At 61.2% G+C, this 113,794-nt stretch carries 100 protein-coding genes, 3 tRNA genes, 1 other RNA gene and 2 pseudogenes (2 of these 106 cut by a window edge); 65 read left to right on the top strand and 41 right to left on the bottom strand.

The features are described from left to right. On the top strand, positions 1–2,124 hold the 3' portion of the coding sequence (locus P0N66_RS04715; RefSeq protein WP_275802843.1) for a diguanylate cyclase. It extends 405 nt beyond the left edge of the window; only the last 2,124 of its 2,529 coding nucleotides appear in the window; its start codon lies beyond the left edge, outside the window; it ends in the stop codon at positions 2,122–2,124. Positions 2,125–2,189: 65 nt separating this feature from the next. Here the strand turns inward: P0N66_RS04715 and P0N66_RS04710 are convergent, their stop codons facing one another. The 3 genes from P0N66_RS04710 to P0N66_RS04700 all read right to left on the bottom strand — a co-directional run bounded on the left by P0N66_RS04710 (position 2,190) and on the right by P0N66_RS04700 (position 6,044). Beyond that, the gene (locus P0N66_RS04710; RefSeq protein ID WP_275802842.1) at positions 2,190–4,892 is read right to left on the bottom strand and encodes a PAS domain S-box protein; all 2,703 of its coding nucleotides are present in this window, start codon (positions 4,890–4,892) and stop codon (positions 2,190–2,192) included. A 28-nt stretch (positions 4,893–4,920) separates the two neighbouring features. Then, positions 4,921–5,727, bottom strand: a complete 807-nt coding sequence (locus tag P0N66_RS04705) for a phosphate/phosphite/phosphonate ABC transporter substrate-binding protein (protein WP_275802841.1) — start codon at positions 5,725–5,727, stop codon at positions 4,921–4,923. A gap of 176 nt (positions 5,728–5,903) precedes the next feature. Next, complete coding sequence (locus P0N66_RS04700; RefSeq protein ID WP_275802840.1) at positions 5,904–6,044, bottom strand: hypothetical protein; 141 nt, start codon at positions 6,042–6,044, stop codon at positions 5,904–5,906. A 372-nt stretch (positions 6,045–6,416) separates the two neighbouring features. Here P0N66_RS04700 and P0N66_RS04695 point away from each other — a divergent pair, with 372 nt between their 5' ends. The 3 genes from P0N66_RS04695 (at position 6,417) to P0N66_RS04685 (ending at position 9,553) form a co-directional block, all read left to right on the top strand. Then, on the top strand, positions 6,417–7,691 hold the full coding sequence (locus tag P0N66_RS04695) for a DEAD/DEAH box helicase (protein WP_275802839.1): 1,275 nt from the start codon (positions 6,417–6,419) through the stop codon (positions 7,689–7,691). A gap of 155 nt (positions 7,692–7,846) precedes the next feature. Beyond that, positions 7,847–8,446, top strand: coding sequence for a class I SAM-dependent methyltransferase (locus P0N66_RS04690; RefSeq protein WP_275802838.1), 600 nt, complete (start codon positions 7,847–7,849; stop codon positions 8,444–8,446). Positions 8,447–8,473: 27 nt separating this feature from the next. Beyond that, entirely contained in the window at positions 8,474–9,553 is a 1,080-nt protein-coding gene (locus tag P0N66_RS04685; protein WP_275802837.1) for an AI-2E family transporter, read from the top strand. A gap of 215 nt (positions 9,554–9,768) precedes the next feature. On the opposite strand, the gene mamK is transcribed toward P0N66_RS04685, so the two are convergent. The 3 genes from mamK to P0N66_RS04670 are packed head-to-tail and all read right to left on the bottom strand — an operon-like array spanning position 9,769 to position 12,572. Beyond that, positions 9,769–10,902, bottom strand: a complete 1,134-nt coding sequence (gene mamK / locus P0N66_RS04680) for a MamK family actin-like protein (RefSeq protein WP_275802836.1) — start codon at positions 10,900–10,902, stop codon at positions 9,769–9,771. 11 nt (positions 10,903–10,913) lie between these two features. Next, on the bottom strand, positions 10,914–11,483 hold the full coding sequence (locus P0N66_RS04675; RefSeq protein WP_275802835.1) for a hypothetical protein: 570 nt from the start codon (positions 11,481–11,483) through the stop codon (positions 10,914–10,916). Between the two features lie 30 nt (positions 11,484–11,513). Then, positions 11,514–12,572: a rod shape-determining protein gene (locus tag P0N66_RS04670; RefSeq protein WP_275802834.1), complete on the bottom strand. Its 1,059-nt coding sequence runs from the start codon at positions 12,570–12,572 to the stop codon at positions 11,514–11,516. 156 nt (positions 12,573–12,728) lie between these two features. Here P0N66_RS04670 and P0N66_RS04665 point away from each other — a divergent pair, with 156 nt between their 5' ends. The 4 genes from P0N66_RS04665 to P0N66_RS04650 all read left to right on the top strand — a co-directional run bounded on the left by P0N66_RS04665 (position 12,729) and on the right by P0N66_RS04650 (position 18,420). Further along, positions 12,729–13,880 (top strand): THUMP domain-containing class I SAM-dependent RNA methyltransferase, encoded by a 1,152-nt coding sequence (locus tag P0N66_RS04665; protein WP_275802833.1) that lies wholly within the window; start codon positions 12,729–12,731, stop codon positions 13,878–13,880. Positions 13,881–13,980: 100 nt separating this feature from the next. Beyond that, on the top strand, positions 13,981–15,789 hold the full coding sequence (locus P0N66_RS04660; RefSeq protein WP_275802832.1) for an ASKHA domain-containing protein: 1,809 nt from the start codon (positions 13,981–13,983) through the stop codon (positions 15,787–15,789). A gap of 227 nt (positions 15,790–16,016) precedes the next feature. Beyond that, entirely contained in the window at positions 16,017–17,459 is a 1,443-nt protein-coding gene (locus P0N66_RS04655; RefSeq protein WP_275802831.1) for a trimethylamine methyltransferase family protein, read from the top strand. Positions 17,460–17,475: 16 nt separating this feature from the next. Beyond that, on the top strand, positions 17,476–18,420 hold the full coding sequence (locus P0N66_RS04650; protein WP_275802830.1) for a nitrilase-related carbon-nitrogen hydrolase: 945 nt from the start codon (positions 17,476–17,478) through the stop codon (positions 18,418–18,420). Positions 18,421–18,441: 21 nt separating this feature from the next. Here P0N66_RS04650 and P0N66_RS04645 read toward each other — a convergent pair whose 3' ends face one another. The 4 genes from P0N66_RS04645 to P0N66_RS04630 form a co-directional block, all read right to left on the bottom strand. After that, a complete protein-coding gene (locus P0N66_RS04645; RefSeq protein WP_275802829.1) occupies positions 18,442–20,484 on the bottom strand; it encodes an FAD-dependent oxidoreductase in 2,043 nt (680 codons plus the stop codon). Positions 20,485–20,872: 388 nt separating this feature from the next. After that, positions 20,873–20,949: transfer RNA gene (locus P0N66_RS04640), tRNA-Arg, on the bottom strand. A gap of 86 nt (positions 20,950–21,035) precedes the next feature. Then, positions 21,036–22,325 (bottom strand): mechanosensitive ion channel family protein, encoded by a 1,290-nt coding sequence (locus P0N66_RS04635; protein WP_275802828.1) that lies wholly within the window; start codon positions 22,323–22,325, stop codon positions 21,036–21,038. 19 nt (positions 22,326–22,344) lie between these two features. Then, on the bottom strand, positions 22,345–24,561 hold the full coding sequence (locus P0N66_RS04630; protein ID WP_275802827.1) for a RelA/SpoT family protein: 2,217 nt from the start codon (positions 24,559–24,561) through the stop codon (positions 22,345–22,347). Positions 24,562–24,870: 309 nt separating this feature from the next. Here P0N66_RS04630 and rnr point away from each other — a divergent pair, with 309 nt between their 5' ends. The 14 genes from rnr to P0N66_RS04560 all read left to right on the top strand — a co-directional run bounded on the left by rnr (position 24,871) and on the right by P0N66_RS04560 (position 37,822). Then, on the top strand, positions 24,871–27,066 hold the full coding sequence (gene rnr / locus P0N66_RS04625) for a ribonuclease R (protein WP_275802826.1): 2,196 nt from the start codon (positions 24,871–24,873) through the stop codon (positions 27,064–27,066). Between the two features lie 5 nt (positions 27,067–27,071). Continuing rightward, a complete protein-coding gene (locus P0N66_RS04620; RefSeq protein WP_275802825.1) occupies positions 27,072–27,998 on the top strand; it encodes an RNA methyltransferase in 927 nt (308 codons plus the stop codon). Further along, the gene (gene cobU, locus P0N66_RS04615; RefSeq protein ID WP_275802824.1) at positions 27,986–28,519 is read left to right on the top strand and encodes a bifunctional adenosylcobinamide kinase/adenosylcobinamide-phosphate guanylyltransferase; all 534 of its coding nucleotides are present in this window, start codon (positions 27,986–27,988) and stop codon (positions 28,517–28,519) included. The genes P0N66_RS04620 and cobU overlap by 13 nt, the downstream gene beginning before the upstream one ends. Positions 28,520–28,530: 11 nt before the next feature. Continuing rightward, a complete protein-coding gene (locus tag P0N66_RS04610; protein ID WP_275802823.1) occupies positions 28,531–28,758 on the top strand; it encodes a DUF2798 domain-containing protein in 228 nt (75 codons plus the stop codon). Positions 28,759–29,102: 344 nt separating this feature from the next. Next, positions 29,103–29,786, top strand: coding sequence for a nitrous oxide reductase accessory protein NosL (locus tag P0N66_RS04605; protein ID WP_275802822.1), 684 nt, complete (start codon positions 29,103–29,105; stop codon positions 29,784–29,786). Between the two features lie 195 nt (positions 29,787–29,981). Further along, on the top strand, positions 29,982–30,653 hold the full coding sequence (locus P0N66_RS04600) for a class I SAM-dependent methyltransferase (RefSeq protein WP_275802821.1): 672 nt from the start codon (positions 29,982–29,984) through the stop codon (positions 30,651–30,653). A gap of 109 nt (positions 30,654–30,762) precedes the next feature. Next, complete coding sequence (rnhA, locus tag P0N66_RS04595; protein ID WP_275802820.1) at positions 30,763–31,488, top strand: ribonuclease HI; 726 nt, start codon at positions 30,763–30,765, stop codon at positions 31,486–31,488. 114 nt (positions 31,489–31,602) lie between these two features. After that, positions 31,603–32,655 carry a histone deacetylase family protein gene (locus P0N66_RS04590; protein WP_275802819.1) on the top strand — a complete coding sequence of 351 codons (1,053 nt, stop codon included), beginning with the start codon at positions 31,603–31,605 and terminating at the stop codon, positions 32,653–32,655. Between the two features lie 20 nt (positions 32,656–32,675). Next, complete coding sequence (locus P0N66_RS04585) at positions 32,676–33,749, top strand: response regulator (protein WP_275802818.1); 1,074 nt, start codon at positions 32,676–32,678, stop codon at positions 33,747–33,749. 27 nt (positions 33,750–33,776) lie between these two features. Further along, a complete protein-coding gene (gatC, locus tag P0N66_RS04580) occupies positions 33,777–34,061 on the top strand; it encodes an Asp-tRNA(Asn)/Glu-tRNA(Gln) amidotransferase subunit GatC (RefSeq protein ID WP_275802817.1) in 285 nt (94 codons plus the stop codon). Positions 34,062–34,063: 2 nt separating this feature from the next. Continuing rightward, positions 34,064–35,518, top strand: a complete 1,455-nt coding sequence (gatA, locus tag P0N66_RS04575) for an Asp-tRNA(Asn)/Glu-tRNA(Gln) amidotransferase subunit GatA (protein ID WP_275802816.1) — start codon at positions 34,064–34,066, stop codon at positions 35,516–35,518. Positions 35,519–35,589: 71 nt separating this feature from the next. After that, positions 35,590–36,696, top strand: coding sequence for a histidinol-phosphate transaminase (gene hisC, locus P0N66_RS04570; RefSeq protein WP_275802815.1), 1,107 nt, complete (start codon positions 35,590–35,592; stop codon positions 36,694–36,696). Further along, on the top strand, positions 36,686–37,381 hold the full coding sequence (cmk, locus tag P0N66_RS04565; protein ID WP_275802814.1) for a (d)CMP kinase: 696 nt from the start codon (positions 36,686–36,688) through the stop codon (positions 37,379–37,381). The genes hisC and cmk overlap by 11 nt, the downstream gene beginning before the upstream one ends. Before the next feature lie 90 nt (positions 37,382–37,471). Next, entirely contained in the window at positions 37,472–37,822 is a 351-nt protein-coding gene (locus tag P0N66_RS04560) for a PilZ domain-containing protein (RefSeq protein ID WP_275802813.1), read from the top strand. A gap of 47 nt (positions 37,823–37,869) precedes the next feature. Here P0N66_RS04560 and P0N66_RS04555 read toward each other — a convergent pair whose 3' ends face one another. The 4 genes from P0N66_RS04555 to nikR form a co-directional block, all read right to left on the bottom strand. After that, positions 37,870–38,625 carry an energy-coupling factor ABC transporter ATP-binding protein gene (locus tag P0N66_RS04555; RefSeq protein ID WP_275802812.1) on the bottom strand — a complete coding sequence of 252 codons (756 nt, stop codon included), beginning with the start codon at positions 38,623–38,625 and terminating at the stop codon, positions 37,870–37,872. Continuing rightward, complete coding sequence (gene cbiQ, locus P0N66_RS04550) at positions 38,622–39,365, bottom strand: cobalt ECF transporter T component CbiQ (protein WP_275802811.1); 744 nt, start codon at positions 39,363–39,365, stop codon at positions 38,622–38,624. Before cbiQ ends, P0N66_RS04555 begins: the two co-directional genes overlap by 4 nt. Positions 39,366–39,439: 74 nt before the next feature. Further along, complete coding sequence (cbiM, locus tag P0N66_RS04545; protein WP_275802810.1) at positions 39,440–40,078, bottom strand: cobalt transporter CbiM; 639 nt, start codon at positions 40,076–40,078, stop codon at positions 39,440–39,442. Further along, positions 40,078–40,485, bottom strand: a complete 408-nt coding sequence (gene nikR, locus P0N66_RS04540; RefSeq protein ID WP_275802809.1) for a nickel-responsive transcriptional regulator NikR — start codon at positions 40,483–40,485, stop codon at positions 40,078–40,080. Before nikR ends, cbiM begins: the two co-directional genes overlap by 1 nt. An 809-nt stretch (positions 40,486–41,294) precedes the next feature. Here nikR and dnaA point away from each other — a divergent pair. Further along, entirely contained in the window at positions 41,295–42,659 is a 1,365-nt protein-coding gene (gene dnaA, locus P0N66_RS04535) for a chromosomal replication initiator protein DnaA (RefSeq protein ID WP_275802808.1), read from the top strand. Here dnaA and hemG read toward each other — a convergent pair. After that, entirely contained in the window at positions 42,650–44,068 is a 1,419-nt protein-coding gene (gene hemG, locus P0N66_RS04530; protein ID WP_275802807.1) for a protoporphyrinogen oxidase, read from the bottom strand. The two genes, dnaA and hemG, sit on opposite strands and share 10 nt — an antisense overlap. Positions 44,069–44,276: 208 nt before the next feature. On the opposite strand from hemG, the gene P0N66_RS04525 reads away from it, so the two are divergent. Further along, positions 44,277–44,954, top strand: a complete 678-nt coding sequence (locus tag P0N66_RS04525) for a hypothetical protein (protein WP_275802806.1) — start codon at positions 44,277–44,279, stop codon at positions 44,952–44,954. 3 nt (positions 44,955–44,957) lie between these two features. On the opposite strand, the gene cobO is transcribed toward P0N66_RS04525, so the two are convergent. From cobO to P0N66_RS04510, 3 genes are read right to left on the bottom strand one after another with little or no spacing between them, the layout of a single operon-like run. Next, on the bottom strand, positions 44,958–45,485 hold the full coding sequence (cobO, locus tag P0N66_RS04520; RefSeq protein WP_275802805.1) for a cob(I)yrinic acid a,c-diamide adenosyltransferase: 528 nt from the start codon (positions 45,483–45,485) through the stop codon (positions 44,958–44,960). After that, complete coding sequence (locus tag P0N66_RS04515; RefSeq protein WP_275802804.1) at positions 45,482–47,305, bottom strand: M48 family metallopeptidase; 1,824 nt, start codon at positions 47,303–47,305, stop codon at positions 45,482–45,484. Before P0N66_RS04515 ends, cobO begins: the two co-directional genes overlap by 4 nt. An 11-nt stretch (positions 47,306–47,316) precedes the next feature. After that, positions 47,317–48,201 carry a J domain-containing protein gene (locus P0N66_RS04510; RefSeq protein ID WP_275802803.1) on the bottom strand — a complete coding sequence of 295 codons (885 nt, stop codon included), beginning with the start codon at positions 48,199–48,201 and terminating at the stop codon, positions 47,317–47,319. Positions 48,202–48,422: 221 nt separating this feature from the next. On the opposite strand from P0N66_RS04510, the gene P0N66_RS04505 reads away from it, so the two are divergent. Further along, a complete protein-coding gene (locus P0N66_RS04505) occupies positions 48,423–50,039 on the top strand; it encodes a glucose-6-phosphate isomerase (RefSeq protein WP_275802802.1) in 1,617 nt (538 codons plus the stop codon). A gap of 3 nt (positions 50,040–50,042) precedes the next feature. Here the strand turns inward: P0N66_RS04505 and aroA are convergent, their stop codons facing one another. The 3 genes from aroA to aroD all read right to left on the bottom strand — a co-directional run bounded on the left by aroA (position 50,043) and on the right by aroD (position 53,328). Further along, on the bottom strand, positions 50,043–51,332 hold the full coding sequence (gene aroA, locus P0N66_RS04500; protein WP_275802801.1) for a 3-phosphoshikimate 1-carboxyvinyltransferase: 1,290 nt from the start codon (positions 51,330–51,332) through the stop codon (positions 50,043–50,045). A gap of 234 nt (positions 51,333–51,566) precedes the next feature. Continuing rightward, positions 51,567–52,373, bottom strand: a complete 807-nt coding sequence (locus tag P0N66_RS04495) for a shikimate dehydrogenase (RefSeq protein ID WP_275802800.1) — start codon at positions 52,371–52,373, stop codon at positions 51,567–51,569. A 235-nt stretch (positions 52,374–52,608) separates the two neighbouring features. Further along, positions 52,609–53,328, bottom strand: a complete 720-nt coding sequence (aroD, locus tag P0N66_RS04490; RefSeq protein ID WP_275802799.1) for a type I 3-dehydroquinate dehydratase — start codon at positions 53,326–53,328, stop codon at positions 52,609–52,611. A 256-nt stretch (positions 53,329–53,584) separates the two neighbouring features. On the opposite strand from aroD, the gene thpR reads away from it, so the two are divergent. After that, positions 53,585–54,124: an RNA 2',3'-cyclic phosphodiesterase gene (gene thpR, locus P0N66_RS04485; protein ID WP_275802798.1), complete on the top strand. Its 540-nt coding sequence runs from the start codon at positions 53,585–53,587 to the stop codon at positions 54,122–54,124. 4 nt (positions 54,125–54,128) lie between these two features. Here thpR and P0N66_RS04480 read toward each other — a convergent pair whose 3' ends face one another. From P0N66_RS04480 to P0N66_RS04445, 8 genes are all read right to left on the bottom strand, one after another. Beyond that, the gene (locus P0N66_RS04480) at positions 54,129–54,578 is read right to left on the bottom strand and encodes a HipA domain-containing protein (protein WP_275802797.1); all 450 of its coding nucleotides are present in this window, start codon (positions 54,576–54,578) and stop codon (positions 54,129–54,131) included. A 132-nt stretch (positions 54,579–54,710) separates the two neighbouring features. Further along, positions 54,711–55,019 (bottom strand): helix-turn-helix domain-containing protein, encoded by a 309-nt coding sequence (locus P0N66_RS04475; protein WP_275802796.1) that lies wholly within the window; start codon positions 55,017–55,019, stop codon positions 54,711–54,713. A 192-nt stretch (positions 55,020–55,211) separates the two neighbouring features. Continuing rightward, positions 55,212–56,672 carry a 2-C-methyl-D-erythritol 2,4-cyclodiphosphate synthase gene (ispF, locus tag P0N66_RS04470; RefSeq protein ID WP_275802795.1) on the bottom strand — a complete coding sequence of 487 codons (1,461 nt, stop codon included), beginning with the start codon at positions 56,670–56,672 and terminating at the stop codon, positions 55,212–55,214. Between the two features lie 194 nt (positions 56,673–56,866). Beyond that, positions 56,867–57,229: RNase P RNA component class A (rnpB, locus tag P0N66_RS04465), an RNA gene on the bottom strand. Positions 57,230–57,285: 56 nt separating this feature from the next. Next, the gene (locus P0N66_RS04460; protein WP_275802794.1) at positions 57,286–58,011 is read right to left on the bottom strand and encodes a zinc ribbon domain-containing protein; all 726 of its coding nucleotides are present in this window, start codon (positions 58,009–58,011) and stop codon (positions 57,286–57,288) included. A 68-nt stretch (positions 58,012–58,079) separates the two neighbouring features. Further along, entirely contained in the window at positions 58,080–58,910 is an 831-nt protein-coding gene (locus tag P0N66_RS04455) for a Nif3-like dinuclear metal center hexameric protein (protein WP_275802793.1), read from the bottom strand. Positions 58,911–59,132: 222 nt separating this feature from the next. Then, a tRNA-Ile gene (locus P0N66_RS04450) sits at positions 59,133–59,209 on the bottom strand. Positions 59,210–59,272: 63 nt separating this feature from the next. Next, entirely contained in the window at positions 59,273–59,932 is a 660-nt protein-coding gene (locus P0N66_RS04445) for a nitrite/sulfite reductase domain-containing protein (protein WP_275802792.1), read from the bottom strand. A 428-nt stretch (positions 59,933–60,360) separates the two neighbouring features. On the opposite strand from P0N66_RS04445, the gene P0N66_RS04440 reads away from it, so the two are divergent. The 17 genes and pseudogenes from P0N66_RS04440 (at position 60,361) to P0N66_RS04360 (ending at position 74,083) form a co-directional block, all read left to right on the top strand. Beyond that, the gene (locus P0N66_RS04440; RefSeq protein ID WP_275802791.1) at positions 60,361–61,953 is read left to right on the top strand and encodes a DNA recombination protein RmuC; all 1,593 of its coding nucleotides are present in this window, start codon (positions 60,361–60,363) and stop codon (positions 61,951–61,953) included. Further along, a complete protein-coding gene (locus P0N66_RS04435; RefSeq protein ID WP_275802790.1) occupies positions 61,937–62,908 on the top strand; it encodes a radical SAM protein in 972 nt (323 codons plus the stop codon). The genes P0N66_RS04440 and P0N66_RS04435 overlap by 17 nt, the downstream gene beginning before the upstream one ends. Positions 62,909–62,917: 9 nt before the next feature. Further along, on the top strand, positions 62,918–63,580 hold the full coding sequence (locus P0N66_RS04430; RefSeq protein ID WP_275802789.1) for a TVP38/TMEM64 family protein: 663 nt from the start codon (positions 62,918–62,920) through the stop codon (positions 63,578–63,580). Between the two features lie 197 nt (positions 63,581–63,777). Next, positions 63,778–64,191, top strand: a complete 414-nt coding sequence (locus P0N66_RS04425) for a hypothetical protein (protein WP_275802788.1) — start codon at positions 63,778–63,780, stop codon at positions 64,189–64,191. Then, complete coding sequence (locus P0N66_RS04420; RefSeq protein ID WP_275802787.1) at positions 64,110–65,033, top strand: Fic family protein; 924 nt, start codon at positions 64,110–64,112, stop codon at positions 65,031–65,033. Before P0N66_RS04425 ends, P0N66_RS04420 begins: the two co-directional genes overlap by 82 nt. A gap of 55 nt (positions 65,034–65,088) precedes the next feature. Further along, entirely contained in the window at positions 65,089–65,712 is a 624-nt protein-coding gene (locus P0N66_RS04415; RefSeq protein ID WP_275802786.1) for a class I SAM-dependent methyltransferase, read from the top strand. 138 nt (positions 65,713–65,850) lie between these two features. Further along, positions 65,851–66,837: an HNH endonuclease gene (locus tag P0N66_RS04410; RefSeq protein WP_275802785.1), complete on the top strand. Its 987-nt coding sequence runs from the start codon at positions 65,851–65,853 to the stop codon at positions 66,835–66,837. Positions 66,838–67,222: 385 nt separating this feature from the next. Continuing rightward, a complete protein-coding gene (locus P0N66_RS04405; RefSeq protein WP_275802784.1) occupies positions 67,223–68,005 on the top strand; it encodes an HNH endonuclease in 783 nt (260 codons plus the stop codon). Between the two features lie 45 nt (positions 68,006–68,050). Further along, positions 68,051–68,281, top strand: a complete 231-nt coding sequence (locus P0N66_RS04400; RefSeq protein WP_275802783.1) for an NUDIX hydrolase — start codon at positions 68,051–68,053, stop codon at positions 68,279–68,281. Positions 68,282–68,388: 107 nt separating this feature from the next. Next, a complete protein-coding gene (locus P0N66_RS04395; protein ID WP_275802782.1) occupies positions 68,389–69,006 on the top strand; it encodes a LysE family translocator in 618 nt (205 codons plus the stop codon). Positions 69,007–69,081: 75 nt separating this feature from the next. Continuing rightward, a pseudogene (locus tag P0N66_RS04390) lies at positions 69,082–69,351 on the top strand (Fic family protein); the annotation flags it as partial. A gap of 308 nt (positions 69,352–69,659) precedes the next feature. Then, the gene (locus tag P0N66_RS04385; RefSeq protein WP_275802780.1) at positions 69,660–70,868 is read left to right on the top strand and encodes a type I glyceraldehyde-3-phosphate dehydrogenase; all 1,209 of its coding nucleotides are present in this window, start codon (positions 69,660–69,662) and stop codon (positions 70,866–70,868) included. A gap of 103 nt (positions 70,869–70,971) precedes the next feature. Further along, complete coding sequence (gene rimI, locus P0N66_RS04380; RefSeq protein ID WP_275802779.1) at positions 70,972–71,556, top strand: ribosomal protein S18-alanine N-acetyltransferase; 585 nt, start codon at positions 70,972–70,974, stop codon at positions 71,554–71,556. Between the two features lie 24 nt (positions 71,557–71,580). Beyond that, positions 71,581–72,759 carry a phosphoglycerate kinase gene (locus P0N66_RS04375; RefSeq protein WP_275802778.1) on the top strand — a complete coding sequence of 393 codons (1,179 nt, stop codon included), beginning with the start codon at positions 71,581–71,583 and terminating at the stop codon, positions 72,757–72,759. A gap of 49 nt (positions 72,760–72,808) precedes the next feature. Continuing rightward, positions 72,809–73,558: a triose-phosphate isomerase gene (gene tpiA / locus P0N66_RS04370; RefSeq protein ID WP_275802777.1), complete on the top strand. Its 750-nt coding sequence runs from the start codon at positions 72,809–72,811 to the stop codon at positions 73,556–73,558. A gap of 42 nt (positions 73,559–73,600) precedes the next feature. Continuing rightward, a complete protein-coding gene (secG, locus tag P0N66_RS04365; protein WP_275802776.1) occupies positions 73,601–73,975 on the top strand; it encodes a preprotein translocase subunit SecG in 375 nt (124 codons plus the stop codon). A 23-nt stretch (positions 73,976–73,998) separates the two neighbouring features. After that, positions 73,999–74,083, top strand: a tRNA-Leu gene (locus tag P0N66_RS04360). 134 nt (positions 74,084–74,217) lie between these two features. Here P0N66_RS04360 and zwf read toward each other — a convergent pair. Together zwf and P0N66_RS04350 are read right to left on the bottom strand one after the other, a co-directional pair. Next, the gene (zwf, locus tag P0N66_RS04355; protein WP_275802775.1) at positions 74,218–75,768 is read right to left on the bottom strand and encodes a glucose-6-phosphate dehydrogenase; all 1,551 of its coding nucleotides are present in this window, start codon (positions 75,766–75,768) and stop codon (positions 74,218–74,220) included. A 12-nt stretch (positions 75,769–75,780) separates the two neighbouring features. Then, complete coding sequence (locus P0N66_RS04350; RefSeq protein WP_275802774.1) at positions 75,781–76,815, bottom strand: hypothetical protein; 1,035 nt, start codon at positions 76,813–76,815, stop codon at positions 75,781–75,783. A 284-nt stretch (positions 76,816–77,099) separates the two neighbouring features. On the opposite strand from P0N66_RS04350, the gene P0N66_RS04345 reads away from it, so the two are divergent. The 7 genes from P0N66_RS04345 (at position 77,100) to nqrE (ending at position 84,428) form a co-directional block, all read left to right on the top strand. Next, entirely contained in the window at positions 77,100–78,476 is a 1,377-nt protein-coding gene (locus P0N66_RS04345) for an OFA family MFS transporter (RefSeq protein ID WP_275802773.1), read from the top strand. Positions 78,477–78,604: 128 nt separating this feature from the next. Next, positions 78,605–79,627, top strand: a complete 1,023-nt coding sequence (locus tag P0N66_RS04340; protein WP_275802772.1) for an FAD:protein FMN transferase — start codon at positions 78,605–78,607, stop codon at positions 79,625–79,627. 2 nt (positions 79,628–79,629) lie between these two features. Next, positions 79,630–81,189, top strand: coding sequence for an NADH:ubiquinone reductase (Na(+)-transporting) subunit A (locus P0N66_RS04335; RefSeq protein ID WP_275802771.1), 1,560 nt, complete (start codon positions 79,630–79,632; stop codon positions 81,187–81,189). A gap of 27 nt (positions 81,190–81,216) precedes the next feature. Next, the gene (locus P0N66_RS04330) at positions 81,217–82,404 is read left to right on the top strand and encodes an NADH:ubiquinone reductase (Na(+)-transporting) subunit B (RefSeq protein ID WP_431190010.1); all 1,188 of its coding nucleotides are present in this window, start codon (positions 81,217–81,219) and stop codon (positions 82,402–82,404) included. Next, on the top strand, positions 82,397–83,197 hold the full coding sequence (locus P0N66_RS04325; RefSeq protein ID WP_275802769.1) for a Na(+)-translocating NADH-quinone reductase subunit C: 801 nt from the start codon (positions 82,397–82,399) through the stop codon (positions 83,195–83,197). The genes P0N66_RS04330 and P0N66_RS04325 overlap by 8 nt, the downstream gene beginning before the upstream one ends. After that, positions 83,187–83,813 (top strand): NADH:ubiquinone reductase (Na(+)-transporting) subunit D, encoded by a 627-nt coding sequence (locus P0N66_RS04320; RefSeq protein WP_275802768.1) that lies wholly within the window; start codon positions 83,187–83,189, stop codon positions 83,811–83,813. The genes P0N66_RS04325 and P0N66_RS04320 overlap by 11 nt, the downstream gene beginning before the upstream one ends. A 9-nt stretch (positions 83,814–83,822) precedes the next feature. Beyond that, the gene (gene nqrE, locus P0N66_RS04315; protein WP_275802767.1) at positions 83,823–84,428 is read left to right on the top strand and encodes an NADH:ubiquinone reductase (Na(+)-transporting) subunit E; all 606 of its coding nucleotides are present in this window, start codon (positions 83,823–83,825) and stop codon (positions 84,426–84,428) included. Here nqrE and P0N66_RS12880 read toward each other — a convergent pair. Further along, positions 84,426–84,533: pseudogene (locus tag P0N66_RS12880) on the bottom strand (EF-P lysine aminoacylase GenX); the annotation flags it as partial. The gene nqrE and the pseudogene P0N66_RS12880 sit on opposite strands and share 3 nt — an antisense overlap. Before the next feature lie 40 nt (positions 84,534–84,573). Between P0N66_RS12880 and nqrF the strand changes: the two are divergent. Genes nqrF through P0N66_RS04285 form a run of 6 tightly spaced genes read left to right on the top strand, consistent with a single transcriptional unit; the run spans position 84,574 to position 90,470 of the window. Continuing rightward, positions 84,574–85,803: an NADH:ubiquinone reductase (Na(+)-transporting) subunit F gene (gene nqrF / locus P0N66_RS04310; protein WP_275802766.1), complete on the top strand. Its 1,230-nt coding sequence runs from the start codon at positions 84,574–84,576 to the stop codon at positions 85,801–85,803. A 6-nt stretch (positions 85,804–85,809) separates the two neighbouring features. Beyond that, on the top strand, positions 85,810–86,058 hold the full coding sequence (locus P0N66_RS04305; RefSeq protein ID WP_275802765.1) for a hypothetical protein: 249 nt from the start codon (positions 85,810–85,812) through the stop codon (positions 86,056–86,058). 18 nt (positions 86,059–86,076) lie between these two features. Beyond that, a complete protein-coding gene (gene ccsA, locus P0N66_RS04300) occupies positions 86,077–87,108 on the top strand; it encodes a cytochrome c biogenesis protein CcsA (protein ID WP_275802764.1) in 1,032 nt (343 codons plus the stop codon). A gap of 13 nt (positions 87,109–87,121) precedes the next feature. Next, positions 87,122–87,739, top strand: coding sequence for a hypothetical protein (locus tag P0N66_RS04295; RefSeq protein WP_275802763.1), 618 nt, complete (start codon positions 87,122–87,124; stop codon positions 87,737–87,739). A gap of 38 nt (positions 87,740–87,777) precedes the next feature. Next, positions 87,778–88,563, top strand: coding sequence for a substrate-binding periplasmic protein (locus P0N66_RS04290; RefSeq protein WP_275802762.1), 786 nt, complete (start codon positions 87,778–87,780; stop codon positions 88,561–88,563). Next, the gene (locus P0N66_RS04285) at positions 88,563–90,470 is read left to right on the top strand and encodes an ATP-binding protein (RefSeq protein WP_275802761.1); all 1,908 of its coding nucleotides are present in this window, start codon (positions 88,563–88,565) and stop codon (positions 90,468–90,470) included. The genes P0N66_RS04290 and P0N66_RS04285 overlap by 1 nt, the downstream gene beginning before the upstream one ends. Here P0N66_RS04285 and P0N66_RS04280 read toward each other — a convergent pair. Next, entirely contained in the window at positions 90,467–93,457 is a 2,991-nt protein-coding gene (locus P0N66_RS04280) for an AsmA family protein (RefSeq protein ID WP_275802760.1), read from the bottom strand. The genes P0N66_RS04285 and P0N66_RS04280 overlap by 4 nt on opposite strands. A 268-nt stretch (positions 93,458–93,725) precedes the next feature. Here P0N66_RS04280 and P0N66_RS04275 point away from each other — a divergent pair, with 268 nt between their 5' ends. Beyond that, entirely contained in the window at positions 93,726–94,787 is a 1,062-nt protein-coding gene (locus tag P0N66_RS04275) for a putative metalloprotease CJM1_0395 family protein (RefSeq protein ID WP_275802759.1), read from the top strand. A 176-nt stretch (positions 94,788–94,963) separates the two neighbouring features. Then, the gene (locus P0N66_RS04270; protein ID WP_275802758.1) at positions 94,964–95,617 is read left to right on the top strand and encodes a DUF4405 domain-containing protein; all 654 of its coding nucleotides are present in this window, start codon (positions 94,964–94,966) and stop codon (positions 95,615–95,617) included. Here the strand turns inward: P0N66_RS04270 and P0N66_RS04265 are convergent. Then, a complete protein-coding gene (locus tag P0N66_RS04265; protein WP_275802757.1) occupies positions 95,562–96,476 on the bottom strand; it encodes a DMT family transporter in 915 nt (304 codons plus the stop codon). The genes P0N66_RS04270 and P0N66_RS04265 overlap by 56 nt on opposite strands. Positions 96,477–96,618: 142 nt before the next feature. Then, a complete protein-coding gene (locus tag P0N66_RS04260) occupies positions 96,619–97,404 on the bottom strand; it encodes a carbonic anhydrase (protein ID WP_275802756.1) in 786 nt (261 codons plus the stop codon). 333 nt (positions 97,405–97,737) lie between these two features. Here P0N66_RS04260 and grpE point away from each other — a divergent pair, with 333 nt between their 5' ends. The 6 genes from grpE (at position 97,738) to clpB (ending at position 106,240) form a co-directional block, all read left to right on the top strand. Next, positions 97,738–98,337, top strand: a complete 600-nt coding sequence (gene grpE / locus P0N66_RS04255) for a nucleotide exchange factor GrpE (protein WP_275802755.1) — start codon at positions 97,738–97,740, stop codon at positions 98,335–98,337. 101 nt (positions 98,338–98,438) lie between these two features. After that, positions 98,439–100,358, top strand: a complete 1,920-nt coding sequence (dnaK, locus tag P0N66_RS04250) for a molecular chaperone DnaK (RefSeq protein WP_275802754.1) — start codon at positions 98,439–98,441, stop codon at positions 100,356–100,358. A gap of 340 nt (positions 100,359–100,698) precedes the next feature. After that, positions 100,699–101,664 (top strand): tryptophan--tRNA ligase, encoded by a 966-nt coding sequence (gene trpS, locus P0N66_RS04245; RefSeq protein ID WP_275802753.1) that lies wholly within the window; start codon positions 100,699–100,701, stop codon positions 101,662–101,664. 86 nt (positions 101,665–101,750) lie between these two features. Then, on the top strand, positions 101,751–102,005 hold the full coding sequence (locus tag P0N66_RS04240; protein ID WP_275802752.1) for a LapA family protein: 255 nt from the start codon (positions 101,751–101,753) through the stop codon (positions 102,003–102,005). A gap of 263 nt (positions 102,006–102,268) precedes the next feature. Next, positions 102,269–103,354: a GGDEF domain-containing protein gene (locus P0N66_RS04235; protein WP_275802751.1), complete on the top strand. Its 1,086-nt coding sequence runs from the start codon at positions 102,269–102,271 to the stop codon at positions 103,352–103,354. A gap of 261 nt (positions 103,355–103,615) precedes the next feature. After that, on the top strand, positions 103,616–106,240 hold the full coding sequence (gene clpB, locus P0N66_RS04230; RefSeq protein WP_275802750.1) for an ATP-dependent chaperone ClpB: 2,625 nt from the start codon (positions 103,616–103,618) through the stop codon (positions 106,238–106,240). A 117-nt stretch (positions 106,241–106,357) separates the two neighbouring features. On the opposite strand, the gene P0N66_RS04225 is transcribed toward clpB, so the two are convergent. Beyond that, a complete protein-coding gene (locus tag P0N66_RS04225; protein ID WP_275802749.1) occupies positions 106,358–107,023 on the bottom strand; it encodes a hypothetical protein in 666 nt (221 codons plus the stop codon). 143 nt (positions 107,024–107,166) lie between these two features. Then, positions 107,167–108,816 (bottom strand): ammonia-forming cytochrome c nitrite reductase subunit c552, encoded by a 1,650-nt coding sequence (locus tag P0N66_RS04220; RefSeq protein WP_275802747.1) that lies wholly within the window; start codon positions 108,814–108,816, stop codon positions 107,167–107,169. Between the two features lie 475 nt (positions 108,817–109,291). Between P0N66_RS04220 and P0N66_RS04215 the strand changes: the two genes are divergently transcribed. Then, entirely contained in the window at positions 109,292–110,287 is a 996-nt protein-coding gene (locus tag P0N66_RS04215; RefSeq protein WP_275802746.1) for a tRNA dihydrouridine synthase, read from the top strand. A gap of 31 nt (positions 110,288–110,318) precedes the next feature. On the opposite strand, the gene P0N66_RS04210 is transcribed toward P0N66_RS04215, so the two are convergent. From P0N66_RS04210 to P0N66_RS04195, 4 genes are all read right to left on the bottom strand, one after another. Further along, the gene (locus tag P0N66_RS04210; RefSeq protein ID WP_275802745.1) at positions 110,319–111,230 is read right to left on the bottom strand and encodes a cation diffusion facilitator family transporter; all 912 of its coding nucleotides are present in this window, start codon (positions 111,228–111,230) and stop codon (positions 110,319–110,321) included. After that, positions 111,227–112,672 (bottom strand): radical SAM family protein, encoded by a 1,446-nt coding sequence (locus P0N66_RS04205; protein ID WP_275802744.1) that lies wholly within the window; start codon positions 112,670–112,672, stop codon positions 111,227–111,229. Before P0N66_RS04205 ends, P0N66_RS04210 begins: the two co-directional genes overlap by 4 nt. 7 nt (positions 112,673–112,679) lie before the next feature. After that, on the bottom strand, positions 112,680–113,447 hold the full coding sequence (locus P0N66_RS04200) for a DUF3299 domain-containing protein (protein WP_275802743.1): 768 nt from the start codon (positions 113,445–113,447) through the stop codon (positions 112,680–112,682). 140 nt (positions 113,448–113,587) lie between these two features. Then, positions 113,588–113,794: the 3' portion of an ABC transporter permease gene (locus tag P0N66_RS04195; protein ID WP_431190009.1), read on the bottom strand. The gene runs 1,056 nt beyond the window's last position; 207 of the gene's 1,263 nt are visible here — the last part of the coding sequence; its start codon lies beyond the right edge, outside the window; its stop codon occupies positions 113,588–113,590.

Below are 113,794 nucleotides of genomic sequence, written 5' to 3'. Positions count from 1 at the left end.
ATGCCGGGTCTGGTGCACCAGCGGCAGCAGCGACTGACCGGCTTGGAGCAAGGAGTGCATTACCTTGCTTACCGCCATCTTGAGCCGGTGTTTTTCAACGGTGAATACATCGGTGCCATTGAGCTTGGGGTTAACCTGGATGAAAAGATCCTTGGCATCTGGCAACGCGCTGCCGGCGGGGAATGGTATCTGTTGCGCCTCGATGAAGCCACGCTGTCGGTCCTTAACGGTACCGGTGCCAATGAGCCGGATTATCTGAATATTGGCCCGGAAACCACCGCCGCTCTTTGCCACGGCGAACCGGTGCGGTTGAACCACGGCAACTATCTGGTACAGATGGTGCCGTTGGCGGATTTTGCCGGCGACTACGCCTGGGTGTTGAAGCGGGTTTACGACAACTCCGAGTTGCTGGCCAAGCATAAAAAGCAGTTCAACAACACGGTTCTGTTCGGGTTACTGATCGTGCTGCTGGGCACCGTGCTGACCTTCCTGGTGCTGCGCTGGCTGCTGCGACCGTTGGAGCATCTGGTGGCGGTGGCGCGCACCTGGGCCCGAAAGGATCTCTCTCAACCGGTGGCGATCAACAGTAACGACGAAATCGGCGTCCTGGGCCGGGCCATGGAGTCGATGCGGCGGAAACTCCAACGGCACCAGCAGGAGATGGCCACCAGTCGGGAGCTTTTTAAGATTCTGGCGGATTTTGCCACCGACTGGATTTTCTGGATGGACGCCCAAGGTGGTTATGTCTATGTTTCGCCGGCCTGTGAAAAAATATCCGGCTATAAACCGGAGGAATTTCGCCAGCATCCGTGGCTGCTGTGGTACATCATTCATCCCGACGATCGGGATGTCTGGCAGGAGCACCTCAATCGTCTGCAGGCGCAAGGCCATGACCTTGAGGCCGACCAGGCCCTGTCGGTTACCATCCGGATCATTACTAAACAGGGCGAAGTCCGCTGGCTGAAAAACATCAGCCGGGCGGTTTATAATGAAAAGCGGGAATTTTCCGGCATTCGCGGAAGCAACACGGATATCACCGCCAATAAACAGGCCGGCGATAAACTGGTCTATTTGAGTTTCCATGACCAGTTGACCGGGGTTTACAACCGGGTTTATTTTGAGCAGGAACTGCTGCGGCTCAATCACAGTCGGGAGCCGGTGGCCGTTATTGTGGCCGATATCGACGGTCTGAAGATCATCAATGACACCTTGGGTCACAAACAGGGCGACCTGCAGATCATAAAGGCCTCGGAGTTATTGCAGGCCTCCTTGCGGAAGGTGGATATTTTAGCCCGGATCGGCGGGGATGAGTTCGTCGCCCTGCTGCCCAATACCACGGAGAAGACGGGGCGGGCCATTGTGGATAGAATCCAGGCGGCGGTTAAGGTGCACAACCAGGAAAATCCCGCTCTACCGGTGAGCATTTCCTGCGGCGTGGCCGGCACCGATGCATCGGCCGGCGACCTGGAGGAGTTGCTGAAAAAAGCGGATATGCTGATGTACCAGAGCAAGGCGGCGCAGGGTTCGGAAACCCGGAAAATGGTACTGGATAACCTGTTGCGGCTGAGTGCGGAAAAGGATCGGCACCATACCGGGCACGTGGAGAATCTGCAAAAACTGGCCCTCCGCCTGGGCCGGGAAGCGGGATTGAACCGGCAGCAGTTGCATAACCTGGAGTTGCTGGCGCAGGTCCATGATCTGGGGAAAGCGGCGATCCCCGATGAACTGCTTACCAAAAAGGGCCCGCTCACCAAGGAGGAAGTGGAACTGCTGCAGCGCCACCCCGAAATCGGCAGTCGGATCGCCGGGTTTTGTGGTGAATACACCGCAGTGGCCGAGCTTATTTTAAAGCACCATGAGAAGTGGGATGGCACGGGCTACCCTCTGGGGTTGGCCGGAGAAGAGATCCCGCCGGAATGCCGGGTGTTTGCCATTGTGGATGCCTATGATGAAATGCTCCGGGCCGGCCCGCTGGCCGGCCAGGCCGGGATGGAGCCGCCTCTTCCCACCATGCCCCTGGAACCGGAGCAGGCCAGGCTGGTGATTGAAAAAAAAGCGGGCAGTGCTTTTGATCCCCGTCTGGTGAAACTGTTCCTGAACATGACCGGGGCCGAACGGCCCTGATGCCCTGAAGCCTTGATGTCTTGATTCCGGGAGGCACGGGATGCGGGGCAACCCCGATGACCTGGTTAACGGGGTTCATCCCCCAGGAGCTGCTGGATTATCTGGTTCAGATCTTCCAGCAGGATCGGTTTGTGCAGCCGGGCGGCAAAGCCGTGCGCCTGGTAGTCGGCCAGCACCGGGTCATCGGCATAGCCGCTGGCCACCACCACCAGGGCGGTGGGGTCCAACTCGCGCAGTTTTTGTACCGCCTCCTTGCCGCCCATGCCGCCGGGGATGGTCAAGTCCATGATTATCAGGTCGAAGGGGACGCCTTTCTGCCGGGCGGTTTGGTAAGCTTCCAGGGCCTGCTGGCCGTCGGCCACGGTAATGACCTGATGCCCCAGGTGTTCCAGAATCTGCCGGAGTACCTGGCGCACCATCTCTTCATCATCCATCACTATAATCTTGGCTTGCCGCTGCTTGACCGGTGGGGAGGCGGGCGGCTCGGGTTGCAGATTTTCCTGGCTGGCCGGCAGCAGAAGGGTAAAGGTGGTACCGGCCCCGGGGGACGAGGCCACCTCGATATAGCCGTCATGTTTGCTGACGATGGAATGACAAATGGCCAACCCCAGGCCGCTGCCCCCCTCCCTGGTGGTGTAGTAGGGGTCGAACACCAGTTCCTGTGATTCTTCCGGAATGCCTGGGCCGCTGTCGCTGATGATAATGGCGACAAACGGCCCCGGCCGGCCGGCTTCGAGCTCTTTTTCGGCCCGGTTATGACAGCTGATGGTGAGCCGGCCGCTCTCGCCCATCGCCTGGCGGGCGTTGAGGACGATGTTCTGGATCACCTGGCTGATCTGGCCCTGGTCGATCTCCACCAGCCACAGATCGTCGGGAATCCGGTAGTCGCAACTTACCCCGCTGCCCCGCAGCACGAAGGCGGCGGAATCCTTGATAACCGCCACCAGCGAGGCGAGCTTGCGGATCGGGTCGCCGCCGCGGGCGAAGGTCAGCAGTTGCTGGGTCAGCCCCTGGGCGCGCTGGCCGGCTTTTTTTGACTCATCCAGCAGGTTGGCCAGTTGTTCGGCCTCGCATTTCCCGTTTTTCAGTAAAAAGCGGGCCAGGTCGACATTGCCCAGGATGGCGGTAAGCAGGTTGTTGAAATCATGGGCAATGCCTGCCGCCAGTACCCCCACCGACTCCAGCTTCTTGACCTTTAACAGCTCTTTTTCCAGGCGTTGCTGTTCGGTCATGTCCCGGAACACCAGCACCACGCCGATAATCTCTCCCTCCTGGTCGCGGATCGGGGCGCCGCTGTCGGCGATGGGCCGTCGGCTGCCGTCCTTGGCGATCAGCACGGTATGGTTTTCCAGGGCAATAATCTGCCCGGTGGCCAGCACCCTCTCCACCGGGTTGGGGCAGCTCTCCCCGGTTCGTTCGTTGATGATCCGGAAGACCTCCGGCAGCGGCCGGCCGGCGGCCTCAGTGCTGGTCCAGCCGGTGAGTCGGCTGGCCAGAACGTTAAGCAGCATGATACGCCCTTCCCGGTCGGTGGTGATTACCCCGTCGCCGATGCTCTGCAGGGTGATGGCCAGGCGTTCTTTTTCGTTGGCCAGAGCCTGTTCGGCCATTTTGCGGGCGTGAATGTCCCGGGCTACGGCAATGACCAACTCCTGGCCCTGCGCGCTGGTCAGGCGCAGTGACACCTCAACCCAGAACAGTTCGCCGTTTTTCCGGCGAGCGTGCCATTCATAACGTTGCGGGCCCTGGCTGATGGCGGCGGCGATTTTGCGGCTGGCTTCCGTCATGGTATAAGGCGGCGCATTGGCGCTGATGTCGGCCACATCTAATTTGAGCGCCTCATCGTAGCGGTAGCCGTACATCTCCAGCATCGCCCGGTTGACGTCGATGATCTTGCCACTGGGGGATTCATGGATGAAAATGGCGTCACTGGGGGCGTTAAAGATGGTGCGGTAGCGCTCTTCGCTGGCCCGCAGGCTGGCCAGTTGCCGGCTGTTGACCTCCGACAGCCGGTGCAGCTTATGGTTGCGCACTTCCAGCTCGGTGATCTGGCGGGCAACGCTGGCCTGCAGGTGATTGAAGGCGGCGGCCAGCAGACCGATCTCGTCGCGGTCCTGCACCGGCAAGGTGGTGCTGTAATCACCGCCGATAATCCGTCGGGTGGCGGCCAGCAGGCCGTTGAGGCGGCGGGTGGCCAGATAGCCGCCCCAGGCCAGTAGCAGCAGGGCCGGGGTCAGAGCCAGGGCGGCGATCAGCAGGCTCTGGTAGAAGACTTTGGCCCGCAAACCGGCCAGCCCGGAGAGCGACAAACCGAAGCGTACGGTGCCGACCAGGGTATCCCGGGCCAGGGTCAGGTCCATCCGGGCATGATAGGTCTGATCATCAAGGGCCGTCAGAATCGAGGTGTCCGGCGGGGGAAGGGATTTGTTAGCGCCGGCGGCGGATAAAATCTCGCCGCGCCGGTCTGCTACCACGATATAGTTGATTTCAGTGTAAGGCGATATTACCAGTTGCTGAACAATGGCGTTGATTTCGCTGTGATCACGCTGGAACACCCGGCCGGCCAGGGAGGCGTTCAGCAGGGGGATTAAAGCGTCGAGTTGTGCTTGGGTTTGGGCCTCTAAGGCGTTAGTGGTCAGGCGGTAACTGTTGGCCAGCACCACCCCCAGGGTGCCGGCGATGGCCAGCATTACCAGTAGCACCACCTTGAAGCGCAGCGAGCGCCACCAGGAGAGGCCGGTGAAGGGGGCGGGGGTTGCTGCGGGCATGGATCGGACCTTCATTAAGGTTAAGGGCTCAGGGTGCGTCCGGCACAAGGACATGGATAAAAGGGTCGCTTAAGGCCATGGCCTCTTCGTCAGGCGGCAGGAAAGAATGGAACCGGCTGTGGCGGAAAAATTCTGCCCCGACCGGGGTGTTTCCGAAAGTGAGCAGGGACTGGCGCAGGCGCTGGACCTCGGCTGAAGTCATGGTGGGGGGGGCCATGATCAGAAAAGAGTGGGGGTTGGGGGGTGGGGCCCGGAAAAGTTCGCGGAGTTGCAAGCGCTGTTCTTCATTAACATAAGCCCACTGATCCCAGAGCAGGGTGGGGGTAGCGCCGACTTCAACCGCGCCATGCAGCAGGGCGGTAACCACGTTGGAAAAGGTGGCGGTTTCCACCACCGCCACGTCAACTCCCAGCGTCAGCCCTTGTGCGGCCAGGGCCTGCGTGGCCAGCAGATAGGTGACGGAACGCCAATTGCCCACCGCCATTTTTCGGCCGCGCAGATCCTCAAGTTGATCGATCCGCGAATCACGGCGTACCAGAATCACGGTGGCTGTCTGCTGTCCGGACATCACCACCAGTTGCCAGCCGTCGCGCTGTTGGGCCAGGCGGCCCATGTGGGGGGCGGTGATGACCAGATCATAGTCGCCCCGGGTGGTTCGTTCGACAAAATTCATAAAATCCGGGGCGGAAACCATTTCCACCTCGCGGTCCATGGCCTCCGCCAGGCGTTGTTGTAGTGGGCTCAGTTGCTCCACCATCTGGCTTGGCGAAATGTAGGGGAAAACTCCCAAGCGCAGCGGTTCCGCCAGGGCCGCCGGAACGGTGGCTGGGAACAACAGTAATCCAATAAGGATAATTTTTAGCGCCTGCTGCAAGATCGACCTCGTGATCCGTTGCCGGTTGATGACGGTTGATAGTTTTGAGGTTACAGGGGAACGGTAGTCCCCGCGAGAGCTTACAAAGCCGGTTGCCAAAGTGCAACTGTAAAACTTGAACGTCGCGGCTCTTCCACTTAAGGCAGCGGCGCTGTCGGTCTGCGGTCGGACTGAGCCGAGGGGTTGGTGGTGATTACGTCTTCACCGGAGAGCTCCCGCCGGCTCTCCATTATCCGTTCGATCTGCCGCTGGTCCCGGGCCCGCAAGGTGCTGGCCATGTTGACGGTGGCGCCCAGCGGTTGCGGGGCTGATTATCAACCTGAAAAAACCGCCGTTGCACTGCCCTGTAAGTATTATTTACTTGCCAACCTCGGGCGGACCCGGTAGTGTTAGCGGCTTGTACGCGTAGTGCAGTAAGTTACGGATTCTCTCCTGCATACACCTGCCCTGGTATTTCCCCTCTGTTACCAATGCAATTGTTCTGCATCTGCTTCTGTTGACCAACTGCACCGGATCCTGCCTGTTGCCACAGGCGGTCCGTCGGTTGGCGAATCATCTTGGACCCGCGAATTCTTGCCGGCTTGGCCGGCGTCTTTCGTTCAAGGGCGACCGGGGTGGCGCCTTTTTATTTTCTCTTGGGAGATTTTTTTATGGATTTTTCATCATTTTCACTAGCTCCGGCGATTACTGCCGGGATCACCGCCTGTGGTTTTCAGGCCCCCACCCCTATCCAGCAGCAGACCTTGCCGGCGGCACTGGCCGGTCAGGATGTCATGGGGCTGGCCCAAACCGGCACCGGCAAGACTGCGGCCTTTGTGCTGCCCATCCTGCAGCGCCTGTTGAGTGGCCCCAAAGGAAGGGTCCGGGCCCTGGTACTGGCCCCGACCCGGGAACTGGCCGAGCAGATTGCGGTTGCTGCCCGGGAATTGGGCAGTAAAACCGGCCTGCGGACGGTGGCGGTTTACGGTGGTGTCAGTAAAAACAGCCAGCTGGCCCAGCTGCGGCGGGGAGTGGAAATTATCGTCGCCTGTCCCGGCCGGCTGCTCGACCACCTGCGGGAAGGGGCCATCAAGTTGGACGGGGTAGAGGTGCTGGTCATGGACGAAGGAGATCAGATGTTCGACATGGGTTTTCTGCCGGATATTCGACGCATTATGCGCTACCTGCCGGCAAAGCGGCAAAACATGCTGTTTTCCGCCACCATGCCCGCAGATATCCGCCGGCTGGCGGGGGAACTTCTGGTTGATCCCCAGGAGGTCAGGATTGCCTGCGACCAGCCGGCGGCCACCATCAGCCAGGCTCTTTATCCGGTGGAGGCCAAGCAGAAGACCGCCATGCTGTTGACCCTGCTGGCGGAAAACGCGGAAAACCCGGTGCGGTCGGCCCTGGTGTTCACCCGCACCAAGCACGGGGCCAAGAAGCTGGCCCGTCGGCTTAATGCCGCCGGGCATCGGGCTTCCGATCTGCAAGGCAACATGTCGCAGAACAAGCGCCAGGCTGCTCTGGATGGCTTTCGCGATGGCACTTTCACCATTCTGGTCGCCACCGATATCGCCGCCCGCGGACTGGATGTGGCCAAGGTTTCGCATGTGATCAACTACGATATGCCCAACACCGCCGAGGCCTATACCCACCGGATCGGCCGTACCGGCCGGGCCCAGCGCCAGGGCGCCGCTTTCAGCCTGGTGCTGCAGGAAGACCAGACTCTGATTCGGGCCATTGAACGAGGGCTGGGTAAGAGCATAGAGCGGCGGCAATTGGAAGCGCTGGTTCCCTGTGAGCCGGACCAGGCGGCGCCGCCGCCCCGAGGTCGACGGCCCGGCTCCCGGCCTGATTCCCGGCCGGCCTCCCGCCGTCCCGGTACCTCGGCTCGGCCCCGCCGCCAGGGTCGTAGTCAATCGGCGTCGGGCCCCCGCGCCGTTTAAGTGAAGTCCTTCCGGCCGGCTATTTACTGGTCGGCCGGGGGGCTTTCGCGATGCTTTTGATTGCCCGAGTTGTTGTTGTCAGCCTTGCGGACTGCGGTGGTAATTTGGTATGCTCTTTTTATTTCAGCTTTACTGATTAAAGACGAGGAGAGAGAGTGAACAAGGAAGGAGAACTTAACCTCAAGCCGCCGAGTCGGGGCAGTCTGGCCTTTCTGCAGGGTTTCTTGCGTTATCCCGAACAGGTGGCTTCGATTATTCCAAGTTCCCGTTTTTTGGAGCGGCGGCTGGTTGACTGCGCCTGTATCCGTAATGCCTCCCTGGTGGTTGAACTGGGCCCCGGCACCGGCGGTACCACCCAGGCCATACTCAGTGCCATGCGGCCCGACGCCAGGTTGCTGAGCATTGAAATCACCCCGGAGTTTGTGGAACTGCTGCGCCGACACCCCGATCCGCGCCTTAACGTGCAGTTGGGCAGTGCTGAGCAGATTCGGGAAATTCTCAATCAACAGCAGCTGGGGCCGCCCGATGTGGTGGTTTCCGGCATTCCTTTTTCCACCATGCCCTTAACCATGGGCCGCCGGATCGTCGGGGCGGTCTGGGACTCCCTGCCCCCCGGTGGGCTCTTTGTCGCCTATCAGGTCCGGGACCGGGTGGCTCTGCTGAGTCGTAAGCTGTTGGGGCAGCCGGAAGTGGAGTTGGAATTGTTTAATGTCCCGCCCATGCGATTTTTCCGTTGGCGCAAGCCGGAGGCCTGAAGCCGGCAGGAGAGGTAAAGAACTGACATGCTTGCCATGTTGCGGCTCTGGCACCGGCGTTATTTCAGCGATCCTCAGGCGGTGATTCTGACCTTCCTGCTGCTGATCGGCGCTTTTGTGCTGCTCTTTTTTGGCCGGATGCTGGCCCCCCTGCTCACCGCCATCATCATCGCTTATCTGCTGGAAGGACCCATTGCCTGGATGGAAGGCAAGGGGGTGCGGCGGATTTTCGGGGTCAGTTTTGTTCTGGTGCTGTTCATCCTGCTGGTTTTAGTCGGCTCTTTTGCCTTTTTCCCCCTGCTCTGGACCCAGATTTCCGATCTGTTCAAAGAACTTCCCCATTACATCGCCAGAGGGCAGCAGGCACTGCTGAACCTGCCGGAGCGTTATCCGGTGATCACCGAAGAACAGGTCCGCGAGATCGCCAACACCGTCCGCAACCAGGTGGGTACCCTGGGACAGCGGATCCTGGCCATCTCTCTGGCCTCGGTGGCCAACCTGGTCACCCTGCTGGTCTATCTGATCCTGGTCCCTTTTCTGGTCTTTTTTTTCCTCAAAGACAAAAAAATCATCCTGGAATGGGTCAACCTGCGGCTGCCTCGGGAACGCAGCGCCGCCCAGTATCTGTGGCGCGATCTGGATGTGCAGATGGGCAATTACGTGCGGGGCAAGTTCTGGGAGATCATGATTGTCGGGGTGGTGACTTACCTTTGCTTTACCCTGCTGGGGGTTGAGTATGCTCTGCTGCTGGCCACCCTGACCGGGTTGTCGGTGCTGGTGCCCTACGTAGGGGCGGTGGTGGTCACCATTCCGGTGGCCCTGATTGGTTACTTTCAGTGGGGGATCGACGGGGAACTGTTCTGGCTGCTGGCGATCTACGGGATCATCCAGGGACTGGACGGCAACGTGCTCAACCCGCTGCTTTTCTCCAAGGCGGTCAATCTCCACCCGGTGGCGATCATCGCCGCCATCTTGGTCTTCGGCGGCCTCTGGGGCTTCTGGGGCATTTTCTTCGCCATCCCTCTGGCCACCCTAATCAACGCGGTCATCCTCTGCTGGCCCCGTACCCCGGATCAGGAACCCGTGGAACATCCCCAAACAGGTTGAAGCAACCCAATCGCGGCCAAATAATCCCCGCCCGGCGCTCTCTTGCGCACATCTCCCCCCAAAAGAGCCCCCCAAAAAGTCACTAATTAACCGCTGAACAGAACGAGATAAACGGGGATAAAACAAAGAAAAAAACAAAGGGAGCCAGGCAGGTAAACTTGTCGCAGCACCGCAGATTCGGGCGATCAGCCCGAATCTGCGGTGCTGCGACAAGTTTACCCAAACATAAGACCGATTTCGGGCCAGTGCCCCGGCGGCACTTCCAGGGCCAGCTTCAAGGCCCCTTTGGCCCCGATCCGTTCCGGGTCATCGACGCAGGTGATCCGCACGTCGCCGTAGTCCTGCAGGGCGTTGGTGAGCATCCGGTCCAGGCCGCGGATGCGGGAGCCGCAACCGGCCAGGTAGATATTCTTTAAGGTTTCTTCCTGGTCTTCCGGGTCGAAGGAGGCGATCAGGGTCTCCACCTGTTCGACAATGTTGGGCACCATGCTCTCACACACCGTGCGGAGCTCCTCGGTGACATCAAAACGCACCGGTTTACCGTCCACCCGCAGGGTTACCTCCACCGGCCGTTCCGGCTCGCCGACAAAGGCGTGTTCCTCCTTGATCCGGCAGGCCAGGGAGCGGGTGATCTGGACCCCGGGATGACGCCGCAGAATGGCGGCCTCCAGCCTTTCGTCCAGGTAATCGCCGCCCTTGAAGGTGGTGACCTGGTCCTCGGGGGCGGGCACCGATCCTTTCATGCAGCAGACATCCACTGTGCCGGCGCCGATATCGACGATGATGCAGCGGTTGAGTTTGCCCAGGGCGTAGGCGACCATGAAGGGCTCGGAGACCACCAGGGTGGTATCCATCACCTCCCGGGCCACCTGGAGCAGCACTTCCTTGTTCATCAGCGAGGCCCGGGCGGGAACCCCGATAATGCCGCTGACGGGCCCGCCGCCGCTGTTTTCCTTGATGCCGGCCACCACATGATGGATCAGTTCCCGGGCCGCCTGGTAGTCGCGTTCGCTGGCATCGCGGATTACCCCTTCCGCCAGGGGATAGCACAGTTCAAGAAAATTGCGTTTTTCCAGGGCCTCGTGGCCGAACAGCGGCCCGTCGCCGACGGCTTGGCGGCTGATGATGTCTTTGGGGTAGCCGACCACCGAACGGATTTCCAGTTCCTGGCCGTCGGCACCGATCACCACCGTGCGGCAGGTTCCCAGATCGATGCCCACCAGGGTCTGATTCCCGGCCGTTGGCGCGGGCGCCGGCCGGCCGTGGGTGGCGGTCTCCTGTTCCATGGCTTCCTGTGCGCTGTCTTCCTGATCCTGTCTGATGTTTTCTTCCTGTTCCAGTATCGTCATCGTCCGAGTCCTCAGGGTTGTTTGGCGCCGGTCAGGTTGCGGACGACCCTTCCCGGCAGATAATGGCTGCCTTCCACATATATGATACACTCGTCAAGGGAGCGTTTTTCCTCGGCCAGGGTCTCTGCCAATTCGCTTTTGGCGGTGTTGAGGGCGGCAATCTCGCGCTGCCGCTGCTCCAGTTCGGCTTCCTTTGCCGCCAGGGTTTCTTCCAGGGTGGGAATACGGGCCAGGTCCATGGCGCTGTCATGCATTTTTTGCTCGACGGCTCGGATCTGTTCGCTGATTTCACGGTACTGGCGGTGGGCGTTCTGCAGTTCTTCGGCCAGGGAGGCGATCTGCCGGCTGGCGGCGCTCAACTGTTCCAGCCGCAGATCAATATCTTTCTTGCCGGCAAATACCTCTTCTTCCAGTTGACGGTTTTTTTCCATCATCTCCTTGAGGGAGCGGCGGGCTCCCTCTTCCGCCTCCTGGGCCTGTTCTTCCATCCGGCGCAGACGATGCTGCCAGTACAGCCAGGAAAAGCCGGTTCCCGCCACGCCGCCAAGGATCAAGAGCGAAATCGTCAAGTATGGTTCCATGCTGGTGCCCTGCTCCGGTTAGAGTGAATTTCAGATCCCGGTTTCCGGGAGCCGGCTGGCCAGGCCGAACTCCCGCCAGTCGGCCGGCGGCAGTTCGGTTGCCAGTTGCAGGGCCCCCAAGGCCCCGGCGTACTCAGGTTCTTCAACGCAACTGACACTTACCGACCCGTATTCGCTCAAGGCCTCGCCGATTTTCGATGCCAGTCCCCGGATGCGGGAGCCGCCGCCGGTCAGGTAGATGTGCTCCAGGACCGTTTCCTGATCTTCGGGGTCGAAGCTTTGCAGCAGGGCGGCCAGTTGTTCGGTAATCTCCGGTATTATCGAGGCACAGACCGTGCCCAGTTCATCGGTAAGGTCGTACAGCCCGGGTTTGCCTTTGGCCCGTAGGGTTACCTGCACCGGCTCGGGGGGCTCGCCGACGAAGGCGTACTGCTCTTTGATTTGTCTTGCCTGGGGCAGCGAGATACGGACCCCTTGGTGGTGCTGGTTGACCATGGCCAATAACTGCTGGTCGAGATAATCACCGGCTCGGGGTAGCACCGCCTGATCCTGGGGCAGGGGCGCGGCGCCTTTAACAGCGCAGACGGTAACATGGCCGGCGCCGATATCGACGATCAGGCCGTTGGCCAGGCAGTTGAGGTGGTGGGCTATCAGGTAGGGTTCAGGCAGGATCAGGGCGCTGCGGCAGAACTGTTCGACCAGATGCTGCAGGGCTGCCCTGGCGGTATGGGAAGTCCGGGCTGGCACTCCGATAACGGCGCTGAGATCACCTGCCTCATCCTGGCGGGCCTCGCTGATGACCTGTTGCAGCAGTTCGAAGGCGGCGTTGTAGTCATGTTTGCCGCCGCCATCCTGGGCCAGGCCGTCGCGCAGGGGGTGATAAAGTGCCAGGGCGGATTTGTGGGCCAGGGCCTCGTCGCCGAACACCTGGGTCTTGCCTAGCATCCTGACGGCGATGATGTCTCGGGGGTAGCCCACCACCGAGGGAGTCAGACGTCGATAGCCACGGCTGGAAACTACCGCCGTGCAAGCCGTTCCCAGCTTTATTCCCAGCAGGAGCGGGGAGTTATCGTGGCTCGGTTCGCTCATCACCAAATCAGCTGCTCCTGGTTGACGTTAAAAGGCTGGAAGGAGTGATCCTAGTTACAAGTTGTTTTGATGTCAATATCAAAAAGAAATGCGCCGCCGCCGGTGGGGCGTTATAATCAGCGGCTTTAGCGGCCAAACTTTAACTCCGGGGTGAGAATGCGCGACGATTCCTTTCTTTATCAGCAAAACGGCGGTTACTTTGCCCAGGTGGCGGCAAACCTGGAAGAGGAGGCCGCCGCCGAACTGGCCGCCTGGGGGGCGGAAGGGCTCAATCCCATTCCGCGGGGAGTCTACTTCAATGCCGAACCGGTGGTGCTCTATCGAATTTTGCTGCAGACCCGGCTCTGCACCAGAATTCTTGCTCCGCTGCGGCATTTTCCCTGTCACAGCACCAAGTATCTTTATAAGACCGCCATGGCCCTGCCCTGGGAAAAGCTGCTGGGTCTTGAGCAGAGTTTCAAGATCAACGCCCGGGTCAGCGACAGCCGGGTGGGCCACTCCCGTTACGCGGCCCTCTGCCTGAAGGACGCCATCGTCGACCGCTTCCAGCAACAACTTGGCGGGCGCCCCAATGTTGACCGGCGGCAGCCGGACCTGGTGTTTGATCTGCATATCCGCAGCAACCGGGCGGTGATCAGCCTGGATCTGGCCGGCGAGTCGTTGCACCGCCGCGGCTACCGCCAAGACAGCGGTGAGGCGCCGATCCAGGAAACCCTGGCGGCGGCGTTGGTCGATTTTTCCGGTTGGGACGGCGTCCGGCCGCTGGTCGATCCCTTCTGCGGTTCCGGTACGATCCTGGCCGAAGCCCTGCTGCGACGGGCCAACATCCCCCCCGGCCAACTGCGCCGGCGCTTTGGGCTGCATAACCTGCCGGATTTTTCCCCGCCGCTCTGGCGGCAGGTGCGGGAAGAGGCCGATGCCGCCCGGCAGACCCTACCGGCCGGCTTGCTGGCCGGCAGCGACCAGTCGAAAAAGGCGGTCCACATGGCCCGCCGCAATCTGGCCCGGCTGCCCCAGGGGGACCAGGTGGCGTTGCAGGTCTGCCCCCTTCAGGCCTTGCCGCCGATTAACAACGCGGTAATCGTGACCAACCCGCCATACGGGATCCGGCTGGGGGACCAGGCGGCGGCTGTGGCCCTGGTCCGGGAACTGGGCTCTTTTCTCAAACATCACTGTACCGGTTCCACTGCCTGTCTCTACTTTGGCGACCCCCGGCTGCTTAAGGAAATCGGGCTCAAACCCAGCCGCAAGAAGAAACTTAACAACGGCGGCCTGGAAGGCGTGGCGGCCTGTTACGAGATGTACTGAACGGTTTTCCGCCCCGCGGGCAAATGCGACCGCCGGGCGGCAGCCTGCGGGTACCGTCTCCCTTTTTGCCGGGCCGCTGAAAGTGTGCTATAAGAGGACGATGTTTATTTACCTGGAACCCCAGAGACGCAAGATCCCCTGCGGATCAGAGCTTACTTTGCTGGCGGCTCTGCAGCGTCAGCCCAACTTTGCCCCGCCGTCCCTTTGCGGTGGTGAAGGCAGCTGCGGCAAATGCAAGATCCAAATCCTGGCCGGCCAGGTGAGTGAGCTCACCGAGCCGGAGCGGCAACTGCTTACCGCCGACGAGCTGGCCACCGGCACCCGTCTGGCCTGTCAGACCTTTCCTCTGGAATCACTGACCATCCGCCTGGTGGATGGCAATTCGGTGAGTGCTGAATATAAAACCAGTCTGGCCATGGAACTGGACCAGGTCGCCGTGGAGCCGGTCAGCCAGAAAAAATATCTGCGGCTTTCCCCGCCCGCCATCAACGATCAAACCGCCGACCTGGAACGGATTTACCAGGCGCTCAAGGAACACCAGCTGGCGGCGGAAGATATCGCCCCGCGGCTGCTGCCCGATCTGCCCCGGCTGGTCCGGAAGGCCGATTGGCAACTGACCGCCACTCTGCGCCGACGCTGCCTGGTTGACCTGGAGGCGGGGGATACCGCCGGGGAGCATTATGGTGTGGCCTTCGACCTGGGCACCACCACCGTGGCCGCCTACTTGGTTGACCTGGCCACCGGCCGCCTGCTGGGCCAGGATGCCCGGACCAACCCCCAGGTCACCTTCGGCGAGGACCTGATGAGTCGCATCGACCGGGCCCACCAGGGGGAACTGGTCGAGCTGCAGCAGGCGGCGGTGGCCTGCCTCAATGAACTGCTGGCCCGGCTGCTGGCCGACCACGGCATCCCGGCCCGCTATGTGCAGGAGGCAACGGCGGTGGGCAACACCTGCATGCAGAGCCTGCTGCTGGGTATTGATCCCTATTATGCCGGAGTGGCCCCTTTTACCCCGGCCCTGCAGGTGGTGCCGGAACTGCCCGCCGCCTGGCTGGGGCTGCAGATCGCCCCCGAGGGCCGTATGCACCTGCCGCCGGTGATCGCTGGCTTTGTCGGCTCCGATGCGGTGGCGGATCTGCTGGCCCTGGATTTTGACCGGCCCCAGCCACCCCACCTGCTGCTCGACCTGGGCACCAACGCCGAGATGGCCCTGAGTGTGGAGGGCCGAATGCTGGCCTGTTCGGCCGCCGCCGGGCCAGCCTTCGAGGGGGCCCGAATCAGCTGCGGCATGCGGGCCGCGCCGGGGGCCATCGACCGGGCCGTCTTTGCGCAGAACAGCCTGCAGTGTCACACCATCGACGAGCAGCCGGCCCGGGGCATTGCCGGCACCGGCCTGATTTCGGTGGCCGCTGCTTTAAAGCGGGCGGGACTGCTCAACCGGCGGGGTGGCTTGCGGCGCGGGGAGTTGCCGACGGGGCTGTTGGCGCCCGACGACCGAGGTATCGTACTGGTGCCGGCGGAACGGACCGCCGGCGGCGAGCCACTGGTGCTGACCTGGAAGGATCTGGGGGAAGAGTTGGTGATCGCCCGGGCGGCGATCCGCAGCGGGATTGAAATTCTGCTGGCCGAGGCGGGGCTGTCGGTTGACGAACTGGCCCGGATCAGTATCGCCGGGGCTTTCGGCAGCTTTCTCGACATCGATGACGCCCTGGCCATCGGTTTGCTGCCCCCCATTCCGGCCGAGCGGATCAGCGGGGTGGGCAATGCCGCCGGCCTGGGGGCGATCAAAATCCTGCTGGCCGCCGGTCAGCGGGAGCGGGCCCGAAGGTTGGCGGAACAGACCAGTCATGTGGAGCTTTCCGGTTACCCCCGTTTCAACCGGATATTTGCCCGCCACATGACCTTTTGACTCCGTAAACGGTTGGCAGCATCGCATCTTGCGGTGATCGGCGCGACTTGCGTACCCGGTGTATGCGCCGCCGCGCCGCTTGCCACAACCTGCGACACTGCCGACCGTTTACGGCACCGGGTGTTGCGGCCCCCGTCCGATGCCGGAACCGATGACTTTGGCGGATGCCTGGCACCTTTTATTGGACCCTTGCGTTGCAGATGCTGGGCAACCGAACAGGAGGATTGATGCAGGAAAATGCCCTGAAAGCAGCTCGGGAAACCAGCTATTGCCAGTTGGATGCCGCCGGGATTGTCGCCGTGCATGAAACATCGCTGGAGATTTTGCAAACCGTCGGCATCAAGGTGGAGTCGTCGGCCGCCCTGGAGGTTTTCCGCCGGGCGGGAGCCCAGCGTGACGGTAATATCATCTTCCTTTCCGCCTCGCTGCTCAATCGAACCCTGACCACCGCCCCGGCGGTGGTGACCCTGGCCGGGCATGATGGATATCCCGACCTGGAGGTCGGTGGTACTCGCTCTTTTGCCGGCACCGGCGGGGCGGCCCTGCAGGTGCTGGATTTGGATGACGGTACCCCACGGCCCGCCACCCTGCAGGACATTTACCGGATCGCCCGGCTGGCGGATCAACTGGAAAATATCGATTTTTTTGTCCGGCCGGTGATGCCCCGGGATATCCCCGACCAGCTGCAGGATATCAACCAGTACTACGCCGCCCTGGCCGGCACCGGCAAGCACGTGATGGCGGCGGTTTCCCGGGTCGAGTCGGTCCAGGAAACCATTCGGCTGGCGGCTTTGCTCTGCGGCGGCATTGAGCCGTTGCGGCAAAAACCGGTGATCTCCTTTATCACCTCCTGCTGTGTCAGTCCCCTGAGCCTGGATCGTCGGTCCACCGAGATCATGGCGGAACTGGTGCGCCAGGAGATGCCGGTGGTGATCGGTTCGGCTCCCATGGCCGGTTCCACCTCGCCGGTTACCCTGGCCGGCACTCTGGCCCAGATGAACGCCGAACTGCTGGCCGGGATCGCTCTGAGCCAGTTGATCAATCCTGGAGCGCCGGTGATCTACGGGGCGGTACCGGCCATTGCCGACATGCACAGCGGCGGTTTTTCCGGCGGCGCGGTGGAGTTTGGCATGCTCAACAGCGCGGCGGCGCAGATGGCCCAGTTTTACGACCTGCCGGTCTACACCTCCGCCGGAGTCACCGATAGCCGTACCCCGGATATCCAGGCGGGCTACGAGAAGGCCTTTTCCCTGCTGCAGTTGGTCCACTCCGGTGCCAACTTGATCCACCATGCCGCCGGCATGCTGGATTCTCTGAAAAGCGTGGCCTATGAACAGTACGTCATCGACAATGACATCATCGGTATGGCCCGCCGGGCCGACCGCGGCATCAATGTCGAGCCGGAACGGCTGGCGCTGGAGGTGATCCGCAACATCGACCACCGCGGCTCCTTTCTGACCCACAAGCACACCCGGCGCTATCTCCGCAAGGAACGGGCCGCGTTGCGTTTGGGTGACCGCGATCAGCCCCGGGGGGAAGCGGGCGAGTTTTTAGATGCCCGGGAGCGGGCCCGGCGGCTGGCCCGGGAACTGCTGGCCACCGAACCGGCTTCCCATATCCCCCCGGACATTGACCGGGAAATCCGGCGGCAGTTCAAGATTCTTCTCTAACTCAAGGAAGTAAGCCATGCAGGTAACGATTTGCCAGACCAACCCCCGGCTTTTTGCGGTGGAACAGAACCTGGAGCAGGTTATCGAGCGGATTGCACATCACCGGGCGCGGGGGGCGGAGCTGATCATCTTCCCGGAACTTGCCCTGACCGGCTACTTTGTCGGGGCCCGCTATCATGAGATGGCCCTGCGACTGGATTCCCCGCAGATCAAGCGCCTGGCCGCCGCCACCAAAGGGACGGCGGCGGTGGTGGGGTTCATCGAGGAGTCGCGCTCGATGAACTTTTACAATGCCGCCCTGGTGGCGGTGGATGGTGAAATTCTGTTCTGTTACCGCAAGATCAATCTTCCCAACTACGGCGTCTTTGAAGAGAAAAAATTCTTTTCCGGCGGCAAACGGGTGCCGGTGTTCCGGTTGGGAGAGTTCAACGTCGCCGTCTTTATCTGCAACGATCTTTGGCATCCCTCGCTGCCCTATCTGGGGATCGCCCAGAAGGCCGATATTTTTGTCACCATCTTCAACTCCTCCCAGGGCTCCATGGGCAGCGAGTTTTGCAATATCGAGTCCTGGCAGATTATCAATAAATTTTATGCCAGAATCTTCGGGATTTATAACCTGTGTGCCAACCGGGTCGGTGAGGAGGGGCCGGAAAATCGCCGGGAGATTGATTACAGCGAAGAAGCGGTGGCGGATGCGCCGGGCAGTTTCAATTTCTGGGGCGGCAGTGAGATTATCAACCCCTTCGGCCAGGAGGTGGTTCGGGCCCGGCTGCACGAGATGGATGAGGTCGGGGCGGTCATCGACCGGGAGATGCTGCGGCAGAAGCGCATAATCCTGCCTTATCTGCGCAACGATGATCCCCACTTCACCCAGCGGGAACTGGAAAGGATTCTGCAGGGCGACAAGCAGTACGTCACCCGCCGCGAGTTGCGCAAGGTAGTGCGCGGCGAGAAGTACTAGCAGGACAAACCCGGCGGTTGGTTACGTTTTTTCGGCTGCCGGCCGGCACTGTTGCGGCAGCTTCGTTGCTTCGCCGTTGCCGGCCTGTTCCTGCAGCTGAATTTTTTCCGGGTTCAACCCCAGGGCCATCAGGTCTTGGCGCAGGCGCGCCACCTGTCGGCGCAGCCGGCGGCCGCTGCCTTGGTGCCGCTCCTCACTTTCCGGATCCAGCACCACCAAGACGCCGTCGGCGCCAGCTTCCAGGGTGCGCAGCAACTGGCGGTCGTCGAGCTGGCCGGGGCTGGTCAGGCAGACGCGGGCGCAGTTGGCCGGTTCGTCGGCCAATTCCCGGCAGGAAGCGATGTCGGTGGGGCGGGCACAGATATAGGCCACGATTTTGGGGCCATCTCCTTTCAGTTGCGCCACCAGGTCCGGGATGGCGGCGGCCAGTTGTTCCGGGGTGCCGCTGGCCAGGTGGATGGCGCCGGTGGGGCAGGCGCCGTAGCAGATGCCGCAGGCCAGGCAGCGCTCCCGGCTGATGACCGCCACCTGATTGATCCGGGGCGCCTGGTAGGGGCATAAGCGGACACAGTTGAGGCATTTGACGCAGCGGTCGGCGGTTACCCTGGCGCCGTTACCGCACTCCAGGCAGCGCTGGGCCTCGATTACCGCCTGCTCTTCGCTCAGGGTTGCCACATAGGGGGCAAAATCCTCTTTACGCAGTGCTGCTTCCCGGGTGGTCATCTCGACCCGGGGTAGCGGGTAAACCTGTTTGGCCGTGGCCGTCTCCAGCCGCTCGATGGCCGGCGGCGGTTCAATGGGCGGAGTGATGGCCATCCCGCGCAGATACTGGTCCACCGTTTCGGCGGTACGTCGGCCATGGGCGCAGGCCTCTACCACTGAGCCCGGCGGGGAAATCGCCTCGCCAGCGGCAAAGATCCATGCCACCTCGGTCTGTCGGGTCACCGGGTCGCAGGGCAGCCGCCCCCGCTGGTCCATTTTCAGGCCGCTGCCTTTAATAAAATCGGGCTCCACAGCCTGGCCGATGGCAAAGATCACCGTGTCGCAGGTGGTGGTCTGCTGCTCCCGGTCGTCAAATTCAGGCGCGAACCGGCCCTGGTCGTCAAACACTCGGCTGACCCGGCGATGCCGCAGGCCGGTAATGCGGTCCCCGGTGGTTTCAACGGCCAGGGGGCCGCGGCGGGTGATCAACTCGATCCCTTCCTCGCGGGCTTCCTTGATCTCCTCCGGCAGGGCCGGCATTTCATCTTCACTCTCCAGGCAGAGCATCTTAACCCGTCGGTCCGGCCCCAGTCGCAAGGCGGTGCGGGCCGTATCGCAGGCCACATTGCCGCCGCCGATGACCAGGATCTCCCGGCCGGTTACCAGCCGTTTTCCAGCCGCTGCCGCCCGTAAGAAAGCGAGGGCGCCATGGACGTCGGGGTTGTCGGCGCCGGGCAGAGGCAGCAGCCGGCTGGTGCTCAGGCCCACGGCAATGATCACCGCCGCAAAGCCCTGCCGGTGCAATTCCTTGATGGTGACGTCGGGGCCGACCTGCACCCCACTCTGCAGCTCGATGCCGTGCCGCAGGATCCAGTCAACATCCCGTTGCAGGGCCTCTTTGGGCAGCCGGTAGTCGGGGATGGCCACCGCCGGAATGCCGCCGGCCCGAGGTTCTTTCTCAAACACCGTGGGCCGGTAGCCCCGGCGGGCCAGTTCCAGGGCGACGGTCAGCCCGGCCGGGCCGCTGCCGATCACCGCCACCCGCTGCCGGTCTCCGGCGCCGGGCTGCACCGACACGTCGGCATGAGCCGGGTGTTCGGCGACGAAACGCTTAACCTCCCGGATGGCCACCGCCCCGTCCACTTCCCGCCGTCGGCAGTTGGCCTCGCAGGGATGATGACAGATCCGCCCGCAGACGGCCGCGTAAGGCAGGCGCCGGCGAATCACCGCCAGCGCTTCGGCGTAGCGGCCCTGCCCGGTGAGGTTGACATAGGTGCGGACATCGGCGTGCACCGGACAGGCCCGCCGGCACGGCGGCCAGGGTTCCGGCCCGGCGGGTAAATTCTGTTGATGGTAAGTCATGGGCAAAAGTCCGGAAATGCAAACTGGCCAGAGACATGTCTGGTGGTTGTCGTTGTCGCCGTCACGATGGCGTCGCCGGGCAGGCGCGCACTTAAGTTCGTTGTTGTAGCGTTACCGGCGAGACCTTTGGCGAGTTTTTGTGCGCTTGTCAAAATTGTCTGTCAACGGGTAAAGGGGAAACCATAGCACAATTACGCCCTGACTTCCAGGGGCGGTCCGGTGAAAAACCGGCTTTGCCCCTTTTGGGGTCAAGGTTATTCATTGGTTGAAAAAAATCCATATAGTGGAAAGTTGCCGATCATGAAGAGATAAGGAGGGAACGGCAAGGTGGGGAAAAAACAAAAAAAGGACCTCCGAGCAATTGTCTCGGAGGTCCTTGGTTTTTTCCTGGTGCACCCGGGAGGATTCGAACCTCCGACCTACGGATTCGTAGTCCGGCACTCTATCCAGCTGAGCTACGGGTGCGTACACTGAAAGGAGCCTTATAACTTATTTGCCCCGTCCGGGCAAGGGGAAAACTTCTTTGGTGTAATCCGGTCGGCGGCTCTGCTTTAGAGCTTAACCTGCTGTTCGTTGGCCGAAGCAGCCGGTGGGCTGCCGCCAAAACCGGCTTGGCGCAGGTCAAAGCCCGAGGGATACTGGAAAACCCGGAGGCCAAAATGGGGTAGGGCCGCCATCAGATGATCAAATATGTCGGCCTGTACTCCTTCGTAAACGGCCCAGGCCTGTTCCCGGCTGAAGACGTAAATTTCCAGGGGCAGTCCTTCGGGGGTGGGCTGGAGATGACGGACCAGGAAGGTCATCTCTTGGTGAATCTTGGGGTGCTGCCGCAGGTAATTGGTTACATAAGCGCGAAAGACGCCGATGTTGGTCTGATGGCGGCCGTTGACCCAGTTCTTCGGTTTTTTTACATGGTTGGCATTGTACTCGTTGATCTCCCGCTCCTTGCCGGCGATATAATCCTGCAGCAGTTCGATATCCGTGAATTGGGTCAGCATCTCCGGGGTGCAGAAGCCGATGGAATTCATATCGATATAGAGCGAGCGCTTGATCCGCCGGCCGCCGGATTCGGTCATCCCCCGCCAGTTGGTGAAGGCGTCGGACACCAGGGCGTAAGTGGGGATGGTGGCGTAGGTGCGGTCCCAGTTCTGTACCTTGACGGTGTGGATATTGACATCAACCACATCGCCGTCGGCCCCGTATTTGGGCATGGAAATCCAGTCGCCGACCCTTACCATGTCGTGGGCGGAAAGCTGGACACTGGCGATAAAGCCCAGGATGGTGTCCTTAAATATCAGCAGGATCACAGCGGTCAGGCCGCCCATCAGGGTCAGCAGGCCCCAGGGGGATTTGTTAGTGATGATGGCGATGATAAAGATTCCGGCCAGAATGTAAATAATAATTGTCATGGCCTGGGTGTAGCCTTTGATGGGCCTGCCCTCGGCCAGGGGGCGTCGGGAAAGGAGCAGATTGAGCGCCTGCAGCAATGCATCCAGGCTGCGTAGCCCCAACAAAACAAAGGCAATCAGCAGCAGCCGGCGGAAAACGTCACCGGAAGCGGTATCGGGAAAAAAAACATCGACGGTGAAGTAGAGAATCGATACCGGCAGCAGGTGGGAGAGCCGGTGAAAAAAGTTTTTCTCCGCCAGGATCCGGCCCCAGTCGGAGGAGGATTTGACGGTATAAACCTTTAGCAGGGGAGAGAGCCAGTGGCGGGCCACCCAGAATGAAAAGATGGCCATCAGCAGAAAAAAAGTCAGGGCGGCCAGATAGGCGGTGGCGGCCACCAGGGATTCCGGCAGGCCGAGTTCATGGAGCCACGATTCGAGAAGTTGGGGCATCTTGTAATAAGTCCAGGGTTCAGTGCTCTAAAACGAATTCATAGTGCAGGCCGGTTTTGACCAGGTGCTGCAACAGGTTTTTCAGGCCCTGGAGGTTTTCCAGGGTGAAATGGATCTGCCAGGCCGAGGTTCTGGCGTTGGTATGCCGGCTCAGCAGTTCGATGTCGGTGATCTGCATCTCTTCTGGCGCCACACTGAGCATCATCAAAACCCGGTTGCGGGAGGGGGCGGCCAGGATCAGCAGGGTCTGGGCCTTGTACAGTTTGGTGGCCTTGAGGCTCCAGCGCACCTCCACCACGTCTTCCCGCTTGACCTTAAGCTTGGCCATGGTCTGGCATTCTTTTCGGTGGATGGAAAGCCCCCGTTCACTGAGCAGGGCGTAAAGTCCTTTGTCGGTGGGCACCGGGTTGCAGCAGCGGGAAAATTTGATACAGGCCGGGTCCAGGGTATTTAAAAAAATCCGGTTAAGGCTGCCGGTGGGCGGCTGCAGGGTGGGCCGACCGGCATAAAGCCCTTCGATCAGTTCAAAGACCAGTTCCTGCAGGCGCAGACGCCCTTCGCCCACCGCCTGCAACAACTCATCCCGGTTCTCCTCCCGGAAATAGGCAAGAATATCTTCCATGCCGGGGCTTTCCAGGATATCCAGTGGCACCCCGTAGCGTTTCAACTCCTGGTGGACAATGGAACGTCCTACATCCAAAGCCAGCTTAAGGCGGCGTTCCCGAAACATTTTTGCCAGTTCGGCCCGGGCCTTGGGGGTCTGGCACAACTGCTGAATGCCGGGTTCAAAACGCACCGGTTCTTTGCGGGTGACAATGCTGACCTGATCACCGTCATGGAGTACTTTTTCCGGGCCTGCTTTTTTACCGCCGATCATGGCGCTGACACAGCGCTTGCCGATGTCGGTATGTACCTTGAAGGCAAAATCCAGCACGATGCTCTGCTTGGGCAGTACCATCAGGGCGCCTTTAGGGGTGTAGGTGTAGATTTCTTTGCTGCTGCTTACGGCGATCATGTCTCGATAAGAACTGCCGTCGTCGCTGCCCATCAGGTCGAACATTTCCCGGACCTCGCGGGTCAGGGTGGCGGCTTCTCCTTTGCCCCGGCTGGTCCAGCCGCGCAGCAAGCCGGCCCGGGAGGAATTCTGCATCTCCGGGGTGCGGATCTTGAACAGGACATGCCAGCCTTTGACGTTACAGCGCACATGGATGCTCTGATAACCGGTGGACTTGGGGTTGGCGATAAAATCGCGGATGGTGCGGGGGATTGGCGGGTAGGTCTGGTCGATCAGGCCTAAAGTGCGGTAGCAGTTCTGGATATCATCGGCGATGATCTCCACCTCCATGGGGTGAGGGATGCTTTTGTGCAGCACTTTGTGGCCGGGATCGAAGTAGGCCCACAAACCTTTGGGGCGAATCCGAACATCGGCGGTGACCCACGACTGGCGGCACAACTCTTCCAGGGTGCGTTTGACGTCCTGCATAACCTCGCTGGCCGCCAGTCGCTTGATTTTGGCGTTGACCTTCTGGCTCTGGCGAGGGAACTTGTAGGTCAGGGCCTGGTTGTAAAGCTCGCGCTTGATGGAGTACAGCCCCATGACCTTGGCCAGCGGGGCATAGATGTCCAGGGTTTCTTCGGCGATTTTCTGCCGTTTGTGCCGGGGCATGGAGTCCAAGGTGCGTAGATTGTGCAGCCGGTCGACGATTTTGATCAGCATCACCTCCAGCCGGGCGGCCGCTCCGGAGAAAAGCTTGCGGTGGACCAGCTTGTAAAAATTCTGCCGGTCACCGGCAAAGCTGGCAATCTTGGTGCAGGCCTCCACCGTTTCCTCGACGTCGCTGCCGAACATCTCGCCGATGGTAACGGTGGTGATTTCCGGCACGTCCTCAATGGTATCGTGCAGGACGGCGGCGGCTAGAATTTTAGGGTCGCGGACATCCAGTTCTTCCGCCAGAATCTGGGCCACCTGCAGGGGGTGGCTGATATAGGCCTCGCCGGATTTGCGCCGCTGGTCCTGGTGGGCGGCGACAGCGAAGGACAGCGCCTGCCAGAAAAGCCGGGCCGGCCCTTCCTGGTCGCCAAGCAGTTCTTCCATGCGGCGGCAGTGGGCGGCGATATCAAACGAGCCCGTGCCCTTAATGCCGATGGGGCATAGGGTACCGCGCCGGCCGGGAGAATCTGGGCCGTGCTCGCTTTTGTCGGGTCTGTCGGTTTTGGCGATGGCTGGCTTTGTCATTAGCAAAATCGCTCAAATTAGGTTACAATGGCGGCTTGTTGGGGTGGGATGCCGCTTGTTTGTGGATAGTGTAATCATTGTCGAACCCACCCGGCAACACCGACAAGTTTGATAAGCTTGCAAAAACCCACCAAACGTGTTGGCCGGTAACGCGAAAACAAGCAGTCACAAAGCGTGCCCAGTCGGCGGCGCGGCTTTTTTGCGACCCCGACAAGTTTCACAGTTATCCATGATAAATGATTTTACCATAGTTGACAGACTTTTTTGCCTCACCGGGGCAACATGAATACCGTAGCCGAGGAGTAAATTTTGAGCAGAAGGAAACCGCAGGGCGGCAAGCATGCCGCTAAAATGCCGCAGAAACGTCAAAATCGTCGCAGTCGCCAGGTCGTTGCTGGCCGATCCGGTTCGATTTTCGGACTTGGCGGGCCTGGTCCTGCTGATTTGCATGATGAGCAGGTGGCGCCGGCCGCTTTTCGCAAGTCCGGCGGCAAAGCCGGCCGGGTCGAGAAAAGCCGGCCCCGGGCCGGGAAACCGTCGCCGACCGACAAAATCTTTGAGGCGGAGGTCAGCATACATCAGCGGGGATTCGGCTTTGCCGTGTTGACCGATCCCGCCGCGGCGGCCAAGTTCAAAAAGGATATTTTTCTGCCGCCGGGGGCGGCGCTGGGCGGCGCCATTCATGGCGACAAGGTGCTGGTACAGGTGGTCAAGCAGAGCCGGGACCGGGCCGAAGGCAAAGTGGTGGAGATTGTCTCCCGGGGTATCACTCGGATGGTGGGCTTCTATGTCGCCGGCAAGAGCACCGGCCTGGTGGAGCCGGAAGACGAACGGCTGCCTTACCGGATCGTGGTGAAACGGGCCCGTAGCCTTGGTGCTCGCAATGGCGATGCGGTCTATGCCGAGATCGAAAAATTCCGCGATCAGGGCAACCCCGAGGGGCGGGTGCTGGAGGTGCTGGGTAATCCCGCCGACGCCCGGGTTCAGACCGAGATGGCCATTCGATCCTTTGAGTTGTCCCACAAGTTCGATGATGAGCTGCTGGCCGAGGCCGAGGATCTGAAGGCCGGAGTGCGGCTGACCAAAGACCGGGAGGATCTGCGCGGCATTCCCCACGTCACCATCGACGGCGAAGACGCCCGCGACTTTGATGACGCGGTGGCGGTGGAACCCCTTGATAACGGCGGTTTTCGCCTCTACGTCTCCATCGCCGATGTCAGTCACTATGTGCGGCCCGGCAGCCGGTTGGACAGCGAGGCTTATGCCCGGGGTACCAGCGTTTATTTCCCTGGCCGGGTTTTGCCCATGCTGCCGGAACGGCTGTCCAACAACCTTTGCAGCCTGATGCCGGGGGTGGATCGCTGCACTTTTACCGCCGTCATTGACTTTGACCGCCAGGGCCGCCGCCGAAAAGCCAAATTTCACCGCAGCCTGATCAAGAGCCGCCACCGGCTGACCTACAATCAGGTCCGGGCCATCCTGGAAGATCGCGAGCCGGAGTTGTGTCGCCGTTATGAGGACGTGCTGACCGGGCTGGAGCAACTGCAGGAGTTGGCCGCCTGTTTGAACCGGGTACGGATGGCCCGGGGCAGCATCGGTTTTGAGATCCCCGAAGCCGATATCCATGTGGATGATGACGGCCAGGTGGATGTGATCCGCCGCTCGGAACGCAATGTGGCCCACAAGCTGGTGGAAGAGTGCATGCTGGCGGCCAACGAGGCGGTGGCGGAGTTTCTTGAACGCAAGGGGGCCGAGGTCCTTTACCGCATCCATGAAGATCCGGACCCGGTCAAGGTGGGGGAATTTGCTGAATTCGCCCGGGCCATGGGCCTGGATGTCCCCGATAACCCCGATGGCCCGGGCTGGTTCGGCAAGGCACTGAAACTGGCGGCGGGCACCCCCCGGGAGTACATCGTCAGCAGCCTGCTGTTGCGCTCCATGCAGCAGGCCCGTTATGCCCCGGAGAACGTCGGCCATTTCGGGCTGGCGGCCACCCATTATACCCACTTTACCTCGCCCATCCGTCGCTATCCCGACCTGATGGTCCACCGGGCCCTGGCCAAGCTGCTGGGAGTGGCCTCCAAACCGCGGGGCAAAAAGACGGATTTGGGCCCCAGCGGCGGCCTGGCCCCGGGTCATTCGGTGGATGAGGCCGGGATCTGGCTTTCCCGGCGGGAACGGCTGGCGGTGGACGCGGAACGCAATGTCAACGACCGCCTGGCCGCCCTGTACATGACCGACCGAGTGGGCGAGGAATTCGAGGCGGTGGTTTCCGGGGTGGGTTCTTTCGGGGTTTTTATCGAGCTTATTGAGATAATGCTCAGTGGCGCGGTTGCGTTGAGCGAGATGAAGGACGATTATTATGAGGTGGAAGAGAAAAGCCACCGCCTGATCGGCCGCCGGCACGGCAAAATCTACCAGATCGGCGATCCGGTGCGGGTCCGCCTGGTCGAAGTGGATCAGCGTCGCCGGCGGCTTAACTTTACCTTGGCGCCGGCTGGGTGAAGTTAATGAACATTGCCAAGAGTAAACCGGCAGCCGCGGCGATGCTGGCCAATGCCGCCATTGTTCTGAAAAAACCCAAGTTCGAGGAAAACATTGGCTCTGCCGCCCGCATCGCCATGAACATGGGGATCTCCAGCCTGGTCGTGGTGGGCGACCGCGATTACCAGCGGGAGAAGATGCTCAAAACCGCTACCCACAAGGCAGCAGAACTGATCGACCGGCTGGAGCGCCACGACACCGTGGCCGCGGCTTTAGCCCCCTTTGGCCGGGTTATTGCCACCTCGGCCCGCCAGGGGCGCGGACGGGGTATGTGCCCGCCGCCCCGAGCCGCCATGCGGGAAGCGGTGCCCTACCTGGCCGATAACCGAGTGGCCCTGCTGTTCGGGCCGGAAGACCGGGGGCTGACCAACGAGGATCTTTATCTCTGTCATCAGCTCACCACCATTCCCACCGCCGATTTTTCTTCCCTTAATCTGGCCCAGGCGGTGGCGGTACTCAGCTACGAACTGCACACCGCGGTCCATGAAGCCCTGGCCGCTGCCGGCCCTGTCTGTCGCCCCGCCCTGGCCACGGTGCATGAGCTGGATGCGATGTACGGACATGTCGAGCAGGTGTTGCAGAAAGTGGGGTTTCTGCGGCCCGAGGATTCCTCTTACTGGATGAAAAATATCCGTTCCCTGTTGGGCCGGGTGGGGTTGCGGGCCAAGGAGGCCCGGGTTATCCGCGGGTTTTGCCGCCAGTTCCTGTGGTATGATGCCCAGAGACTGCCGGCCGAGGATTTGCCGCCGCCTATAGAGCCGGGCTGCTCCGGAGAGGTGTCTCCCTCGGCGACCGGAAAACAGTCAGCAGTTGTTGGCGCGCCGGACAAAAACATCGGCGCCTCGGGGCGGGAAAGCGCCAGCCGCGGGGAGCAGTCGCTATGCGGGAGTTGATTTTAGGCGGCGTCCGGTCCGGTAAGAGTTCCCTGGCCGAGCGCCTGGCGGCGGAGAGCGGGCTGGCGGTGACCTATCTCGCCACCGCCCGGGCCGACGATGTCGAGATGCAGGAGCGGATCCGGCATCATCAGGCTTCGCGGCCGACCGATTGGGGACTGGTGGAGGTAAAGCATGACCTGGCGGCGGTGTTGGCCGCTCGCATGGCGCCGGAGCGCTGTCTGCTGGTGGATTGCCTGACCCTGTGGCTAACCGGGCTGCTGCTGGCCGAAGACGAAAATCTGCTGGCGGCTGAAACCGCCGCCCTGCTGGCACTGCTGCCCGATATTCAGGGCCGGTTGATTATGGTCGGCAATGAAACCGGCCTGGGGGTGGTCCCCATGGGGGCCCTGACCCGCCGTTTCTGCGATGAAGCCGGGCGGCTGCACCAGCGCCTGGCCGCCCGTTGCGACCGAGTGATCATGACGGTGGCGGGGCTGCCCCAGGTGCTGAAAGGAGAGCCAACCGGCCTGGCCGGTTAAGGAGTAAATCGATGTCGAAAGTTCCCGCCCGCTTCAGTCACCTGCTGCTGGCCTTTTTTACCTCGCTGCTGATGTCCCTGCTGATGTCCGGGGTTATAACCCTGCTCAATCTCGGCCTGGTGGACGATTTCCTCCGCCGCTGGCTGACCGCTTTTATCACCGCCTTCGTGGTGGCCTTTCCTGCTATTCTCCTGGTGCTGCCGGTGGCCCGGCGGATTGTGGCCAGGATCACCGACTGAACCGTTGCTGTCGGGCTTCGCGCCTCGTCACACCAAAGATAATGACTTTGACGGGGTCCTGACTGCGACAATTTGCCGCATTGTGGTTGCTCTTTTTCCTCCTTATACTCCGACGTTGTGCATGTTGCGCGTAGTCCTTCAGCCGCGCCGCACCTTTGGGCGATCAGCCAGGTTTACCTGATGAGAGTACGTTGCGCCTGTCTGCTTGCCCGAATCTGTGGTACGGCTGAATGATTACGGGCCGTTTGTCAGCCGGTAATTGGCCTTGGTTAACGATTACCGTTTTCGGCTGTCGGGGCGACGGTTGGTGCTCCCTGGTGGTCCAATCAGAGAGGAGGAAGCAAATGGAACAGATCAAGGCGGATGCAAACCTGAACGAAGAGCTGCCGACCGGGCTGGACCGCCGTCAAGCCATCAAAGTCATGGGTTTGACGGCCCTGGCCGGGGCGGCGCTGTTGCGGCCGTCGGCGGCCAGGGCCATGACAACCGACGGTACCCCCATGCAGTTCATGCCCAAAACCAAACCCGATGCCACTCCCCTGGAAAATGAACTGGCCAAGTACCCCAAGTGCCCCTATTGCGGCATGGATCGCACACAGTGGCATCACAGCCGGCATCTGATTCATTATGATGACGACCTGGTGGATGCCACCTGTTCCTTGCGCTGCGCCGCGGTCAGTCTGTCGCTGAATATTGATCGGGGGCCCAGGGCGATCTACGCCGCCGACTTTTCTTCCGCCGGTGAAACCAAACCCTTGGTGGAGGTGGATAAAGCCACCTATCTGATCGGTTCCGAGCTGCCGGGCACCATGAGTCGAACCAGTAAAATGGCCTTTGCTTCCAGGGAAGCGGCCCAGGCGGCGCGCCGGGAACACGGCGGCAAACTGGGCGATTTCGACCAGGCTCTGCGGCAGGCCTACCAGGACCAGGCCGAGGATACGTTGATGATCCGGCAAAGAAGGGCCGAGCGCCGTAAGATGATGGAGAAAAACGGTCACGGCGGCGGCCATGGCCATGGCCGTCATTAGAACTTGGCAATCACTGTCAGGCCCGATAACCTGTTGAACGTTTTTTAAGATTCGGCCAATGGCCGGCAATGAAGTTCCCCTGCCGGCCATTGGCCCCATGGCAGGGTGCGCCCGGTTTCAGGTTGCCGTGGTAATGTCTGCTTCCTGTCTCAGTCCCTTGACGGCGGGCCGTCGGGCGATTAGCGTGGGGCTACGATGAATAATTCGCCCCCGCCGCTTTGCCCGGTTTGCCGTGTCCCGACTCCTCGCCCGCTGCTGCACAGTCGAAGCCGTACTTACTGGCGCTGTGAGGTCTGCCGGGCAAGTTTTCTCGATCCTGCTCAGCTGCCGGCGGCGGTCGAGGAGCACTGGCATTACCGGCAGCACCACAACGACCCCGCTGATCCTCGTTATCGCCGTTTTTTAAACAAGCTGGCTGCGCCGTTGCTGCCGCGCCTGGCCCCCGGCAGCAGGGGGCTTGATTACGGTTGTGGCCCCGGCCCGGCCTTGGCCGCCATGCTGCGGGAGGCTGGGCATCGGGTCGCGTTGTATGACCCCTTTTTTTACCCCGACCCGGCTGTCTTGCAGCAGATCTACGATTTTATCACCTGTACCGAAGTGATCGAGCATTTTCATGATCCGGCCGGCGAGTTTTCCCGTTTAGACGCCATGTTGCGTCCAGGCGGGTGGCTGGCGCTGATGACCTGTTTTCAGACTGACGATGAGCGGTTCGCCGCCTGGCATTATCGCCAGGATCCCACCCATGTAGTCTTTTATCGGGCCGAAACTTTGCGTTTTATTGCCAGGCAGTGGGGGTGGGCCTGCGAGGTTCCGGTAAAGGATGTGGCACTGCTGCACAAACCTCCCTCGGCATGCGCCTTTCCTTGACACCGTACCGGCAGCACGATATTTTGAGTCGTTGTTCATTGTCCCTTGCCTTTTTTGTGTTGCCGACTGCCACCTTTGGCGGATTAATACGAGGCCGTTTGTAAATATAATGACCGCTGGAAAGAAAGTTTACGCCGTGGCGGTGGGCCGCGAGCCGGGGATTTACCATGACTGGCCCACGGCCAGGGCCCAGGTCGAGGGCTTTCCCGGCGCCCGTTATAAGGGCTTTCCCAGGCGGGACGAGGCCCGGGCTTGGCTGGCCGAGGCTGCCGCGTCAGGTCCGTCCCGTCGCCCAAGCCAGGGACGCTTGCCGGGGCTGGCGCGGCGACGGGTCGTATCCGGGGCAGAGCCGGAGGCGCCGGTTGACGGGATGGTGACCATTTACACCGATGGCGGCGCCCAGGGTAATCCCGGCCCCGGCGGTTACGGGGTGGTGGAGCTGTACAACGGTCAACGCCGGGAGTTGGCTGGCGGTTTCCGGCTGACCACCAACAACCGGATGGAACTGATGGCTTGCATTGTCGCCTTGAGCGAACTGGAGCAGCGGGATAAACCGGTGCGGCTGTACTCCGACTCCAGTTATGTGGTCAACGGCATCCGCAAGGGTTGGGCCCAGAGTTGGCGCCGGCGGGGCTGGCGTAAAAGTGACGGCCGGCCGGCACTCAACCCCGACCTCTGGGCGCGGCTGCTGGACCTGCTGGCTGGACTGACGGTGGATTTTCACTGGGTGCGTGGCCATGCGGGCAACCCGCTCAACGAGCGCTGCGATCAGCTGGCGGTGGCTAATGCCCGTCGCCCGGATCTGCCGGCGGATTTGGAGTATGAAAAAACGTGAACGTTTAACGCCAGATTTGGGCCAGTAGCCGGGTGTCGCGTACCCCCTCTGCGTATGCCTGGCTGATCGTCCATAAGATGTGTTGCTGCTGGACGTTTACCGAAGGAGAGATGGATGGCGCGCAAGACGGCGGTATTGCACAGCGAAGTTTTTCTGGCCCATGATCCGGGACCCGGCCACGTCGAGTCGTCCCGCCGCCTGGAAGGGTTGTACCGGGAGCTGGCCGAGGAGCAGCAACGGCAACGGTTTCTGTTCCCCGAATTTTCCCCGGCCGATGAAGATACCCTGGCCCTGAATCACGCCCGCAGTCATATCTCCCGGGTGGCCGGAACCGCTGGCAGCCCCTTTGAATGCCTGGACCCCGATACCTACACTTCGGCCCGCTCTTACGAGGCGGCCTGCCTGGCCGCCGGGGCGGCGGTGGCGGCGGTGGATCTGGTGATTGGCGGCCTGGCGGACAACGCCTTTGCCCTGGTCCGGCCGCCAGGCCACCATGCCGAGTATGATCAAACCCGGGGCTTCTGCCTGTTTAACAACATCGCCGTGGCCGCCCGCCATGCCATGCAGGAGCACGGTCTGGAACGGATCCTCATTGTCGACTGGGATCTGCACCATGGCAATGGCACCCAGCACGCCTTTTACGACACCGACCGGGTGCTCTTTTTTTCAACCCACCAGTATCCCTATTTTCCCGGCAGTGGGGCCTTGGGCGAAACCGGCCAGGGGGCGGGTGAGGGCTACACCATCAATGTGCCTTTGCCGGGCGGCCAGGATGACGCCGCCTTTGCCCGCATCTTTAACGAACTGCTGACGCCTTTGGCCGAACAGTACCGGCCTGAGCTGATCCTGGTTTCCGCCGGCTTCGACACCTATGGCGGCGATCCGCTGGGAACCATGATGGTCAGCGAAGAGGGTTATGCTTACCTGACCGGGGTGCTGGTGGAACTGGCCGAGGGGTTGTGCGGCGGTCGGTTGGCGATGGTGCTGGAAGGGGGCTATGACCTGACCATCATGGAACGCGGGGTGTTGGCCTGCCTGGGAGAGCTGGCCGGCGACCGGCGGTTGCCGGCGGCGAATCGCAAGCGCCTGCAGCAGGCCGCGCCGCCGCTCCGGGCCATGGAACAGGCCCGGGAAATGGCAAAAAAATACTGGACAATTCCGGGGTGATCTGGCTTTTTGAGGCGACCATGCGTGTGCAAAAAAAGACCAAATTATTGATTGCCGATGACGATCCACTGGTGCGGGATGCGGTCCAGAAAATTCTGACCATGTTTGGCTACGAAGTGACGGCGGTGGCCGGGGGTGAAGAGGCGTTGGCCCGGTTAACCCCGGAACTGGACGTGGTGGTGCTGGATATCAACATGCCCGGCATGGACGGCTTTGAGGTTTTACGCCGGATCAACCAGCGGGAATTGGGTGTGCCGGTGATTTTTCTCACCGGCGCCGGCAGCATGGAGTATGCGGTCAAGGCGATAAATTTAGGCGCTTATGATTTTATTACCAAGCCCATTGAAGATCTGGATCTGTTCCGGATCAAGATCGAACGGGCGGTGGAAAAGCGCGGCTATGTGCGGCAGGAATGGGCTTACCGGAAAAACCTGGAACAGGAAGTCCGGGCCAAGACCAGCGAGCTGGAAGAGAAAAACCGCCTGCTCAAGGCCTACGGCGAAAACCTGGAAGTAGCCACCATGGACACCATGCTCAGCCTCCAGACCGCCCTGGAGGAAAAAGATGTCTATACCGCCGGCCATACTGTCCGGGTAACCCAGTATGCCGTCAGTATCGCCGAGGCCATGGGGGTTGACTCCGAGGAACAGGAAGTGCTGCAGCGGGCCTGCCAGGTCCATGATATCGGCAAGCTGATCATCGATGTCAGTTATATCTGCAAGCCCGGCCCGCTGTCGGAAGAAGAGTGGGAGATGATGCGCAAGCATCCCCTGATCGGAGAAAATATCCTCCGCCCGCTCTCGTTCATGAACAAGGAACTGACGGTGGTAAGGCATCATCACGAACGCCTGGACGGCAAAGGTTATCCCGACGGCATCGGGGGCGATGAGATTGATCTGCTGACCAGAATTATCACCGCAGCCGACAGCTATGACGCCATGACCTCGCGGCGCAGCTACCGACGCAACCTCAGCCCCGCCGAAGCGATTGTGGAGATGAACCGTTGCGCCGGCAGTCAGTTTGATCCGGAAGTGGTCAAGGTATTTGTCGAGATGCTCAACGGCAAGGGTAACCCCGCCTCGGCGGCGTTGTAAGTCTAGTTTAAAAAACAAGGAAAAAAGATGCAAATTGGTACTGACAAGGTGGCGGAGATGGCCCGCCTGGCCCGGTTGGAGTTGGAGAACGACGAGATCAAGGCCCTTACCGTTGAACTCAGCGGCATTTTGGAATATGTCGCCAAATTGCAGCAACTGGACACCACCGGGGTGGAGCCCGTGAGCCACGCCCTGGCGGTGGTTAACGCCTTCCGGGAAGACGAGGTGGCGCCTTCCCTGAGCCGGGAAGAGGCCCTGGCCAACGCGCCGGTGGCCACCGGCGAGGCCTTCGTGGTTCCCAAGGTGTTTTGATTATGGATATTCATCAATTTACCATTTCCCAGTTGGCGGAGCAGCTAACCGCCCGCCGGCTTTCGTCCCGGGAGGCCACCGAAGCGGTGCTGGACCGCATTGAGGCCACCGGTGAGCGGGTTAACGCCTACATCACTGTGGACCGAGAAGGGGCCCTGGCCGCCGCCGAGGCGGCCGACCGTCGGCTGGCGACCGGTGGGGCGCCGCCGTTGTGCGGCGTGCCGGTGGCCATTAAAGACCTGCTCTGCACCAAAGGCGTACGGACCACCGGTGGCTCTGAAATCCTGGAAAATTTCGTGCCGCCGTACAGCGCTACGGTGGTGGAGAAACTGCAGCAGGCCGGGGCGGTGCTGGTCGGCAAGACCACCATGGATGAATTTGCCATGGGGTCGTCCAATGAGCACTGCGCCCTGGCGGTACCCCGCAATCCCTGGAATCTGGACTATATCTGCGGCGGCTCCAGCGGCGGCTCGGCGGCGGCGGTGGCCGCCGACCAGTGCATGGCGGCCCTGGGCACCGATACCGGCGGGTCCATCCGCCAGCCCGCCTCCAATTGCGGGGTGGTGGGGGTCAAGCCCACTTACGGGCGGGTTTCCCGTTACGGGGTACTGGCCTTCGCTTCCTCCCTGGACCAGGTGGGGCCGTTGACCAAAGACGTGCGGGATGCGGCCCTGCTGCTCAACGCCATCTGCGGCCATGACCCACGGGATTCCACCTCGGTGCATGAACCGGTGCCGGATTTTACTGCCGAACTGGGCTGTGGCCTGGCCGGGCTGCGTTTCGGCCTGCCCCGGGAGTACTTTGAGGTGGGGCTGGACGAAGATGTGAAAAAAGCGGTGATGGCGGCCATCGGCCAGTTGGAGGAGGCCGGGGCCGAAGTCCGGGAAATCAGCCTGCCCCGCACCGAATATGGGGTGGCAGCCTATTACCTGATCGCTCCCGCCGAGGCCAGTTCCAATCTGTCCCGCTACGACGGGGTCCGCTACGGCTACCGCGACCAAGATGCTCAAGACCTGCTGGAGATGTACCGGCGCAGCCGTTCCCGGGGGTTCGGCCGCGAGGTCAAGCGCCGGATCATCATCGGCACCTACGCGCTCTCATCCGGCTACTACGACGCCTTTTACCGCAAGGCTTCCCAGGTACGGGCCCTGATCATCGAAGATTACCGCCGGGCGCTCCAGGAATGCGACGTCATTATCTCACCGGTAACCCCCACGCCGGCCTGGCCTCTGGGGAGTAAAAGCGATCCTTTAAGCATGTATCTCACCGATATCCTGACCATCCCCACCAACCTGGCGGGACTGCCGGGGATGTCGCTGCCCTGCGGTTTTAGCCATAACGGGCTGCCCATCGGGCTGCAGCTCCAGGCGGGGCACTTCCGTGAGGATTTGCTGCTGCGGGCCGCCGCCACCATCGAGGAACGTCTGGGGTTTGCCGGTCGGCGGCCCCGACTGTGATGGCCTTGCAAAAAAACTAAGCGTTGCGGTTCGGGGCCGGGTGGCGCCGCCGCATTCAGGATATACCAACTATGACCATCAAGGTTGCCCCCCATATCGCCGACCTGGTGCCTTATCCGCCGGGCAAGCCGCTTGAGGAACTGGAGCGGGAATACGGGATTACCGGTTCCATCAAGCTGGCCAGCAACGAAAACGCCCTGGGGCCTTCGCCCCGGGCGGTGGCCGCCATTGCCGCCGCTTTGTCCAACCTGCACCGTTACCCGGACGGCAGTTGTTATTATCTGGGACAGGCCCTGGCCTGCCGGCTGGAGGTGGATCCCCGGCGGCTGGTTTTCGGTAACGGTTCCAACGAAATTATCGGCCTGCTGGCCGCCGCTTTTCTGAGTGCCGGCGATGAGGTGCTTACTTCGCATCCAACCTTCCTGGTCTATCAGAACGTGGTTCAGGCCCAGGGCGGGATCAACCGGGTGGTGCCGCTTACCGGCATGCGCCATGATCTGGCGGCCATGGCGGGCCAGGTCAATGATCGCACTCGGATGATTTTCCTCGACAATCCCAACAACCCCACCGGCACGGTGTTCACCACCGCCGAGTTTGAAGACTTTCTGGCTCGGCTACCGGCCAGGGTGATCGTGGTGCTGGATGAGGCTTACGTGGATTTCGTGGAGCCCGAGTTGCGCCTGGATGCCCGGCGGTATCTGGATGGTGAGGTGCCGGTGGTGGCCCTGCGGACCTTTTCCAAGGCCTATGGCCTGGCCGGCCTGCGGGTGGGCTACGGCCTGATGCATGAAGATCTGGCCTCCTATCTGCACCGGGTCCGGCAGCCCTTTAACGTTAACAGCCCGGCGCAGATCGGTGCCCTGGCAGCCTTGGAAGACGAGGAGCATTACCGGCAGACCCTGGAAACCACCTGGCGAGAGAAAGAGCGGCTGCGGCAGGCGTTGGCAAAGCTGGGTTGCCTGACCTTCGCCAGCCAGGCCAATTTTTTCCTCATCGATGTCGGCGGCGATGGCAAAGTGCTGTACGAACATCTGCTGCGTCAAGGGGTAATCGTGCGGCCCATGCAGGCTTACGGTTATCCCCGGTACATCCGGATTACCCCGGGTCGGCCCGAGGAGAATGACCGTTTCCTGCGCAGTTTGGAACAGAGTCTTAAGGAGCTTGCTTATGGCCGCTGACAAGAAAGCTGTAGTCACCATCGACGGCCCTTCCGGGGCGGGGAAAAGCACCATCAGCCGGATGCTGGCGGCGCGGTTGGGCTACACCTATCTGGATACCGGTGCGATGTATCGGGCGGTGGGGCTGCACGTGCGCCGGCGGGAGATCGATCCTGAAGATGCCGAGGCCCTGGAAGCGGGTCTGGATGAACTGGCCATTGAACTGCTGCCCGTCGGTGACGATGATGTCCGGGTGCTGCTCAACGGGGAAGATGTTTCGGCCATGGTGCGCAGCGCCGAGATGGGGCTGGTGGCCTCACAGATTTCCGCCTACCCTCAGGTGCGGCGTAAGCTAACCGAGCTGCAGCGCAGTGTGGCCGCCACCGGCGCCCTGGTGGCTGAAGGGCGCGATATGGGCACGGTGGTTTTTCCCGATGCTCTGCACAAGTTTTACCTGGACGCCACACCGGAGGAGCGGGCTCGGCGGCGTTGTGAGCAACTGCGGCTGCGGGGCGAAAACCCGGACCCGCAAGAGATCCTTGGCCAGATCATCAAACGTGATCATGCTGATTCCAGCAGAGCCCTGGCGCCGCTGCGGCCGGCCGATAACGCGGTGATTGTCGACTCATCGGTGATGGGGCCGGAGGCGGTAGTGGAGTACATGCTGGCCAACATAAAGGGCTTTGCCATGCTGGGGGAAAAATAAGCGGCATCAGGGCGGTGGCCCGGCTCATCTTGCTTTGGCCCGGGACTGGTGATTCGGGCAATGAGAGATCAGCAGAGAAGGAGGATCGTCATGGCAGCAGGTAAAGAAAGAGCAGCGAAACGGCGCAATATTATTTTTCATTTGCCGGTTTATGACGAGGAAAGCGGCGAGTTGCTCGGTCACCTGGTGGATATCACCAGCAGCGGCCTAAGGCTGGTCAGTTCCTCGCCCATTTCCGTCGAGCGTTTGTTTATCCTGCGGATGGAGTTGCCGGAAGATTATTTTGTGCCAGGGGAAATACAACTCAAGGCCCGCAGTCGCTGGACCAGGCCCGATGTCAACCCGGAGCTTTCCACCACCGGTTTTACCCTGGAAGAGATGACCGAGGAGGCCGAGAAGGTGGTGGCCCGGCTGGTCAGTATGTACGCTTTCAACGATTGATCGGCCGTCGCAGGACGTGAACTTGCCCATAAGATGCTGCTGCCCGTTTACCGGTGGTGCTGGTTTTGGTGTGGCACCAGGGAATGGGGTTTTTCCTGGCCGTGGGCCTGCATCAGTTCCTCGTCGGCCATGATTTGGGCCGGCGGGCCGTCGGCGATTAGGCGGCCGCCGTCCAGCAGCAGCACCCGGTCGCAGACCTCCAGGATCAACTCCAGGTCGTGGGAGGCCAGCAGGAAGGTTTGTCGGCTTTGTTTCAGCAAGGTGATCAGGCGTCGGCGGGAGCGGATATCCAGGCTGGCGCTGGGTTCATCGTAGATAACCAGTTCCGGTTGCATGGCCAGGGCGCCGGCGATGGCGACAATCCTTTTCTCGCCCTCCGATAGATGATGTACCGGCCGCGGCGCTAAAGTTTCGGCCCCCACCGCCTGCAGGGCCTCTTTGACCCGCTGTTCCACCATGTCGTTATTCAGCCCCAGGTTTTGCGGCCCGAAAGCCACGTCCTCCCACACTGAAGGGCAGAACAGTTGGTCATCTGATTTCTGGAAGACCAGGGCGATTCGTGGGGTGAAGTTATTGGCTGGCAGCGGCTTGCCATGCAGAAGAACCTCGCCGGCGGTGGGGCGCAGGATCCCACAGGTCAACAGAAAGAAAGTGGTTTTGCCGGCTCCGTTGGGGCCGATAAGTCCCACCCGTTCACCGGCCCCAACCTGCAGGTCCAACTCCCGGATGGCCCCGGCCCCGTCGGGCAGGGCAGGGTCCGGATAAGTGAAGCTGAGGTGTTTGATGGTCAGCAGCGGTTTCATATCACCACCAGTTCCAGATTAAACAATGCCAGCAGCAGGGCAATGGCCATGGTCAGCCCCAGCAGCAGGAGATCCATGGCGCCGACCTTGAATTCGGATGGCCGGTGGTCGGACTGGCCGTAACCCCGCAAGCGCATGGCCCGGTATATCCAGTCGGCTCGTTCGTGGCTGCGCAGCAGCAGGCTGCCGGTGAGCCAGGCGATGGTTTTCAGGTTACGGGGCTGCAGCCGGTTCCGCCAGCCCCGGCTGCGCATGGCGGTGCGCATCTGTTGCAGGTCACGCTTCAGGACCTGCAGGTAACGCAGGGTCAGCAGCGCCATGTCCACCATCACCCAGGGCAGACCCAGGGCCCGCATGGCTTTGAGGTTGGTGGCCAGCGGGGTGGAGTTGAAAACAATCATGGCGGTTAAAACAATACCCAGAAAGCGGCCGCCAATGAGCAGGGCGGCGGCCAGACCTTCTCGGTAAAGGGTGAGCGGTCCGAAGGTCCGCCAGGGGGTGTCGCCGACGGCGAAAGGCAGCCACAGTAGCAGCAGAACGATCAACAGGGAAGGATAGCACAGCCGCCGCAGGATAAAGCTTAAGGAAAGCCCGGAAAACAGGGCCAGCAGCAGGGGGATCGCCAGCACCAGGGGCAGCAGTGCCGGGTCATTGACCATGGCGATGGCCAGCACTAAGCCCAGCAGGCCCAGCATCTTACAGCGGGGATCCCAGCGTTGCAGCAGGGCTTTGGGGGGCAAGCGTTCACCAGTCGCTCCATCACCGCTTGCGCCAGGTTGACCCCAGTGATCAGTTTTATGGGGGCTGCGGCTGCTCATACCCCCCTCAACAGGGCTGGCTTGACCCGTTGCAGAAAGGCCGCCAGCAAACCGGTGACAACCCCCTCCATGATAACCAGTGGCAGGTGGGCGGCGGTGATGACGGCCATGGCGGTGAGCGTGCTTTCCCGGTTGAACGCTGTTGGCAGTCCCAGGAGCAGGGCGACCATAAAGAGGACCAGGGAGGCGGACAGGGCGCCTGAGCCAGCCAGCAGCCCGCGCCAGCCGGTACGGTAGGGGGTGGCCGTTACATCCCTTTGCCAGTGGAACAGTTGCCAGGCCATCAACGCCGGCAGGCCCAGAATCAGGCTGTTGACCCCCAAAGAAGTGAGCCCGCCGTGGCCGAACATTACCGCCTGTAAAAAAAGGCCGATCAAAATGGCCGGAAAGGCGAACCAGCCCAGCATGATCCCCAGCAAACCGTTAAGCACCAGATGCACCCCGGCCGGTGGCAGGGGAAGGTGGATTAAAGAGGCGACAAAAAAAGTAGCGGTGAGCAGAGCAGCCCGGGGGATACGTTCCCGGGGGTCGCCCTGGTGCTTGATCCGGTGCAGGCTGTACCAGGTCACAGCCCCGGCGCCGGTAAAACCGCCGATCACCACCGGTAGCTGCAAAATTCCATCGGCGATATGCATCAGAAGCTCTGGGCGGTGCTGGTCATGGCCAGGTGCCCGTCCTTGACCCCCCGCAGCGCGATGAGTCGGTCGGCCAGTTGCCGCACCATGCTGGCTCGGCCGCGGACAATCAGGATTTCCAGGCAGTTGTCATGATCCATGTGGACGTGGGTGGTGGAGGTGATCATCTGGTGGTGGTCGTGCTGGATATCGTTAATCCGCTCCAGGATCTGAAACTGGTGATGATCGTAAACCAGGCTGATGACCCCGATCACCTCTTTGTCCTCGCCCCATTCTTCCTGCACGAACTCCCGGCGGATCAGGTCGCGGATGGCCTCGGAGCGGTTGGTGTACTGGCGGCGTTTGATAAAATCGTCAAAATCGGCCAAAAGGCCATCTTCCAGGGAAACGGAAAATCTTCTCAGCATTCTGGTAGCACCTTTTTTGATTATAGTGTTACTGCTCATAAAGCAGAATTGGCCGGCATTGTCAAGGAGAGAAAAAGATTTATGGTCCCACTCTTTGATCTGCTTGGAAACACGTGGGAAGCAATTTTCAAAAGAGAAAACAGGAGTAAAAAAGAGTAATCTAGAGTAATTCAGAGAAAAGACTGTCTTTTAGATTTTCATTAAACACTGGATAAACTCCACCTTCGGCGGCTAGTTGACGGAAACTACAGCCAAATAATAGATCGAAAAAAATCTACATGTTTAAGGCTCGTTAGCGGATTGTCGGAGCTAACTTTACTGGTTAGCGTCCTTTGTAGGCTGTTGAAAACTTCCCATTGGCGCACCGAGAAATAGCGGCAAGGGGCTTTTGACAGTCGGCCGTGGGTTGAATACAACACCGCGAACACGGGCGACGACCTGCCGCGATTTTGTATCGCTGTGCCGGCTTTACTCTTTTAATAACTATCCAGCTCATTCTGGCACGTAACTGTTCAGCAGTGCCCCAGGTTGCGGTAAGCAGGTCGGCGTAGCGTACATCAGGTACTCAAGCCGACCTGATCGCCGTAAGATGGGGTGCTGCTGGACAGTTACCTCTTTTATTACAATACTGATTGCCTGAAGATGCCGTTACCGTCGGCATCGGTGGTTTGTTAACAGCCAGCCGGAAGCTTTTTTCTATAGACCGGGTTCTTTCAGGCGTTCTGTTTGGTGCCACAGTGGGGTAGTCGGTTGGGGCGTTGTGTTTTCGTCCGTAGCTTTTCAGCAAGGAAAGAAGTGAGGGAAAGGGGATGAGCATGATTTGGCCTGAAGTAAGAAAGATTTTGCAGCATCAACTTCCTGAAAGTGTTTTTAACCTCTGGGTCGAACCGTTGCGGTGTCTGGCTGAGGATAATCAGACTCTGGAGTTGGCCGGTCCGGATCGTTTTTTCTGCTCCTGGGTGGCCGATCATTATCTGGCGGCGATGCAGGAGGCTTTGGGGCGCCTTGAAAGGCCCGGGATCAGGATCAGTTTTCGGGTTGATCCGGACCTGGCGGATGACCGGGCCGCCGATGAGGCCGGCGTGGCCGGAGGGGGAAAGGAGCAGTTGCGGCTGCCGCAGATGCCCAAAGGGCGCCCCCGGATCCGCACGCTCCATCCCCGATATACCTTCGACGAGTTCATGGTGGGGGAATCCAACGCCCTGGCCTTTTCCGCCTGCGAGGCCATTGCCGCCGGCGCCGCCGAGGCCGAACCCTGCGTGTTCATCAACGCCGGCACCGGCCTGGGCAAGAGCCATCTGGCCCACGCCGTGGCCCATCATTTATATAACTACTCCCCCAGTACCAGGCTCTGCTGCCTGACCTCGCAGCAGCTCACTGCGGAGCTGGTCCGGCATATTCGCAGCAACACCATGGATCAGTTCAAGGAAAAATTTCAGCGCCAGTGTGATGTACTGCTGGTGGAGGATGTGCAGACCCTTTCCGGTCGGGGCAAAACCCAGGTCGAGCTGGCAGAGGCGGTGGACTGTCTGCTGGAAAACGGTCGCCGGGTGCTCTTTACCGGGGCGGTCGGGCCGCGGGAGATTCCGGACCTTGACGACGGGGTCCGCTCCCGGCTGGCCGCCGGCCTGGTCACCTCCATCAACCCGCCGGATATGCAGACCCGGCGACTGATCACCCGGCGCAAAGCCGATTATCACAAGCTGATCCTCGACGAGGAGATGGTGGAGTATATGGCGGAAAAGGTCCGGGGCGATGTCCGCCGGCTGGAAAGCGCCATCGTGGGGCTCAAGGCCAAGGCCAATCTGCGCAAAGCTCCACCCACCATGGCCATGGTCAAAGAGGTGGTGGCCACGGTGGTGGTGGGTGGCGATGACCCAGGCCTGTCCGCCGAGGCGATTCGCGACTTTGTGGCCGCGCAGTTTCAGGTCAGCGTTGATGAACTGCAGTCCAAGTCCCGGAAAAAGGATGTGGCTTTCCCCCGCCAGGTTTCCATGTACCTGGCCCGCAAGCTCACCGACGAGGCCCTGGCCGGGATCGGCAAGGTCTTCAACCGCGATCACTCCACAGTGGTGCACTCCATCCGGGTGATCACCGAGGCGGTGGCCCGCAACGGCAGCGTGCGCGGCCAGGTCGAGCATCTCACCGATAAGCTCAAACAGCGTCAGAAATAGACCGGGCGGACGGCCGCCTGTTCATCCGCTTGGTGGCCCTGGGTGATGAGGTCGGCGGTTTTTTGGGCGGCCTTGATCATGTCGTTCATGCCGATGCCTTCCCACCCGAAACCGGTCAGTTGCAGGCTCGGATGTTTTTGGGCCAGTTGCTCCCGCCAGGCCAGCAACTTGGGGTGGTCCTGTTCCAGTTGCGGGATGCCGCCGGATCCCCGCAGCACCCGGGAAAACGCCGGCGGGGCCTTGATGGGCAGCAGTTGGCGCAGATCCTGATAGATGTTGGCGATTATGGTGGCATCATCCAGTTCCAGTCTTTCCGGGTGGCGCCGCCCGCCCACCAGGGCTTCCAGCAGTACGTGGCCGGCCGGGGCCCGCTCCGGAAACATGTGCGAGGAAAACAGGGCCCCCAGGGTGAAACGGTTTTCCCGTTCCGGTGCCAGGTAGCCGAAGCCGGCCGGGATTTCGGCCTCTTCCCGGCTGAACCCCAGGGCCACGGTGACAATTCTCGCTTCGGGGACGGCGTTGACCGGCGGTTTGAAATTAGCCAGCAACTCCAGGGCCTGGTTCACCGGCAGGGCCAACACCAGGCGGCGCGCCTGGAATATCCCCTTTTGGGCCGTAATCTCCCAGCCGCCTTCGGTAAGTGGCCGAATTTTTTCCACCTCGCACTGGTAAACAATTTCTTTGTCCTGGCTTAAACGGGTGGCCAGGTATTCCATGCCCAGGGGGAAGCTGGTCATGGCCGGCAGGCCGGCCGCTGGCGGCTGAGGCTGGCGGCCGGACTTATCGTGTTTGGCATCGGCTGAAGGCGTTTTGCGGCGCTGCCGCCGTTCCCGCCATAGCCCGCGCAGCAGGGAGCCATGCTCTTTTTCCAGGCGGCGCACGCCGGGCATGACCGTATCGATATTTAAGCGCTGATAATCGCCGGCAAAGGTGCCGGTGACCGCCGCGTCCACCAAGGGCAGTACTTCCCGGCCGAATCGGTGTTCGGCCCACTGGCCGATGCTGGCCCCGTCGGCCAGGGGTTTTTTGAAGGGCTCGATGGCCAGCCGCAGTTTGCCAAGCAGGGAGAGCAGGGGGGTGGTCAGCAGGGCCTTGGGGCTCTGGGGCAGGGCCACCAGCCGGCCATGGTGACAGACAAAACGGACATTTTGCCCCAGGGGAGCCTTGAGGGCCTCCGCTTCCAGGCCGGTTTCCGCCAGCAACTGCCGGCTGGCCGGATTGTTATCAAGGAAACCATGCGGCCCCCATTCAGCCCGGTAACCTTCTTCGTGGAAAGAACGGATGGCTCCGCCGGGCCGTTGGTCGGCTTCCAGCAGCAGGGCGGTAATGCCGGCTGCAGCCAGGAAATGGGCGGTGACCAGGCCGGAAAGCCCGGCGCCGACGATAATTACCTCGTGCTGTTGGTCCATGATCCCTCGCTGATAATGTTTTTTTGCGGCAGGTTTAGCTTGTTTTTCTCTTTAATCTGGCCTAATTATGATGACCTTGTAAAGAAACTTCAAGCGTCCTGGCCGGCTGTGCCAAGACAACAAAATACCAGAGTTTTACGCAAGCCGCCTGTTGAATCGGTTGGGGGGATGGCGGCGGCCCGGTAACTGTTTTCTGCGGGAGATCACCATGCCCTTTGCCCCGGTCAGGGTGCTTATTGTTTTTTATTCTTACAGCGGTCAGAGCTCGGTGTTGATCCGCCGGCTGGCCGCCGGGCTGCTCGACGAAGGGGTGGAGGTGCGCCAGGAGCGCTTGCAGCCCCAGCAGACTTTGCGTTTTCCGCTGGGATCCATCAGCAAAACTCTGTGGCTGATGTTCATCACCCTGTTCCGCACCCGTTTCGCCATTCAGCCCCTGACCCTGGCCGATGACGAGTCATATGATATGATGGTGCTGGCCGGCCCCACCTGGTCATGGAATCCCAGCGGGCCGGTCTTGGCCCTGCTGGACCAGTATCCCGGCCTGTTCCGGCAGCGTTCGGTGCTGGCGGTGATTTCCTGTCGGGGCTACTGGCGCAGTCATTGGCGCTATCTGCGAAAACGTCTGCTCGGGATGGCGGCCAACCCCTGTGGGCCGCTGGTTTTCAGTCATCCCCAGCGAGAGCCATGGCGCACTTTCGGGGTTTTTCTGAAAGTCGCCGGCATGGCTCCGGAGCGCTCATCTTCGTTGTTCAGCCGTTTTTACCCCCGTTTTGGCCATACCCGCCAGCAGTGTGACGAGGCCTACGCCCTGGGCCGGCAACTGGCCGCCCGCCTGAAGACCGGCTCCACCCAGGAACAGCTTAGAAGTTTTAAAAACCTGCCCTGAACCTTACCACTCTACCCCTTTTTGGGCCTTCACCCCCTTTTTAAAAGGATGCCGGATTTCCTGCATTTCCGTCACCAGGTCGGCGGCGGCCAGCAGTTCCTCGCCCGGGTTGCGACCAGTGACCAGCAGATGCATGGCCGCCGGCCGCTGCCGGAAAACCGGCAGCACTTCCGCCGCTGAGAGCACTTCAAAGTGCAGCAGGTAGGTGAATTCATCCAGGATCAGCAGGTCGCAGGCGCCGGCGTCGAGCTTCTCGCGGGCCAGTTGCCAGCCGGCCAAGGCGCTTTCCCTGAACCGGGTCATCTCCCGATCTTGCCAGCTGAAGCCGGAGCCGACCTGATGGATTTCCACCAGCCCGGTGGTGGCGGCCAGTTTCTCCAGGGAGACCAGTTCCCCGCAGGCCCGATTTTTGACAAACTGGATGAGGCAAACCCGCAGCCCCTGGCCGACGGCCCGCATCGCCTGGCCGAAGGCGGCGCAGGTTTTGCCTTTGCCGGGGCCGGTATAAATCATCAACAGTCCGGTTGTCATGGTCTTTCATCCAAGGGTTGCGGCGGCTCCCGGCGCAGCAACTTCTCAAGTTGCTGCCGGTAGTAGCGGCCGTTGTCGGAGGCGGCCAGGGCGGCTTGGGCGGCGGCCACCGCCTTTTCCCGCTCGCCGTTGCGCCACCAGGCCACCGCCAGGGTGTCGAGGATGTGAGCCTGCGGGGCCAGGACCGCCGCCCGACGGGCCAGTTCCAGCGCTCGGGGGTAGTCGTGGACGGCGGTATCCTCGGCGGTGAGCAGCAGCCAGGCCAGGTTGTTCAAAACGTCCGGATGTCCTGGGGCCAGCGTCAGGGCCTCCTCGTAAGCGGTAATGGCTTTTTCGTATTGCCCCTGAAAATAATGCAGGTCGGCCAGATGTTGTTGCCAGGCCGGCTCTTCCGGCGCCCGGCGAATCTCTTCCTTGATGATGATTTCCGCCAGCCGCATCCGGGCCTGCTCCTCCGCCTGTTCGCTGGGCAACTGCCAGAAAGCCATAAGCAGGCCGATCAGCAGCAGGAAAAACAGGCCCAGGGCCCGGCGTACCTTGCGGTGGTGATGCTTGACCAGCTGTGGATTATCCTCGCAAGCGGCCAAAAAGTTAATCCGCTGGCCGAGGCTGAAGTGATGCCAACTCGGCAGGTCGCGGATGCGGCCGTCGGGGCCGGCGATCTTTTCAAAGACCCGGATCAGCGGGGCGGCGTGTCCCACCGCCGTCAGGGCGTAAAGATCGGCCTGGCGCTCAAAATTGCGCATGAAAAAACCAAAAAGAAAACGAAAATAGACAATGACCACGGTCAGCAGTACAACGGTTCCCAGCAGACTGATGATCGCCGCCGGCGTTTGGCCGCTTAAGGCCATCAGGCCACCCAGCAGTTCGGAATCCAGAAAAACAGCGAGCAGGGGCAGGGAGGCCAGGTGGGTAAGAAAGGCAAAGCCCATGAAGAACAGCAGATACAGGGGCAGATGGCGATGCCGCACATGGCCGATCTCGTGGGCCACCACCGACTCCAGTTCTTCCTGGTTAACGGTATGCAGCAGGCCGGGGGTAATCAGCAGATAGCGGAAGTGGCGGCTCAGCCCCATAACTCCGGCGGTGAGCAGTCGTCCTTCGAACAGGGGCCAGAGCATGATCTCGCGAAATCCGACCCGGTGGTGGCGGCAGAAATCTTCCAGTCGGCGGCGCAAGGGGCCGTCGGGCAAGGGCTGGCAGCCCCAGAGGCGGGTGGCCAGCCAGGGGAAAACCAGCAGCAGAAGCAGAAAGAAGGTTAAAATCAGCAGGGGCTCACCCCATGGTGAGGTCAGCAGCTGTTTAACCGAATCCAGGGGGGTCAGGCGCAGCAGATCGGCGGCCACGGTGATCAGCAGCCAGGGCAGCAGGATCACCAGGTTGAGCTTGAGATTGGAGGCCAGAAAGACCAGGGGGGAATGGCGGGCGCCGAAGATCAGGTTGTAAGCAGGCCGACCGCGGTTCCAGACCAGCAGCAGGTAAGTCAGAAACAGCGCCACTCCGGCATAAGGGACCAGGGTGGGCAGTGCGGTGGAGCCCGGCAGCGAGGCAAAGTAAAACTTGATATCCAGCAGATATACGTCGAGGGCAAAGTTGAGAACCGCCAGGATGGAAAGGCGTTTTTCGATACTGAAGTAAGCGGCTGCCTGGAAGGGACCGGGGCGGCGAAAGTAATAGTGGCAAAAGCCGGCGAACAGGGCGGCCTTGCCGGCCAGCAGCAGAAAAGTGGCCGGCCCCGAGAAAGCCGGTTCCTCTGGAATGCCCTTGGTGGCGAGGATGATGATCACCACCAGGAGATAAATGAGGTTGTTGTAGGGCAAGAATAAACCTTTTAAAAACCGCTGTGGCGGCGGGTGAACTCCCGAACCAGGCGGCTGTTGTGACGGTGGTATGCCGCCAGCAGGCGGGATAGTTTTTCACTGGTAAGGATCTTTTCCGTCACGAAATATTCTCCGAACTTGCGTTGCAGCCGGTTCTGGGCCTGGATCAGCAGGCGCAACTGGGGTTCAGTGAGCAGCCCCATGGCCCGGGCGGTTTCACCAAAGCGCCGGTTGATCTGGCGCTGCTGCAGGATCGTGGCGATTTGCCGGTCGTTGAGCAGGCCGTAACGGCGGCTGATTTCGCCGATCCGTGGCCGCTGGCTGCGTTGCCAGGCTAACGCCTGGACAATGTTGCGCCAGGAGGCCACCCCGGAGTAGTACAAAAAGTGACCCAGCAGTAAACGGCGGTTGGGCAGGGGGCCGCGGTACAGTTGGTCAATGCTCCAGAAAGGATGGATGGTGCCAGAGTTATGGTCTTGGCCCTGGAAGCCTCTGGTTTCGGTCCGGGTCCTGGTCTGGCCGGTGCTGTTTGCCCCGCGGTGGGTGTAGCGGTAGGTTTTGCTCCGGTAAGCTGCGCCCCGTGAGCGTCCCCCGGTCGTGGCGATGGGTTCGCTGCCTGGCAGCTTGAGCCCCTTTTCCCGGGCTTCCAGATATTGCCGCAAAGATTCGTAAGCTTGCTGGACATCATGAAAAAGCAGGCTGTTATTTTGTTCGGGGGGCAGGTTGCCGGTGGCGACAAAACGGTCGGGGTGGGTTTCCAGAGCCCGTTTACGGTAGGCGCACTTAACCCCGGACAGCTGGAGGTACTCCAGAAAATCCCGGGAAATATCAAGCTCCGGACCGAAGATAACTTCACAGGCTCGATAAAGATCTTTTTCCGCCACCATTAAAGTCATGCCTGGCTCCAACCGGTTGAAACCGATATTTTTTACTATCGGTCGCAACCGGTTCTTGACTTAAGTGCTTGCTAAGTGCGAAAACGGCAAGAGCAACCCTTTGTGATTAATTAACTTTCTAGCAAAAAAGGAACCTTGGGGCAAGGAGAAAGGCGCCAGGCGGCGTAAGCAGGCGGGGCCGTTGCCGGCTCGTGTCGCCCATAATGGTTAAAGGAGAAAAGATGGTTGGTGCAGACGAATATTTTGTCGATTTTACGTCCCATAAAGCTTGTGCAAAACTGCAGGCGCTTGCCACCGAGCCCTTCAATCTCAGGGCCTCCGGGGTGATGAGCCCGGAGCGGATCGCCGCCTGTCGGGCGGCCGGCAGCGGCTTTGAGTTGCTCTTTTTTGGCCAGCGGGTGGATGAGTCGGGGCTGGCGGCGCTGCAGGAACTGGCCGACGAGGTCCGGGTGGTGGAGCAGTTTGCCGCCCTGCGCCGGGGCGCGGTATTTAATAAGATCGCCGGCTTTGCCAGCGAGGAGCGCCAGGTGCTGCACTGCAGCTGCCGGGATATTTTCCGCGATCCACCCGCCGAACCGCAGGCCACCGCCCAGGCCAAAGCGGAATTGGATAAACTGCGGCACTTTCTGGCCGATCTCGATGAGGGGCGGCTGACCACCCCCGGTGGTGAGCCTTTTACCGGCATGATCCAGGTGGGCATCGGCGGCTCCGACCTCGGCCCCCGGGCCCTCTACCTGGCCCTGCAGGCCTACGCTCGCCCGGACCGCCGGGTGGAGTTCATCAGCAATGTCGATCCCGATGACGCCGCTCGGGTGCTGCAAGAGATGGATCTGTCGCGCACCCTGGTCAACGTGGTCTCCAAAAGCGGCACCACCCTGGAAACCCTGGCCAACGAGGAATTGGTGCGCCGGGCCTACCGGCAGGCGGGGCTGGACCCCAACGCCTATTTCGTGGCGGTCACCGGCCAGGGCAGCCCCATGGACAACCCCGCCAACTACCTGCGCTCCTTTTACATGTTCGACTACATCGGCGGCCGCTACAGCGCCACTTCCATGGTGGGTCTGGTGATGCTGGGTTTCGCCTTGGGTTACGAGCGGGTGCTGGAGATCCTGCAAGGGGCCCATGCCGCCGATGAGGCGGCCATGGAACCGGATATCCTGAAAAATCCGGCCCTGCTGCTGGCCCTGCTGGGTGTTTGGAACCGCAACTTCCTGGGCCATCAAAGCCTGGCGGTGCTGCCCTACAGCCAGGCCCTGGTGCGTTTTGCCGCCCACCTGCAGCAGTTGGACATGGAGAGCAACGGCAAGTCCATCGACCGGCGCGGCCAGCCGCTTAGCTGGGACAGCGGCCCCATCGTCTGGGGTGAGCCGGGCACCAACGGTCAGCACGCCTTCTACCAGTTGCTGCATCAGGGCACCGGTCAGGCGCCGGCGGAGTTTATCGGTTTCCGCCAAAGCCAGTACGGCCAGGATTTGGAGATCCAGGAAACCACCGCCCAGGAAAAGCTGCTGGCCAACCTGTTGGCCCAGTCCCTGGCCTTGGCGGTGGGTCAGGACGATCCCAACCCCAACCGCCGTTTCCCCGGCAACCGCCCCAGCAGCATCCTGCTGGCCGACCGCCTGACCCCGGAACGGATGGGGGCCCTGCTGGCCCTGTATGAGGCCAAGGTGGTCTTCCAGGGCTTTATGTGGAACATCAACTCATTCGATCAGGAAGGGGTGCAACTGGGTAAACGGCTGGCCAACCGCCTGCTGGAGCAGTTCGCAGCCCGCCGCCGCAGCGAGACCCCGCCCGATGACCCGGTGGGTCGGGCGCTGTTGCAAAACGCCGGGTTGTAGTGGTTACCCGATAGCAGCAAAGCGCTGCCAGAAATCGGGGAAGGATTTGGCCACGCAGCCGGGGTTTTCCACCACCATGCCGGGAATGGCCAGGCCGGCGACGGCAAAACTCATGGCGATGCGGTGGTCGTTGTGGGTGGCGATCTCCGCCCCCTGGTAGTTGTGTTGGCGGCCCCGGCCTTCGATTACCAGGTAGTCCGGGCCTTCCTCGGTTTTGACCCCCAGCTTGGCCAGTTCGGCGGCCATGACCCCCAGCCGGTCGCATTCCTTGATCCGCAGGTGGGCGATGTTGTTGATCCGGGTGCGGCCCCGGGCCAGGGCCGCCACCACCGCCAGGGTGGGCACCACGTCCGGGCAGTCGCCCATGTCCACCTCCACCCCCTGCAACTCCTCGGGGGCCGCCACGCTGATGCCCGAATGGTTGCGTTCCACCCGGCAGCCCATTTTTTCGAAAATATCCACCAGCACCGCATCGCCCTGCAGCGAGGGGAAGGGCACGTTGGTCACCGTCACCTGGCCGCCGGTAACCGCGGCGGCGGCCCAGAAGTAAGAGGCGCTGGAGGCGTCGCCTTCCACCCGGTATTCCCGGGCCCGGTAACCCCCCCGGGGGATTTTGAAATAATTGAGTTCCGGGGCGGCTTCCACCTCGATGCCGAACTCCCGCATCACCGCCAAAGTCATCACCACGTAGGGCTTGGAGAGCACCTCGCCTTCGACCTTGAGTTCGGCGGGTTGGCGGGCGTAGGGCGAGACCAGCAGCAGTGAGGAGAGGTACTGGCTGCTCTTGCCCTCCGGCAGCACGGTGGGGCCGCCGGCCAGGCCATCGGCCTGGATCTCCAGGGGCGGGCAGCCGGTGCCGTGGATGCTGCGGATTTGCACCCCCCAGCCCCGCAGGGCCTGGAGCAGGGGTTCGATGGGGCGCTGCTGCATCCGCTCGTCACCGTTGATCAGGAAGATTCCCTGCCCCAGGGCCGCCACCGAGGTAAGAAAACGGGTGGCGGTGCCGTTGTTGCCCAGGTAGATCTCGGTGGCCGGCGGCGCCACCAGCCCGCCCTGGCCGAAGATCCGCCACTTTTCGCCCCCGGGGTCGATGGTCATGCCCATGGCCTGCAGGGCCTTGGTGGTGTAGTCGGTGTCCTCGCTGGCCAGCGGCCCGTGCAGGAAGCTTTCCCCCTTGGCCAGGGCGGCGGCGATCAGGGCCCGTTGGGTGATGCTTTTAGAGCCGGGTACCGCCACGGTGGCGGTAATGGGACCGGAGGGGGTGATTTCCTGCCAAGCTTTCGGGTCGCTCATGGGTGGTGCCTTTTTTGAATTATCTGGTTGCAGCCGTTGACCAGGGCCAACCGCCGGTAGCGTTTAGGTCTGGTTGTTCAATTTTTGATGACTTCGCAAGAAATCATCAAGGCGCCCATGGGCGGACTTTTTCCGGATTCATCATTTTTGACAGTCTCGCAGAACCCCGCCAAAGGTGTTGAGCGGTAATGCTAAAATAAGCAGTGGCGAAACGTGCCCCGTCGGTGCCGCTTTTTACGGCGCCGACAGTTGCTGGCGCATCACCTCAACCGGCGCTTCCTGCCCGGTCCACATGGTGAACTGGGCCGCGCCCTGGTACAGCAGCATGGCCAGGCCGTCGATGCAGCGGCAGCCCGCCGCCGCCGCTTCCCGCAGCAGCCGGGTGTCAAGCGGCGAATAAACGATATCCATCACCACCGGAAAGTTGGCCAGGGCGGCGGCCGCTACCGGGCTCTGGTCAGCCATGGGTCCCATGCCCACCGAGGTGGCGTTGACCAGGGCGTCGGCCGGTTGCTTGGCGGCCTGCGCCAGGGGCCGCCAGGGACAGCCCAGCTGGCGGGCCAGTTCCTGCCCCTTGGCCGGGGTGCGGCTGGCCAGGGTTACCATTGCCCCGGCTTCCAGCAGGCCAAAGCCGATGGCCCGGGCCGAGCCGCCGGCCCCCAGCAGCAGCACCCGGGCGCCGGCCAGCTCCAGGGCCTCGCCCAGGGCCTGGTTGGCGCCAAGCCAGTCGGTGTTGGCGCCGTGCAGTTGGTCGCCCCGGCGGACAATGGTGTTTACCGCGCCTATCTTGGCCGCCACCGGGTCGACGCTGTCCAGCTCGGGGATCACCGTCTCTTTGTGGGGAATGGTGACGCTGGCTCCGGCAATACCCAGGGCGCGGATGGCGGCCACCGCCGCGGCGCCGTCCAGGGCCGGTAGAGGAACGTAAACCTTGTCCAGCCCGGTGGCGGCAAAAGCGGCGTTGTGCAGCGCCGGGCTGCGGCTGTGGGTGACGGGGTTGCCGATAATACCGTAAACTTCGGTGCGGCCGCTGATGTTCATAGGCGTTTCTACCATGTAATGCGGTTGCGCGCCAGGCAGGGCGGGAGCAGGGCAAAGCGCTTTCACCGCCGGGCGCATGGTATTTTTTTGGGGTAACGGTTTATCATGGCCAATAATTTACCGATTTAACCGGCGGTAAACGTTCAGCGGTGCCGCTGGTTGCGGCAAGTGGACCGGTACCGCGCACATCAATACGCAAGCCAGGCCGGTCGCCGTTTTCGCTGGTGCTGCACGTTTACTGCAGCAGTTGTTCCAGTTGCCGCAGTGTCGATGCCGGCAGTTGGCCCGGGGCCGTGGCCGCCCCGTCGTCCTCGGCGGCGTAGGTCATGAAGCCGCCCAGCAGGCAGGTGGCCAGGCGGCTGATCTTGCCGCTTTCGCCCATGCAGAAGGCGATCAGCGGAAAATCCAGCTCGGCGGCCTGTTCCTGCAGGGCCAGTACCCGCAGGACATCCAGCGGGGAGCGGGCCATGGTGACCATCTTGCCCACGTCGGCGCCGCTTTCATGCTGTTCCCGCAGGATGGCGCGCAGGGTGGCGGCGTCGGGGGTGGCGGCGAAATCGTGCCAGGAGACGATCACCCGGCTGTCGTCGGCGCTCTCGCGGCGGGCGGCGGCGATGACCTGCCGGCGCAAATCCGGGGCGGTGCGCAGTTCGATATCCACCCAGGCCCGGTTATCAGCCAGGGCGGCCAGCAGCGGGGCCAGGCGCTGTTGCTCCGGCTCCCGGGCCTCCCCGCCCTCCCAGGCGGCGCGGTTGGTGAAGAGCAGGGGGGTGGCCACCGCCGCCGGCAGTGAATTGACGGCGGCCATGGCGGTATTGCGGTCGCGCAAGGCGTCCAGGCGAATCTCGATCATGTCCGCCGTGCGGCCCGCCGCAGTGGCGGCCGGCAAGGCTTCGTCCACGGTGCGGCGGGCGATGGAGACACAAAGTCGGCTTAAAGAAGTTACGGTAGTCATGTCATATGGTTGTCGGCGGTGCCTGTATTGGTTTATGATGCGGGTCCGGTGTAACTGTCCAGCAGCACCCCATCTTGCGGCGATCAGGTCGGCTTGAGTACCTGATGTACGCTACGCCGACCTGGCTTACCGCAACCTGGGGCACTGCTGAACAGTTACGTGCCAGAATGGGCTGGATGCTTAGGGCCGGTGTTTTAAAAAGTTTGTCAACGTTTCGCGCGAACTATATCATCAACCGTTGGAGTGTCAATTCATAGTGTATCGTTTATTCACCGCCATTGATCTGCCGCCGGAGCTGGCGGCCCGCCTGGCCGCCATGGGTTTCGGCCTGCCCGGCGCCCGCTGGCTGCCCGAAGACCAGCTGCATCTTACCCTGCGCTTTATCGGCGAGGTGGATGGCGGCCGGTTCTACGAGATCCGGGAGGCCCTGGCCGATGTCCGGGCCGAACCTTTCACCATGCACCTGCAGGGGTTTGGCTGTTTCCCGCCCCGGGGTCCGGCCCGCATTCTCTGGGCCGGGGTGGAGCCCACGGCGCCGGTGGCCGCCCTTTACCGCAAGGTGGAAAATGTGCTGGTCCGCCAGGGCCTGGCGGACCCGGAAAAACGCAAGTTCGCCCCCCATGTAACCGTGGCCCGCCTGCAGCAGCCCCCCAAAAGCCGGCTGGGCAACTTCCTGGCCGGCAACAACCTTTACCGCAGCGAAGAGTTCACCGTCAACCAGTTCCACCTCTACTCCAGCCAGCTCACCAACAAAGGCGCCATCCACTACCTGGAAGCCAGCTACGACCTGCCGTAAATGTTCAGCCGCACCGCCGAGCATTTACGGCGTTAGTAGACGGCTTTTGCTGGTGATACTTGCCCGCAGCTCCCGGGTATGTTCCATTGGTGGTCCGCTCGATGGCCGGCACCTCTAAGCCGGCCAGTCCGGCCAGCTCCATTCCGGCCTCTTCCAGGGCAACAAAAAGATCCGGGTGGAGGTCGCGGATGGAACTGAATTTTGCCAGCCAGTGGCGGCCATCCTTTTTGGTCAATACTTTGGGCCGGGCTCCGCCGGCGGAGCTACCGCAGGCCAGCAGGTGGCGCAGTTCGGCCGCCTCGGTGTCGAGATCGTTTTCATGCCAGGCCGCCTCCTGCATGGCCCGGGTGATTGCGGTAAAATCGATGCTGTTGTCGGTTGTCGCCGCTTTCCGCCGCTGTTCCGTTTCAAGAAATAGCAGGCGGCCCAGGCCGCTGCAACCCAGGGCGGCCAACAGATGGGCCTCGGCGAAGCGTTGCCGGTGAATTCCGGCCCGGTTTTCCCAGGTTGCGCCCCAGGAGTCGTCCCACCGGAACCACCTCGCCCGCTGGCATCACCGCCTGGACGTAAAGGTGAAGTTCGTCGGCTATCGTCTTACTCGCGCCTTTTCCAGCCATGCCTCTTCCTGTTGCTTCCGGTCGTACTCCGCAAAGGGGTCCACCGGTACCTGCAGCAACTGCTCCCACGGGCGGCCGGCCCCGAGCAGTTCGGCCAGATCCAGCCAGGTTTCTATTGCCACCGAGCCGCTTCCCCGCTCAACGGCCCGCACCGTGTCCACCGAAACTCCCAGCCGGGCGGCCACATCACGCTGCCGCAGCTGGTGCTCAATCCGCAACCGGCGATAAAGTTTCCCTAATTGCCGCAAAAAGTTCTCATGCTTCTCGTTCATAAGCATGATTGTAAACTGCTTTAAAAGCAAAAATCAAGGTTAAAGCAGAAAATAATCAATTTTATCTCTGGCTAAAGTGACAACCATTTCTTTCCTGTAGCCACCAGTAAACGCCCAGTAGTGCCGCAGGTTGCGGCAAGCGGCCCGGCGCCGCGTACTCAGGTACGCAAGCCGGGCCGATCGCCGCTTTCGGCGGTGCTACTGGGCGTTTACCAGGGCGACGGCGTGGGCGGCCATCCCTTCTTCGCGGCCGGCAAAGCCCAGGCCCTCGGTGGTGGTGGCTTTAAGGTTGATTTGGCTTTGGGAGACCCCGCAGGCGGCGGCCAGGTTGGTCTGCATGGCCGGCAGATAAGCGGCCAGCTTGGGTTTTTGCGCGATGATGGTGAGGTCGGCGTTGCTCAGCCGGCCACCCCTGGCCCGTACCTGTTCCATGACCCGGGCCAGCAGCTTGAGGCTGCTGATTCCTTTGAACTGCGGGTCGTGGTCGGGAAAATGGCGGCCGATGTCGCCGGCCCCTATCGCGCCCAAGATGGCGTCGCAGAGGGCGTGGGTGAGTACGTCGGCGTCGGAGTGGCCCAGCAGGCCCAAGGGGTGGTCGATTTTGACGCCGCCCAAGATCAGGTCGCGGCCAGTCACCAGCCGATGCACATCGTAGCCGTGACCGATACGCAGGTCCGGGGTGCCGGCGGAAGCATCTTGGGCAGAGCTGGTTTGAGTCGTGGAGGTACTGGATAAGCGAGAGTGGCGGTCGCCGCCGGTTGCCTGGGGGTGGTTGGCCGGGGCGGTGGCAAGGTGGGCCTGTCCGTCAGTAGCAGTTTGTTCGTAGGCCGCCAGCAGGGCTTGTGCCAGGGGCAGGTCTTCCGGGGTGGTAATCTTGAGATTGGTGGCCGAACCGGCCACCAGGGCCACCGGGCAGCCGATTCTTTCCAGCAGCGAGGCCTCGTCGGTGCCGGTGAAGCCGTCGGCGACGGCGGCATGCAAAGCCTGCTGCAGCAAGTTGAAGCGGGCCACCTGCGGGGTTTGCGCCTGCCACAGGCCGTCGCGGTCCACGGTGGTGTCGATCAGGGACGGAGAATCAAGCGCCGGGGCGCCGGTGGTTGTCGAGTTCGGGGGGGTGAGGGGTGTGGTGGTGGTATCGGCCGTTGCTGGTCCGGCGGTATCGTCCGTGGTTGGCGCAGGGGAGACGTCCGCGGAAGTGAATTTTTTGGCGGCGGCAGCCTTTTTAAGGGTGTCCCGCACTGCCACGGCGGCGATGGCCGCCCCCTGTTGCCGGGCCGCCGCCAGGCAATGGCGGATCAGTTCCGGGCTGACCAGTGGCCGGGCCCCGTCGTGGACCGCCACCAGTTCGTAGTGTTCGGGTAAAGCGGCCAGCGCCCGCAGGCCGCAGGCCACCGAATCCTGGCGGCTGGCGCCGCCGGCCACCACCAGCACCTCGGTCAGGCCATGGCGGGCCAGCATTTGCCGGGCGGCTTCCAGAAAATCGTTCCTGGCCACCACCACCACCCGGCCCACTTCAGGCACGGCGACAAAGGCCCGCACACAGTGCACAAAAAGCGGTACCCCGGCCAGTTCGAGAAACTGCTTGGGTACTCCGCCGCCCATCCGGGTACCGCTCCCTCCGGCGGCAATAATCGCGGCACTGTCGGTTTTTTGGGCCATAATAGTTAGTAACTATCCAGCTCATTCTGGCACGTAACGGTTCAGCAGGGGTATAACCCGCTGATATAACGGGCCGTAATCGGTCAGCAGTGCCGCAGGTTCGGGTAAGCGGCCAGGCGCGGCGTACTCTCTTTACGTAAGCCTGGCTGGTCGCCCGAAGATGTGGTGCTGCTGGGCGATTACAGTTTAAAAAAGGATCGGGGCGGGCTATAAGCCGAATTCTGTACCCGTTGCCGGGCCATGGTCATTTCTCTAGGACGCCGGTCGCCCGGCGCCTCGTGCGATCTACCCGGAAACATCGGACGGGCCGCCCTCAAACGTTTCCCTATTTGATCTTGCTCCGGGAGGGGTTTACCCTGCCTTGCCTGTCACCAGGCAAGCGGTGGGCTCTTACCCCACCATTTCACCCTTACCGGTTACCCGGCGGTATAATTTCTGTGGCACTTTCCCTGGGGTTGCCCCCGGTTCGCGTTACGAACCTCCCTGCCCTGCGGAGTTCGGACTTTCCTCCGGGGGTTTGTCGGAAACAAAACCCCGGCGACCATGCGCCCGCCCCGAATTTCGAACAATAAGCCTTTTGCCTGTAAAAGACAAGGAAGGCGATAGTCCCTCGCTACGCCTTTTCCGTTTCCTCGGCGGCCTGGGGAAACATGATGCGGTTGCAGGTGGGGCAGAGCAGCAACTGCTCTTCCTTGAGCAGGTCGTTGTAAAGTTGGGGCGGAATGTTCATGAAGCAGCCCCGGCAGACTCCGGCTTCCACCCCGGCCAGGGCCAGGCCGTTGCGCCGCTCCCGCAGGGTATCATATTTTTTGAGCATGGCCGGCGGCACGTTTTTGACCTTGGTGTTGCGCTTTTTAATAATTTTTTCTTTGCTGCCGGTCAGCTCAATGTGCCGCTTTTCGGCCTTTTTGGTGTCTTCCTTCAGTAGCTTTTCCTCGCCGGAGCGGAGATTGTCGAGCTCTGTAATCTTTTTCTCGATCTCCTCCAGCTCCTCGGCGATCCGCAGCAGTTCATCCTCCCGCTCCTTGTTGGCCTTCTTGGCGTCGTCGGACTCCTTGAGCAGGCTCTGGTACTCGCGGTTGGTCTGAATATTCATCATTTTGGCCTGGCGGTCGCGGATCTTTTCCAGATCCTCCTCCAGGCTGGTTTCCAGTTCCTGCTTGCGCTGCTGCAAGGCGCTTTGTTTTTCCCGGAGCTGTTCACCTTCCTGCTGGTAATCGCTGATGGTCTGCCGCCGTTGGTCCAGTTCGGAATCCACCGCCGCCAGTTGTTCTTCCAGGGCGGAGATTTCCAAGTCGATGGCCTGCAGGGCTTTCAGTTGAGCAATTTCGTCTTTCAAATTGTCGCCTCTCGTGTGGTTCCTGGTTAGTGTGGGGCTTTTTATTTACCTTTAACTATCTAAAATATTTATTTTTTGTGTAGCCTGAAGGGGCTTTGCTGGCGGCGACTGTGCATTACCGGCAGATCGTGGCCGGCGGCGGCCAGTTCACGGGCCAGCCTAACGGTCAGGGCGTCGATTACATGGTTTTCGCTGTGATAATGGCCGGCATCCACCAGGCAGAACTCCTCCATTTCCGCCCAGCGGGCCACGGCGTGTTTTATTTCGCCGGTAACATAGATGTCCGCCCCGGCCTGGCGGGCGGCTGGGGCCAGGTCCGAGCCGCTGCCGCCGCAAACTGCCACCTTGCGCACCATGGCCGGCAGAGGACCGGCCACCGGCACCGCTTCCAGCTCTAGGGCGTCAAGCAGCCGGGCCAGGAAGTCTTTGCCGCTGACCGGTTCCGCCAACTCGCCGAGGCGGCCGAAACCGATTCCGTCGCGGCCGTTGGCGGCCGGGGGGGCAGTGGGCTGCAAAACCTGCAGTTTGGCAAGTTCCAGGCGCCGGGCAAGCTGATCGCTAACCCCTTCGGGGGCCACGTCCAGGTTGGTGTGGCAGGCAATAATATTGATTTCCTGGTGGATAGCGGTGAAGATTAGGCGTCCTGGTGGCATGTCCGGGCGGAGATGGGGCAGGGGCTTGAAGATCAGGGGGTGATGAGTGATGATGGTGTTACATTGGTTGGCCCGGCATTCCGCCAGCAGGTCTTCGGTGGGGTCCAGGGCCAGGAGGATGCCGCGCACCTCCCGCTGCGGATCGCCCACCATCAGCCCCACGTTGTCCCATTCCTCGGCTCGGGCGAAAGGGCTGAAGGAGTCGAGCAGTTTAAGCAGTTTATTGACGGTAAAAGTGTTGCTCATAAAATCAGATCGCGGTGATGGCGGTAGCCCTGCAAGGGCCGCCCGGGCCGACTTTTGGGCGTAAAAAAAGGTGCCGATCCGGAGAGATCGCACCTTTTTTGAGTTCTGCGGCAGCGGCTGCCCGGAATCCGGGAAGCTTTCGCAGAAGATTGGTTGCTCGACTAAAAGAAATAAATTTACAGCGGCCCATTATCATTAGTTGTATTGAAACTGGCAAAAAGTTGGTGGGCCCACCTGGACTCGAACCAGGGACCGACCGGTTATGAGCCGGTGGCTCTAACCAACTGAGCTATAGGCCCAAGTTGTTCCAAAACTACGGAAACCGGTACTTATATCCCCTGGCGCAAGTTTTGTCAACCTTTTTAGCTGCAGACCTGCTGCTTGAAGGTCTCGAAACCCACCCGGTCGATGAACCGCCCCATCCGTTCGCCCTTTTTGCCCTCTTGGGCAAAGTAGTCGATGATGGCGGCGGTGATCCGCCGGGCTTGGGTGTCATCCACGTTTTCGATCAGGGTCTCGGCCAGCCGGGGCCGGGAGGCGGCGTTGCCGCCCACCACGATGGTCCAGCCCTTGGCCTTGCCGACAAAGCCGATATCCTTCACCGAGCTTTCGCCGCACTGGTTGGGGCAGCCGGAAACCCCCAGCTTCAGCTTGCCGGGCAGTTCCTTGCCGTGGTAGTTTTCGTCCAGTTCCTTGGCCAGGCCCATGGAGTCCTGCTGGCCAAGGCGGCACAGGGTGTTGCCGGGGCAGGTCTTGATGCTGCGCACGCACAGGCCCACCGCCGCGCCGGGGGCCATGTCCAGGTCTTTCCAGGCCTGGTCGATCTCCCCTTCCTTGAGCCCGACAATGGCGATCCGGGCCGCACTGGTCACCTTGATCGCCGCGCACTGGTATTTTTCTGCCACGTCGGCAATCCGCCGCAACTGCTCGGGGGTAATCAGCCCCAGGGGCAGGTGGGGGACAATGGCGTAACTTTCCTTGTCGCGCTGCAGTACCGCGCCTTTTTCACCGTCTTTCAACATAATTTGCTCCTTGTGGTGTAATGGTTTAATATTTGTATTCTTGGTTATTTTTGTTTTTTCTGGCCGCTTGCCTGGCGTCTTCTGCGGTCGCCGACAACCGGGTGTTTAATGATTGACTAAAGCAATTTGCTTTTTTTAGCCGCAAAAGTCAAGCAGATGTCACTGGCAGCCTCGCTCACCGGCCCGGATCATGTTAACGTAAACGGCCATGGGGCGTCGCCGAAAGTGGCCACAGGGCCGGCTCACGGCTCGAAGTGCTGAAGTACGGATCGCCGCCGGGGCCTGTCGTAACCCGCGTAGGCCCGTGGCCGCCCGCTGCAGGGGGAGTTCCTGAAATCCTTTGGCCAAGCGTTTACCGGGGCCAAGAAACGGTTGAACGTTTGCTTCTTTGGCGGAGCCCGTAGTCGACTATCAAGGTGGAGCAGCCCATGTCTGTCAGCATTTCCTACTTTATGGCGGCCGTTGTGTCCGCAACCCTGGCCGGGGGGCTGGTCGCCTGGCTGTACTGGCGCCAGCACTGGCGGCGGCTGCGGGAAAGTACCGAGCAGCGGCGCCTGGCCGATCAGGAGCTGTGGGCCGAACGGTTGGCCGGTCGGGATGGTCGCCTGGAGGAGGCCCGCGCCGAGATCGCCCGGCTCAACGACAAAATCACCGACCTGCAGCAGGAAAACGCTACCCTGCAGGCCCGGGCGGCGGAACTGACCACCAGCCTGGCCGGAGAGCGCAAGGTCACTGAAGAAAAACAGGCCCTGCTGATGGAGGCCCGGCGGGAGTTGGCCGACACCTTCAAGGCGTTGTCCGGCGAGATTTTTCAGCAGAACAGCCGGTCTTTCATGGAAATGGCCAAATCCACCTTCGGGCATCTGCAGGAGAAGGCCAGCGGCGAGCTGGAGCAGCGCCGCCGGGCCATTGCCGAGATGGTCAACCCCCTGCGGGAGTCGCTGCAGAAGGTGGACGACCAGTTGCGCCAGGTGGAAAAGGAGCGGTCGGCGGCCTACGCCGGGCTGAGCGAACAGGTGAAATCGCTGGCCACCACCCAGGCTCGGCTGCAGGGCGAGACCGCCAACCTGGTCCGCGCCCTGCGCACCCCCAATACCCGGGGCCGCTGGGGCGAGATCCAGCTGCGAAGGGTGGTGGAGATGGCCGGCATGGTCAACTACTGCGACTTCTATGAGCAGGAATCGGCCGCGGCCGCCGACAGCCGCCTGCGCCCGGACCTGCTGATCCGCCTGCCCAACGACAAAAATATCGTGGTGGACTCCAAGGCGGCCCTGTCGGCCTACCTGGAAGCCTTGGAGGCCCCGGACGAGCAGACCCGGCAGAGCAAGCTGGCCGAACACGCCCGCCAGATCCGCACCCACCTCAATCAGCTTTCGGCCAAGTCCTATTGGGAGCAGTTTCAGCCCAACCCCGAGTTCGTGGTGCTGTTCCTGCCGGGGGAGAACTTCTTCAGCGCCGCCCTGGAGCAGGACCCGGAGCTGATCGAATTCGGGGTCAACCAGCGGGTGATCCTGGCTACCCCCACCACTCTGATCGCCCTGCTGCGGGCGGTATCCTACGGCTGGCGGCAGGAAAAGATCGCCGAGCACGCTCACCGCATCGGTGAGCTAGGCAGGCAGCTTTACCAACGCCTGTGCGTGCTGGCCGGCCATTTCCAGGCGATCCGCCGGGGGCTGTCCGGCGCCGTGGAGTCTTACAACAGGGCGGTGGGTTCGATGGAAAACCGGGTGCTGGTGACGGCCAGAAAACTCAAGGAACTGGACCCGGGCCTGGACCGGGAACTGGAACGCCCCGAGGCGCTGGACCTGCAGCCCCGGCTGATGCAGCCACCGGCAGACATCGACCCCGGAGATCTGGACCCCGGAGATCTTGACGCCGAAGCCCCCGATCCCGGCGACGAGACCCCGGCGGTGGCGACAAACCCCGAGCCGGCAGCAAAACCGGAGGCCGACCAGGAGAGGGTGGTCGACAGGGAGATGGAGGCCGACAGGGAGGTGGAGGTGGATGAGCGAGAAGTTTGAGCCCGCCTACCGGCAACTGCCCGTCGCGGAACTGGCCCGCCGGGCCGCCGTCGGCCATGAACGCCTGCGTGCCTGTGATCTTTGCCCCCGACGCTGCGGGGGCGATCGCCTGGCCGGCCAGCCCGCCAAAATTGGCTTCTGCCGCACCGGGGGCATGGCCCAGGTGGCCAGTTACGGCCCCCATTTCGGCGAAGAAGAACCCCTGGTGGGGCGGGGAGGCTCCGGCACCATCTTTTTCGGCAACTGCAACCTGGGCTGTGTCTTTTGCCAGAACTACGACATCAGTCATCCCCATGCCGGCCAGGACGGCGGCATGGCGGTGGACGCCGCCGCCCTGGCCGGCATGATGCTGGAGCTGCAGGAGCAGGGCTGCGTCAATATCAACCTGGTCACCCCCAGCCACGTGGTGCCCCAGATCCTGGCGGCCCTGGTGGAGGCCCGCCGGCAGGGGCTGCAGCTGCCCCTGGTCTACAACACCGGCTCCTACGACAGCCTGGCCACCCTGCAACTGCTGGCCGGGGTGGTGGATATCTACCTGGCCGATTTCAAGTACTGGCGCCCGTCGGAAGCCAAACGCCTGCTGCGGGCCGAAGATTACCCCCAGCGCGCCCGGGAGGCGATCAAGGAAATGCACCGCCAGGTAGGTGACCTTAAGCTCGACGGCCAGGGCCTGGCCCGCCGGGGCCTGCTGCTGCGCCACCTGGTGATGCCCGGCGGCCTGGCCGACAGCGAGGCCATCTTCCGCTTCCTGGCCGAGGATATCTCGCCCCACACCTACACCAACATCATGGAGCAGTACCACCCCGCCGGCCAGGCCCATAAGTTCCCACCCATCGACCGCCCCCTGGACCGAGCCGAATACCAGCAGGCCCTGGAGCTGGCCAGCCAGGCCGGCCTGAAACGCCTGGACGAACGCGGTGCCGAACGGCTGATGCGGCGGCTTTTTCGGCTGTAAGTTTTAACCATGCAGAGTAAGGTTCTAAACACCAAAGAAATACTGGCGGCGGTCGGGGTGGCGCTACTCTTCGTGTTCTCTTCATGGCTGGTACAGAACAATCTGGAGGCCATTGCCAGGATTATCGGCGACGACGGCCGGGGCATGGCGATCTACGTCCTGGTCAGCATGGTCACCATCGTTCTGGCGCCGGTGGCGACCATCCCTCTCATTCCCATAGCCGCAAGTCTCTGGGGCGGTTTTATTACCGGCCTGCTCAATATTTTTTCCTGGCTGGTCGGCTCGATGATCGCTTTTGGTATCGCCAGGGTCGTCGGCGTGAGGTTTGTCCGGAAGGTGGTTTCCCTGGAACGACTGGAGAAAATAGAACGAATGATTCCCGAAAAGGGGATGTTCGGGGCCATCGTTTTCCTGCGGATGGTCATTCCCGTCGATCTGCTGAGCTATGCCCTGGGGCTTTTCAGCCTGGTCAGGGCCGGGCTTTATTTCTGGGCGACCCTGATCGGCATTATCCCCTTTGCCTTCATCCTGGCGTATGCGGGCCGGATTCCCTTCACCTATCAGTTCATCGCCCTCCTGGTGCTGGTCTTGCTGGCCCTGCCGGGGCTTGCCATCTACCACCTGATCAAAAGACTGAGAAGCCGGGACCATAAGGCAACTGAGCCAGAATGAACCCCACCATCGACTACTACAACCGCAGGCGATTTTTAGCGGACTTTTGGATACGGTATTTCATGCGTTTTGCCGTTGACGGTACAATATTCATAGTGCATGATGATATTTCAGCCAAACGGCTGGTTTTGTAATAGTATTCATGTGGGATGGCCATTTTTCATGGATAATCAGACAGGATATCGTTTTTCAGGACGGTGACCGTTTTTCAGGACAAGCGCCTTCCTGAAAAAGCAACGCCGGTCGGCTATGCCGCCCTGATCGATGCCTGCGGCTTGTCCGTGCCCCTGCCACGGACTCTCTATGCCACTGGCGAACGTCACCGGGTGGTGGAGAAAGGCGGGTGGCGCATCCTGACGCCGCGCCATGCGCCGCATCCGACTCTTGAAGGCCATCTCACCTTCGCCCTTAAATATGAGGGGCTTGATCTGGCCGTCCTCAAGCGCCTGTTCCTGACGGTCGGCGCCGCGGCCATCGAGGCGCTGGTGCGCGAAACCCCGACAGGGACCTACGCACCGCCGCCTTCCTGTTGCTCAAAGATTCCAAATCCAGCTACGCGATCGAGGGCGAGCGCGCCCCGCAGGACCGCATTCAGCGCTGGGGACGGGTGATTGGCGAAGCCGGCCGCCAGGCGCTGGACCTCGAAGAATTCCTGCGCCTGCAAAGGATCGTTATCGGCGATGCCCGTTTTACGAAGCTGGGGCTGCGGGATGAGGACGGCTTTGTCGGCGACCATGAACGCGATACGCAAATGCCGCTGCCCGGTCATATCAGTGCCAGGCCGGAAGACCTGACCGCGCTGATTGATGGCGTGATCGCTTTCGATCGCGGGCCGGCCCGCCAACTCGATCCCGTGATCGCGGCCACCATCCTCGCCTTCGGCTTCGTCTATATCCATCCCTTCGAAGACGGGAACGGCCGCATTCACCGCTATCTCATTCATCATGTACTGGCACAGCGCGGCTTTAATCCGCCCGGCGTCGTTTTTCCGATCTCCGCCGCCATTCTGGGACAGATCGATGAATACCGGCGCGTGCTGGAAAACTATTCGTCGCGGTTATTGCCCCTGGTCGAATGGGAGCCGACCGACCGGTTCAATGTCCGGGTGCTCAACGACACCGGTGATTTTTACCGGTTCTTCGACGCGACGCCGCATGCCGAATTTCTTTATGCCTGCGTTCGCAAGACCGTCGAAGAAGACCTGCCTTACGAAACCGATTTTCTGCGCCGCTACGACCGGTTCCGGCAACTGGTTACCGGCTTCATCGATATGCCGGACCGCATGGTCGATCTTCTGTTCCGGTTCTTGAACCAGAATGACGGCCACTTGTCCAACCGGGCGCGCCAACGGGAGTTCGAGGCGCTGAGCGATGAGGAGGCGCAGCGCCTCGAAGGCATCTATCAGGAGGTTTTTGGCCAGAAGGTTTTTGGTGGTGGATTTTGCCCGGATTGAAGAACTGGAAGAGGCCCTCCCCATAACGCCGTTCCCCCTTGCCGGATTTTTTTAAATGAACCCCACCATCGACTACTACAACCGCCACGCCGCCGCCTTCTTCCGAGAGACCGCCGGGGTGGAGATGGCCGCCCTGCAGCGAAGGTTCACCGCCCTGGTCCCCGCCGGCGGGCTGATCCTGGATGCCGGCTGCGGCTCCGGCCGGGATGCCCTGGCCTTCAAAGAGCAGGGCTTTAAGGTGGCGGCCTTCGACGCCTCGCCGGAACTGGCCCGGTTGGCCGGGGAACACCTGGGCCAGCCGGTGGCGGTGCGCACCTTTGCCGAGGTCGGGGAACGGGACGCTTACGACGGCATCTGGGCCTGCGCCAGCCTGCTGCACCTGCCCCGGCGGGAGATCCCCGGCGCCCTGGCCCGGCTCTGGGCGGCCCTGAAGCCCGGCGGGGTGATGTATGTCAGCTTCAAGGAAGGGCAGGGCGAACGGCAAAAGGACGGCCGCCACTTCACCGACCTTGGCGAACACGAACTCCACGCCCTGCTGGACACCCTGCCCGACACTACCCACCGGGAATACTGGACCACCCCGGACAGCCGCCCGGACCGCACAGAAACCTGGCTTAACGCCCTGGTCCGCCGCCGCCCTGCCGCCCCGGACAAGCTGATCACCGGCGGCATGCTGTGAACTTATGGCAAAAAATGGTTGGCAGTCTTTGTGATGAGCGTGTAGGTACCATGTTATGGGTGCCTTAGGTTAAAACTCTTGTTGCCAGGGACAGAAAAAAGTTTGAGATGAGGGCTGCTGTTCAGCTGTTATGAATATATGAGCAACATTGCCACCTACCTTCAACAATTCACCAGCCTCAAGCGTGCTCCCGGCGGCGTTTGGGGTGAGGCTACCAAAAACCGCGCACCGCACAAGCCCATCCTGTTGCTGGCGGTACTTGACCTGGCGGCCAGGGGTGGGATTAGCTCGCCGTTCATTGATGTTTCCGGCGATCTGGTGGAACTCAACGAGTTGTTCAACCATTACTGGCGACGGGTCGTGCCCTTGGGGCAGGTCAGTAGCATCGCCTTTCCCTTTTCCCGCCTGGATCGGGAGCCGTTCTGGTATCTGGTTTCCCGTGAAGATCAGGCCGTTACCACGTCCAGGATTAACAACACCGCTTCGGTTAGTTATCTGCGTCGTTATGCCCTTGGCGCTAAATTGGATGAAGAACTTTTCCAAATCATCCAAACCGAGGATGGGCGGTCCGCCCTGCGAGAAGTTCTGCTGTGTTCCTGCTTTTCCCCCGAAGCCGGGGCGTCCCTGGCGGAACAGGCCGCCATCAATGCCGAAGCTTACCATTACAGCCTGGATTTGCTGGCCAAAGCCCACCATCATCAGCCGCAGGTCGCCGAAGCCATGGATATTGATGCCTATAAGCCGCCGGCTCGGGATCAGGGTTTTCGCCGGGTGGTGGTTAAGGCCTATGAGCATCGTTGCGCTCTGTGCGGAGTTCGGATCATCACCCCGGATGGGTATACGGTGGTTGACGCCGCCCATATCGTCCCCTGGTGTAAAAGCCACAACGATGACATCCGCAACGGCTTGGCCCTGTGCAAGCTCTGCCATTGGGCATTCGATCATGGCATGATGGGGGTTTCCGATGCTTTTGCCATCATTGTGCCGGGGCGGGTGGCTGCCGCCCCCAACGCCCCCGGCTTCCTCACCGCCCTGGCTGGCCGTCCCATTATCCCACCCGCCGACCCGGACCTGCAACCGGCAACGGAAAACTTCGCCGCCCACCGCCACGACTGGCGATTGTAGCCCGGCGCTGGTGGAACAAATCACCACCCACCAAACTTGCTCGCCGCCGCAACCATGCGAACCTTCTCCCGACTGAAAGCAGTTCTGGACCCGCAGGATTTGGCAGCGCCGGAGGCGGAGTAAGAGGCGGGGAAAAAGTAGGTGGATGACGGGGGAAAATCCGTTACCCTGACACTGGCTGACAGGTTGAGTATGGTAGGATGGGCGGGCCAACAATCAGAATACGTTGCCATGGATCGTAAATTGTCACGAAAATCAACGTGATATGCCTCGCACAGAGGCGGGAGTGAAAGAGGTCTGCATGCTGAGCTTGGTTCAATAAATGTCTCTACTGAAGAAATTGACAGTATGGTAAAACAGCTCTCTCAGGCGGTGAAAAATAAGCATGAGCAATAATCGTTGGACCAAAGATCAACTTAAATTGGCTTTTCATCTGTATTGCCAGATCCCGTTCGGTAAGCTGCATAGTCGAAACCATGAAATCGTGGAGCTCGCTCAACTCATTGGTCGCACGCCATCTGCCGTGGCGATGAAACTTGTCAATTTCGCGAGTATTGATCCGGCAATAACTGCAACTGGGCGTGCCGGGTTAGGGAACGCCTCATCGTTGGATCGAGAGATTTGGGCGGAATTTAATGCCGATTGGGAAGGGCTTGTCGTGCAATGCAATCGTTTGAGGGTAACGATTGAGGAGGAGAAAGGGATACGCCGGCCCACGAATTTCTACTTGGATGAAACCGTTGACCGAGAAGACTTCACAGGTGAGACACGCCAGGTGATTACCGAGCAACGGATCAAGCAGCATTTTTTTCGTAGGGCCGTTCTGAGTAGTTATCGAGGGCGTTGCTGTATGTCAGGGTTATCGGAGCCGTGTCTCCTTCTCGCAAGTCATATAGTGCCGTGGAGCAAAGATAAAGCCAATCGCTTGAACCCAAGTAACGGGCTTTGTCTATCGGCGTTGCATGACCGGGCCTTTGACAAGGGCTTGATCACACTGGCCGAAGATTTTACCGTCATTGTCTCAAAGCAATTGCTTAACAACGATAACGATTTGATGAGATTTGCCATAGCGGAACTCCATGGCAGATCGATTGAATTGCCAGATCGTTTTTTCCCGAGCAAGGAATTTATCGCCCGCCATCGCACAGAGGTGTTCAATTCTAGATAAAGACAATGCTTTGTGCAAGATGTTGCAAAGCCTCGCAGATACTGAATGATCCGCAACAAGGAGGCCAACTGCGACATCTTCAACAATGCGGATCTGATTGCCGCGGGCCTTGCTCCCTTTTGTCTGCGCCTTGGTCGGGGGCGAATTGCGCAATATGAACATGCGGCCCTGCGCTGGCTGCCGCCGGATGAACTGCCAACCCTGGACTGCGCGGAAGCTGATTTGTCGAGCATTGCCGATTACTGCCGTGAGCAAAGCCATAGTGAACCTGTATGACTTGCTCCGAGCTCAGCCTCGGCCTTTACGAACTCCTGCTGGATGGAATCTCTGCGCGATCTTCTGGCCCGTTCTCCCGCCGCGATTGGCGCTTGTAAGGACACCCCATGACCCTGACCACCTGGCTCACCGTTGTGACCATTTGTATTCTGGGGGCCATGTCGCCGGGGCCTTCCCTGGCGGTGGTGCTGCGCCAGACCGTTAGCGGCGGGCGGCGCAACGGGGTGGTGGCGGCCCTGGCCCACGGCTTTGGGGTGGGGCTGTATGCCCTGCTGAGCATTGCCGGCCTGGCGGCGGTTATTGCCGCCTCGCCGCCGGCTTTTACCATGCTGCAGGTGGGTGGGGCGGTGTTTCTGGCCTGGTTGGGGATTAAGGGGTTGCTGGCCCGCCGTCGGCCAGATCAGCCGGAGCTGGCCCAGGCGCCCACCACCGCCGGCGCCGCCCGCGACGGCTTTCTGGTGGTTTTCTTCAACCCCAAAATCGCCGTCTTCTTTCTGGCCCTGTTCAGCCAGGTGGTGGGGCTTGATACTACCATGGCGGCCAAGCTTGGTTACGCGGTGACCGCCATGGTGATAGATGCCGGCTGGTACTTGTCAGTTGCCTGGTTGTTGTCGATACCATTTTTTATGGACCGCCTCACAAGCCGGGCGGTCTGGCTGGAGCGTCTGTTCGGTGCCGTCCTGCTCGGCCTGGTCGGGCGGATGGTGCTGGCAATGCTTGATTAATAAAGGCGTTATAAGCAGCGTCCGTGGCCAGGACAAGACGCCGGGGGAATTCCCCACGCAGTTACGGTGGGCGACATGAAATATCAGCCACCCTACACCATCACACCTGAGATCCTGAACCGGGTCGCCGCGATCAGCGAGGCCATCGGGCGGCTGACCGTGCTCGCCGACCAGGCGAGAGCCTTGCGGCTGCGGCGCATCAACCGCATCCGCACCATTCACGGTTCGCTGGCCATCGAGGACAACACTCTGACCGAATCGCAGATCACCGCGATTCTGGAGGGCAAGCGGGTCATCGCCCCGCCCCGCGAGGTGCAGGAGGTGAAAAACGCCCTGGCCGCCTACGGCTGAAATTACCCCGGCACCCTGATCTGTTTTTTCAAGGGCAGCGGCAAGGTGGCAGCGGAGCTGTTCAAGAAATCACCATCCGAGATCGGTCTGCCCACCATTGTTCTGTATGAACTGAAAGTCGGGATTGCCAAATCGCAATAGAATTCCAGCAAATCAACAAACTGCAACTGGAAGACTGGTACTGATGCACCCCCCCCGGCGGTTTTTGTTCTTGCCTCCCGGGGGTGCCTTTCGTATAATTCACGTCTTTGTCAACCCGGCTCGAATTGCGTCATTGTTAAATCAAAAGGAGACTTGCAACCATGAAGTTAGGGATCAACGGCCTTGGCCGGATCGGTAAACTCTCTCTCTGGCACCACGTATCCCGGCAGCATTTTTCCGAGCTGGTGGTCAACGTGGGGCGCGAGGTTGGTAGCTCGCTGGCCGATATCGCCGGGGTGATCGAACGGGACAGCACCTACGGCCGACTGGCCAACTACCTGTACGGTTGCAAGGCCCCGCTGTCGGTGATCACCGACCTGGACGAAAGCACGGGCACCATGAAGGTCAACGGGGTGCCGGTGACCATCCTGCGCCAGTCCCGCGATCCCAAGGGAATTGCCTGGAAGGACAACGGCGTCAGGCTGGTGGTGGATACCACCGGCGCCTTCACCGACCCCACCGCCGATGCCGACGCCCCCCGGGGCTCCCTGCGCGGCCATCTGCAGGGCGGGGCCGAGAAGGTGCTGCTTTCCGCTCCCTTCAAGATCAAGCAGAAGGGCCTGGAGATGCCCGAAGACGCAGTGACCACGGTGATGGGGATCAACGACACCGACTACGACCCCGCCCGCCACGCCCTGATCTCCGCCGCCTCCTGCACCACCACCTGCCTGGCCTTCATGGTCAAGCCGCTGCTGGATTACTTCGGGGCGGACAAGTTCCTCAGCGCCTCCATGGTTACCGTCCATGCTGCCACCGGCAGCCAGCCGGTGCTGGACCGGGTGCCCGCCGCCGGGGCCACCGACCTGCGCAAGAACCGCAGCATCCTGAACAACATCGTGCTGACCTCCACCGGCGCCGCCAAGGCCCTGTTCCTGGTGCTGCCCGAGATGCAGCGGATCGGCTTTATCGCCGAGTCGGTGCGGATTCCCACCTCCACCGGTTCGCTGATCATCCTGGTGGTCAACTTTCAGGATGACCCGGCCAACCCCATCAATCGCGCCCTGCTCAACTCGGTGTACCGCGACTACGGTAAGCAGACCAGCTACCTGATGTACAGCGACGAGCAGCTGGTGTCCGGCGATATCGTCGGTGCCCCGGCCGCCGCGGCGGTGATCGAGGGCCAGGAAACCCATACCCGGACTGCCACCATCAATGTCAACCTGGGCCAGTTCAAATGTGAAGGCGCTCCGGACAAGGTGGAAGTGCCGGTAACCCAGGCGGTGATCTACGGCTGGTACGACAACGAGCTGGGCAGCTACACCAACATGCTGGGTGATCGCACCGTCAGCATCGCCGAAGAAATGGTCTGACCGGTCGGCCCCTGCGGTGAAATTGCAGCGAATCTGCAGTGAATCCGTAGTGAAGCGGGTCGGCGGGCGGTAGGGCCGTCCGGAGCGGCCGGGAAGGTGGGCGGTGAAAATTTTGATCAGAGACCTGGTGGCGGCGGACCTGTCGGCGGTGGCGGCCCTGGAGGCCGGGGAGCCCGGCGGCTGGAGCCTGGGCCAGTGGACCGCCGAGCTGGCCCGTGCCGGCGGCTGGCGCTTGGCAGCCCTTGATGAGGACGGCGGCCGACTGATAGGATATATGGCCGGCATGGTCGTCGGTGAAGAGGCGGAGATCTTCCGCCTGCTGGTGGCCCCGGATTGCCGTCGGCGCCGGGTGGCCACCGGGCTGCTCAAGCACCTGTGGCGGCTGCTGCCCGGCCTGCGGGTAAGTTCCTGCTTCCTGGAGGTCAGATCCGCCAACCTGGCCGCCCTGGAGTTGTACCGGGCCATGGGGTTTGTGCGCTGCGGCCTGCGGCCGGGCTACTACCACGACCCCGAGGATGACGCGGTGGTGCTGGCCCGGCCGGTGGTAAGCGATCACGAGGCACCGTCGAAAGCGGTGATCGGGCCGGCCCGGAAGAGGACACGTAAGGGGGCAGGTTCGAAATCTGTTCCCGATCACGGGGTGGCGGTCGCGGCAAAAGGCCGGCGGCCCGTAACTGGCACCAGTTGAACAGTGTAAAAACGGAGGGAACGCGTGAAAAATATCAGGGACATTGATTTGAAAGGGAAAAAGGTGCTGATCCGGGTGGATTTCAACGTGCCCCTGGATGAGCAGGGCAACATCACCGACGATATCCGTATCCGTTCGGTGTTGCCCACCCTGAACCACGCCCTGGATGAAAACGCCGCCGTCATCATCTGCTCCCACATGGGTCGCCCCAAGGGTCAGCCCAAGCCGGAGTTCAGCCTGGCCCCGGCGGCCAAACGGCTCTCCCGACTGATTGCCAAGGAGGTTAAGCTGGCCCCGGACTGCGTGGGGCCCGAGGTGGAAAAATTGGCCGCCGAGCTCAAGCCCGGCGAGGTGCTGCTGCTGGAAAACCTGCGCTTCCACTCCGAAGAGCAGGCCAACGATGATGATTTCTCCCGCCGCCTGGCCGATCTGGCCGATGTCTACATCAACGACGCCTTTGCCGTGGCGCACCGGGCCCACGCCTCGGTGGTGGGGGTGCCTCGCTTTACCAAGGAGGCGGCGGCGGGTTTTCTGCTGCAAAAGGAAATGGATTACTTCCACCGTTCGGTGGGCGAGCCGGCCCGCCCCCTAGTGGCCATCATCGGCGGGGCCAAGGTTTCCAGCAAGCTGGGGGCCCTGACCAACATGCTGGACCGGGTGGACAAGATGATCATCGGCGGCGCCATGGCCAACACCTTTCTCAAAAGCCAGGGCCTGGAGGTGGGCCGTTCCAGGGTGGAAGAAGACCTGCTGGACACTGCCCGGGAACTGCTGGCCAAGGCCAAAGCCAAGGGGATCAAGCTCTACCTGCCGGTGGACTGCATTGTCGCCCAGGAGATTGATGCCAAGGCCGAAACCAAGCGGGTCACCTGCCAGGAGATCCCCGCTGAATGGATGGCCCTCGATATCGGCCCGGCCACCACCATGCTTTTCACCGAGGCCCTGGACGACGCCAAGACCATCATCTGGAATGGCCCCATGGGGGTCTTTGAAGTGGACGCCTTCGCCCGCGGCACCATGGCCATGGTCCAGGCCCTGGTCCGCTCCCACGCCCTGACCATCGTCGGCGGCGGAGATACCGACGTGGCCATCCACCGGGCCGGCGAGGTGGACAGCATTTCCTACGTCTCCACCGGCGGTGGCGCCTTCCTGATGCTGATGGAAGGCAAAAAATTGCCCGGTGTTCAAGCCTTGGAAGATTGATGACTTCGCAAGAAGTCATCAACGCGCCCATGGATGAAAAGGAGGATTTATGCGTACCCCGTTGATTGCCGGTAACTGGAAGATGCACCTGAGCCTGGATGAGGCTGCGGCGCTGGCGACGGCGGTGGCCGGAGTGGCGGCCGCGTGCGATGACCGCGAGGTGATGATCGCCCCGCCCTTTACCGCCCTGGCGCGGGTGCGGGAGGTGGCCGGGGAGCGGCTGATGCTGGCCGGCCAGAACGTCTGCTGGGAGGACAAGGGGGCCTTTACCGGCGAGATCGCCCCGCCCATGTTGCGGGAGCTGGGTTGCCGGATGGCGATCGTGGGGCACTCCGAGCGCCGCCACGTCTTCGGTGAGGACGACGCCATGGTCAACCGCCGCCTGCGCGGTGCCCAGGCCCATGGCCTGATCCCCATCCTCTGTATCGGCGAGACGCTGGAAGAGCGGGAGGCCGGCCAAACCATGGCGGTGCTGGAGCGGCAGATGCGGGCCGGGCTGGAGCAGGTGGCGGTGGATGATCCGGCCCGCCTGGTGATCGCCTATGAGCCGGTCTGGGCCATCGGTACCGGTAAAACCGCCAGCCCCGCCCAGGCCCAAGAGGCCCATGAATTTGTGCGCCGATTGCTGGCTGAGGTCTATGAGAAAAATATTGCCGCCGGTATTAGAATACTGTATGGTGGCAGCGTCAATGCCGCCAACGTTGATGAGATTATGGCTCAGGCGGATGTTGACGGGGCCCTGGTCGGCGGCGCGTCATTGTCGGCCGAAACTTTCGAGCGCATCATCCGCTTTGTTTAATTTGCCGGATGGGCGCTGTTTTTTATTGTCGGTGATTGAAGTATGTATACAGTTTTGATTGTCTTTCACATCCTGGTCTGCCTTTTTCTGGTGACCATCGTGCTGCTGCAGCACGGTAAAGGTGCCTCCATTGGGGCTTCTTTCGGCGGCTCCAGCCAGACGGTGTTCGGCACCGAAGGGCCGCTGCCGATGATGAACAAGATCACCACCATGGCCGCCGTGGTGTTCATGATCACCTCGATTTCGCTGGCTTACATCTCCAGCCGGGCCGGTGACGGTTCGGTGATGGAAAGGGTGCGCACCACGCCGGCGCCCATCGAGGAAGCGCTGCCGGAAAGCGACGAACCGGTAACCATCCCGCTGCCCGGCGCCTCGGACGGTGAGGTGCCGCGCACCTTCCCCGGCGAAGAGCAGTAAAGTAAAGCTGAACGTTTACAAAGGCCGAAGTGGTGGAACTGGTAGACACGCTATCTTGAGGGGGTAGTGGGGCAACCCGTGCGAGTTCGAGTCTCGCCTTCGGCACCAGATATGTAACCAGGCCGGCAGTTTTGGCCGGTAAAAAAAGCCCGCAACCGATAATTAACGGTTGGCGGGCTTTTTTTTGCGTCTTTGTCCGTTGGCTTTCGGGTTGGCTGAAGTGCTTGCCGCAGCCGGGCCGGTCAGCCGGTCAGCAGTTGCATCCACCGGTGCCCGGCGGTCGGGCCGGGGGTGCCGGCGGGGTAAGTTTGCAGCATCTTGGCGGCGGTTTCCGGGTAGCTTTCACACTCCGCCATGATGGGGGTGAGGAAGGCCCAAGACAACTCCACCCCGTCCTGGCGCCAGAACAGCATGTGGTCGCCGATAATGCAGTCCAGCAGGACCATTTCATAGGCGTCGAAAGTACCGCCGCCCTGGTCCTGCCGGCGCTCATACTTGAAATTCATAGCCGCCTGGTGCAGGCATTCCTTGCTGCCCGGGCTTTTGGCCTGGAAGTTCAAGGTGATCTTTTCCTCGGGGTAAATACCCAGCACCAGCCGGTTTGCCAGCAGGTTGGCCGCCGTTTCATGATTGAACATGGAGTGGGGGACTTCCTTGAACTGGATGATGATGCGGGTTTCCTTGGCCGGCATCCGTTTGCCGGAGACCAGGTAAAAGGGCACTCCCCGCCAGCGCCAGTTGTCGATGCCCAGCTTCATGGCGGCAAAGGTGGGGGTGAGAGAGTCCGGCGCCACTCCCGGTTCCTGGCGATAACCCACTACCTCGTGGCCGTCGATGGTGCCGGGGCCGTACTGGCCAAGCACCAGGTTGTCGCTAAGCCGCCCCGGGGTCAATGGTTTTAAGGCCCGGAAAATTTTGGTCTTTTCATCATGCACCTGGATGTCCCTGAAGCGGCTGGGGGGCTCCATGGCGGTCAGGGCCAGCAGTTGCATCATGTGGTTTTGGAACATGTCCCGTAGTACTCCGGCCTGCTCGTAAAACCCGGCCCGGTGCTCTACTCCCAGCTTTTCGGCACTGATGATCCCTACGTAATCGATGTAGTTGCGGTTCCACAAAGGCTCGAAGATGGCGTTGGCAAAACGCAGCATCAGGATGTTCTGCACCGTTTCTTTGGCCAGGTAGTGGTCGATTCGAAAGATCTGCTTTTCGGAAAAGCCGGCGTGCAGGGTTTTGTCCAGGGCTTCGGCGGAGGCCAGGTCGTGACCGAAGGGTTTTTCCACCACGATCCGCGACCAGTGGCCGGCGCCCTGCTGCGCCAGCCCGGCGGGACCCAGTTGGGTGGCGATCACCGGATAAAGGGCTGGCGGTACCGAGAGGTAGTACATCCGGTTGGGGGCGGTGCCCCGTTCCCGGTCCAGCTGATTCAGCAGTTCCGCCAGTCGCCGGTATGAATCGGGGTTGTCGTAGGTCAGTTCCTGATAGAAGATATTGGCGGCAAAGCTTGCCCAGGCATCACCGCTGTTTACTGTTCGCTGGCTGGAATTAAACTCCGCCAGATGACGGCGAAACTCCTCATGGCTCATGGCGCTGCGGCCGCAGCCCACGATGTTGAAACGCACCGGCAGGCAGCCGTGGTTGAACAGATTGGTCAGGGCGGGGATCAGCTTGCGGGCGGTAAGATCGCCGGAGGCCCCGAAGATCACGATGCTGCAGGAAGGTAACTCGGAGCTATCACGCAGGCTGCAGTCGTCTTGGATGTCGCGTCTTTCCATGCCAGGTTGTTGAGAATTCATTACTCACTCCATTCAGTTGCGGTGTTGCCGAGCTTTTACCAGCGCCCGGGCCGGGGCCAAGCCCGACACCAGAAACAGGATGACCGCCGCTGCCGGCAGCCAGGGGTGCTCGGTTAGCAGGTAAACCGCCAGCAGCAGCAGGGACGTCAGCAATGGCGCCAGGGCGGGCAGCAGGTTGCGGTGCTGATCGCCGTTGTCGCGCAGCAGCAGGTAGTAAATTCCGAAGATGGCCCAACTGAAATGGGCCAGGTGGGCGTGCAGGCTCAGCATCACCTTGGTTTCCTGGCCATGACCCATGATGTAGGCCAGCAGATACCAGACGCCGGTCAGGCCGGTTAGCAGCAGACCAATAAAGGCCGACAGTAGAAAGGGTTCCCGCAGGCGGTGAGCTTGCAGCATGTACCAGGCAATGAGCAGCAGCAGCAGACCGGCGCTGGCCAGTTCCAGGGGCGGCCATACCAGCAGCATGCCGGCAAAAAGGCTTAGCACCCCGCCCACCAGTACCAGGGCCGTCTGCTTTACATGTTTGGGGCTGATTTGCAGGAAATCCACATAGCGGGAGAAGAGCAGCAGCGAAATTGGAAAGGAAAAGGCAAGCATAATGTAGGAAAAACGAGTTTCAAAGCCCCAGAGGTGAGTAAAGTTCAGGGCATACACAAAATAAAGCCAGCTCAGCAGGGAGATGGTCACCGCCCAGGTCAGAAACAGATCCTCGCGGCGATTGGGGGTCGGGGTAAAATAAAAAAACAGGGCGGCAGAGGTCAGCAGAAAAGCGGTGCCGGTAATGGTAAGCAGAAATTTGCTGACCAGCAGGGCGCCGCCGGCCAGCAGCAGGGAGAGCAGCGCCAGCAACCGCCGCAGAGCCGTGGTTTTTCCGCCGTAACGGGAGGAATTGACCAGAAAGTGCAGCAACATGGTATAGCTGAATCCCATCACTCCGATAAAACCGTGGGTGTTGACGTCTGGAGTCAGCAGCGCTCCCCCTTGGCCAGGCCAGGCAGTGAGGGCGGTGAGGGCGAAATGGAGCAGGCAGGCGAATTCTAGCATGATGGCAATTTATCGCCCAAAGCCCGGGCAGTGTCAAGGCTGAAAAGAAACGGGCACGATTTATCATGATCGCCTGGGTCGCGGGGTGGCCTAGTAAGGATGAAGAGGTGGTAACCATCAACAAAAGATTTCTCCTGCAGTTTGAGGTTGGGAGCCGGAGATGATACCATGGCTCATCGGACACAGGACACAGGACACAGGGCTTCGGGAAAGTTTTGATTTCTTTGGCAGCGGCGCTGGCCGTTGGCTCATATATTTTTTGGCGAGTTTTTTCAGGGGACAGGATGCGGGATTTGACGGCATATCTTAGCGTGGGGCAACGGCGCTGGCTGGTGGTGGTCGGGGCGGTGATAATCCAGTTCTGCCTGGGCGCCATTTACGCCTGGAGCGTCTTTACCGGTCCCCTGACCCAGCCGCTAAGCGCAGGGGGCGATTACGGTTTTTCCGCCCGTCAGACCGCCTGGATCTTTTCCGCCGGGCTTGCCACCTTTGCGGTGGTGATGGTGGGAGCCGGCCGGTTGTTGCCCCGTTATGGCCCCCGGCTGCTGGCCGTCGCCGGCGGTTTGGTGTTGGGGGCGGGTTATGTTCTGGGCGGGCTGCTGGGTGCCAGTTTCTGGGGTCAGTTTGTGGGTATCGGCCTGATCGGCGGGGCCGGTATAGGCCTGGCCTACGTGGTTCCCATTGCGGTTGGGGTGAAATGGTTTCCGGACAAGAAGGGACTGGTCTCGGGGCTGGCGGTGGCTGGTTTCGGCTTCGGGGCCACCCTGTGGGTCAAGTTGGCCGGTAGTTGGTTCGGCGGTCTGTTGCAAACGGTGAGCCTGTTCGGATTGCCCGGCGTCCAGTCGGTTTTTTTGCTCTACGGGGCCACCTTCGCTCTGCTGGTGTTGCTGGGTAGCCAAGTGATGCTCAACCCGCCGCCGGGTTATGCTCCGGTGCCCGCTGCTGCTCCCCTGAACGGCCCCGGCTTAAGCAACGCCGGGACCGTAGACATCAAGAACTCGCCGGCGCCGCCGGCCGCGTTGGCCGACGCACCCCGTGAATACAGCAGCAGCGAGATGTTGCGCTCGGGCCATTTCTACCTCCTCTGGCTGATGTTCTGCAGCACCGCTCTGGCCGGGCTGATGGTGATTTACAGCATCAGCCTTTTCGGCACCGATGCCCTGCAGATGAGCCAGGCGGTGGTTGATCCGGCCGAGGCCACCAGGATCGCCGGCACCGCCATGGCCTGGTACGCCATCTTCAACGGTCTGGGTCGGATCGCCTGGGGCGGGGTGTCCGACCGCCTGGGCCGCAAGTGGTCACTGTTTATGATGTGCTGCTTCCAGGCGTTCATTGTTTTCTCTTTTTTCGAACTGGGCGCCGCCGCCAGCAGCCTGATCATTGCCGCTGCTATCATCGGGTTCAACTTCGGTGGTAACTTTGCCCTCTTTCCCGCCGCCACCGCAGACTATTTCGGCTCCGCCAACCTGGGTCGCAACTACGGATGGGTGTTTCTTTCTTACGGAGTGGCCGGCATCATAGGGCCGCAAATCGCCGGATATTTCCGTGACATGGCCTTGGTTGGCGACATCACCACCTGGCAGATTTCCTTCAATATTGCCGGTGGCGCCTGCGTTTTCGCCGCCCTTCTGGCCCTGCTGCTCAAGGAGCAGAGACACTGATTGAGTGTCGGCCCTGATATCGACACCCGATGCTGACTTTGTGGGTCGGCGGTGGGTTGACTTTTAGGCCATTTTTGTTGTAGTGAATAATTTCCATTAAACATCAAGGCGCAGGCAAGGAAAAAATCATGGTGGACGCCGGGCAGTCCCGAAAAAACGTGTTCAGTCGCCGCTCAGCATTGAAGATCCTGGCCGTGGCTGGCGCCGCTGGCGCCCTGGGACTGACCTTTACCGGCCGGGAGCGAGGCTTGCAGGTGGTGCGCCGTAGCCGGGTGCTGATGAGCACGCCGGTTAACCTGACGGTTTACAGCCACGACCGGGAGCAGGCCGAGGCGGCGGCGGTCGCCACCTTGAGCCGGATGAGCGAACTGGAGGCCCGGCTCAGCCGTTTCCGGCCCGATAGCGAGGTGGGGCGACTCAACCGTACCGGAGAATTGGCCGGGGCCGGGGCCGATCTGCTGGCGGTGCTGGCTTTGGCGCAACAGGTCAGCGCCAAAAGTGACGGCGCTTTCGATGTCACCATGTTGCCCCTGCTGACCCGGCATCAGCAGAGTCGGCAGGGTTTGTCGGCCGCCGATGAACAGCTGGCGGCGGCTCGCCGGGCGGTGGATTTTACCCGGCTGCAGATTGATGGTCGGCAACTGCGCCTGACCCAGCCGGGTATGGGGATCACCCTGGACGGGATCGGCAAGGGCTATATCGTCGACCAGGGGGTGGCTACCCTGGCGGCCCACGGCTTTGGCCGGGTTTACGTGGAGGCCGGCGGCGATCTGGCGGCCCGGGGCGGCAAGCCCGGCAATAAGCCCTGGCGCATCGGTATCGCCCCGCCCCGGCCGGGAATGAACCGGGAGCTTACGGTGGTGGCCGGCAACAACCTGGCGGTGGCCACCTCCGGCGACTATCAGCAGAATTTCAGCAACGACTACCGGCATCATCATATCATCAACCCCCGCACCGGCTTTTCCCCGCCGCAACTGGCCAGTTGCACCATCACCGCGCCGGATGCGGCTCTGGCCGACGCCCTGGCCACTGCCTGCCTGGTGCTGGGGTTGCCCGATGCCCTGGACCTGCTGGCCGCCTTTCCCGGTTGTGAGGGCTACTTTGTCGACAAGGAGTTCAAGGTCCAACACACCGGCGGGTTTATCGTCTGACCATGGACTTTACCATTTCCAGTGGGCTTGATATCCCCATCAGCGGTGCGCCGCGGCCGGTGCTTGAAGCCGCTGGCGCGGTGAGCCACGTCGCCCTGCTGGCCGACGATTACCCCGGCCTGCGCCCTTCCATGGAGGTGCGGGTGGGCGATCAGGTGGCTGCCGGCCAGGCGCTGTTCACCGATAAGCAAAACCCCGGGGTCAACTTCACCGCCCCGGCTGCCGGGGTGGTCAGCGCCATTAACCGGGGGGCGCGCCGCCGGCTGCAGTCGGTGGTGATCGCCCTGGAAGGCGACCAGCAGCAAACTTTTCCGGTCAGCGGCGGGGAAGACCGCCTGGCGCCGGCCCAGATCCGGCAGGTGTTGCTGGACTCCGGACTCTGGACGGCTTTGCGTTCCCGGCCTTACGGCAAGGTAGCCTCGCCGGCAGCCACCCCCGCCGCCCTCTTTGTCACCGCCATCGATACCCGGCCCCTGGCCGCCCCGCCGGCGGTGGTGATTGCTGAAACGCCGGAAGATTTCCGGGCCGGGTTGCAGTTGCTCACCGCCCTGGTTCCTAAAACTTACCTTTGCACCCCGCCGCTGGCGGCAGGGGCAGCATCCGGGCAGCCGCCCGCCATCCCGGTCCCGTCCCGCGCGGCTTCGCCGGGTGGACAACCCGACGTCATGGCGGCCCCGTTGCCCGGCGAAGAGCTGCCGGAAATCACCGTGGCCCGCTTTGCCGGCCCCCATCCCGCCGGGCTGCCCTCCACCCATATCCATTTTCTGGAGCCGGTGGGGCCGGGCAAGCAGGTCTGGCAGATCGGTTACCAGGATGTGATGGCCATCGGCCATCTCTTCCGCCAAGGGCGGCTGGCCACTTCCCAGGTGCTGGCCCTGGGCGGGCCGGGGATCAAGGACCCCCGCCTGGTGCGGGTGGTGCGCGGCGCGGCGCTGCTTGAACTGCTCCGTCATGAACTGGTGGCTGGCGCCTTTCCCTCCGTAGCGCCTTTCGCTTCCTTCGAAGACCATGACCCCAACGATGCCCGGGGCACTGAAGCTGACGCCGGCGCCGGCGTATCCCTGGCCGGGGCCGACGTCCCCGGCGCGTCGCCGGCCGCCGGCACCCCCCACCGGTTGATCTCCGGCTCGGTGCTGGACGGCCACCACGCCCACGGCCCCTTCGCCTTCCTGGGCCGCTACCACCAGCAGGTCACCGCCCTGCCCGAGGATGACGGCAGTTGCCTGTTCGGCTGGCTGCGGCCCGGCGGGGATCGTTTTTCCCTGGTGCCGGCCTTCCTCTCCGTCCTGCGCCGCCGGCCTTTTGCCATGAGCACCGCCACCTGGGGCGGTCGCCGGGCCATTTTTCCCTTGGGCACCTACGAAAAGGTGATGCCGCTGGATATCATCGCCACCGCCCTGCTCAAAAGCCTGGCTTCCGGCAACTTGGAGCGCTGCCTGGAACTGGGAGTGCTGGAACTGGTGGAAGAGGACCTGGCTCTGTGCAGCTTTGTCTGCCCCGGCAAGAACGACTTCGGCCCCATGCTGCGGGAAATGCTGAGCAGGATTGAGGAGGAGGGGTAACCGGTGATCAGGGCTCTCGACCGATATATGCGCTCACTGGCGCCGCATTTTCATAAGGGCGGCAAGCTGGAGCGCTGGTACCCGCTGTATGAGGCCGCCGACAGCTTCCTCATGGGCAGCCGGCTCACCAACCCCGGCGCGCCCCACGTGCGGGACGCCATCGATTTTAAGCGCATCATGGTGATGGTGATCGTCGCCCTGATCCCCTGTGTCCTGATGGCCCTGTGGAACACCGGCTACCAGGCCAACCTGGCCCTGACCAGCCTGGGACTGGAGCTGCCCGCCGGCTGGCGCGGGGTGGTGATGAGTCGGGTGGGGGTGGACCCGGTCAGCCTGAATTCCAACCTGGTGCACGGGGCGCTCTATTTCCTGCCCGTTTACCTGGTTTGTCTGGCGGTGGGAAGTGTCTGGGAGGCCATCTTCAATATTATCCGTGGCCATGAGTTTTCTGAGGCTTTCCTGGTCACCAGCCTGCTGCTGCCTCTGACCCTGCCGCCCACCATTCCCTTGTGGCAGGTAGCGGTTGGCACCAGCTTCGGGGTGATTTTCGCCAAGGAGGTGTTTGGCGGGGTGGGGCGCAACTTCATGAACCCGGCGCTGACCGCCCGGGCCTTTCTCTTTTTTGCCTATCCCGCCCAGATGAGCGGGGAAGAGGTGTGGGTGGGGGTTGACGGCCTGAGCAGCGCTACCCCCCTGGTCGCCTTGGCCGCCGGCCCCGTCGAGCAGCCGGTGGCCGCCCTGGACTTTACCTGGGGCGCGGCCTTTGCCGGCACCATTCCCGGTTCCATGGGGGAAACCTCGGCCCTGGCCTGCCTGCTGGGCGCGGCCCTGTTGCTGGCTACCCGCATTGCCTCCTGGCGCATCATGACTGCCATGCTGCTGGGGGCCATGGCGATCATGATACCGTTCTGGCTCATCGGTTCGCCGGACAACCCCATGGTTAACGTGCCACCCCACTGGCACCTGGTGCTGGGCGGCTTTGCCTTGGGTTTGGTCTTCATGGCCACCGACCCGGTGACCGCCCCCCACACCGAGGCGGGCAAGTGGTTATACGGGCTTTTTATCGGCGCGTTGACCATCATCTTGCGGGTGCTCAACCCCGCCTTTCCCGAAGGGGTGATGCTGGCCATTCTGCTGGGCAACATCTTCGCCCCGCTGTTCGATTACCTGGTGGTGCAGGCCAATATCCGGCGGAGGGCACTGCGCCATGGCTAAGGAAAGTACCCCGAAAACGGTGCTCACCGTGTTGCTGCTGGCCCTGGTCTGTTCGACCCTGGTGGCCGGTACCGCAGTGGGCTTGCGGGATCGACAGGAGGCCAACCAGCGCCTGGACGAAATGAAAAACATCCTGGTCGCCGCCGATTTGTACCAGTCCGGCGCTGACATCGAAGCACTTTTTGCGACGGTGGAAACCCGGATTGTTCGCCTGGAAGACGGTTCCTTCGTGCCGCCTGAGGAGCTGGCCCCGGCGGAATTCAACCAGCTCAAAGCCGCTCTCGACCCGGAACTGGGGCGGAAACTGCCGGCAGATCAAGACCTGGCCGGCCTGGGGCGCCGAGAAAACTATTCCCTGGTTTACCTGGTGCGGGAAAACGGTGAACTGGCCAAGGTGGTGCTGCCCATCCGGGGAAGGGGGGTGTGGTCCATGATGTTCGGTTATGTGGCCCTGGACCGTGATTTAAACACCGTAGCGGGCGCCACCTTTTATCGCCACGGCGAAACGCCGGGCCTGGGCGGCGAGATTGAAAATCCCCGCTGGCTGGCCGGTTGGCAGGACAAAAAAATATACGATGAAGAGGGGCAACCGGCCCTGCGGGTGATCAAGGGCGAGGCCCCGGCGGGGGAAGAGGGCCGTCATCGCATCGACGGCATCTCCGCCGCCACCCGGACCCTGGACGGCGTCAGCGACCTGCTGCAATTCTGGTTCGGCGACCACGGTTTCAAGCCGTTTTTGGAACGCCACCGGGACGGTATTATGGAGGAAGGAGGCAGCGATCATGGCCGATGAAACCCGGGGGCAGTTGTTTTTTAAGGCGATTTTTGAGCGCAACCCCATCACCGTTCTGGTGCTGGGGATCTGTTCGGCCCTGGCGGTTACCGGCCACATGGCCACCGCCCTGGTGATGTCGGTCTGCCTGACCATGGTCACCGCCGTGGCCAGTTCCATCATCAGCCTGCTGCGGGAACGTATTCCCAACACGGTGCGCATCGGCATCCAGATCACCATCATCGCCACCCTGGTGATCCTGGTGGACCAGGTGCTAAAGGCCTATTTCTACGAGCTTTCCCGCCAGCTTTCCATCTACGTGGGGCTGATCATCACCAACTGCATCGTCATGGGCCGGGCCGAAGGCTTTGCCATGAGTAACCCACCGGACAAGGCCTTCCTGGACGGCCTGGGCAACGGCCTGGGCTATTCTTTTATCCTGATGAGTGTGGCCTTTTGCCGTGAACTGTTCGGGGCCGGCACCCTGTTCGGGGTCACCGTGCTGCCCCTGGTTTCCCGGGACGGCTGGTACCAGGGCAACGGCCTGATGCTGCTGCCGGCCAGCGCCTTCTTTCTGGTGGCCCTGCTGATCTGGTTGCTGCGGGAGATTTATCCGTCACAGAAGGAAAGGGGATAGGATACCGCCATGATCAGCCACTACTTCGAGATCTTTTTCACCGCGCTCTTTGTCGAGAACCTGGTGCTCACCTTTTTCCTGGGGATGTGCACCTTCCTGGCCATCTCCAAGCAGGTCAAGACCGCCTTCGGGCTGGGGCTGGCGGTGGTGATCATCCAGGCGATCACCGTGCCGCTCAACAACCTGATCTACAACCTGGTGCTGCAGCCCGGCGCTTTAAGCTGGCTGGGGATGCCGGAGATCGACCTGACCTTTCTCGGGCTGCTGGTCTATATCGGGGTGATCGCCGCCACCGTGCAGATCCTGGAGATGTTTCTCGATCGCTACGTGCCGGGCCTGTACAACACCCTGGGCATCTTCCTGCCCCTGCTGACGGTGAACTGCGCCATCCTGGGGGCCAGCCTCTTCATGGTGGAGCGGGATTACGCCCTGGGTGAAAGTGTGGCCTACGGCCTGGGAGCCGGCGGCGGTTTTCTGATCGCCGTGGTGCTGCTGGCCGGGATCCGGGAAAAACTGGAATATGCCGACCCGCCCACCGGCCTGCGCGGCCTGGGGGTTACCTTCATTGCCGCCGGCCTGATGGCCATGGCCTTCATGGGCATTGCCGGGATGTAAGCGATCACGGGGCACCGCATCTTGCGGCGATCGAGCCGGCTCACGTACCGATGTACGCATCGCCGTCTCGCTTGCCGCAACCTGCGGCACCCCGTGACCGCTTACCCCGTCGCCCCCGTGATCAGTTACATTTGGAGAAATTGGTTTGCAGGAAATAGTTATTGCCATAGTTGCCTACCTGGTGATCCAGACCTTCCTGGTGGTGCTGATCATCGCCGCCAAGCGCAAACTGCTGCCCGGCGGCGACCTGAGCATCCTGATCAACGGCGAAAAAAAGCTCACCGTGGAGCCCGGCGGCAAGCTGCTCACCGCCCTGGCCGACCAGGGCATTTTCATCTCCTCGGCCTGCGGCGGCGGCGGCTCCTGCGGCCAGTGCCGGGCCACGGTGAAAAGCGGCGGCGGAGCGATTCTGCCAACTGAACGATCCCACATCAACCGGCGGGAGGCCCGGGATGGGGTGCGGCTGGCCTGCCAGGTGCCGATGAAGCGGGACATGGAGATCGAACTGCCGCCGGAGATGTTGGAAACCAAGAAATGGCGCTGCGTGGTTGAATCCAACCACCATATCGCCACCTTCATCAAGGAGCTGGTGCTCAAGCTGCCCCCCGATGAAGAGGTGAATTTCAAGCCCGGCGGTTATATCCAGATCGAGATTCCGCCCTATGTACTTTCTTTTGCCGATTTCGACGTGGCCGAAAAATTCCAGGGCGACTGGACCCGCTTCAAGCTCTTCCAGTACATGTCCAAGGTCCACCAGCCGGTGACCCGGGCCTACTCCATGGCCAACTACCCCGGCGAAAAGGGCTTGCTCAAGCTTAACGTGCGACTGGCCACTCCGCCCTTGGATGAAGAGGAGATTAACCCTACCCCCCCTGGCAAAGCGTCATCTTATATCTTCAACCTCAAACCTGGCGATGAAGTCACCATTTCCGGTCCTTACGGCGATTTTTTCATCCGTGAAGGCGATTCGGAAATGGTCTATGTCGGAGCCGGGGCCGGCATGGCGCCGTTGCGCAGCCATATCTTTGAGCTGCTCAAGGGGCGACAAAGCAAACGCAAGATTTCCTTCTGGTACGGTGGACGCAGTTTGCGGGAGGTGTTTTACCTGGATGACTTTGTGGATCTGGCCCGGGAATTTCCCAATTTCTCCTTTCATCTGTCGCTGTCCCGCCCCCGGCCGGAGGACAACTGGACCGGGCACGTGGGGTATATTCACAAGGTGCTTTATGAAAACTATCTCAAGGACCATGAGGCGCCCGAGGATGTCCAGTATTACGCCTGCGGGCCGCCGGGTATGACCGCCTCCCTGATCGAGATGTTGCAGGAACTGGGAGTTGAACGGGATCACATTTTCTTTGACGACTTCGGGGGGTGAGCCGTTATGCAAACTTTTTTGCTGACCTTGGCCCTGACCCTGGCGGTGGTGGTTGCCTTCGGGCTGTTGATCAATTATGCTCGTCGTCGTTTGCGCAATACCCCCCATGGCTTGACCGGCATGTGCCATAAAGACGGCGGTCGGCTATGTGCCACCTGTGTTGAGGGGATGCGGCCCCCACCCCCTGGCCACAACCAATGGCATGGAAGCATGCCTGCCGGATCCCGTCAACGTTGGCACACCAATAAGCAATAAAAACGTGCTGTGAAAACTATGGAAAATCTGGCTGTTGCGGTAGAAACCTACAGCCGGGGCGGAGCTGTACTGATGCCCCTGCTGCTGCTTTGCGCCCTGCTGTTGGCGGTTACCGGCCTGGGCAATCTTTTTGGTCGGCGGCCCTTGCTGCCCCGCTGGTCGTTCTGGCTGCTGCTGGCCACCGCCGGCTTAATGTTGCTGGGTTTTCTGGGGATGATCTGGTTTCACTGGCAGATTGCCCAGCATGCGGTGCTGGAACTGCCAGAGCAGCTGGCGGCCATGCTCAACCAGCAACTGGCGGCGATGAACCGGGGTGCCGCTTACGGGATTCCTCTGTACGATCCCCAGTCCCCGCCCCGTTACCTGATCCCGCCCTGGATCGAGTACCAGCGTTATTACTTCTGGTTTTTCTGCTTTGCCTTGATGGCGGTGCTGGCCCATCGCCGCCTGGAAAATCATCGTTTCAGGGGCAGTCTCTACCTGTTGCTGGCGGCCCAACTGGTGGTGCTCTATTTTCTGGCCGATCCCTTCCGCGAGCCCCTGCCGCGCTTTTTTGCCGAGATCACCCCTTGGTTCACCGCCCCGTCGGCCTGGGAACAGCTGGGGATGTTCATGCGGCTTTACCCCCGGCTGGAGTTTTACTACACCGCTTCCTACATGTGGTTTCATCCGCCCCTGCTGTTTATCTCCTATGCCTGTATCACCATCTTTTTTGCGGTGTCGCTGCTGATGCTGATCCGCCGGGAGCTGGAAGTGGAGAAGGTGGGGTATGATTACGCCAAGTTCGGCTATTTTCTGCTCACCCTGGGCATGCTGCTGGGTTACCCCTGGGCACTGAAGGCCTGGGGCCCCAACTGGTGGTGGGACCCCAAGGTCAGCAGTTCCATCATGCTCTGGGCCATTTTCAGTACTTATCTTCACACCCGACTGTATGCCAACAAAAAGGGGATGTGGTATTTTTCCGCCGCCCTGGGGCTGCTCTGTTTCGTGGCGATGATTTTCACCTTTGTCGCGTCATATATCTTCCCCGGCGAACATTCCCTGATGTAGTATAAGGTGAATCATGGAAGACAAAAGTTCGAGTTCATACGATTATAAGCTGATCCTGGCGACCACCGTGGTGCTGGGGGGCATTTCGGTGATCTGCGTGGCGGCCATGTTTTATTTCAAGGCCGCCGCCGTGCATGAAATGGCCGCCACCGCTCAGATGGCCTACCTGAACACCATGAACGGCATCGTGGCGCCCTTTATCATCGCCCTGATTCTGCTACTGGGGATTTGCGTGCCCAAACGGTTGCTGCCGGAGCGCTGGCTCAACCGTTTCACCATCGTCCTGCTGGCCGTGGCCCTGGTTACCTTTTTGGCTCTCGGCGGCCATCCGGCCCTGCTGCTGATCCTCTTTGCCTCCCTGGCCCTGCAACTGGTGGTGCTGGGCATGGCCCTGGCCGGCAGCGCCAGCCTCAACTTCGAGAGCAAGAACTACTGGGTCCGGTTGGGCTCCTCCCTGGTGCATCTGGGGCTGATACTGTTTGTGCTGGACCTCTACTTTCACCGTTACCACACCCTGCACCTGGTGCTTTTCTGGATCACCACCGGCGCGGTGGTGCTGGGAATGCTGTTTTGTTTTTACGCCGAGCAGGTGGCGGGGCTGATCCGCCGCTGGTGGCCGGCCAGAGCTTAACGTGGATTTTTGGGACCGCATAATCCGGGAGGGGCAGCATGCGTGAGTTTTTTTGCTCCTGGCTGGCGGTGGCTCTGCTGTTGCTGCCGGCGGCGACGGTAGCTGCCGGCGACGACCTGGAAGGCGGTGCCGCAGAGCCGCTCCATCTGGTGCTCAACAGCCCTTTCTCCGCTCCCATCACCTCGCCTGCCGGCGACGGTTTCCTCGACCTGCTGTATGCCGAACTGTTTGACCGTCTGGGTACTACCTTCGAGATTCAACTGTTGCCCGGGGAACGGGCCCTGCGCAATGCCGATGCCGGGATCGACGACGGTGATGTCTGCCGAATTGCCGGGCTGGATGAGGTTTACCCCAACCTGCGCCGCACCACCGAGGCGGTGCTGGAATACCGGATGACCGTTTTCAGCCGGAAGCATGACTTTACGGTGCTTGGTTCTGAGAGCCTGCTGCCTTATGAACTGGGATTTTTAAGCGGCTGGAAGATTTTGGAGTACGCTACCGAGGAGCATCCTCGTCGGCGGCTGGTGGACGAAACCGATCAGCTTTTTTTGATGTTGGCCCACGATCGCCTGGAACTGGTGCTGATTGATCGCATCCTGGGGCTGGAGGCGGTGGCCCGGCTGGGGATCCAGGGGGTGAAAATTCTGGAGCCGCCGCTGCTCCAGGGCCATTGGTATCTTTATCTGCATCAGCGGCATCAGCACCTGCTGCCGGCCATCGACCGGGAACTGCGGCGCCTGAAAGAGGACGGCACCTACGAACGCGTAAGGCGGCAAGCTTTCGGCGCCTTTGAGCAATTCGATCCCGAGGAGCACCTGCCCTGATGAGCCCATCCCGGTTTCCCTGGTGGCACAGTATCGGCCGCCGTTTCATCATCTTTATTCTGCTCTTCAGCTCGGTGGTGACCCTGCTGGGCACGGCGGTACAGCTCTATTTCGAGTACCGCCGCGACCTGCAAAGTATCGACGCCAATATCAGCCAGATTGAAACCGGCTATCTGCAGAGCCTCAGCGAGGGGTTATGGTCCTTCAACGAGCGCATGATCAATGTGCAAATGCTTGGTATCCTTGATCTGCCCGATATCCGTTATCTGGCAATCCATCGGCAGGGAGAGCCGTCGCTGTTTGTGGGGGAGCCGGTGGCAGAGCAGCACCTCAGCTATGAATTCCCCTTGACCTACAGCCACCGGGGGCAGCAGGTATCCCTGGGCACCCTTTTGGTGGTGGTGGGGCTGGATGAGGTCTATGCCCGTTTATGGAGCCGGGTGCTGGTGATCTTTGCCACCCAGGCGGTGAAGACCTTTTTTGTTTCCACCTTTATCTTTTTTCTCTTCTATTTCCTGGTGGGCCGGCATCTGGTGGCGCTGGCCGATTACGCCCGCTCGCTCAAACTCAGCCGTCTGGACCGGCCGCTGATGCTGGATCGCGGAGGGTTGGGCGGTTCCGACCAGGATGAGCTGGGGCAGGTGGCGGCGGCCATCAACGAGATGCGCCAGGCCCTGTTGGCCGAAAACCAGCAGCGGGAAAAGATGGCCGCCCAGTTACGCCAGGCCCAGAAGATGGAGGCGGTGGGCACCTTGGCCGGCGGAGTGGCCCATGATTTCAACAATATACTGACCCCTATCATTGGCTACTGTGAGTTGGCCAAGATGCAGCTCACCCCGGCGGAGCAGGAGAAATTCCAGGTCCATGAAATTCTCCAGGCGGCCAAGCGGGCCCGGGATCTGGTGCAGCAGATCCTGACCTTCAGCCGTCGCCAGGACCAGGAACGCAGCTTGCTTGAGTTGCAGCCGATCATCAAGGAGAATATCAAACTGCTGCGCTCCTCCCTGCCGGCCACCATTGAAATTAAGTTTGATCTGGAGGCGGCATGCGGCCCGGTGCTGGCGGACCTTACCCAAATGCAGCAGGTAATTTTAAATCTTTGCACCAATGCCGCCCAGGCCATGGAAGAGCGGGGCGGGACGCTGGAGATCAACCTCCGCCGGGTGGAGATCGGAGACAGTGAACAGTTTGGCAGGGAGCCACTGCTGCCGGGCAGTTACGCATGCCTGACGGTCAGCGACACCGGGGTGGGGATGGATGCCGCCACCCTGGAGCGGATCTTTGAGCCTTATTTTACCACCAAGGAGCAGGGTAAGGGCACAGGTCTGGGGCTGGCCATGGTGCACGGGATCGTCAAAGGGCATGGGGGACGGCTGACGGTATACAGCGAGCCGTGCAAAGGTACGGTGGTGCGGATTTTTCTCCCATTGGCGGTGGCCAACGCCAATGGTGCGACGAAAATGGTCACGGATGGTGGAGAGTCCCTGCCTCGGGGCGGGGAGCGAGTCCTGGTGGTGGATGATGAAAGCAAGATTGTGGAAATGCTTGCCAGCCTGCTTGAGCATCTGGGTTACCGCGCAATGGGGCTGACCGACAGCCGGCAGGCGCTGGAGTTGTTCCGCCAGGATCCCTGGGCCTTTGACCTGGTGATCAGCGACCAGACCATGCCGGGGCTCACCGGCGGCGAGCTGGCCCGGGCCCTGCGGGAGATTCGGCCCGATCTGCCGGTGATTATCTGTACCGGCTTCAGCACCCGTATGACCGCCGAACAGGCCCGGCGGGATGGTATCCAGGGTTACCTGATGAAACCATTCAGCCTGGATGACATCGCCCGTCTGGTGCGCCGGGTTCTCGACCACGCCCCAGCCGGTAACTCCTGCGGACCTGACGGCAGGGCGGTACCTTAAAAACGCAGGCGGCGGCGCAATTCGTCGCGCAGGCGTTCTTCCAGTTCTTCTTCAAGCTGCTGTTGCTGGTCAGGGGCGCTATCGGTTTCCTTGCGGTCAGGCCGGTCCAGCGGCACCCCCAGCAAGTCTTCCAGAGCTCGCCGGCCTTCGCGTTCCAGCCGGTCCTCCAGCCGCCGCAGATTTTGCTCTAACTTGGCCCGGGCGGCGCCGTCCAACGAGGGACGGAAGGTCAGATCGTCGAAGGTGCCGCTGATCCGGATGGGAACCACGATGCCCTGCAGGGCGTCCAGTTCGGCGCCTTCCTGACCTTCGGCGGTGGCCACCACGGCGGCGGTCAGCAGATAGTCAACCTCTTCGCTGACCAGGTGGGCCGTGCCTTCGCCGGTTACCCGCAGCATGGGCGACATCATGCGGAGATCCTGGTTGCTGACCAGGCCATTGCTGATCTGGGCGCTGCCGCTTAGGGTGGTAAAGTCGGTGACCGCCTGCTCATCGGCGGCAAAGGTGCGCCGCTCGATCAGGGCGGTGGTCTGCCGCAGCAGGCGGCCGATATTGATGCCTACCACTTCGCCGTCCCGGAAGCTGAACTCGGCCCTGCCGTTAAGGTTGGATTTCAGGGTTTCAACTTCGTTGCCCCTGGTGTTCAGTTCATAACTGATGTCGGCTTGGCCCCGTATTTTTTCCTCTTCTCCGGTGAGATCACGCAGCAGCGGCCCGGCCTGGACTCCCCGCAGGCGATTGGTGGTTTGCAGGGCCGGTTGCTCGCCCCGGGCGTCGATGGCAATGGTGCTGTCCATCTCACCCTGGTAAAGAGCGGCCTGCAGCGGGGCCACCCGGATCTGGCCGTCGCGGGCCCGGGTTTTCAGGTTTAAGTCGCTGACCCGCAGCCCGGTGAGTTTCAACTCGCCGATTTTTAATTCTCCCTCCAGGCGCAGTTCGCGCAGCAACTCCACCGGCAGCAGGGCGGCGCCGACGGCGGCGGTGTCCGGGGTGACCGGCTGGTCTTCGCTTTCCGGCGGCAGATAGCGATCCAGGTCGATGCCGTCGATTTTTATGTTGAAGGCCAGATCCTGCTTTTCCAGGTCATGCACCGTTACTTCGCCCTGGATGTTGGTGTCGTCCAAGAGTAGATTCAGGGGTTTGATGGTGAAGCGCTCCGGGGTGCCGTCGATGTCGGCCTGCAGGCGCAAGCGGGTAAGGGTGCGGGGGTCAGCGGTTTCCGGTAGCTCCACCGCCAGGATGGGCAGCAACTGACGGGCGTTGAAGGGGTCCAGAGAGACGGCCACTTTAAAGTCCGGCTCAGACATAATCCCCCGAGCCGCCAGTTCTACTTGGGCTTCCAGACCCAGGGCGGCGGCCTTGAGGTTGTTGATGGACAGCCGTTCCTGGTCCAAGTCGGCGGTAAAGCCGGTGGTCAGGTTGAAGGAGTTGCGGCGGGCGGCGGCAATGCGGTCCGCCAGGGCCCACAGTTCGGCTCCCGGAGTGGGTTCGTCAATTTCCTCGGGCTTGGAGTCACTGGCGTCGGGACCCCCCTGGAAGGCGCTGGCGACCTTGAGCAGCAGCGGCAGGTCGCGGCCGGCAACCCTGGCCTGGCCGCTGATGGCCGGCATTTCGGCCTCCAGTTTGCTTAGCCGGCCGTCCACCGTAATTTCGGTGGCCAGGGCCCGCAGATGTAGATGGGGGATGACGATCTCGTCTCCTTCGCTGCTGAAGGTTGCCTCCGCCAGCAGTCCTCGTTCGCGCAGGCCGGCCAGGGCCCGGGCGAGGGCCTCCGGGTCGGCGCCGGGCTGCAGCCGGGCGCCGATGGCCAGCAGGGCGGGCAGGTCTGAGCCTTCAGCTCTTATACCCCCCAGCACTTCGGGCTGGTCGGAATGGATTTTATCAGCTTCCAGCCGGCCGCGTATCGTGGTGCCCAGCAGTTGGGCGGTAAGATTGGGAACCATGATCCGGCCCTGGCCGGGTTCGGCGTTAAACTCCGTGGCCAGCCGGACGCTGCGCTCCCGCACCCCGGCCAATTGTTGTCCCAGGGGGGCGTCGAAAACATTCAGCAGTTGTACCAGGTCGGCGATGTCGACGCTGATTTCGCCCCGGCAGCTGGGCAGGTCTGCCTCCAGATCATGCATACTCATCCGGGCTTGAACCAGGGCTCCCAGCCCTTCCAGCCGGAAATCTTCGATTTCCGCCCGGCCCGCTTCACTGTCCAGTTCAAGCAGGGTATGCAAGGTGAGGACAGCCTCGTCGCCGGGCACCGTGGGGCCGCGGAAGGTGGCGGCCGCCTGCAGTGGTTTTATGGCGTAACGGCCGATGTTGAGGTCGTAAAGCAGGGTAGCCTCCGCTTCCGCGGCGACCTCAATTTCCGGCTGGTTGCTGGCGGCGTTGAAGGCCAGCACAAGCTGCATGGGTTCGCCGAAGCTCAAGGCGCCCACGGTCAATCGCAGGTCGCTGACCCGGGCCTGCTGCCCGGTGCCGTGATCATGCCAGTTGACCTGGCCCTGGTCAATGTTGATGCCGCCCAGGGCCAGGGCCGCCAGGGGCAGTCCCTCGCCGGCCGGTTTTTTTCGTGGTTTGGCCGGTTCGGCGGCGGGCTCACTCACCAGATCTTCCCAGTTGCCGACCCCATCCTCGTTGCTTTCAAGATTCAACAGCAGGCCGGAAAGCCGCAGGGTTTCCAGGTGGACTTCGGAGCGGCGCAGGGGCCAGGTGGCCACCGAGAAATGGAAACTCTCCAGGCGGAAAAATGGTTCCCGGGCAAACCCGGGGGCGTTGCTCAGGCTCAGAGGGCCGCCTTTGAGGTAGAGATTGGGCCACAGGCCCCACTCCAGATCGCCATCAATAGAGAGTGTGCGGCCGGTCTGGTCGTAAACCACCTGGGCGATGCGGTCGTGGTGGCGGTTGATGTCAATCAGGTGCGCCGCCGCCACCAGGCCGACAACCAGCAGCAGGACGAGGGATAGAATGGTGATCAGGGTAATCTTGACGAATTTCATGGTTATATCTTCCCGGCAAAGTGAGCGGTTGCTTGAGTGACGGTTGGCCGTCGAATACGACCATGATATCATATTATCCGGCAGTTGATAAATGCGCAAAATTGTTGCGCTCAGGCCGGTAAAAAAATTTAAGTCCCTTGGGAGACTGACCGATGGGTTATGTACCGAGTTCCGCGTGAAGCGTGGAGTCGGGTTTTTAAGGATCCAGAAAACCGGGATCGTCATCATGGTGGCGGTTACGGGTTAAGCGCAAGGGGCAGAGGCTGTAATGAACCTTAATGCCATTCTTTCAGGAATGTCTGCCTGGCCGGTGAAGTCGGCCGGTGGTGGACCACCGGGGGTTAAGCCGCCTTCGGCGGCCGAGGCCCGGGCTCCGTCCGCCGGCCAGGATGTCTTTGAACCGGGGCAATGGTGGAAAAACCGGGCCATGGCCAAGGTTGATGCTGCCGCGGCCGGGGCCTGCAGTTGTGGCAGTTGTTCCTCTTGCGGGGTTCGTGCCTATGCCGCCTTTACCCGGGAGCCGGGGCTGAATAGTGGGGCGGCGGCCGCCAGGGTTGTTGGCGGTGAGTCTGTCCCCGCTGGCGGCAGGGCTGATGCGGGTGGCGGTTTTTATCCTTCGGCTGGTGGAGCAGGTGAGGCTGGGCGCTTTGGTGGCGCTGCCGCAAAACCTTCAGCGCCGCCGACAGCGGACCCGCTTGATGAGCCCGATGATCACGATCAGCCGGCAATCAGGCGAGAAGCGGGTCGAGCCGCAGTGCAGGAACTCAGCCGGGAGGAAAAGCTGGAGGTGGCTCGGCTGCAGCAGCTTGATACCCGAGTCAAGGCCCATGAAATGGCCCACCTGGCGGTGGCCGGCCCCTACGCCCGGGGCGGGGCCAACTTCACCTATGCCACCGGCCCCGATGGCAAGAACTACGCCGTGGGCGGGGAAGTGAGCATTGATACTTCGAAAGAACCCAGCCCCGAGGCCACCATCCGCAAAATGCAGGTCATCCGGGCCGCCGCCATGGCCCCGGCCGATCCTTCGTCCCAGGACCGGAAAGTGGCCTCCCAGGCCGATGCCGCCCTGACCGAAGCCCGCCGGGAACTGGAGATGATCCGGCTGGAGCAGCAGCGGGAGGCCTCCCGCCGCGAACTGGACATGCGCATGCTGGGGAGTGATCTCCCCAGCCCCGAGCAGCACGACTCCGAGGTCGCCACTGCCCCGGACGCTGAAGGCACCGGCTACACCTCTCCCTTTGGACCCGCCTCTCCCATTGCCGCCCGCCGGGCCACCGCCGCCCTGGCGGCCTTTGACCAGACCGCCGCCCAGCTCCACATCCGGGCCTGAGGGCCTGCGCCGCCGTCTTTTCGACGATATTTGTCCTTGCTTTAGCCTCGCTGGTCATTATAGAATGCTGGTTCCATTGTGGCAGTTGTTGCCGCCTTCCCCCGGGCCTGAAAAAGTGATGCGGGTCCGACCGGGCCTTCTTATCTTTGTGCATTTACAGTCCAGGAGCCAGCCCCATGAACGTCCGTCGCATTACTTCCCTTACCGCCCTGATAACCTTTGTTTTCGTGCTGGTGACCAGCGTGGTCCTCTATATTGTCCCGGCCGGCCGGGTGGCCTATTGGGCCGACTGGCAACTGCTGTGGTTGAGCAAATCCCAGTGGGAAGATCTCCATCTCAACCTCGGCATTCTTTTCTTGCTCAGTATTTTTTTGCACACCTATTACAACTGGCAACCCATCAAGGCCTACTTAAAGGATCGGGCCGGCCGCTTGCGGGTGTTCAACGGCAATTTTTGCCTGGCCCTGTTGCTCAGTCTGCTGTGCGGACTGGGAACCTATTTCGAAGTGCCCCCTTTTGTCAATATCACCCAGTTGAGCGATACTCTCAAAGAGCGGGCGGCGGTCAAATATGGGGAGCCGCCCTATGGCCATGCCGAGCTTTCCACGCTGGCGGAATTTGCCTCCCGCCTCCGTTATGAATTGCCCCAGGTTAAAGCGGTGCTGCGGCAGGCCGGCATGGAGTTCAATGATGAGCAGCAGACCATCCTGGCCATTGCCCAGGCCAACCGGGTGCCGCCGCAGCAGATTTACCTGGTGATCAAGGAAAAGGCGGTCAGCGCCCGGGACGACAGTTCCGAACCGCCACGCCGGGGTCGATCGGGCGAGTAATCAGGATGCCGCCGGCCAGAATCGGCAGGATGCCGGTCAACTGCCAACCGCCGGGAATTTCATGCAGCACGAAAAAGGCAAACAGCATGGTAAACAGCGGCGAGAGGGCGGTCATGGCGCTGATCTTGGTAACACTGAGCCGGTGTAGGGCCTCGATCCAGTAGATTTTCGATAATCCCATCAGGAAAACCCCGTTGATGGCCATAAGCCACCAGGTTGCCTGCAGATCGGTCAGGCCGGGCGGGCTGGCGTACAGCCAGGCCAGCAGCAGTACCACCGGCAGGCTGGTGACGGTACGGACAAAGAGCAGGGTGGTGGCATGCACATAACGGCGGGCCCGCTGCTGGTAGCGGTTGCCGATGGGTGCCACCACGGCTGCCAGCAGCACCAGCAGGTCGCCCTTGTTGAGCCCGGCTTCACCGGGGAAAAGCACCAGGAAGGCGCCCACGCTCATCATGGCGGCGCCGGCCAGGTGGACCGGGTTCATCTTCTCGCCCTGCAGCAGGTTGAAGAAGAGGAAGGCGAAAAAGACCTGCATAAAGAGGATCAGGGCGGCATTGCCGGCGGTGGTATAGGAAAGCCCGGTAAAGAGCAGAACAAAGAGCAGCATGATGTAAAACGACGACCAGGCCAGGTCGGCCCAGGCCCGCCGGTACTTAAGTTCCCGCCATCGGCTGCGCCCCTTCTTTCCTCGGCCCATCAGCACCCCGAAAAAAACGGCGGCCACCGCCAGGGTCAACCCCATGGACCACAACGGCGCCAGGTAGGGGTAGCTCAGCAGGGTGACGATGGGAAACCAGCCCCAGAGAAACTCCTCGGCCAGCAGGTAAAATTCCCCTTTGCGCTGTTCACTGATCATGGTGTGGGGTGCTCTCGTCCGTAGGGGGGACGTATAGGGACCGGGGGACGTACATAAAATTATAAGTTTCCCGCAAGGAAACTTATAATTTTATGTACGTCCCCGCTGTTTTCGTTAAGTACGTCCCCCCGTCCCTGTTTCGCTATCGCTGGGGGCGGCCAAGGTAGCCGCGCATTTCCGGGTGCACCCGCACGATATGGCTGGCATCGCGGATGCGACGCGGATCGGTTTCGCCGTTGAGGTTAATCAGGTACAGTCGGCCCGACCCGCCGCCATAGTGGTTGGCCAGGTCGATCACCCCGCCGACCACCACCAGGCGGCCGCCATCAACCCGGTCGCGGTAGCGTTCCAGAGCCCGGGTAACCTGGTAATCGACATTGCTCTCCACCTGCCGTAGCAGCATTTTTTTCCGGTCCTCGCTATCTCGGGGTGTCTCGGCGACCAGGCGGCCCAGCGCCGGGTGAAGCTGATTCAACTCCCGGCGGATATCCGCCCCCAAATGTTCATAACCATCGTTGAACAGGGTAATGGCTTGGCTGTCGGTGTTGCCGGTGATCAGCAGAATGGTGGCATGCAGGCTGCGGACCCCGTAATCGACGGCCGCCGCGCCCGTTTCCATCTGGTTGCCCAGATTGCGCACCGTGTAAATACCGCCGTCCTGGTGGGTCCAGATCAACTCCGGCTTAACCCGGGGGTCCGGGTCCGCCAGCCAGACCAGGTGCGGGGCCTGGTCCAGTTGCCGCCCGGCGGCGGTGGCACTGACTCCGCCCAGGGCCTGGCGGTTGGCCCCCATGATATTACCCAGCACCGCATGGGGAGGGGTGCCGGCCCGAATCTTGGGCAGCGGTTCCAAAGCCGCGGCGGCGGGCGGCAACAGGGCCAGCAGGCAGCCAAACAGAAGCAGGGTGCAAATTTTTTTTCCGATCATGGTTGTTTTCCCCGAGGGTTGTGGTGGTGCCGGTCAAACAGCGGATCATGACAACTTTACGGGCAAAACGGGTAATTGTCAAACCGTCGGCAAGCGCCGTGTCGTAGTGAAAGCCCAAATAAGGCAGCCTGAAACTGTGGTGAATGTGCATGTGATGTTCTGTCGGCCCCGGTCATTTTCCATTTAATGGTTTTCCTTGCCTTGACAAGCTCCGGGGCCGTACTTAACGTTCCCGGTGATCACGGAATTGCCCCGACAATACGAAAAAAACGGGCGGCCCGGAATTTTTGAGGGTTCGGAAGGGGCTCGTTTTTTATGGAGGAACCAGTGAGTATGAGTGAGAAGGAGAAATTTGAAAATCCCACCCCGCGACCGGATCTCGAGGTGGAGGCGGAGCAGCAGGAGCAGTCTGATTTGCAGGCCGCCGAACAGGAGAGCCATGAGGGCAGCAGCGATGACCTGCTGGTGCAGCTCAGTGAGGCTCGTAGCGAGGCCCACGACCTGGAAGACCGGATGCTGCGACTGGCCGCCGAGTTTGAAAACTACAAGAAAAGGATGCAGCGGGAGCGGGAAAATTCCTTCAAGTATGCCGAGGAAGGCCTGATGAAGGAGTTGCTGCCGTCGCTGGACAATCTGGAACGGGCCATCGAGCAGGGCCGCAACAGCGACGATGCTTCCGCCCTGCTGGAAGGAGTGGAGATGACTTACCGGGGTCTGCTGGCCAGCCTGGAAAAGTTCGGCTTAAAACCCATGGACAGCATGGGGCAGACCTTCGACCCCAATCTGCACGAGGCCATGGTCATGGAGGCCAGTGATGAAGCTCCGGTCAACACTATCATCAGCGAATTTCAGCGGGGTTATTTCTTCAAAGACCGGTTGTTGCGGGCCGCCAAAGTGGTAGTGTCCAGCGGCTCCGGCCAAAAAGAGCAATAGCCCCGGTCGGTAACTGTTAAAACCACACGGAAATACCGTGCTTAAATTAAAGCGGCCGCAAGGCCGGGATATTTTAGTCTTTCAGACAAGGAGATTTGATCATGGGTAAGATCATAGGAATTGATTTGGGAACCACAAATTCGTGCGTGGCGATCATGGAAGGCGGTGACCCCAAGGTTATCACTAATGCCGAGGGCACTCGCACCACTCCGTCGGTGGTGGCCTTCAACGATGCCGGCGAGCGGCTGGTGGGCCAGGTGGCCAAGCGCCAGGCGGTTACCAATCCCAACCGCACCCTGTACGCCATCAAACGTTTGATCGGCCGTAAGTTCACCGACGCCGAGGTTAAGAAAAGCGTTGAAATCAGCCCTTACAAGATCGTCGAGGGCAGCGGTGGTGATGCCGCCGTGGAAGTGGACGGCAAGGTCTACGCCCCGGCGGAGATCGCCGCCATGGTGCTGGGCAAGATGAAGCAGACCGCCGAGGAATACCTGGGCGAAAAGGTCACCGACGCGGTGATCACCGTGCCGGCCTACTTCAACGACTCCCAGCGCCAGGCCACCAAGGACGCCGGCCAGATCGCCGGTCTCAATGTCCAGCGGATCATCAACGAGCCCACCGCCGCTTCGCTGGCCTACGGTCTCGACAAGAAGAGCGAAGAGAAGATCGCGGTCTTCGACCTGGGCGGCGGCACCTTCGACGTGTCGATCCTGGAGATCGGCGACGGGGTCTTCGAAGTCAAATCCACCCACGGCGACACCTTCCTGGGCGGCGAGGACTTCGACCTGCGGATTGTCAACTGGCTGGCCGACGAGTTCAAACGCGACCAGGGTATCGACCTGCGACAGGACAAGATGGCCCTGCAGCGCCTCAAGGAAGAGGCGGAAAAGGCCAAGATGGAGCTTTCCTCCACCATGGAAACCGACATCAACCTGCCCTTTATCACCGCCGATGCCTCCGGGCCCAAGCATCTCAACATCAAGCTGAGCCGTTCCAAGATGGAGTCGCTGGTGGCGGATCTCATCGACCGCACCGAGGGCCCCTGCCGCACCGCCCTGAAAGACGCCGGCATTAACGCTTCCGACGTCGACGAGGTGATCCTGGTGGGCGGCATGACCCGTATGCCCAAGGTGCAGGAGAAAGTCAAGGAGATCTTCGGCAAGGATCCCCACCGCGGGGTCAATCCCGACGAGGTGGTGGCCATCGGTGCTGCCGTCCAGGGTGGAGTATTGCAGGGCGATGTCAAGGACGTACTGCTACTGGATGTCACCCCGCTCTCCTTGGGCATTGAAACCTTGGGTGGGGTAATGACTAAGCTGATTGAAAAGAACACCACCATCCCCGCCAAGAAGAGCCAGGTGTTCTCGACGGCGGCGGACAACCAGCCGGCGGTTTCCATCCACGTGCTGCAGGGTGAGCGGGAGATGGCCTCGGGTAACAAGACCATCGGCCGTTTTGACTTGGCCGACATTCCGCCGTCCCCCCGGGGCGTGCCACAGATTGAGGTGACCTTCGATCTGGACGCCAACGGCATCCTCCATGTCTCGGCCAAGGACATGGGCACCGGCAAGGAGCAGTCCATCAAGATCCAGGCCTCCAGCGGTCTTTCCGAGGAAGAGATTGAACGGATGAAAAAGGACGCCGAGGGCCACGCCGAGGAGGACCGCAAGCGCAAGGAGCTGGTGGAGGCCCGTAACCAGGCCGACTCCCTGATCTACGCCACCGAAAAGAGCCTGCGCGATCTGGGCGACAAGGTGGACACCGAGACCAAGGGCAAGGTCGAAGGCGAGATCGCCAACCTCAAGAAGGCCATGGAAGGCGAAGACGTGGAGGCGATCAAGAAGGGTACCGAGGCCTTGACCCAGGCCTCCCACAAGCTGGCCGAAATGATGTACTCCCAGGCCGGCGGCCAGCCAGGCGGTCCCGAAGCCGGCGCCGGCGGCGATGACGCCTCCGGCGGTGCCAAGCCCGACGACGATGTGGTCGATGCCGACTATGAAGAGGTCAAGGACGACAAATAACGATTACGACCGGTTGGCTCGGCAGCTTGTCGGTCTTGCCTGACGATTGAAGTGTGGGAATCGTTAACAAACAGTACCTTATATCGGGGGGGACGCAGAAAGTTATTGCCTGCGTCCCCCCTTTTTTTTATTCTCGTGCCTTGCGTCTGGCAATCACGGCCACAAACCCAACCGTAAACGATCACTGGGCACCGCATCTTGCGGTGATCGGGCCGGCTCACGTACTGGTGTACGCATCGCCGTCCCGCTTGCCGCAATCTGCGGCAGCCCGTGTCCGCTTACCTATGGCCTTTGTGATCACTTGCATTCAACCGCAACCATTAACAGGACCATTGAAAATATGCGCGTTCTTTCCGGTATTCAACCTTCGGGCCAGTTGCACATCGGCAACTATTTCGGCATGATGCAACCGATGATCGCCAATATGGCCGACCACGAACTGTATGCCTTTATTGTCGACCTCCACGCCCTGACTTCGGTACATGACGCCCAGCGGCTGGCCACCGGCACCCTGGAGGCGGCCATCGACTTCATCTCCCTGGGGCTGGAGCCCGAGCGCTGCATCTTCTGGGTACAGTCCGACGTGCCGGAGGTGACCGAGCTGACCTGGATTCTTTCCACTCTCACCCCCATGGGCCTGCTGGAACGTTGTCATTCATACAAAGATAAAACCGCCAGGGGGATCGCCGCCAGCCATGGCCTGTTTTCCTACCCGGTGCTGATGGCCGCCGACATTCTGCTCTACCAGGCCCAGCGGGTGCCTGTAGGCAAGGACCAGAAGCAACACCTGGAGGTGGCCCGGGACATCGCCATCAAATTCAACGCCCAGTTCGGCGATACCTTTGTGCTGCCGGAACCGGCGATCGACGCCGACCTGGCGGTGGTGCCTGGGCTCGATGGCCAGAAGATGTCCAAATCCTACGGCAATACCATTCCCATCTTCGCCGGTGAAAAGGAGCTGAAGAAACAGGTGATGGCCATTGTCACCGATTCCACCCCGGTGGATGACCCCAAAGACCCGGACCAGTGCAACCTCTATAATATCTTTAAACTTTTTGCCCCCGCCGAGCGTTTACAGGAAGTGCGGGATCTTTACCTTAACGGCGGTGCCATGTATGGTAAGATCAAGCTGGAGTTGCTGGAGCTCTTGTGGGAGTATTTCCGCCCGGCCCGTCAGCGCCGGAAGCAACTGCTGGCCGACTCCGGTCAGGTCCGGGAACTTCTGCGCCAGGGCGCTGAACGAGCCCGGGCCAAGGCGACGCCGACCCTGGACGAGGTGCGTCGCCGGGTTGGTTTGCGTTACTGAGTGAATGTGTCGTCGCATCGCCGCAGGCGGCGCGGCTTTTTGCGACGCCGACAACGTTGGGTTAATTTGAGGCCGGAGGAGCAGAGATGAAGACCATTAACCGGGTGAAGTTGAAACTGCTGGTGGCACTGTTGTTGGCCCTGCTGGCCATTGTGGTTATTCTGCAGAATGTCGAACCGTTGACGGTGCAACTGCTTTTTGTCAAAGTTACCATGCCGCGCGCGGCCCTGCTGGCCATCACCCTGCTGGTGGGGGTTTTTATCGGCATTTTGATTTCCCTGGGGATAACCGGCGGCCGGGGCAGCCGGAGCAATCTGCTGGATCTGGACCGTTCGCAATAATAAGTGGTGGTCGCCGGTAATTTTTTCCTACTTCAAGGGGGCCAGGTAAAATCTGTCCCTCTTTTTTCTTTGCCATTTTTTCCCTGCGGCCACTGCCGTTCTTTTGCTGCCCATCGTTTCACGTTGTGTAAACCATTGCTTTGAGGAAGGTTGCCGTCGTTAGTCGCGGTTGGTGATATTTTTCATCTCATCAGTCTGGACTGGCATGAAATTAGCATTAATCCCTGGTCAAAAGTTTAACTGGTACCATGGGGGAGAATGTTATGAATGCTGCCGTCGCTGCTCACCAAGACCTCAAGTGGCCTTTGCCAGGCCCGGAAACCGCGATCAGTGGCAATCAGATAAGCAGTTTGCTGGTGCAACTTGATCACTATCGCCGTCAGACGTTATGGCTGGCCATGGTCAACAATTTACAGACCCGCCTGGCCGGAGCCACCGACCTGCCCGACATGCTGGCATCCTTCTCGGTGTGGCTGATGACCCATGTTGAGCATGAACTGGTGGCCTTCCGGAGTGTCGATGGCAAAAGAGACCATGTGCTGTGCTCTTCACATGGTCCCCTGCGTCGGCGGATGCTGGAACTGGCCGCCAACTTCCTTGATGCCAAAACGCATGACAACAATTCTCCCTGCTGCTGGCAGGATGATTTCTACGGCTGTTGTTGGAAGCTTGAGTTGGCCAGTGACAGCGGGCTGCTGCTGGTAATGCGGCGGGGCGCGGCCATTAGTCAGGAGGGCATAGACTTGCTGGCCGGTATCGTCGATATCCTGGCGGAACCGTTGCAGCGGGGACTGGAATACGGTGATCTTTTTGACCAGGCCCGCCGGGACTTTCTCACCGGGCTGCCCAACCGCCGGGTTTTTGATGAACGTATAAGTCCTATGCTGGAGAGCGCCAGACGTTACCAGCAGCCCCTAACCCTGCTCAGCATGGACCTGGACTCCTTTAAGCAGCTTAATGACAGTTGCGGTCATGCTGAAGGGGATCGCGCCCTCTGTCTGGTGGCCAATACTTTGGCCGGCATGGTCAGAACCTGTGATCTGCTGGTTAGGATGGGAGGCGACGAGTTCCTTCTGGTGCTGCCCGGCAGTGACGCCCAGGCTGCCAAAATTCTGGCGCACCGGATCCGCTCGGCGGTGAGTGCGCTGATCTTTGGTGACGGCCAGCGTAAACTGGGAATCAGCGTCGGCATTGTCCAGTGGGCGTCGGTATTGTCCCTGGAAGAGTGGCTGCAGCGAGCCGACGAGGCCCTTTACCGGGCCAAATCTTCGGGCTGCTGTTCTCTGGCGCCAACCACCAATAAGCAACCCTGGGATGGCCGCCCACCGGGCAAGCAAGCGCGATCCTGAAATCTTCCCAACTCAACCCCCGCCCTTTTTCTCCCTTCCTCGGGCACACCGAATTTCTTGCTGAAATCGGTGTGCCTCCTGCCTTTTTATGGGGCACTCTCCCCCCCCCCAATGCTTGACAGTCCGGGTTGCCGTTCTTAACGTAAGTCTACATGTCACAATGTTGACGCTGCATGGTTTGAAATTCAGCAGAACATTTTCGGCTCACCGTCCCATGGGCCAAGCCTTAATTATCTACTCTTAACCGGGAGAGACCCAAGTATGAAATTCGACAAATTCACCATGAAATCCCAGGAGGCGGTGCAGGCGGCCCAGAGCCTGGCCCTGGAGCGCCAGCACCAGGAGTTGCAGCCGGAGCACCTGTTCAAGGTGCTGTTGGACCAGACCGACGGGGTGATCGCCCCGGCCCTGCAGAAGATGGGGGTCAGTCGGGAAAAGCTGGCCGCCGAGATGGAGGCCCTGGTCAATAAATTGCCGCAGGTAAGCGGCGCCGGTGCCAGCCAAATGTACGCCTCCAGCGCCTTCCAACGCCTGCTGGACCGGGCCTTCAAGGTGGCCGCCGGCATGCAGGACGAGTATGTCAGCCAGGAGCACCTGCTGCTGGCCCTGCTGGAGGATAAAGACAGTGCCGCGGCCCGGGTGCTGACCGGCCATGGCGTCACCAAAGACGCCTTCCTTAAGGCCCTGGAAAGCGTGCGGGGCAGCCAGCGGGTCACCGACCCCAACCCCGAGGACAAGTACCAGGCCCTGGAAAAGTACGCCCGCAACCTCACCGATGTCGCCCGCCAGGGCAAGCTCGACCCGGTGATCGGCCGGGATGACGAGGTGCGCCGAGTGGTGCAGGTACTCTCTCGGCGCACCAAGAACAACCCGGTGCTGATCGGTGAGCCCGGGGTGGGCAAGACCGCCATCGTCGAGGGCCTGGCCCAGCGCATTGTCAACGGTGATGTGCCGGACACCCTGCGCAACAAGCAGGTGATTTCCCTGGACATGGGCTCCCTGGTGGCCGGCGCCAAGTACCGGGGCGAGTTCGAGGATCGGCTGAAGGCGGTGCTCAAAGAGATTCAGCAGCGCCAGGGCGAGGTAATCCTCTTCATCGACGAGATCCACACCCTGGTGGGGGCCGGTGCAGCCGAAGGCTCCATGGACGCCTCCAACATGCTCAAACCGGCCCTGGCCCGGGGTGAGCTGCACTGCGTGGGCGCCACCACCCTCAACGAGTATCGCAAGTATATCGAAAAGGACGCCGCTCTTGAGCGCCGCTTCCAGCAGGTGCTGGTCAAGGAGCCCAGCGTCGAGGATACCATCGCCATCCTGCGGGGGATCAAGGAGAAGTACGAGGTTCACCACGGGGTGAGGATCAAGGACTCGGCCACGGTGGCGGCGGCAACGCTGTCCAATCGCTACATCACCGACCGTTTCCTGCCGGACAAGGCCATCGACTTGGTGGATGAGGCCGCCTCCCGGCTGCGCATCGAGATCGACTCCATGCCCACCGAGATCGACGAGGTCGAACGCAAAAGGATCATGCTGGAGATCGAGCGCGAGGCCTTGAAGAAGGAAAGCGACAAGTCTTCCCGTGAGCGTCTCGGCAAGGTGGAGGCCGAACTGGCCGACTGCAACGAGGACTTGCAGGCCATGAAGGGCCATTGGAATCTGGAAAAAGAGAGCATCCAGGAGATTCGCGATATCAAGGCCAGGATCGACGAGGCCCGCATCGAAGAGCAGCAGGCCGAACGGCAGGGTGATTTGAGCCGGGTGGCGGAGATCCGCTACGGCCGTATCGTCGAGCTGGAAAAGCAAATGGCGGCCAAGAACGAGCACCTGGCGGAAATCCAAAAGGACCGCAAGATGCTCAAGGAAGAGGTGGACGAGGAAGACGTGGCCGCAGTGGTGGCCAAGTGGACCGGGATTCCCACCGACCGGCTGCTGGAAGGGGAAAAGGAAAAGCTGGTGGCGGCCGATGCCAAGTTAAGCGAACGGGTGGTGGGCCAGCAGGAGGCCATCGCCGCAGTGGCCAACGCCGTGCGTCGGGCCCGGGCGGGCCTGCAGGACCCCAACCGGCCCTTGGGCTCCTTCATCTTCCTGGGCCCCACCGGGGTGGGCAAGACCGAGCTGGCCCGCTCCTTGGCCGCCTTTCTCTTTGACACCGAAAAGGCCATGATCCGGCTGGATATGTCCGAGTTCATGGAGAAACATTCGGTGGCCCGGCTGATCGGCGCCCCTCCGGGCTACGTGGGCTACGAGGAAGGGGGCTATCTCACCGAGGCGGTGCGCCGTCGGCCCTATTCGGTGATCCTCTTTGATGAGATCGAGAAGGCCCACCCGGACGTCTTCAACGTCCTGCTGCAGATCCTCGATGACGGCCGGATGACCGACGGCCAGGGGCGGACGGTGGATTTCAAGAACACCATCCTGATCATGACCTCCAACCTGGGCAGCCAGCTGATCATGGACTTGGGCGAGGAGCGCCGGGAGGAGATGAAGGAGCGCATTGATGAAATCCTGCACGCCCAGTTCAAACCGGAGTTTTTGAACCGAGTGGACGAGATTATCATCTTCCACGCCTTGAAGCGTGAGCACTTAAGTCGAATTGTCGATATCCAGCTCCAACTGCTCACCGACCGGCTGCTGGTGCAGCACTATCAAATCGAGTTGACTCCGGCGGCCCGGGAGTTCATCATCGAGGTGGGTTACGACCCCAACTACGGCGCCCGGCCGCTGAAGCGGGCCATCCAGCGCCATGTCCAGGACGCCCTGGCCATGAAGATCCTGGAAGGGGCCTTTGTTGAAGGGGACACCATCCGCATTGACCGGCCGGCGGGCAGTGATCGCTTGACTTTCAGTCAAGTTGCCGGTGGCGAAGAAGTGCGGGAATCTGACTGATAAGATAGACGCTGGCTATTCCCGGCTGTATGGATCGGTGAGGACCCTTTGGCCAATAAAAAAACCGCTTCCGGTTGGGGGCGGTTTTTTTATTGGCCAAAACTGTGACTTTGAAGCTTACGGGGTCTGTTCGGCGGTGGCTGGATCGTCGATCATGTCACCGTTTTCCGGCATGGGCAGTTCATCGGCCATGTCGGCCCGGTATTCATCGGATACCTGGACCACATAGCGCTCCATCATCTCTTCCATGTAGTCGTCGAAGGCCGTGCGCTGCTTTTCCAGCAGCAGCAGCCGCTGGATACTGTTGCGGACACTGGTGAAGGGCTGGGTTTCACCGCTTAAGGGGTTGGTAAACTCGGTGTCCTTGTTTTCCTCGTAGTAATCCTGTATCTCGCGGTCGCTGACGCTGACGTTGCCCTGGATCTTGTCCTCCAGGAACATTTCCACCAGAGCCAGGCGGGCGAGGTATTCCACCCGTTTGCGGTATGCTTCACTCTGATCCAGGCCGGCGCGCACCGCCTCCTGGCGGAACATCTCCCGCTTGATCATCTCATCGAACAGGCGATCCTGGCCGTCCGGGGTCTCGTACATCATCCGCCGGCTCTCCGGCATGCCCTGCAGTTCCTGCTCAACGTCCGAGGGGGTGATGTAGCTGTCGCCCACTTGGACGATGTAGCCTTCGTCGGGAGCCGGGCCGGCCTCGGCGCCGATCATTTCCTGCTTTTCCTGGCCGCAGGCGGCGGCCAGAAAGAGAACCAATAAAACCGTAATAAAGCTTTTCATGATAAAACCGTTCCTTGCTTGCAGCATTCTTTGGTTGATCGTGTTTACAAAACAAAACAGGCAAAGGGCGGGATGATTATTCCCGCCCTTTGCCCTATACAACTACCTGCTGATCACTGCAAGTGCAAAGCAGTGCGCACAGTTTACCGCCGCTCTTCAATGGCCTTGTTCAGCAGGGCGATACCCTCCTGGGACAGGGTCATGGAGCGGGCCAGGGAATCCCGGGCCTGTTGCGGGTTATGGAAGCCGTCGGAGTTCTCGGCGACCCACCATTCCCAATGGGTGTTGGCAGTGGTGTGATAGCCGCGGGCTTCTTCCAGGACGTTTTCCGGTACGCCCAGATCCTTGGCCCGGACAAAGGTGTCGATGAACTCGGAGAGCCAGAACTCGGTCTTAGCGATCCGCCCGCGGACGTAGTTCTTTACGGATTTGATGGTGTACATGGCCTGCTCTTCGCTCCAGTCGGTGTGGCACTGGAGACAGGTACCCTTGAGGTTATAACGGGGGCTGGTCTGGAAGTGCGAGGTGTATTCCTGCCCAGCGGCAGAAACAACCCTGGGCATATGGCAGTCCTGGCACTGAACCCCGGCCTGTTCATGGGTTGATCCCCAGAAGGTTTCCATTTCCGGATGCTGGAACTTGATCTTCTTGGCGCCGGTGGTGGCGTCGCGGTAATCAAAGAAAGCAAAGTCCTCGAACATTGCTTCCTCGATGTCCCAGACGTTGACCCAGGGCATGAGGTTGGTCCGCTGATCGGCCATGGTCACCCGCTCTCCGGTTTTGGCGTCGGTGCCGGGGTTGCAGTTGTAGGTAACGTGGCACTGGGCGCACATCATGTTGGAGTCCGGTTCGCTGAGCAGGCCGATGGCCCGGAAGCCGTCGCGGAACTCGACTTTTTCCACGGTGATCCGCTTGCTTTTTTCTTCGTCATAAGGATAGGTGCCTTCGTCGCGGTCGACAATAGCCTGAATCTGGGCATCACGGGTGATCCGCGGCTCGGTGGAGTGAGGATCATGGCAGGTGAAGCAGTTCAGGGCATGGTTCAGGCTGCGGGCGAAATCAACCACGTTGGAGGTCCGGTCCCACTTGGCCTTGGGATGGGGGTCGCCCATGTAGGCCCAGCTGAGGATGTTGTCCTGGGATTTGCAGAACATGCAGACCGGGTTGGCCGCGTTTGCGGTTTGCTCCTTGAAGGCCTTGTGGTCGTTGGTCTCGGGTTCCTTGTCGTAAAGGACTTCCCAGGCGCCGCGCTGGGCGGCCTTGGCGTCGCCGATCAGCTCCCAACTCTTGAACTGAAACCGGCCACCATAGCCGCGATCAACTACCAGGTGATCGATCAGCATAAAAACGTGGCTGCGGGGTTCGGCATGCTCCCTGGTGAAACCGTGGGGTTTCATCAGGGAATCATAGCGGGGACTGCGACCAGTGGGGGTGGCCTTTTCTTCTTTGGCCGGACGATCCCAGTTGGTTTGCAGCATGGAATCGAACTGCAGGACATGGCATTTGCCGCAAGTCCGCTGGTCTACCGAGGTTACCGGCTTGGTGTTGAAGTTGCGCACGTGGGCGTCGGTTTCGGTGTGGCAATGACCGCAGTTGATGCTGGCATGCTTGCCGCGGACATGAAATGCCTGAATGTCGCTGCCCGGGCCGCTGCTGTCGTGGCAGTTGTAACAGGTGTTGACATCCACCGGTTTAACGGCCGCCTGGGCGTCGCTGGCGCCGAACAGGCTCAGGCCGCCCACCACGGCGAAAGCAATCGCTGCTCCCAAAAGGGACTTCGAATTTTTAATCATTTTCTCCTCCTGCTCCTTCACTTGTGTTCTTGAGAAATCTTTCATCAGGTTTAAAACTGTTGTCGCTTCCTGTGGTCCATCACCTCCTTGCAATCAAACGACGTTAAGATTAATTTTAACCCTCACCCACAAGAATGGTTATTCTATGGTGTCCATTCTTATTTGGTGCTCATTCTAACGTCTTTTGTGTAAAGATGTGGTTAACCTCCAGTAAATTAATTATAGGCAGTGCTTGGTTTTTCTTTGATAACTCAAGGCTTAGAAAGGTCAGGCAATAGTGAGTGGCAGTTCAGAAAAGTGTTCTTGCTGTCGAGCTTATCACCGTAATTAGACCTGTGTCAAGGCAGATAAAATATTACTAAAACTTGACTGATTGCAACATTGTGGCAGATAAGCGGGGAGCTTTGCCTTGTGAATGTGATGAATGTATAAGCTATGCTGAAAAAATATCAACAATTATTGGGTGAGATGCCGGATGCAAAAAAAAGATGACAGGGTGCTGGTATACGGTGGGATTAGGCTTAGCCTGCCATTGCTGTTGGCGCCCATGGCGGGACTTACCCATTCCGCTCTGCGCCGCCTGGTGCAGGAGCAGGGTGGAGTCGGGCTGTTGAGCACGGAAATGCTGGCGGCCAAGCGGTTGCCCCATGAAAATCCGACCCTTTCGCCTTATCTGGTGCGTCACCACAGCGAGCAGCCGCTGTCTTATCAGTTGCTGTTGTTCAGGCTGGAAGAAGCGGCGGCGGCGGTGGCCACAGCGGAAGAATTGGGAGCGGCGGCCATTGATCTTAATCTGGGCTGCCCGGCACCGGATATCCGTCGCCAGGGCGGCGGCAGCCGTCTGATGGAGGAACCGGAGCTGGTTGGTCGCCTGGTGCGGGAAGTGCGGCGGCGGACGGCTTTGCCTTTGAGCGCCAAAATCCGTTTGGGGGAAGAGTTGAATGCCCCGCGTTTACGGGACTTATGCTGCTTGCTGGAAGATTCCGGACTCGATTTACTCACCGTTCACGCTCGCCTGCGCGGTGAGCCATATGGGCGCAAACCCCGTTGGGAGTGGGTGGGCAAGGTCAAGCAGTGGCTGAGTATCCCCGTGGTAGCCAATGGCGGCATCTTCTCATCGGCCGATGCGGCGGCCTGCCTGGCGATCAGTGGGGCCGACGGGCTGATGATCGGCCGGGGCGCCGCCGTCAGGCCCTGGCTTTTCCGCCAACTTGCCGAAGGGTTGGCGAATAATTTTTCCCAAGTCTCCGCCGGCCCTGACCGGGCAGAGAAAGCCGCTATTTTTTTGCGATTCTGTGCCTTGCTTGAGGAAAGTTTTACCCCGGAACGCCGGCTGGGGCGGCTCAAAGAGTTCACCCATTATTATGCCCGCAATTACCAGTTTGGTCATTATCTGGCTGCAGCGGTGCAGAGCAGTCCGGACCTGTTTACCGCCCGGCAGCGGGCCGAGCAGTTTCTGGCGACCGCCTGAAAACCGAAAGCTACCCCATTTTTCTCTTCGGTTACTTGCCGGGGGGCTGGTTGTTCAGCGGGGAATGCTGCTTGATGGGATCCTGGTGGACGGTGATGTCGGCGCCGGGAAAGGATTTTTTTAGTGTTTCGGCGACTTCCCGGCCGATGTTGTGGGCCTCGCTCAGGGATAGATTGGTGGCAAGATCCAGGTGAAACTGGATAAACTTGGTCTGTCCGGCCTGGCGGGTGCGCAGGTCGTGTAAGCCCAGCACCCGCTGATCAGCCAGCACAATGGACCGGATCTGCCCCTTGATTTCCGGGGAGAGTTCCTGGTCCATCAGGTGCCGCAGTGATTCGCGGATAATCTGGCCGGCGGAGTACAGAATATAGAAGGCAATCCCCAGGGCCAGCAGGGGATCGGCCCAGAGCAGCCCCTGGCGGGCCAGAAAGAGGGCCGCCATGGTGACCAGAATGGTCAGTATATCGGTGAGGTAATGCAGCGAATCGGCGCGGATGGCCACCGAGCCGGTGCGTTTGATAACATGGCGCTGAAAGATCACCAGCATGGTGGTCAGCATCAGGGAAAAAAGCATCACCGCCAGTCCGGCGTCGATATTCTCCAGCGGCCGGGGATCCAGCAGCCGATTGCCGGCATAGATCAGCAGAAATACGGCACTGCCGGCGATAAAGGAGGCCTGGGCCAGGCCGGCCAGTGACTCCGCCTTGCCGTGGCCGAAACGGTGCTCGTGGTCGGCGGCTTTCAGGGAGTAGCGGATGGCCATGAAGTTGATGGCCGAGGCCGCCAGGTCCATCAGAGAGTCCACCAGTGAGGCCAGTAGACTGGTGGAGCCGGTGAGGTTCCAGGCCACGAGTTTGACCACGATCAGGGTGGTGGCCACGCATACCGAAGCCAGGGACGCCAGCCGCAGCAGGCGGGCGTTTTGCCTTTGCTGATCGGTCATGGTCGCTTTCCCTTCCGCTGCCGGCCACCGTTAGTGGCTTGCCAACCGGCCGCCGGTTGTTCCGGTTTGGAATGACTGGCGCTCTTGCGCTTCTTTTGCGGCCGGCGGCGTTCTTTGCCGGGTTGCCCGGCGCTGCTGCCGGTGCTGGCCCGGTAAGAATTCGGCGGCGGGTTGAAGTAGCCGAAACCCAGGTGCGGGAAGCGATCGGCCAGGGCCTGGCGCCAGGCCAGGATCCCCATGGCCTCCCCGCTGGGCGTGAAGTCAATCGCCTCCAAATACCAGTCGGGGTCCATATTGAGGTTGCGCAACTGGATAAAATCCGGTCGGCAGTCGCTGATCAACTCGTTCAAGGCGGCAAATTCCGCCGGGTCATCAGCGAAGCCGGGTAGAACAAAGTAATTGAGGGAGACAAAGCGGTCCGCCGCTTTGAACAGCCGGATGGAATTGCGGACCTGGTCCAGGTCGAAATCCACCGGCCGGTAATAAAGCCGGTGGTATTTATCCTGGGCGCTGTTGAGGCTGACCCGGATGGCGTCCAGCCCGGCGTCGACCAGATCGGCCAGGGCCGTCGTGCGGCCGGCGTTGGTGTTGCAGTTGATCCGGCCTTTTTTTGTCCGGTGGCGGATCAGTTTAATGGCCGCGGCGATGGTGTCGGCCTGCATCAGGGGTTCACCTTCGCAGCCCTGGCCGAAGCTGACCACATGGCCGGTCTTTTCCAGGTGTTCGACCGCGATGTCGGCGATTTCCCCGGGACTGGGAACGAACTTGATGCGGTCCTGGGTGGCCGGGCAGCAGCCCGATGGTTGCAGAGAAATGCAACCCAGGCAGCGGGCGTTGCACACCGGCGAGGTGGGCAGGGGGGCCTCAAAGCTGTCCATGAAGTAGTTGACCGCCGCCGGACAGCCGTAGGTCAGGCAGCATTTGCCCAGATGCTGAACCAGGCGGTTGTTGGGCATCGCCGCCAGGCGCTGGTTGGTGTGTTTTTTGATCGCTCCGGCCCGGTGGCGGGCAAAGTCCTGGCGAGGGTCGGGGTCGCTGCGAAAGGCGCAGACCCAGAAGCGGTCACGATACCAGCCGACGGCGGTGTAGGCAAACAGTGGCAGGGTAACGGTGCATTCGGGGGCCTTCTGGTAAGCGGCGCCAAGGATGGCGGTGTGGGCCGGGGCGATGAAGGCGGCCACCGCCTGGGCCGGGGAGCCGGGCTCATCGGGGTCCTCTTCCAGCAGCAGCGGTTCGCCGCTGTCCGGGGTAAAACCCACTGGCTGGCGTTGGGGCAGAACAAAAAGCTCACTACCCGGCGGCAGTGGAACCAGGGCCTGTAGCTGGGGCTGCCGGAACTGATGGCCGCTGCGGCTGGCCATCAGCAGGTCGGGCAGATCCTTGATCTCGCCTTTGGCGTTGGCATAGACCAGGCATGGGGTATGGTCTGGGTGACGGGCCATGGCAAGATTATTCCAGCACGATTACCGAGTCGTCCTGGTAGGGTTCCACCTTGTCGGCCATGATGGTGTAGCCGGCTTCTCCCAGTTCGGCGCTGAAGTTAGCGGTCTGCATGGTTCCCTGCACCCAGACGGTGTCGAACAGGTCAAGCTCGAACAGCTCACCGGGTCGGCTGGCCTTGACGTAGACGATCTGGTTGGCCGGCGGCGGTGGCACGTGGATGCAGGCGCCGAAATAGGGTACCAGGAGAAACTCCGACACCCGGCCAGGTTCGGCATCAAGGGGCACGGCAAAGCCCGGCAGCCGCACCTGGCGGCCATCCAGTTCCGCCACCACCGGCGCGGCAGCCCAGACTTCTTGCAGTTTATCCAGCAGTTCGATGGCCAGGTCGTCATCGTCATCCAACTGGTCGATATCGTAATCCTGAAAAAAGAGGTCTGGCCGCCAGTCCGGGGGGATCATATCTTCCCAGTCCAGGGTCAGTACTGCTTTGCCGTCGGGGTCGTTAAAGTCGGGACGCAGGGGCGGCCTGGGCGCGGCTTCCGGTGGGGCCGGTGCCGCAGGTTCCGGGGGCCTGGCTGTTTCCCGTTCCACTTGTGCCGTCCGCTTTTCTTCGTTGGCAAACTGGTGGGGCGGGTTGATCACCGGCGGCCCGGTCTGATCCGTCGGCGACGTGAACTGTTCGGCGTCCCGCTTCCGGTCTGGCGGATAAAACAGCAGCGCGGCCAGCACGATGGTCAGCAAAAAAGCAAAAAATATACTTAAAGTCCAGCGCATTCTTATAAAAACCCTGTCTTGAAAAAGGTCAATCAAACAAGTTGGCAGCAGTGCCGCAGATCCGGGCAAGCGGTCCGGCGCCGCGCACCGTTTGTACGCAAGCCGGGCCGATCGCCCGGAGATGTGGTGCTGCTGCCAACTTACAGTCTCATGTTGATGCCGTTGACCACTGCCTGGCGATAGGCGCGAACAGCCGGAACCAGGCCGCTGAACAGGCCGGCCAGCAGGACAATGCCCAGGTAGGTCAACTCCGTGGGTCGCAGGCCGCCAATCCCGATAAAAAGACCGAAGCGGGCCTCGATCAGGGGGCCGGCAAAAAACAGCAGGGCGTAAAGCAGGGCCGTCCC

Source organism: Desulfurivibrio dismutans, assembly GCF_029210385.1.
Classification (GTDB): Bacteria; Desulfobacterota; Desulfobulbia; order Desulfobulbales; family Desulfurivibrionaceae; genus Desulfurivibrio; species Desulfurivibrio dismutans.
The sequence above is the reverse complement of the archived record's forward strand: the minus strand, read 5'-3'. Positions and strand labels throughout refer to the sequence as shown.

Bases quoted from the DNA above. Each gene is read 5' to 3' on its own strand.
- P0N66_RS04710 (WP_275802842.1), bottom strand. From the start codon at position 4,892: ATGCCCGCAGCAACCCCCGCCCCCTTCACCGGCCTCTCCTGGTGGCGC.
- P0N66_RS04700 (WP_275802840.1), bottom strand. From the start codon at position 6,044: ATGGCCAGCACCTTGCGGGCCCGGGACCAGCGGCAGATCGAACGGATA.
- P0N66_RS04695 (WP_275802839.1), top strand. From the start codon at position 6,417: ATGGATTTTTCATCATTTTCACTAGCTCCGGCGATTACTGCCGGGATC.
- P0N66_RS04685 (WP_275802837.1), top strand. From the start codon at position 8,474: ATGCTTGCCATGTTGCGGCTCTGGCACCGGCGTTATTTCAGCGATCCT.
- mamK (WP_275802836.1), bottom strand. From the start codon at position 10,902: ATGACGATACTGGAACAGGAAGAAAACATCAGACAGGATCAGGAAGAC.
- P0N66_RS04675 (WP_275802835.1), bottom strand. From the start codon at position 11,483: ATGGAACCATACTTGACGATTTCGCTCTTGATCCTTGGCGGCGTGGCG.
- P0N66_RS04670 (WP_275802834.1), bottom strand. From the start codon at position 12,572: ATGAGCGAACCGAGCCACGATAACTCCCCGCTCCTGCTGGGAATAAAG.
- P0N66_RS04665 (WP_275802833.1), top strand. From the start codon at position 12,729: ATGCGCGACGATTCCTTTCTTTATCAGCAAAACGGCGGTTACTTTGCC.
- P0N66_RS04660 (WP_275802832.1), top strand. From the start codon at position 13,981: ATGTTTATTTACCTGGAACCCCAGAGACGCAAGATCCCCTGCGGATCA.
- P0N66_RS04655 (WP_275802831.1), top strand. From the start codon at position 16,017: ATGCAGGAAAATGCCCTGAAAGCAGCTCGGGAAACCAGCTATTGCCAG.
- P0N66_RS04650 (WP_275802830.1), top strand. From the start codon at position 17,476: ATGCAGGTAACGATTTGCCAGACCAACCCCCGGCTTTTTGCGGTGGAA.
- P0N66_RS04645 (WP_275802829.1), bottom strand. From the start codon at position 20,484: ATGACTTACCATCAACAGAATTTACCCGCCGGGCCGGAACCCTGGCCG.
- P0N66_RS04635 (WP_275802828.1), bottom strand. From the start codon at position 22,325: ATGCCCCAACTTCTCGAATCGTGGCTCCATGAACTCGGCCTGCCGGAA.
- P0N66_RS04630 (WP_275802827.1), bottom strand. From the start codon at position 24,561: ATGACAAAGCCAGCCATCGCCAAAACCGACAGACCCGACAAAAGCGAG.
- P0N66_RS04620 (WP_275802825.1), top strand. From the start codon at position 27,072: ATGAACATTGCCAAGAGTAAACCGGCAGCCGCGGCGATGCTGGCCAAT.
- cobU (WP_275802824.1), top strand. From the start codon at position 27,986: ATGCGGGAGTTGATTTTAGGCGGCGTCCGGTCCGGTAAGAGTTCCCTG.
- P0N66_RS04610 (WP_275802823.1), top strand. From the start codon at position 28,531: ATGTCGAAAGTTCCCGCCCGCTTCAGTCACCTGCTGCTGGCCTTTTTT.
- P0N66_RS04605 (WP_275802822.1), top strand. From the start codon at position 29,103: ATGGAACAGATCAAGGCGGATGCAAACCTGAACGAAGAGCTGCCGACC.
- P0N66_RS04600 (WP_275802821.1), top strand. From the start codon at position 29,982: ATGAATAATTCGCCCCCGCCGCTTTGCCCGGTTTGCCGTGTCCCGACT.
- rnhA (WP_275802820.1), top strand. From the start codon at position 30,763: ATGACCGCTGGAAAGAAAGTTTACGCCGTGGCGGTGGGCCGCGAGCCG.
- P0N66_RS04590 (WP_275802819.1), top strand. From the start codon at position 31,603: ATGGCGCGCAAGACGGCGGTATTGCACAGCGAAGTTTTTCTGGCCCAT.
- P0N66_RS04585 (WP_275802818.1), top strand. From the start codon at position 32,676: ATGCGTGTGCAAAAAAAGACCAAATTATTGATTGCCGATGACGATCCA.
- gatC (WP_275802817.1), top strand. From the start codon at position 33,777: ATGCAAATTGGTACTGACAAGGTGGCGGAGATGGCCCGCCTGGCCCGG.
- gatA (WP_275802816.1), top strand. From the start codon at position 34,064: ATGGATATTCATCAATTTACCATTTCCCAGTTGGCGGAGCAGCTAACC.
- hisC (WP_275802815.1), top strand. From the start codon at position 35,590: ATGACCATCAAGGTTGCCCCCCATATCGCCGACCTGGTGCCTTATCCG.
- cmk (WP_275802814.1), top strand. From the start codon at position 36,686: ATGGCCGCTGACAAGAAAGCTGTAGTCACCATCGACGGCCCTTCCGGG.
- P0N66_RS04560 (WP_275802813.1), top strand. From the start codon at position 37,472: ATGGCAGCAGGTAAAGAAAGAGCAGCGAAACGGCGCAATATTATTTTT.
- P0N66_RS04555 (WP_275802812.1), bottom strand. From the start codon at position 38,625: ATGAAACCGCTGCTGACCATCAAACACCTCAGCTTCACTTATCCGGAC.
- cbiM (WP_275802810.1), bottom strand. From the start codon at position 40,078: ATGCATATCGCCGATGGAATTTTGCAGCTACCGGTGGTGATCGGCGGT.
- nikR (WP_275802809.1), bottom strand. From the start codon at position 40,485: ATGCTGAGAAGATTTTCCGTTTCCCTGGAAGATGGCCTTTTGGCCGAT.
- dnaA (WP_275802808.1), top strand. From the start codon at position 41,295: ATGAGCATGATTTGGCCTGAAGTAAGAAAGATTTTGCAGCATCAACTT.
- hemG (WP_275802807.1), bottom strand. From the start codon at position 44,068: ATGGACCAACAGCACGAGGTAATTATCGTCGGCGCCGGGCTTTCCGGC.
- P0N66_RS04525 (WP_275802806.1), top strand. From the start codon at position 44,277: ATGCCCTTTGCCCCGGTCAGGGTGCTTATTGTTTTTTATTCTTACAGC.
- cobO (WP_275802805.1), bottom strand. From the start codon at position 45,485: ATGACAACCGGACTGTTGATGATTTATACCGGCCCCGGCAAAGGCAAA.
- P0N66_RS04510 (WP_275802803.1), bottom strand. From the start codon at position 48,201: ATGACTTTAATGGTGGCGGAAAAAGATCTTTATCGAGCCTGTGAAGTT.
- P0N66_RS04505 (WP_275802802.1), top strand. From the start codon at position 48,423: ATGGTTGGTGCAGACGAATATTTTGTCGATTTTACGTCCCATAAAGCT.
- aroA (WP_275802801.1), bottom strand. From the start codon at position 51,332: ATGAGCGACCCGAAAGCTTGGCAGGAAATCACCCCCTCCGGTCCCATT.
- P0N66_RS04495 (WP_275802800.1), bottom strand. From the start codon at position 52,373: ATGAACATCAGCGGCCGCACCGAAGTTTACGGTATTATCGGCAACCCC.
- aroD (WP_275802799.1), bottom strand. From the start codon at position 53,328: ATGACTACCGTAACTTCTTTAAGCCGACTTTGTGTCTCCATCGCCCGC.
- P0N66_RS04475 (WP_275802796.1), bottom strand. From the start codon at position 55,019: ATGCTTATGAACGAGAAGCATGAGAACTTTTTGCGGCAATTAGGGAAA.
- ispF (WP_275802795.1), bottom strand. From the start codon at position 56,672: ATGGCCCAAAAAACCGACAGTGCCGCGATTATTGCCGCCGGAGGGAGC.
- P0N66_RS04455 (WP_275802793.1), bottom strand. From the start codon at position 58,910: ATGAGCAACACTTTTACCGTCAATAAACTGCTTAAACTGCTCGACTCC.
- P0N66_RS04445 (WP_275802792.1), bottom strand. From the start codon at position 59,932: ATGTTGAAAGACGGTGAAAAAGGCGCGGTACTGCAGCGCGACAAGGAA.
- P0N66_RS04440 (WP_275802791.1), top strand. From the start codon at position 60,361: ATGTCTGTCAGCATTTCCTACTTTATGGCGGCCGTTGTGTCCGCAACC.
- P0N66_RS04435 (WP_275802790.1), top strand. From the start codon at position 61,937: ATGAGCGAGAAGTTTGAGCCCGCCTACCGGCAACTGCCCGTCGCGGAA.
- P0N66_RS04430 (WP_275802789.1), top strand. From the start codon at position 62,918: ATGCAGAGTAAGGTTCTAAACACCAAAGAAATACTGGCGGCGGTCGGG.
- P0N66_RS04415 (WP_275802786.1), top strand. From the start codon at position 65,089: ATGAACCCCACCATCGACTACTACAACCGCCACGCCGCCGCCTTCTTC.
- P0N66_RS04410 (WP_275802785.1), top strand. From the start codon at position 65,851: ATGAGCAACATTGCCACCTACCTTCAACAATTCACCAGCCTCAAGCGT.
- P0N66_RS04405 (WP_275802784.1), top strand. From the start codon at position 67,223: ATGAGCAATAATCGTTGGACCAAAGATCAACTTAAATTGGCTTTTCAT.
- P0N66_RS04400 (WP_275802783.1), top strand. From the start codon at position 68,051: ATGATCCGCAACAAGGAGGCCAACTGCGACATCTTCAACAATGCGGAT.
- P0N66_RS04395 (WP_275802782.1), top strand. From the start codon at position 68,389: ATGACCCTGACCACCTGGCTCACCGTTGTGACCATTTGTATTCTGGGG.
- P0N66_RS04385 (WP_275802780.1), top strand. From the start codon at position 69,660: ATGAAGTTAGGGATCAACGGCCTTGGCCGGATCGGTAAACTCTCTCTC.
- tpiA (WP_275802777.1), top strand. From the start codon at position 72,809: ATGCGTACCCCGTTGATTGCCGGTAACTGGAAGATGCACCTGAGCCTG.
- secG (WP_275802776.1), top strand. From the start codon at position 73,601: ATGTATACAGTTTTGATTGTCTTTCACATCCTGGTCTGCCTTTTTCTG.
- zwf (WP_275802775.1), bottom strand. From the start codon at position 75,768: ATGAATTCTCAACAACCTGGCATGGAAAGACGCGACATCCAAGACGAC.
- P0N66_RS04350 (WP_275802774.1), bottom strand. From the start codon at position 76,815: ATGCTAGAATTCGCCTGCCTGCTCCATTTCGCCCTCACCGCCCTCACT.
- P0N66_RS04345 (WP_275802773.1), top strand. From the start codon at position 77,100: ATGCGGGATTTGACGGCATATCTTAGCGTGGGGCAACGGCGCTGGCTG.
- P0N66_RS04340 (WP_275802772.1), top strand. From the start codon at position 78,605: ATGGTGGACGCCGGGCAGTCCCGAAAAAACGTGTTCAGTCGCCGCTCA.
- P0N66_RS04335 (WP_275802771.1), top strand. From the start codon at position 79,630: ATGGACTTTACCATTTCCAGTGGGCTTGATATCCCCATCAGCGGTGCG.
- P0N66_RS04330 (WP_431190010.1), top strand. From the start codon at position 81,217: ATGCGCTCACTGGCGCCGCATTTTCATAAGGGCGGCAAGCTGGAGCGC.
- P0N66_RS04325 (WP_275802769.1), top strand. From the start codon at position 82,397: ATGGCTAAGGAAAGTACCCCGAAAACGGTGCTCACCGTGTTGCTGCTG.
- P0N66_RS04320 (WP_275802768.1), top strand. From the start codon at position 83,187: ATGGCCGATGAAACCCGGGGGCAGTTGTTTTTTAAGGCGATTTTTGAG.
- nqrE (WP_275802767.1), top strand. From the start codon at position 83,823: ATGATCAGCCACTACTTCGAGATCTTTTTCACCGCGCTCTTTGTCGAG.
- P0N66_RS04305 (WP_275802765.1), top strand. From the start codon at position 85,810: ATGCAAACTTTTTTGCTGACCTTGGCCCTGACCCTGGCGGTGGTGGTT.
- ccsA (WP_275802764.1), top strand. From the start codon at position 86,077: ATGGAAAATCTGGCTGTTGCGGTAGAAACCTACAGCCGGGGCGGAGCT.
- P0N66_RS04295 (WP_275802763.1), top strand. From the start codon at position 87,122: ATGGAAGACAAAAGTTCGAGTTCATACGATTATAAGCTGATCCTGGCG.
- P0N66_RS04290 (WP_275802762.1), top strand. From the start codon at position 87,778: ATGCGTGAGTTTTTTTGCTCCTGGCTGGCGGTGGCTCTGCTGTTGCTG.
- P0N66_RS04285 (WP_275802761.1), top strand. From the start codon at position 88,563: ATGAGCCCATCCCGGTTTCCCTGGTGGCACAGTATCGGCCGCCGTTTC.
- P0N66_RS04280 (WP_275802760.1), bottom strand. From the start codon at position 93,457: ATGAAATTCGTCAAGATTACCCTGATCACCATTCTATCCCTCGTCCTG.
- P0N66_RS04275 (WP_275802759.1), top strand. From the start codon at position 93,726: ATGAACCTTAATGCCATTCTTTCAGGAATGTCTGCCTGGCCGGTGAAG.
- P0N66_RS04270 (WP_275802758.1), top strand. From the start codon at position 94,964: ATGAACGTCCGTCGCATTACTTCCCTTACCGCCCTGATAACCTTTGTT.
- P0N66_RS04265 (WP_275802757.1), bottom strand. From the start codon at position 96,476: ATGATCAGTGAACAGCGCAAAGGGGAATTTTACCTGCTGGCCGAGGAG.
- P0N66_RS04260 (WP_275802756.1), bottom strand. From the start codon at position 97,404: ATGATCGGAAAAAAAATTTGCACCCTGCTTCTGTTTGGCTGCCTGCTG.
- grpE (WP_275802755.1), top strand. From the start codon at position 97,738: ATGAGTGAGAAGGAGAAATTTGAAAATCCCACCCCGCGACCGGATCTC.
- dnaK (WP_275802754.1), top strand. From the start codon at position 98,439: ATGGGTAAGATCATAGGAATTGATTTGGGAACCACAAATTCGTGCGTG.
- trpS (WP_275802753.1), top strand. From the start codon at position 100,699: ATGCGCGTTCTTTCCGGTATTCAACCTTCGGGCCAGTTGCACATCGGC.
- P0N66_RS04240 (WP_275802752.1), top strand. From the start codon at position 101,751: ATGAAGACCATTAACCGGGTGAAGTTGAAACTGCTGGTGGCACTGTTG.
- P0N66_RS04235 (WP_275802751.1), top strand. From the start codon at position 102,269: ATGAATGCTGCCGTCGCTGCTCACCAAGACCTCAAGTGGCCTTTGCCA.
- clpB (WP_275802750.1), top strand. From the start codon at position 103,616: ATGAAATTCGACAAATTCACCATGAAATCCCAGGAGGCGGTGCAGGCG.
- P0N66_RS04225 (WP_275802749.1), bottom strand. From the start codon at position 107,023: ATGAAAAGCTTTATTACGGTTTTATTGGTTCTCTTTCTGGCCGCCGCC.
- P0N66_RS04220 (WP_275802747.1), bottom strand. From the start codon at position 108,816: ATGATTAAAAATTCGAAGTCCCTTTTGGGAGCAGCGATTGCTTTCGCC.
- P0N66_RS04215 (WP_275802746.1), top strand. From the start codon at position 109,292: ATGCAAAAAAAAGATGACAGGGTGCTGGTATACGGTGGGATTAGGCTT.
- P0N66_RS04210 (WP_275802745.1), bottom strand. From the start codon at position 111,230: ATGACCGATCAGCAAAGGCAAAACGCCCGCCTGCTGCGGCTGGCGTCC.
- P0N66_RS04205 (WP_275802744.1), bottom strand. From the start codon at position 112,672: ATGGCCCGTCACCCAGACCATACCCCATGCCTGGTCTATGCCAACGCC.
- P0N66_RS04200 (WP_275802743.1), bottom strand. From the start codon at position 113,447: ATGCGCTGGACTTTAAGTATATTTTTTGCTTTTTTGCTGACCATCGTG.